Origin of the sequence: Faecalibacterium sp. i25-0019-C1, from assembly GCF_042854225.1 — a bacterium.
Classification (GTDB): domain Bacteria; phylum Bacillota; class Clostridia; order Oscillospirales; family Ruminococcaceae; genus Faecalibacterium; species Faecalibacterium taiwanense.
Genome location: NZ_AP031428.1, coordinates 1 through 115,343, shown reverse-complemented (window position 1 = coordinate 115,343; position 115,343 = coordinate 1). Strand labels below are relative to the sequence as shown.

The window sequence follows — 115,343 nt, the reverse complement described above, 5'->3', positions numbered from 1 at the left end:
ACCCAGAGCAGCAGCGGAAATGCCAGCCACCTTCAGGAAGTCACGACGGGAAATCATCTTTTTCATAAGAATTCTCCTTCAAAAAAATATCTTCTCCTGAGCCGGTCTCGTGCTCCGGCTCTTGTTCCTTTTTTAAATGGTGCCTTTCTTTTCCAGCGCCTTTTTCAGCTCGGCTGCACCAAAGCGGGGGCTGCTGAGAACCACCTTGCCAAACTTATCGGCGATATACTGTTCGCAGTAGGCCATGCTGCCCTGTGCAAACACGATCACGTCCACCTTGTCGGCAATGGTACCGGCCATCTCGGTCATGCGGGCCTTGAACTGGTCCTGATCCAGACCGAATGCACCGTCCACCAGACAGTCCACCAGTTCCACGTGCCTGTTGCACTCGCGGGCCATGCGCAGGATGGTGCCCTTGGTGGGTTCCAGCGTGGTGGGCAGGGTAGCCATCACGCCGATGCGCTGGCCCTTGCGGACAGCCTCGCGGCACATCTCCTCGTCCACGCGGACGATAGGCACACCAATGTACTTTGCCACGTCCTGTGCGCTGTCGGCAACTTCGCCCACGCTGCTGCACAGGTTCAGCATGGCATCCACGCCTTCCTCAGCGGCTTTCATGTACATGCCGATCAGGCGTGCTGCCGGTGCAGTGGTCACATAGCCTGCCGCGCGAACATCTGCCAGAATGCTGGGGTCCTGCAGGCTGTACAGCTCCACATCATCGCCCAGCTGCTTTTTGACCTCCTGCTCCACCAGTTCGATCAGTTCCGGGGTGGTGCTGGTATAGATCAGACCTACCTTCATAACGGAAAAGCCTCCTTTTGTTTTTCGTGTTCTCGTGCCGGACAAGCCCGCAGCAAAGGCTCTTTGCTACATCCTACCTTTAGTTCAATCTCAACAGCTTGTCCGTCTTTACATCCTACTATTAGATTGCTCTTCGGTCCGCAAAAAGTAAATTGGCGAATAGCCGATATTTCGGGCCGGTTTTGGTCGTTCTGCACAAATGTGGGATGCAGGTGGTAAAAAATTCACTTCTTTCTGGACATCATCCCATCTTGCGGCGTATAATACCCTTAAAGAAAAAGACAGGGAAGGAGCCACCGGAACATGAATCCGTTTCAAAGTGATAACATCTGGAAAAAGAAGGCCCGGCAGGGCAAGGCGCAGCAGCATCCGCTCACGCCGCGGCAGGAGTGGCAAAAGCAGGTGAACAGCAGCAGCCTGTGGCTGGGCGGCGGCGTGGTGCTGCTGGCACTGTATCTGGCCGCTGTCCGCGCCGGCACCGTGGCGCTGGACGCAAGCGCCGTCGTGCTGATCGTGGTGGTGGGCTGCTTCTGCGTATACACTGCCGCATCCCTCGTCAGGCTGATGAAGAACAAGCCGGAGGAAAAGGCAGCAAAGAAGAAAAAGAAAGCAAAAAAAGATTGATAACGCGTACAGAAAGCCAGAAAATCTGCGGATTTTCCGGCTTTTGTTTTTCGGCTTCCCGCGCAGAGCGCAATCGTGTAGGGCAGGTTTTATGGCTTTTATAAAATTCTTCTCCGCCGGATACGTTCTCTTTTGCGTGCCAAAAGAGAACCAGAAAAGCACCCGCTACTTTCGAGGCGCGGGAGGCACGAATTAAGGGCTACTCGCCCTTAATAATCCCAAAGAAGATGGGCTCCATACAAAAAATCCAAGTCGCTTCGCTAAAGGATTTTTTGTGTTGCGCCGATTTCAAGGCCCCTCAGCCGCTACGGCGGCAGCTCCCCGCAGGGGAGCGGGGCCTGAACATAACGTTTGCGTTATCTGCCGCGCGAATGCTCCCGCAGGGAGCCAGCGCAGGCAATACGCCGTTAACCGCCACGACTCCTTCCCGTGAAAAAGCAAACAAGCCAGCCCCGCAGGGCTGGCTTGTTTGCAATATTTAAAATAATTTTTCCTCTGATATTGTCAGAGCAGAGCGGAGACAATTCTAAATCGTCAGGCTGTCAGCCCAGCAAAATTTCCACCGCTTCCCGCAGGGTGGGCACTTCGCCCACATTGCCCGGGAAGATGATGTACGGCGTGCCGGGGAACAGGCTTTCGGCACCGGTCTGCCATACCGGGATGCCCGGCCGGATCTGGCCCAGCACCTTGGCGCATTTCACGCGCAGGGCCTTCACGCCCACGTCGCTGCTGGTGATGCCGCCCTTTGCCACCACAAAAGCCGGGGAAGCGGTCAGCCTGCCCACGCAGCTTTGCAGTGCATCGCTGATGGCAACGCTGCGCACGAGGGCTGCTTCCGGAGTGTCGTCCGGCAGGGTGAGCACCACGCGCTTTGTGGACACGCAGCAGGTGATGCCCTTTGCGATCTGCTGTGAGCAGTGGGCCACGATGGCGGCTGCTTCCTTTTCCAGCTCGCCCGGCACCAGCACCTTGTCGCTGTCCATCTCAATAAACTCGATGCCCTGTACTTTTTTCAGTTCTTCCAGCTGGGCCGTGGTCTTTTTGGTGTGGCTGCCCACCACGATGATGCCGCCTGCCTTGCTTTCCTGCGTGACCATCTTTTCCCGGGTGAGCAGCGGCTGGTCGGAAATATTGCCGATGGCCTTGACCAGTGCGGCCGCACTGCGGATGGTGAAGTGACGGCCCTTTGCCATGGCGCGGTACAGTGCCACTGCAAACACCTTCACATCGCAGTCCGCCACTGCGTTCACGATCACATGGCCGTAATCGTGCACCGCCAGCAGCTGGGCCTCGATGCCGTCAAAGTCCATGGCGCGCAGGCTTTCCAGAGAGATGCAGGTCACGTCTCCTGCACGGACTTTGCCGCCGGTTTTTTCCTCAATGTATTCGCACAGGTTGCTAGCGTGGTAGCCAAAGGTCTCGTCCTTGGCAAATTCGGTCTGGCCGCAGGGCACAAGCTCTGCGCCGTAGCGCACATAATGCACGTTGTCCAGTGTAAAGCGTCCGCCCTCGCGGAAGTAGGGGCACAGAATGTCGCCATCCATTTTGTAACCGTTCTCAGCCTCCGTCACCTCGCGCAGCAGGTCGGTCTCCAGCGGGTAGTGGCCGCGCAGGGTGGAGTCGCCGCGGCTGATGATCAGGTAGTCCATGCCGAACTCGCGGGCCACCTTGGCGGTGTTCTCCGCGATCTCGCGGTGGGCCTTGGTGGTCTCGGCCACGGTAAAGCCGCGGCTGTTGGTCAGAATAAAGAAGAGCTTTTCCGGCGCAGCAAAGCCCTTGCGCAGGCTTTCTACCGTCCAATCTGTATAAACACAGATATCATGTACCGTCTGTACGCCGGTAGGGTCGTCGTCCAGCACAATGATCTTGCGGTTGCTGGCGGCAGCTTCGGCGGCAAGGGCGGCGTTCAGTTTTTCCTCATCCACCTGCGGAAAATTGGCCAGAACATCGGCACTGCGGATCTGTTCCATCTGAAGCTCCTCCTTTATTCGTACAGCACCTGTGCGATCAGCACCAGCGGCTCGTCGCCCAGGCAGGCGATCTGGTGGGTGTCGCCGGGCATGGCGGCAATGATGTCGCCCTTCTCCAAGATCTGCTCCTCGCCGTTGATGATGTGGACCGCGCGGCCGGAGACGATGACCATGCTTTCCATCTCGTGCTCATGCGTGTGCCTGCCAATGGTCACGCCCGGTGCCAGCGTGTGGCGCACGTAGGCGCGGCCCTTGCCCAGCATTTCGGCAGGCGCATCCAGCAGGCGTTCCATCATCACGGTGCCCTCGCCGCCCATGCAATGGGGGATCGGAGTGGGTTTCATCTCAGAAGCTTTCTTATACAACATCCCATGTTCCACCTTTCAAGTCATCTGCAGCAGCATACGGCAGAGTGTTTTTAAACATCCTACCTTTCAAGTCAAGTCCATTATACATGAGTGCAAGCGGAATAGCAAGATTTTTTCCTGAAAAGCTGTTCAATTTTGTGTAATGCGTTTTGTGCAATCTGGCTGATATCCCGCCGTTCCTGCCCCGCAGGCATACAAAAAAGCTTCCCCGCCGCAGGCACGCAGCCCACGAAAAGGGAAGCTTTTGTCTGATTCAATTTCGGGTGCATCTGACGGAAGTAGTACACCGCAGCATAACACTCCGCTTTCCTTTTTTCGGATCCCGAAATAAATTGGAACTCTGCACATGTTCAAGCTGCAGTTTTTATGTTTTTTTCAGAGAATCCGTTTTTTGTTGCCGGAGCAGCGTTTCTTTTGTATAATGGCAGTGATGGAAGGCCGATGCCTTTTGCAGATTTTTAATACGCCCGGCATCCTGAAACTGGAGCTGTCCGGACAGGTCATTCTCGATTTTCTGCTGGATCATTTTGTTCCCGCCGTGCTGTACTATGACTCTGCATACTGCACCGACGGGCAGGCACCTTCCAAGGCCGACAAAAAGCTTCTCGCCATTTTCTCCGGCAATTACAAGCAGGATTACCAAAACACCCGAACCGGCACGGAATCTTTTGACTTATACCTCCGGCTGCTGATGGTCACCGACTATATCAGCGGCATGACAGATTCCTATGCCCGCACGCTGTACCGCGAGCTTAGCGGTATTGAATAACGCTGCCCTGTTCAGATCCCACGTGCCCGGTTCGTCTGCCGCTTATGGGCTACGGCATGATCGTTCAAAAACTGCTGATACATCACTCTGGAAGCCTCGCACAACTTCAAATCAGGTGCCAGCTTTTTTTACGAAGACACTGCTTGCGAATGCGAACGCCTTTTGAATTGCAAAATGATTTTTCAGTTGCTATACTGGGCTTATCAAATTTTTTCGGGAGGATGTCGCAGTGACCGCACAGACAATGCAAATCGGGAACAGACCTTGCCGCATTTACGGCGAAGCCCATGCAGAATACCTACTGCTCCAAATGACAGGCGAACATGAGCTGCAAAGCATGGAAAGCGAGATTGCCGCTATTGCACAGAGTGCGCACCACTTTTTGTTTGCGGCCATCCCGGTGGAAAGCTGGAACGATGCACTTTCTCCGTGGGAAGCCCCTGCCGTGTGGGGAAAGCAAGGATTTGGTGGCAAGGCTACGGAAACCCTGTGCTTTCTGACAGAGCAGGTCATTCCCACACTGAAGCAGCAGTATCCTCTCCCGGAAAACGTCAAAATCATTCTGGGCGGCTACTCGCTGGCCGGACTGTTTGCATTGTGGGCATCCACCCAGACTGATCTGTTCTATGGTATCGCCGCCGCATCTCCCTCGGTGTGGTTTCCGGAATGGATGAAGTTTGAACAGCAGCACCCGATACAGGCACAGCGCGTTTATCTGAGCCTTGGCAACAAGGAAGAGCATACGAAAAACGCTGTCATGGCTGCGGTAGGTGATAACATCCGCACCCTGCACAGCCGGCTTATAGAGCGTGGCGCAGACTGCACCCTTGAGTGGAACAGCGGCGGGCACTTTAAGGACGCTGACCTGCGCACGGCAAAGGCATTTCGGTGGGCGATGGAGGAAAGCCGATGAATATTTTGATTGATGCCGACGGCTGCCCGGTGGTGGACCTGACGTTGCAGATTGCAAAGCGGTTTGGCGTTCCGGTCATCATCCTGTGCGACACCGCCCACCAAATCGAGCGGGAAGGTGCGCAGACGCTGGTGTTCGATAAAGGGGCAGACAGCGTAGATTTTGCTCTCGTCAACCGGGTAAAGCCGGGGGATATTGTCGTAACACAGGACTACGGCCTTGCGAGTATGTGCCTTGCCAAGTGCGCCCGGGTGCTGAACCAGAACGGTCTGGAATACACCGCCGACAACATGGAAGCTCTCATGCTGCGGAGGTATGAAAACAAAAAGCTCCTCCGTGCCGGAAAGCACCCCAAGGGGAGTGCAAAGCGGACGAAGGAGCAGGATGAAGCATTTGTCGCCACACTGACAGATATTTTAGCGAGCATCTGATTTTCTGAACGGAACACCGGCGAATTTTTTTCGCGTCACATTCTCTGTAAGTGAAACCCGTCAGAACAAAGCACCTCTCCACTGCATGAAATCATTGAGATACCGCCGCTTTATCCTCTGGCCACGATCTTCTGAGCGCCGCATAGGAAATAAGGAAGTTTGCAAGCCAACCTGCCGGGACTGCAAGCCAAACAAAAGCAATGCCAAAACGCGGTGCACAAATCAAAGCAACAGACAAGCGGATTGCAAGGTTTACCATATTTGCAATAAGAAACGGCCGCATGATTCCAAGTCCGCGAAGAACGCCATCCGTTGCCATCTTGATGCCCATGAAGATGAAAAAGTAACCAAGCCATCTCATATAATCACCGGACACCTGATAGGCCAACGCGGTTCCGTCTTTTCCCAAGAACAACGAGGAAATCTGTGTGTGCAGTGTTTCAATGACCACGAAAGCAAGAACTGCAAAGCATAGATCCAACACCAGTGCAGCATGATACCCTTTTTTGATACGCTCAATTTTCTTTGCGCCAAGATTCTGGGATACAAACGGCGAAACTGCATTGCCGATGGATACGAAGATCAGCGAAAAAACATTTTCTACCCGCATCGTTGCCGCATACCCGGCAAGTGCCTGTGTGCCGAAGGGATTTACCACTGCCTGCACGATCATCATACCGATAGACACTGTGGACTGCTGCAAAACCGATGGTACCGCAATGCGAAGCATGGAATACAGCTCCTGCCGGTCGAACCTGCTAAAGGAGCTCTTGTATTGCCGCATCCGAGACAGAAAGATCAAAAACGAAAACACGGCAGAAATTCCTTGTGCGATCAAGGTCGCAAGGGCTGCACCAAACACCCCCAGACCAAGACCAGCCACCATCCAGAGATCCATAAAAATATTCAGGATAGATGAGAATATCAGCAGTCCCAACGGAATTTTGGATTCACCGATGGAAGTAAACATGGTGGAAAGAATGTTGTACATGAATAGAAACGGGAAACCCACAAAGTAGACACGCAGATACAATACTGCTTCTTCCAATATATCGGCAGGGGTCTGTAATCCGCTCATCATGAAATGGGAAAAGCAAAAGCCAAAGACACCAAGGACAACGCTTAAGATCAAAAAGCTGATCAGGGACGTTGACACAATGGTTTTCATTTTACCATAATTTTTTGCACCAAAATAGCGGCTTACAAGCACACCTGCGCCCACACCAGCACCAAGCGCCACACAAATAAAAACATTGGTCAGTGCAGCACAAGCACCAACAGCCGCAAGTGCCGAGGAGCCAACAAATTGACCAACTATTATGGAATCGGCCATATTGTATACTTGTTGAAAAAAGCTGCCAAGGATCATCGGCATCGCAAAAACAGTCAGCGCTTTAAGGGGTGGATCTGTGATCAAATATTCATCTTTCGACATGATTATATTCCTTCCAAAAATCGTTTATCGCAAATTTTATCGCAAGTTAAGAAATTCGTGCAACATTCAAACGGCATCTTTGCGATATGCAATTCACCGCTTTTGCATTAAAAAGTTAAATTGCTATAGTATCGGAATCTATCCAATATAAGTATATTCCCCCCTGTCTCAAAATGCAATCTGCGACTTCTGGCGGAGATGGTGGATATTCTCCCGCGGGCTAAGCAACAGCCCGCTGGGCTGGTTGCTTGCGGTCTGCGGACCGCTGCCCTGTTCTCATCCGCACCATCTTTGCCGCAAAAAAGGCACCAGCCTGAGCTGATGCCTTTTGTTGGCGGAGATGGTGGATATTCTCCCGCGGGCTAAGCAACAGCCCGCAGGGCTGGTTGCTTGCGGTCTGCGGACCGCCGCCCTGTTCTCATCCGCACCATCTAGCCGCAAAAAAGGCACCAGCCTGAGCTGATGCCTTTTGTTGGCGGAGATGGTGGATATTCTCCCGCGGGCTAAGCAACAGCCCGCAGGGCTGATTGCTTGCGGCCTGCGGGCCGCCGCCCTGTTCTCATCCGCACCATCTAGCCGCAAAAAAGGCACCAGCCTGAGCTGATGCCTTTTGTTGGCGGAGATGGTGGATATTCTCCCGCGGGCTAAGCAACAGCCCGCAGGGCTGATTGCTTGCGGCCTGCGGGCCGCCGCCCTGTTCTCATCCGCACCATCTAGCCGCAAAAAAGGCACCAGCCTGAGCTGATGCCTTTTGTTGGCGGAGATGGTGGATATTCTCCCGCGGGCTAAGCAACAGCCCGCAGGGCTGATTGCTTGCGGTCTGCGGACCGCCGCCCTGTTCTCATCCGCACCATCTAGCCGCAAAAAAGGCACCAGCCTGAGCTGATGCCTTTTGTTGGCGGAGATGGTGGGATTCGAACCCACGTGCCCGATTAAGGACAAAACGATTTCGAGTCGTTCTCGTTACGACCGCTTCGATACATCTCCATATATTAGCCTTTATAGTATAGCAAAAAAGCGGTTTTCCGTCAACACTTTTCTCCCGTTACGGCACGGCTGCAAGCCATACGCAGCCGTGCCGTTTTGCGTTTTTGGGGCAGAAAGCGCGGTTTCTTTGCAAAAAAGGCTGTTCTTTTGGGCGGGAGCCGAGTATAATAGGAACGATATTTTTCAAATTTGAAGTACAGAGGAGAGCATTCCAATGGCACAGGCAAAACAAGATATGGGCACCGGCAGCATCAAAAAGCTGATGCTGCAGCTCATGATCCCCGCCGTGGTGGCGCAGGTGGTGAACCTGCTGTATAACATCGTGGACCGCATTTACATCGGCCACATTGCGGGCATTGGCGCGGCAGCGCTGACCGGCGTGGGGCTGTTCACACCCATTCTGATGCTGCTGAACGCTTTTGCCATGCTGGTGGGCGCGGGCGGCGCGCCGCGCACCGCCATTGCTCTGGGGCAGGGGGACAGGCAGCAGGCCGAAAAGATCGTCTCCAACAGCTTTACCGTACTGATGTTCTTTGCCGTGGTGCTGACCATTGGCTTCTATGCCGGGGCACCGGTGCTGCTGCGGCTGTTCGGTGCCAGCGATGCCACCCTGCCGTACGCCCTGAGCTACAGCCGCATCTACATTGCAGGCTCGGTGTTCGTACTGGTGGTGCTGGGCATGAACCCTTTTATCACCACGCAGGGCTTTGCCAAGACCAGTATGCTTACCACCGTGATCGGCGCGGTGATCAACATTATCCTCGACCCCATCCTGATCTTCGGGTTCGGGCTGGGCGTGCGGGGCGCGGCCATTGCCACGGTGCTCAGTCAGGCCGTGGGCGCGGCATGGATCATCCGCTTTCTCACCGGCAAAAAGACCATCCTGCGCCTGCGCAGAGACTACCTGCGCCCGGAAAAGCAGATCATTCTGCCGGTGCTGGCGCTGGGCATCTCCTCGTTTGTGATGCTCTCCACCGAAAGCCTGCTTTCCATCAGCTTCAGCTCCAGTCTGGCGCGGTACGGCGGCGATGTGGCTGTGGGTGCCATGACCGTCATCACCAGCGCATCCCAGCTGTGCACGCTGCCCATTCAGGGCATCTGTCAAGGCGGACAGCCGGTGATGAGCTTCAACTTCGGCGCAGGCAAGAAGGCCCGCGTCAAGGAAGCCTTCCGTTTTCAGCTGACGCTGTGCGGGTCCTACACCTGCTTGTTCTGGCTGTTGATGATGCTGTTTCCCGGCGCGGTGGCGGGCATTTTCACCTCGGACACCGCACTGATCCAGTACACCACGTGGGCCATGCGCATTTACATGGCGGGCATTTTTGCCATGGGCTTCCAGATCGCCTGCCAGCAAAGCTTTATGGCGCTGGGGCAGGCTAAGGTCAGCCTGCTGCTGGCCTGCCTGCGCAAGATCATTCTGCTGATCCCCCTCATCTTCATCCTGCCGCACCTGCTGCCGAACCCGGTGTTCGGCGTGTTTCTGGCCGAGCCGGTCAGCGACATTCTGGCCGCCACCATCACCACCATCACCTTCTTTGCCCGGTTCGATAAGATCCTCGACCGCGGTGCGGCAAGAATCTGACAAAGAGCTTTTTCTGCACAGTTATCAACCCCATCAAAATCCTTTTAGCTTGTATCTGATATCAGCCCACCTATCATAAACCTTGCATCATTCTGTAACACTATGTAATCTTTTGTTTTTTCGCAATTATCCAGCTGACGAAACATGTTCCATGTGATATACTATTTTCAAGTAATTCGCATTTACATCAAAAGGGAGGCTCCGATATCATGGCCCTGCAAAAACTATGCAATTGAACCCATGAAAACCTTTTTGGATGGTCAATATTCCATTCCAAATTATCAGCGGGAATATTCCTGGGAGGAAAATGAAATTCAGGATTTTCTGAATGATCTGGAGGATACCTGTGCCAATCCGAGCACCATTCACTTTTTCGGGCAGATCGTAGTTCACAATGATGAGGACTCCCAAACAAAATTCATTATTGATGGGCAGCAGCGCACAATTACATCCATGATTTTTGTGCACTCTCTTCAGCTTTTGTACGAAAATCTATATTTTACCACTCAATATCATCCTGCATCAAAAAAGGAAGTTCTATTGTCCAATTATGTAGGAGAATACTCTGATGAGGAAAAAAGCCTTCATCTCATCCTTAGTGAAGCGGATAATCCTTACTTTATTCAAACCATAACTGCTAGACAGCCGTCTGATTCCAAAGAAACGAAAAAGTCCTGGGAAAGAATCCGAAAAGCATTCAAGACTATTTATGAATATCTTGATTCGCACTGCCAGGACGCTTCCGATACTTCCAAGAAAATGGATTGCCTTAACTGATACTTCGAGGCCTTCTTCGAGCGGTTCAAAGTCATGTATATTGAGGCCACCAAGCTGGAAGAAGCTTTTATCATTTTTGAAACATTGAATGCTCGCGGAAAAGACCTTGAAACAGCAGATTTACTCAAAAATTTTGTTTTCAGCAAGTCAAAAGATGTGGATGACACTCAGAAAAAATGGAATTCCATTGTAGACAACCTGGATAAAATTGATACAACCAATTATATCCGGCATTATTGGAACTCTTCTCATAAATTCATTCGCAAAAACGACTTATACCGGGAAATCGTAAAATTCATCAAGACCCCTGCTGATGTGTCAGCTTTTCTCGATAGTCTTGAAAATTGTTCTCAATTCTACCATGACATTGCATTTCCGGAGGAAAACGTTGATTTTACAGACGATAAATTGATCTCTTGTCTAAAGAATCTCAAAATCCTCAAGGCCAAAACTTTTTACCCGATTTTGCTTGCAATGAAACAGGCGAAAGAATCCTATTCTGAAAAAGACCTCTTGACCGTCGCCGAAACCATTGAAGTCTATGTTTTTCGTAATTTTACAATCTGCGGAAAGGTTGCCAACACCGGTGAACGATTCTTTTCTGAGATCGCTCTCCGGATTTACGGTGATCTAAATTCCGTTACCGCCATCTGTAAAGAAATCCGAAAATCAATTGTCCCAGACGATGAGTTCACTGCTGCTTTCAATACCTGGTCAGGTTCCAACCGTGAAATTATTCGCTATATCCTGAGAAAAATCAACAAACAAATATCTCCAACAGATGAATTGAATCTCAACAACAGCGATGTTCACATCGAACATGTAATGCCAATTGAAAACAGTAAATGGAAAATCCCGGAAGATACTCACAATGAGTATCTTTGGCGGTTGGGAAACCTCACGCTTTTAAGCGGAAAGCTGAATATCCAGATTTCCAATGAGGTTTTTCCAATTAAAGTGTCAGAATATGCCAAATCAAAAATCGACCTTAATAAATCGCTGTGCACCTGCAGCGATGGTACTCCGCGCACAAAATGGATCGTTCCCGATGATATTGATATCCGTCAAAAATATTTTTCGGATTATGCACTCATAATCTGGCACATCCATTAAACAACTTTTCTATTCAATCAATAAAACAACGCGGCCCCCATACATGAAAAGGGAGCCGCGTTGTTTTTTATTCCGGTTTTATTTCCCCGCCAGAAGAATGGCCAGCACGGCTTTCTGCACATGCAGGCGGTTCTCGGCTTCATCGAAGATCTCCGGTGCGTGCTGCTCGAACACCGCCGAGGAGATTTCCTCATCCCGATGGGCGGGCAGGCAGTGCAGCACCATGACATCGGGCTTTGCGCTTTCCAGCAGCTTGCTTGTGAGCTGGAAGCCCACAAAATCCCGCAGGCGCTGCTCACTTTCCGGCGTGCCGGGCTTGGCGGTGTTCCACACAGCCGTTGCCACCACGTCGGCGTCCTGAATCCCCTCGGCAGGGTCTGCGGTCAGGTGGAAAGCACTGCCGTACTTGTGGGCGAACATCAGCACATCCGCCGCCGGGCGGTAGCTCTGCGGGCAGACGCAGGTGACCTGCATCCCAGCCAGCAGTCCGCCCACGATGAGGCTGTTTGCCATGCTGCTGCCGTCGCCGACAAAGCAGAGCTTCCGGCCCGCAAGGCTGCCCCGGCGTTCCCGAATGGTCATCAGGTCGGCCAGCACCTGACAGGGATGGGCGTAATCCGTCAGGCCGTTGATCACCGGCACACCGGCCAGCTCGGCAAACTCTTCCAGATCGCTCTGGCGGTAGGTGCGCCACACCACGCAGTCGTAGTAGCGGCCCAGCACCCGGGCGGTGTCCTTGAGGGGCTCACCGCGCCCGGCCTGCAGCTCGGCGGTGTTCATGTAGTTGCCCAGACCGCCCAGCTGGTACACACCCACCTCAAAACTGGTACGGGTGCGGGTGGATGCCTTGGAGAACATCAGGGCAACCGTTTTGCCCGCCAGCAGCGGGGCCGTGCCGCCCAGCTTCTGCTGTGCCTTGAGTTGGTCGGCCACATCCAGAATGTGGGTCAGCTCGGCAGGGGAGAGGTCGCTCATTCTCAGCAGATTTTTCATGCCTGCTCCTTCGGAGCCGTCGGCTCCATTTTGCTCAGCACATCGCCCAGGATCTCCAGCGCCATATCCACATCGTGCTCGCTGAGGGTCAGCGGCGGCAGCAGGCGCAGGCGGGTCTTGGCTGTCAGCACCAGCAGGCCCGCTTCGCGGCAGGCGGCCAGCACATCTGCGGCCTTGAGGTCGTAGAACTCGATGCCCACCATCAGGCCGATGCCGGAAATGCTCTTGACATGGGGCAGCTTTGCGATGCCTGCGCGCAGCTGGACGGCGCGCTCGTTGACATTGGCAAGGAAGCTCTGGTCCATGCGGTCCACCACCACGTTGGCACCGGCGCAGACCACCGGGTTGCCGCCGAAGGTGGAGCCATGGGTGCCGGGGCCCATGCCCTCGGCCACCTTTTCGTTCATCAGCACTGCGCCGATGGGCAGGCCGCCGCCCAGACCCTTAGCCAGCGTGACCACGTCCGGCTTGAGGTTGTAGTGCTCACAGCACAGGAAGGTGCCGGTGCGGCCCACGCCGGTCTGCACCTCGTCCACGATGAGCACAAGGTCTTTTTCGTCGCAGAGCTTGCGCACGGCCTGCACGTAGTCCGGGTCCAGCGCCATCACACCGCCCTCGCCCTGAATGAGTTCCAGCATCACGGCGCAGGTGGTGCGGTCCACCAGCTCCTCCAGCGCTTCGATATCGCCTGCCGGAGCATACAGGAAGCCCTCGTTGAAGGGGCCGAAGTAGTTGTGGAACACCTCCTGACCGGTGGCGGTCAGGGTGGCGATGGTGCGGCCGTGGAAGCTGTTCACCAGCGTGATGACCGTGGTGCGGTCCTTGCGGTAGTGGTCCACGCTGTACTTGCGCGCGGCCTTAATGGCACCCTCGTTGGCCTCGGCACCGGAGTTGCCAAAGAACACCTTGCTCATGCCGGTGCGCTTACACAGCTTTTTGGCCAGCTTGCCGCAGGGCGCGGTGTAGTAAAGGTTAGAGGTATGCTGCAGCTTGTGGGCCTGCTCGGAAACGGCCTCGGCCCAGTCCAGATCACAGTAGCCAAGGCTGTTCACGCCAATGCCGCTGGTAAAATCCAGATACTGCTGGCCCTCGGGGCCTGCGGCACGCAGGCCGTGGCCTTTTTCCAGCACAATAGGGTTGCGGTTATAGGTGTGCAGGACGTATTCGTTGTCCCGCTTGATGACTTTTTCAGAATCCATAGGTGTACCCTCCTGTGAACAGAAACTGTGAACAGAAAACCCTCTCAGGCGCTTTCGCGCCAGAAAATGCTGGCAAAGGCTTGAGAGGGTCATTTTTCTTATTATACCGCCTGCACGGCACCGGCGCAATGCTTATTCGCGGTGGCTGCGGCGGTAAAAGCGGGTGCCGGAGCCGCGGTTGGAGAACAGCTCCAGCAGGATGGAGTGGGGCACGCGGCCATCGATGATGACCGCCTCGTGCACGCCCTGATAGATGGCATCGGCCATGCCGCCGATCTTGGGGATCATGCCGCCCGCAATGATGCCGGCGGACTTATAGCCCTCGATCTCGGACACCTCCACCTCGGGGATGAGGGTGCTCTCGTCGTCCTTATCCCGCAGCAGGCCCGCGATATCGGTCATGGATACCAGCTTCTCCGCTTTCAGCGCAATCGCGATCTGCGCAGCGGCGGTGTCGGCGTTCACGTTGTAGGCCTGACCCAGATCGTCCATGCCCACCGTGGCGATCACGGGGATGAAGCCGCCGTCCAGCAGGCTTGCGATCAGGGTAGCATCCACATGCACGATCTCGCCCACATGGCCCAGCTGGGGGTCCAGCTCGGTGCAGCGCAGCATCTGGCCGTCCATGCCGCACAGGCCCACGCCGCGGCCGCGCAGCTTTGCCACCAGATCCTTGTTCACCTTACCGGCCAGCACCTGCTGCACAATCTCCATGGTGGCATCGTCAGTCACGCGCAGACCGTTTGCGAAATGGCTCTCCACACCCACCTTTTTCAGCATCTCATTGATGGCCGGGCCGCCGCCGTGCACCAGCACCACGCGCACACCCAGCAGGGTGAGGGTGACCAGATCGTTCATGACGGCATTTTTCAGTTCTTCGTTGATCATGGCATTGCCGCCGTACTTTACCACCATGGTCTTTCCGTGATACTTCTGGATGTAGGGTGTCGCCTCAGAGAAAAGGCGCGCCATTTCTTCGTTTTTCATAAGATTTCCTCTGAACCCTCTCAGTCAATGCCTTGCGGCATTGCCAGATTCCCCTTTTTGTCGCTCACGCGACATCTTCCCCCGGCGCGGGGGAAGTCTGTCCTCTCAAGGGGGAGCCTTTGCTGGACGGGTCACTTTATTTCATAAACTCAGCTGCTTGTCGTTCGTTTTAAGCTCCCCCTTCGGGGGAGCTGGCGCGCAGCGCCTGAGAGGGTTATCAGGTGCGGTAGTCGCCGTTGATCTTGACGTAATCGTAGGTCAGATCGCAGCCCCATGCCTTTGCGGATGCATCGCCGGTGCCCATGTCCACCTTGACCAGCGCATCGTGCTCAGCCAGCACCTTGGCGGCTTCGTCCTCGCTGTAGGGGTGGTAGGCGGCGTTTTCGCACACATACACCTCACCGGCCTTGCTGGAAAGCCACACGCAGACCTTATCAATGGAGAAATCGCCGGGGGTGTAGCCGATGGCGCACAGGATGCGGCCCCAGTTGGCATCGCGGCCGAACACTGCGGCCTTGAACAGGTTGGAGCACACCACGCTGCGGCTGACGGCACGGGCGGTCTTCAGGTCGGGGGCGTGGGTCACTTCGCAGGTGATGAGGTGGGTGGCACCCTCGCCGTCACCGGCGTGCTCGGCACACATGTGCTCGGCAATGGCAGTCAGCGCCGCCACAAAGGCGTGGTAGTCCGCGTTCTCCTCGCAGATCTCCGGGTTGCCTGCAAGGCCGGAAGCCATGATGATCAAGGTATCGTTGGTGGAGGTGTCCAGATCCACGCTCATCTGGTTGTAGGTGCCGGGCACCACGGTCTTGAGGGCCTTTTCCAGCAGGATGGGCGAGACCGCCGCATCGGTGGTGTAGAAGGCCAGCATGGTTGCCATGTTGGGGGCGATCATGCCGCTGCCCTTGCCAATGGCACCCACCGTGCAGGTCTTGCCGCCCAGCTCGAACTGGATGGCGTATTCCTTTTTGTGGGTGTCGGTGGTCATGATGGCGGTGGCGGCATCGGTGCTGCCCTGCTCGTCCGCAGCCAGCTTTGCGGCGGCGGCAGGAATGCCCCGGGCAAAGGGGTCGATGACCATGGGCTGACCGATGACACCGGTGGAAGCGGGCAGCACGTCCTGCGGGTCGATGCCCAGCTCCTTGCCCACCAGCTCACAGCATTCTTCGGCCAGAGCCACGCCGTTGGCGGCGCAGGTGTTGGCGTTGCCGCTGTTCACGATGATCGCCTGTGCGTAGCCGTCCTTCAGGTGGGCGCGGTCCACCTTGATGGGTGCGCCGCAGACCTTGTTGGTGGTGTACACACCGGCGGCGGCGCAGCGCACGTCCGCCTTGATGAGTGCCAGATCGTATTTTTCTGCATGGTTTGCGCGGATGCCGCAGTGCACGCCAGCCGCTGCAAAGCCCTTGGGCGCGCAGATGCCGCCCGCAACTTCTTGATACTGCATAATGATTTTCCTTTCCCACAGGAAAACCCTCTCAGTCAATGCCTTGCGGCATTGCCAGCTCCCCCAAAGGGGGAGCTTTTCAGCAAGAGGGAAACGTTATCTTTTTTGCCAAAAGCTCCCCCTTCGGGGGAGCTGTCACCGTCAGGTGACTGAGAGGGTTTTCTTTTTTATTCCAACCCTTTGGTCTCTTCCAGCCCCAGCATCAGGTTCATGCACTGGACGGCCGCGCCGGAAGAGCCTTTGCCCAGATTATCAAACAGGGAGACCAGCATCATCTGGTCGCCTGCAGCGTTCACGGTCATGTACAGCTCCATGCGGTCGGTACCGGCCATGGCATTGGAGTACAGGCCGTTCTCCGGCAGGGCTTCGTTCAGAGCGTGCACCTTGACGGTGGCAGCATCCTTGTAATATGCCGCAATGCCCTCGGCCACCTGTTCGGCGGTGCTGCCCGCCAGCGTCAGATCCAGCGGCACCAGCACCTGCATGCCGCAGTAGTAATCGCACACCACGGGCACGAACATGGGGGTGTGGGCAAGGCCGCTGATCTTCTGCATTTCCGGCAGGTGCTTATGGGCAAGGCCCAGACCGTAGCTCTTGGGTGCATCCAGCTTGCTGTGCGCCGGGCGATCAGCGCTCTCGTACTCGGCGATCATCTTTTTGCCGCCGCCGGAGTAGCCGGAGATGCCGGTACAGCTGAAGGGATAATCGGCCGGTGCAAGGCCCAGCTCCACCAGCGGGCGGGCAATGCTGATAAAGCCGCTGGCATAGCAGCCGGGCACCGCCACGCGGCAGGAATTTTTGATTTTTTCCTTCTGGCCCGCCAGCTCCGGGAAGCCGTAGTCCCATGCGGCATCGGTGCGGAAGGCGGTGGAGGTGTCCAGCACCTTCACGTCCGGGCGCAGCAGGGGCATGACCTCTTTGGAAGCGGCATCCGGCAGGCAGAGGAAGGCGAGGTCGGCAGAGTTGATCACCTTCGCGCGCTCGTTCACATCCTTGCGGCCCTCTGCGGAAATGGAAAGCAGCTCGATCTCCGGGCGTTGTGCCAGACGGTCGGCAATGCGCAGGCCGGTGGTGCCGGAAGAGCCATCAATAAAAATTTTCACGCTCATGCGTTCTTTTCCTCCCACGCATCCAGCTGTGCGTTTGCCAGTGCGATCTGGTTGTTCACGCTGGCTTCGCTGGGGCCGCCGTAGCTGGTGCGGCCCTCGCAGCACTTGACCAGATCAATGGCATCGTAGATATCGTTCTCGAACAGAGCGCTGTAGCCCTTGAACTCATCGAGGGTCAGCTCTTCAAGGGTCTTGTCCTTTGCGATGCAGTCGGACACCATGCAGCCGGTCAGCTTGTAGGCATCGCGGAAGGGCATCCCCTTCTTGGTGAGGTAGTCGGCGCAGTCGGTGGCGTTGATAAAGCCCTTGGCGGCGGCGCGGCGCATGTTGGCCGGAATGGTCTTCATGGTGTCCAGCATGGGAGTGACCGTCTTCAGGCACAGCTCCAGCGTATCCACTGCGTCGAAGATGGCTTCCTTATCCTCCTGCATGTCCTTGTTGTAGGCGAGGGGAATGCCCTTCATCATCACCAGCAGGGTGTTCAGGTCGCCGTAGACGCGGCCGGTCTTGCCGCGGATCAGCTCGGTAACATCCGGGTTCTTCTTCTGCGGCATAATGGAAGAGCCGGTGGTAAAGGCATCGTCCAGCTCAATGAACTTGAACTCCCAGCTGCACCAGAGGATGATCTCCTCGGAAAGCCGGGACAGGTGCATCATGCAGATGGAGATGGCATTGGCCAGCTCGATGCAGAAATCGCGGTCGGACACGCCGTCCAGACTGTTGGCACAGGGAGCCGCAAAGCCCAGCTTTTCGGCGGTGAACTGGCGGTCCAGCGGGTAGGTGGTGCCAGCCAGCGCGCCGCTGCCCAGCGGGCACTGTGCGTCCATGCGGGCGGTGGCATCCTCAAAGCGCTGCAGGTCGCGCAGCAGCATGGAGGCGTATGCCATCAGGGCATGGCCAAAGGTGATGGGCTGGGCACGCTGCAGATGGGTGTAGCCGGGCATGACGGCGGTGGTGTTCTCACCGGCCTTTTTGCAGATGACCTTGATGAGCTCCACAATGTAGGCCTGCAGGGTGTGGCTGTAGTCCCGCAGGGTCAGGCGGATATCCAGCGCCACCTGATCGTTGCGGCTGCGGCCGGTGTGCAGCCGCTTGCCCGCATCGCCGATGCGGGCGGTGAGGGTCTGCTCCACAAAGGTGTGCACATCCTCGGCACCCGGGTCGATTTCCAGCCTGCCGGCTGCCAGATCATCAGCGATGGAAGCCAGACCGTTGAGGATGTCCTCACAGTCCTTTTCCGAGATGATGCCCTGCTTTGCCAGCATGGCGGCGTGCACGCCGCTGCCGCGCATATCCTGCGCGATCATGCGCTGATCGAAGCGGATGGAGGAGTTGAAGTCGTTCACGCGGGAATCCACGGCCTTGGAAAAACGGCCCTTCCAGAGTTGTTCTGCCATAGTTTTATCCTTTACTGATAGGCGGCTCGCCCTATTCACTCCCTCAGTCACGGCTGACGCCGTGCCAGCTCCCTCTGGGAGGGAGCCTTAACGTTACGGTCAGCTGATAAACGCCTCCCTCTTTGAGGGAGGTGTCACCGAAGGTGACGGAAGGAGTTTTTGCCGCTCATTTTATTTCTTCTAAAAACGGCAAAGCCGCCGCAGGGGAAAACGCTCCTGCGGCGGTGCCGCCGGCAACGATGCCGGTTGGATGAAACTTCCGTGTGAAAGTGTGAAAACACACGAAAGGGAAGATGTTATAGCTGCTTACTTGACCTCCGGCCAGTTCTTGGACAGCTTTGCGCGCTCCTTGATGGACAGGCCGAACAGGTTGATGAAACCTGTTGCATCGGCCTGATTGTAGTCCTCGTCCTCACCGAAGGAAGCGGTCTGCTCGTCGTACAGGGTGTAGGGAGAGGTGACACCGGCGTTGATCATGTTGCCCTTGTAGAGTTTGAGCTTCACATCGCCGGTGACGGTCTTTTCCAGACTGTCGGCAAAGGCGTCCAGAGCCTCGCGCAGCGGGGTGAACCACTGGCCGTTGTAAACGATATCGGCATACTTCTGGGCCAGCTGAGCCTTGAAGTGAGAGCTCTCCTTATCCAGAGTGATCGTCTCCAGCACATTGATGGCCTTGTACAGGATGGCACCGCCGGGGGTCTCATAGACGCCGCGGCTCTTCATGCCCACCAGACGGTTCTCCACGATATCCAGCAGGCCGATGCCGTTCTCGCCGCCCAGCTTGTTCAGGTGCTCCACCAGCTCCACAGCGCCCATCTCCTTGCCGTCCACGGCGGTGGGGATGCCCTTTTCAAAGTGGATGGTCACATAGGTGGGAACATCGGGAGCCTGCTCGGGGCTGATGCCCAGCTCCAGGAAACCGGGCTTGTTGTACTGGGGCTCGTTGGCGGGGCTTTCCAGATCGAGGCCCTCGTGGCTCAGGTGCCACAGGTTCTTGTCCTTGGAATAGTTGGTCTCGCGGTTGATCTTCAGGGGGATGTGGTGAGCCTCGGCGTAATCGATCTCCTCGTCACGGCTCTTGATGTCCCACTCACGCCACGGAGCAATGATGGCCATATCCGGGCACAGGGCCTTGAGGGTCAGCTCAAAACGCACCTGATCGTTGCCCTTACCGGTGCAGCCGTGGCAGATGGCATCTGCGCCTTCCTTGATGGCGATATCCGCCAGAGCCTTGGCGATGCAGGGACGTGCAAAGCTGGTGCCCAGCAGGTAATCTTCGTACTTCGCGCCGAACTTCAGGGTGGGGAAGATGTAGTTCTCCACAAAGTCCTTCTTCAGGTCCAGCACGTACAGCTTGGAAGCGCCGGTAGCCTTGGCCTTTTCTTCCAGACCGTCCAGCTCGGTGCCCTGTCCCACGTCACCGGAGACAGCGACGATCTCGCAGTTGTTGTAGTTTTCCTTCAGCCAGGGAATGATGATGGAGGTGTCCAGACCGCCGGAGTATGCCAGCACGACTTTTTTGATGTTTTCCTTTTTCATAGGTGACGCTCCTTTTTCATAAAAATACACTTTTGTCTTCTGATGCGCACTTTCCCTTCGCATCCTCTTCCGTTGCGTTTCGGTTGATGCTTTTATTATACGCCGCGCTGTTTTTTCGTCAATAACAAAACCATACAAACCTTTTTTGCTTCCGGCACCCGTTTTTCGTTCATGTTGCATCTTTATGCGTTATTTGCAGAATATATTCACATTTTATGCATTTGCACAGTATATATTCGGGGCACATGCATCCCGCCCGGGGCATGTGCGGACTACAGCACACGGAAAGAATTCACACCGCAAAAACAAAAAGCCCGGGACCCTTTCGTGAGCCGTCTGGCCCTGAAAGAGTCCCGGGTTTCGTTTTCGCTTTATGCGCCGGAAAATGGCCCGCCCGCCGCGCTCCATGCGGCGCACAGCAGTTCCTTCTGGGCCTTGGGCAGCTGCTTGAGGGCATACTCCCGCCGCAGGGCGGCGCGCTTATCCGCGCACAGTTCCAGATAGGCAAAACCCCCGGCCCCTCTGGCACGGGTGTACTTTGCGCCGCGTCCGCTCTGGTGTGCGCGCAGGCGGGCGGCAGGGTCGGTGGTCCAGCCGGTGTACAGCGTACCGCCGGTACACCGCACCATATACACAAAGGCGGGCTTTGGCCGGGCGCACGGCTCAGATGCGGCCATTGTTCTTTAACACCTGACGGCAGGCGGCAAGGGCAGTTTCCTTATCCTTGGCGGTGATGAGGAAGCGGCTGGCGTGGCAGAAGCTGATGCCCGGGATGCCGCTCTTCTGCTCAATGACCTCCTGCGGCTGGCCGGCCCAGCTCTGGGGGAAGGGCAGCTTGGGGCGCTTGGTCTTGTGGTCGGTGACACACTGGGCGCTCCAGCCGCCGCGCTGGCTGGGGTAAACCACGAACAACGCGTCCGTCTTGTACAGGCCGTTCTTCCACGGCAGATAGCAGGGCAGCACCACGATGCCGTCCCGGGAGTTTTTGTAAGCCTGCTGCACCTTTTCGTCGGCGCGGTTCACGGCGTTGGCGCTGGCGATCTGGTTTTCCAAGATCTGCTTTGCCACGGCCACCGCCTTGAAAAAGCAGGTGTCCTGATCCTCTTTGGAGTCCCACACCGGGTTAAAAAAGCCAATGGCATCGCACAGGCTGTTCTGCTCGCCGGTGTTATCGTTGAGGTCCAGCGGCTGGATGAAGTTCTCGTCAATGAGCCGGGCCTGACGCTCACCCACAAGGCCGGGGCCGAGCACCCGCCACAGCAGGCCGAGGGCCGCATAGGGCACGCCATTGGGGCGGCACTCCCGCGGCTCCTGATGGTGGTCGAACATACCAAAGCCCACATCGTACACGATGCCGTCAAAATCATCCGGCACCACAAAGCCGCGGGTGATCTTGATGTCCGGGCGCAAAATTTGCAGCAGGGCAGTGGCAAACACATCGTCGGCGTGGAACTTGCCGGCGTGGGTGAAGCCGTTTGCAGGAATTTTCATAGATGTACCTCGTTCCCAATAAAATGTCTGGCAACAGTATAGCACACTTTGCAGAAAGGGACAACGAAAAGCCCCGGAACGGGCACGCCATTCCGGGGCTTTTTGAGCGTATTCTTACTTTTTCTTTGTGGTGCGTGCCTTTTTAGCGGCAGGAGCGGCGGGCTTTTGGGCCGGGGTGGTCTCCGGCTCGCCCAGAGCCAGAATGCTGCTCAGCTCCTTCTGCACAGCGGCGTTGTTGTCGTCGGTGACGGCCAGCACATCGGAGTAGAACTGCTCCATGCCCTCGCGGGTGGAGAAGGTGGCAACGTACATCTGGTTGCCCATGGCGCCGCTCAGCGCGTCCGGCATGCGGTCCACCATGCGCATGTTCTGCTGGTACTTCTGCATGATCTGCTCGTGGCTGTACACAAAGTGCTTGCCGTCGCGGCGGCCTGCAAACGGGCAGTAGAAGTGCTCACCCACCGGCATATCGGTGCCGCCAAAGGCGATCATGTCCGCCCAGATCTTATACACGTTGGTGGAGCGGGCAAAGTTGATCATATCCGGGGTGAAGCCGCCGCAGGGGCGCATGTTGACTTCCAGTGCCACGATCTGGCCCTTTTTGCCCATGCTGGCCTGATTCTCGGTCATGCGGAAGAACTCAAAGTGGATGAAGCGGCTCTTCACGCCAAAGCTCTTGACGGCGGCACGGCCTGCAGCGCGGGTGTCCTCGGGCAGGTCCTTGATGATGTAGTAGATGGAGTTGTCGTTGTCGTTGACGATATCCATGATGGACATGGGGCTGACGTTGCCGGCCTCAAAGATGGGGTTGCCGTTGGCATCGATGATGGCATCGTAGCTGTTCACCTCGGCCCGGACGAACTCCTCCATGATGTACTCCACATCCGGGTGATGGGCCGTCTTCTGCACGAGGAACTTTTTCAGGTCCTCGTCGCTGGACAGCTTGTGGGTGTCGGATGCGCCCACGCCGTTATCCGGCTTTACCACCACCGGGTAGCCCACCTCGTCGATGAACTTCCGGCAGCCCTCGTAATCGTCCACCATGTGGTAGCGTGCGGTGGCGATGCCGGCCTTCCGGTAATACTCCTTCATCTTGCTCTTGTACTTGATGCGGGGCATATCGGAGGTCTGGAAGCCGGAGGTGATGTGGAAATCGGTGCGCAGGGCTGCGTCCCGCTCCAGCCAGTATTCATTGTTGGACTCCAGCCAGTCGATGCGGCCATACTTGAAGGCAAAAAAGGCCACGGCGCGGTAGACCTCGTCGTAGTTTTCCAGACTGCCCACCTTGTAGTACTCGTTCAGGCTGTCCTTCAGCTCCGGCTTCAGCTCATCGTAGGGCTGGTCGCCGATGCCCAGCACGTTCATGCCGTTGTTTTTCAGCTCACGGCAGAACTGCCAGTAGTTGGTGGGGAAGTTGGGCGAAATAAAAATGAAATTCTGCATGGTTTTATGATTCCTCTTTCCTCTATAAACCTCTATAAAGGCGGCCTCGCCCTCTCCGTCCGCTCGCAAAGCTCGCGTCCACCTCGTTCCCCTTTCTGTCGCTTGCGCGACATCTTCCCCCGACCGGGGGAAATCTGTCAAAGGGAGAGGCCTTGGCAGTACGGCAAGGCCTTTTGGTTTTGCCAAAGGCTCCCCCTTTGGGGGAGCTGTCACCGAAGGTGACTGAGAGGGCGAGCCATTTTACTCGCCCAGAATATACGGCATGTAATATGCAGTCTGCTTATACCACCAGTTCCAGTCGTGGTTCACATCGTGGCCCCACAGGTCTACCCAGATGGGGATGTTCTTGGCCTCGAAGATGCGCTTGAGGAACCATGTGGTGTCCGGCCGTTCCCAGTCGCCCTGACCACAGCAGATGACCGCCTTCTGGCTGCGGAACAGCTGCATGTAGGGGTGATCCTCCGGGAAGTTCTTCATGTAGTCCACGGGCGAGTTCATGTACACCAGCTCGTCCATATAATTGCCGAAGCCATAGTGGGCCGTGTAGATGCCGCTGAGGGCCAGACAGCCGCAGAACACATCCGGGCGGCGCAGGTACAGGTTGACCGCATGGGTAGCGCCCAGACTGCAGCCAAAGGCAATGACACCGGGCAGGTCGTCCCAGCCGTTGCGCTCCTTGGCCAGATACTGGATCTTGGGCACAGCCTCCTCCACGATATAGCGCAGCCACTGCTCATAGCGGCGGATGCGCCAATAGGGGTCACCCTGCGTGTCGGACCAGGTCTCCTTGTCCATGGTATCAATGGAGATCACCATAATCTTACCGGCATCGATCCACGGGGCAAGGGTGTCGGCCATGTGGAAGTTCTCAAAATCGAAGAAGCGGCCATCCTGACAGGGGATGTACAGCATCGGGCGGCCTGCGTGGCCGTAAATTTTGCACTCCATGTCGCGGCCCAGCGCCGGGCTGTAGTCCTTAAAATACTGCATTTCCATGGTGTTTCCTCCTTTTAGGGTTTACTCCTCCACCTCATACATCAGAGTATGGAACATAAAGGGCAGCTGTTTTTCCCAGCTGGCTTCGCTGTGGGTGCCGCCGGGCACGATGCGGCTGGTAAGGTGGATGCCCCGGGTCATGACCTTTGCGCACATCTCTGCAAAGCCGCTGCGCATGCCCTCGTGGTTGCCCATCTCGCGGGAGCCGTAGTCCATGTACAGCACGGTGCCCGGCTCCAGCTTTGCGCGGCCCACAAGGCCGGAAAGCTTTTCCGGCGACACCCAGATGGACGGCGACAGCGCCGCCGCACGGCTGAAAGTGTCGTTGTACTGCAAAAGGGCGTACAGGCTCATCAGGCCGCCCATGCTGCTGCCGCCGATGAAGGTGTGCTCCCGGTCGGGCAGAGTGCGGAAGTTGCGGTCGATGAAGGGCTTGAACCGGTGGATATACCAGCTCATGGTGGCCTGACCCGTGCCGTCGAAGTGGCCGAACTGCGGGTCGTCGAACCGGTAGGGCGAATACTCCACCAGCCGTTCGTTGTTGGCTCCGGCGTTGCACTCCACCGCCGCCACGATCAGCGGGGTGTCGGTGTAGTCCAGATAATCGGCCACGCCCCAGCTCTTGCCAAAGGTGGCATCCTCGTCAAAAAAGACGTTCTGGCCGTCGAACATATACAGCACCGGATACCGGCGGTCGGGGTCAGCTTCATACATCGTGGGCAGATAAACATATACTCTGCGCTGCTCGGTGCCGTTGACGGCAGGGTAGCTCACGCTCCATTTTTTGACCATGGGTCCATTCCTCTCAATCTTTCCTGCACATGGCCTGCCGCAATGCAGGCCGCTGTTCTGTTTTCAGTTTAGCACTGCAGGGCACAGAAAGCAATTGCGCCGGGAAATTTTGGAGGTTTGACGGATACTCCTTCCATCATCGCTGCGCGATGCCACCTCCCTCAATGAGGGAGGCTTTGGCAGTACGGTAAAGTTTCCGGTTTTGCCAACGGCTCCCTCTTAGAGGGAGCTGTCGAGCGTATGCGAGACTGAAGGAGTTTTCCGATATACGGCAAACGCCGCCGAGCGGAGGCCTGGCGGCGTTTGCTGCTATTCTGAATAAAAAGGTTCTCTCCGGAGAATCGGGATCAGTTCTTTTTCTCAACAGGCACGATCCAGCCCTTGGTATCGGGGATCTTGCCCCACTGCATACCGGTCATGGTGTCGTACAGCTTCTGGGTGACAGGGCCGATCTTGCCGTCGCCGATGTAGGCGTGCTCGCCCTTCCAGACCAGCTCCTTGACGGGGGAGACGACAGCGGCGGTACCGGTGCCGAACACCTCTTCCAGCTTGCCTTCGCGGGCAGCAGCCATGATGTCGGCAATGGCGATCTTGCCCTCGACGACCTCATAGCCCCAGTCCTTCAGCAGCTCGATGCAGCTGCGGCGGGTAACGCCGGGCAGAACGGTGCCGACGGTAGCAGCGGTGTACACCTTGCCGTCGATCTTGAACATGATGTTCATGCTGCCAACTTCCTCGACGTACTTCTTCTCCACGCCGTCCAGCCACAGCACCTGTGCGTAGCCCTGCTCCTCGGCCAGCTCGCCGGCCTTGATGGAAGCAGCGTAGTTGCCGCCGCACTTGGTGAAGCCGGTCAGGCCGGGAGCGGCACGGATGTACTCGTCTTCCACGTAGATGCGCACGGGGTTGATGCCCTCGGCGTAGTAAGCACCCGAGGGAGCGCAGATGATGCAGAAAATGTAGTGCTTGGAAGCGTGCACACCCAGACCCACGTCGTTTGCGAACACGAAGGGACGGATATACAGGGAAGCACCGTCGGAATGGGGCACCCAGTCACGGTCCACGTCCACCAGAGTTTCAACGGCCTGAATGTAGTCCTCCACAGGGATCTTGGGGATGCACAGACGGTCGGCGGAGTCCTGGAAACGCTTTGCGTTGCAGTCCGGGCGGAACAGCTGGACGGTATCATCGGCCGTGCGGTATGCCTTCATGCCCTCAAAGATCTCCTGAGCGTAGTGGAACACGACAGTAGCCGGGTCCAGTTCAAAGGGGCCGTAGGGGACAATGCGGGCATCGTGCCAGCCTTCGCCCTCGGTGTAATCCATCACGAACATATGGTCGGTGAACTTCTTGCCAAAACCCAGATTGCTCTCGTCAGGCTTTGCCTTCGGAGCAGTGGTACGGGTGATCTTGATATCCAACATGATTTATTTTCCCTCTTTCCTGATCTCGGGCGCAGCGAGTGAAAATGCGCCCGCAAACACCGGATGTTGTTTTCTATTATAATAATATGAATGTGATTTACAAGGAAACGAAAAATCTTTCATCTTTGGACAGGTTAAGTTGCGCTAAATTGCCTGCTTTTCCATGTGCAAACTGCCCAAAATATGATACAATGAGGGCATAAGCCGGATCTTACAGGCTCAGAAAGGAGCTTTTGCACAATGATAAAAGGTGTTATTTTTGATATGGACGGGCTGATGTTCGACACCGAGCGCATCTGGGCCACCCTGTGGAAGCCCGCACTGGCCACACTGGGTCTTCCTTATAAGGAAGGGCTGGACGCTGCCGCGCGCGGCTCGGCAGGCGATTCCATGCGGGCCGTGCTGCGCCGCTTCTACGGCCCGGACTGCGACACCGATGCCATCATGGATGCCCTGCACGCGCAGGCGGAGACGGCCTTTCAGGCACCGCCGCCCAAAAAGCCGGGTCTGGATGAACTGATTGCCTATCTGGAAGCGCAGCACATTCCCATGGTGGTGGCTTCCTCCAGCCGGATGGCATCCATCCTGCGGCACCTCAACAACTGGCACATGACCGATCACTTTCAGGCCCTTATTTCCGGCGAGCAGTTCACCTCGTCAAAGCCCGACCCGGAGATCTTCCTCACCGCGGCCAAGGCGCTGGGCACCACCCCGGCTGAAACGCTGGTGCTGGAGGACAGCTACAACGGCGTGCGGGCCGGTGCGCGGGGCGGCTTTGTCACCGTGATGGTGCCGGACCTTGCCCCCGCCGACGACGAGATGCGCCGTCTGTACACCGCCGAGTGCAAAGACCTGCGCGAGGTGAAAAAGATGCTGGAGGAGGGGAAGCTTCTTTCCGAAACCTGAAATATACAGTTGGTCTTTTACATTTTCACGCTAAAAAAGCGGAGAACATCCTCAAGGAAGTCTTTGCCCGCCTTATCCAGCAATCCTCCCGTGTGGAACTGGGCAAGAAGTTTGAAAGCGGCTTCTATGCCAAGCCCGACACCCCCAGCCCGCAGGCTGTACCCGCCGCAGGCGAACCCACCATCTCCATGACGGCTCTTTTGGAATTGCTGAAGGATGCCGACCCGGAAATGAAGGCAAAACTCCGCTTAGCCCTGCTCACCTGATGCAAAAAAGGGCACTGATTGCAATGCAATACAGCGCCCTACATCATCGGACATGGATAACACCGACCGTGCAGAAACCGTGCAGCCATGGCTTACAAAACAAAAAAGCCATGAAATCTTTCGATTTCACGGCATTTTCTGGTGCGATGGAAGGGACTCGAACCCCCGGCCTACTGATTCGTAGCGCACGCCGGGCGATTCCCTCAATTTTTGGAAGTTACGTTTTGTCGTTATTTCTTAGCGATACATCGCAAGTTTTGAGCTTGGAGTTTCTGCATCCTTTGTCCGATTTTGCAACGATTTGCACCCTTTGCACGTTTTGAAACCGTGCAAAAACCGTGCAGAAACCGTGCACTTACTCCCGGACAAACTAAAAACCACTTCATCCGACAACGACTTGACGGCATTGGTTCGAGTGACTGCACACCAAAAATCAAGTCTTGGAGGATATGACTATGACAAAATTGCTTTCCTGCCGCTACAACATGGACACCAACCGGGTGGAAGCCCTGTTCGCGGATGGCACCACCGTTGTCATCGACTGCATTACCGTGGAGGACGAGTACGGCAACACCCCGGCACAGCGGGCAGAACTGGACTGGCTGCTGTATAATAAGCCCTTGGAGTACGCACAGATGGTGCTGAGAGGGGAGATGGAGCATTATCTTTCCCTCGGCTGTGACCACGGCAGGCTGGAAGATTGAGCCTTAGAAAACGCGCGGCAAAAATGCTAATCGCGCGGCGCGCGTTTTTATCGCTGACTTTTATTCAGGCAACATTGCACGCGCGCATTCCAGCGTGCGATTCCACTTTTCCGAAATTCAATCGTATTACAGTTTATTTTTACAAGTTCCAACTTTCACGTCGCACCTTCCCACGCATGAAGAATGCACGCCCGTGCGATCTTTGTTCGCGGTTTATTCGCGGTCAGCCGGATTTATTCGCGCTTTGTTCGCGCGATTGCGCGTTTTCAGCGTAAATTCAGCGTAAACCATGCCAAGTCAGCGTATTTTCAGCGTAAATCCCGGGAAGTCAGCGTAAACAACCATTTACCATATATAATAATGCCCGCCCACCTGTGGAAAGCCACAGTGGGCGGGCATTCTGCGTTTTCAGATGGACTGGAACCCTTTGCCGATGATCTCGCTTGAGTTGACAATGGTCAGAAAGGCCTCCGGGTCCTCCCGGCGCAGGAAATCCCGCAGCAGCCCTGCCTGCCGCCGGGTCAGCGCCACCATAATCATGGTGCGGGGCTCGCCGGTGTACACGCCGGTGGCGTTCTGCTGGGTCGCTGTGCGTCCCAGTGTTTCCGTAACGAAATGCCGGATGGGCTCCGGCCTTGAGGTGATGACCGTACACACCTTGCGGAGATTCAGGCTCTCGATAGCTGTATCCACGATGGTGCTGCGCCCGATGAGTCCCAGCACGCAGTACATCCCGGTCTGCGGGCCGTAGAGGTAAGCCGCAAACAGCACTGTGCCGATATCGCTGAGCAGCAGAGCCCTGCCGATCTCCACCTTGATGTACTTGTGCAGGATCATCGCCACGATCTCGGTGCCGCCGGTGGATGCCCCGATGTTGAATACGATGCCGCTGGCAATGGCAGGCAGCGCCACCGCAAAGCACAGCTCCAGCAAAGTATCATCCGTCAAAGGCTGCGACACGGGAAACATCTTTTCGCACATACTGGAATAAAAGCTGAGCATGAAGGAGGAGTACAGTGTCCAACCCATGGTCTTTATGCCCAGAAAGACGCAGCCCAGCACATCCAGCACCGCATTGGTGATCCACATAAAGGTGCTGACGCTCAGAGCCGGAAAGCAGGTGGCCAGAACGATGGAAAGACCGGTGGTGCCGCCAAATACAAAGTGGTTGGGCGCACAGTAAAAGTTCAGTGCTACTGCATAGATGATAAGTCCCAGATTCAGCAGTAGAAAAAAGCGTGCGCCGCTCCACAGCTGTGCCGGAGTCAGGTTTTTGCGCAGACCGTTCTTGATCGCTTCCATCTCAGTCCAGATGCTCCTTTACATCCATCAGCTGGGTGATGATGCAGTCTGCGGCGGACTGGTCCAGCGGCTCGCCGTGGCGGGGCTTCAGTGCCAGCACCTTCAGCCCTGCCGCCTTTGCGGAGGCAATGCCTGTGGGAGAATCCTCCACCGCAATAGCCTTGTCTGCCGTCAGCCCCAGTGCCTTCAGCGCCTTGAGATAGATATCCGGTGCAGGCTTATGGGCGGCGCAGTCCTCGCCGCTGAAGGCGAAATCCACCATGGCTTTCAAGCCGCCCTCCGTGAGCATCTTCATGATATCCGGTGCTGCGCTGGAGGACGCCACCGCCACCTTCAGCCCCCGGCTGCGCAGCGCATTCATCAGCGGCTCTGCCTGCGGGTCGGTAAGCTTGCCGTAGGGGGTGGGGCGAGCCTTGCGGTACTCCCGGTAAGCCATCAGCATCTCCTGACGGCGCACAGGGTCGTTGGGGACAATGGCTTCCCAGATGGCTTTTTCGTTGGAGCCGATGAAGTTGCCCTCCGGGATGGGGATGCCGTTTTCCAGCAGAAAGTTTTTACGGCGGTTCTCGTAGTAATATTCTGTATCTGCCAGCACCCCATCCATATCAAAAATCACTGCTTCAATCATTCTTCATTTCCCTCTTCATCAAAAAAGGGGAGGGGCAAGCCCCTCCCCCAAGCATGGGTCTATTGATCCCGGTCGATCGCTTAGTACTCCAGCTTCCACATATAGCGGCGCAGGGTCAGCGGATGCTGACGGACGTAGGACAGCTCCTCAGCATAGACGCGGAACACGGCGGTGTGCATCAGCGGGTTGAAGTAGGTGATGACGCTGCTGTCCACAGCATTGCCCAGACCGTAATCCTTTGCATCCACAACGGTGGTCAGAGCATCGAAGCGGTGCAGGAAGGTCAGTGCGCGGGCATCCACGGGACGGGTCTTGCCGTCGTTCATCAGCAGGATGAAGGGCACGTCCTTGTCCACGATCTCGAAGGGGCCGTGGAAGAACTCGCCGCTGTGGAAGGAGCCGGAGTTGACCCACTGCATCTCCATCATCAAGCAGATGGAGGTGGAGTAAGCGACCTCCATGGAAGCGCCGCTGGACATGACGTAGACGACGGGAGCGTCCTTGTACTTCTCAGCGAACTCCTTGGCAGACTTGCGGGCAGAGTTGGCAGCGTTCTCGGCAGCCTCGAACACGTTGGTCAGGCCCTCGATCATCTTGTCGTACTTGTCGAAACCTTCCACCTGCTGCAGGATCTCCACAGCCAGTGCCAGAACGTAGCCCATCTTTTCCAGCTTGGCGGCGTAGTTTGCCTCAAAGCCGTGAACGATGGTGTAGTCAGCTTCCTTGGTCAGGGCAGAACCGGCAGCGTGGGTAACGCTGACAACGGTTGCACCAGCGGCCTTTGCCACGCTGTTGGCCTTGACGGTCTCAGGGGTGCTGCCGCCCAGAGAAGCGGTGATGACCACAGTGGTGTCGCCCAGCCAATCGGGGGTATCGTAGTTGAACTCGTTGGCGGTGTAGTGTGCCACACGCAGCTTCTTGCTGCAGTTTGCCAGGAAGTACTTTGCGGGGTACAGCTCTGCCTTGGAAGCGCCGCAGCCAACAAAGGCCACGTTCTCCACGTTGTGCTTTGCCACGATGTCTGCCACGATGGACTTGACGTTTGCCAGATCAATGTTATACATAATGCAATCCTCCAAATTATTTTTCTTTTTGTTCTGATGAATCACAAATTACAGGCGTACGGATATCTATGTAAGCCGGAAACCCGGTTACACCAACAGACCAAGGGCGTTGATGGCAACACCGCCCACGATGCAGATGACCAGCAGCCAGCCGGTCTTGACCTTTTTGCGGATCAGGGTGTACATCAGCATCACGATGCCAAGGTTCAGAAGGTTCGGCAGAATGCTGTTCAGCACATCCTGCAGCACCAGACCGGTGCTTGCGAAGGTGATGGGAGTAGTCAGACCCACCATGCTTGCCACCATGGCACCGATGACCATCAGGCCTACGATGCCGCAGACGTACATCAGCTTGTCCATCATGCCGCCGTTGAGCTTGGTCAGGTACTTGCTGCCCATGGTATAGCCCAGCTTACCGGCAAACCATGTGACCAGCACAGCGGGGACAATGGAGAGGATCATGGCCAGAATGGGGCCCAGAACGTTACCCTGCTGTGCCAGAGAGATGCCCAGACCAAAAGCGATCAGACGGACAGTGCCCTGGAAGAAGGAGTCGCCCACGCCGGACAGGGGGCCCATCAGCGAGGTCTTGACGGCGTTGATGGTCTCCGGGTTGAAGTTTTCACGGTCGGCGGCGTACTGCTCCTCCATGGAAGCGGCCAGACCCAGCGTAAAGGCACTGGTCTGCGGGGTGCAGTTGTAGAACGCCATCTCGCGCTCGTAGGCTTCCTTTTTGTGCGCCAGCTGCTCGGGGTCGTTCTCGTCGGGGTACAGCTCGTCCAGCGTGGGAGCGATGCCGTACAAAAAGCCCATGTTCATCTGACGTTCGTAGTTCCAGGAGGCCTGAATGTTCAGGGAGCGCCACATGAACTGGAAGTATTTCTTGAAGTCGCTGCGCTTTGCAGTCTTGGTTGCGTTGCTCATTTCAGCTTCCTCCTATCAAAGATCGTCGTCATCTTCCAGCGGGTCGTAGTCCGGGTTGGCAGCAGCTGCACCGGCAGCGGCTGCGGCAGGTGCGCCCTTGCCATACTTCAGACCGGTCAGGATCACAGCCAGAATTGCGGCGAAGATCGCCACAGCGGTGATATCCAGACCCAGATAACCCACAAAGAAGAAGCCCAGCAGGAAGTAGACGGTCAGGTCGCGGTTGAGCATGGTGGACAGCAGCAGGGCAATACCGTAAGCGGTAAGGAACTTACTGCCGAGGTTCAGGCCATCGGTCAGCCATGCGGGGATGAAAGCCACGATCTTCTGCACCAGATCCGTGCCGAAGTAGACGGACAGGAAGATGGGGATAAAGTACATCAGGCTGTACAGCAGCGTGCCCCAGACGATGTGCATGCTCCATGCCTTGCGGAACTTGCCTTCTGCAATGGCGTGGTCGGCAACGTGGGTCAGGTTGGACAGGATGGTGCGCATCAGCACGCCCAGCATCTGGCCCAGAACAGCGATGGGAATGGCCAGCGCCAGTGCGGTCTCGGCAGAAGCATCGGTCAGGATGGCAAAAGCTGCGCAGATGATGGCAGCCATGTTCATGTCCGGGGGTGCTGCTGCGCCGATGTTCACGATGCCAAGGCTCATCAACTCGATGGATGCGCCAAGGGTCAGGCCGGTCTGCAGATCACCCAGCAGCGCACCGACGATGGTGCAGGTGATGAGCGGACGCTCGAAGTTCATGCGGCCCAGAATGCGCGAGTCCAGAATACAGAACACGCCAACCAGACCCAGAAGCAGTGCGGTAACAAACATGGGTCAATTCCTCCTTCTTATCTCCTTACGATCAGATGTGATCGATGGGTACTACCTTAAAGGTGGGGGTCTGCTGGCTGTAGATCTTAATGCCCATATCCAGCAGCTTCTGGGTGTCTGCCTGCTCCTCCGGGGTCAGGAATACCGACTGGTCAAAGGCCTTGGAGCCGGGCTTGTTTGCCACAGCGCCGTAGTTGATCTCTTTGATCTTGGGGTATGCCTGGCAGAACTTGAGCAGGGCAGCGGTGTTGCCGAAGATCATCATGATCTTCTCGTCCAGCTGCTCCACCTTGGGCATCTTGGCGATGGCTTTGTCCACCGTGAAGATGTTCACCCGGACACCGGCAGGCTTGCTCAGCAGCAGGGCGGACTTTTTCATCTCGTCGTTGGCGGCGTCATCGTCCACCACGATGATGCGCTGTGCGCCCACATGGCCGGTCCACGAGAATACCACCTGACCGTGCAGCAGGCGGTAGTCCAGACGTACTAATTTGATCATAGGTCATCCTCCTCATCTTGGGCTGCTTTTTTCAGCAGCAGGTTGCAATCAATGATCTGCGCCTTGGCATCTGCAATGCACTCGGCCAGTTCGTCCTGTGTCAGGGCTTCGTCGTTGGAAGCAAGGGTCAGCACCAGAGAAGCGTTCATGCCGCAGATCAGGTGCACCGCCGGATACTCCGGCAGCAGAGTCAGCATCTCGTTGTTCACGCTGCCGCCCATCACATCGGTCACGATGTACACAGCATCCTCTGCTGCAAAGCCATCCAGCAACCGACGTGCCGCCACCGTGATAGGCTCGGTCTCATCCCGCAGGGTAGCAAGGGCATAAAGGTTCGGCAACTCACCAAGGATCATCTGCACGGTGTCCTTCATTCCGGCGGACAGCCCTCCGTGCGAAGCAAGAATGATTCGGTTCATACGCATCCACGACCTTTCCTGTGTTTCCTTCATCTCTTCGGCGTCTGTATCATCTTATTCGTTATAGACGTCATAATCATCATGTACATAATACCACATTTTGCACAGACGTCAAGAGGTTTTTCTAAAAAAATCTTTACTTTGGTAAAGTGCACAAAGCATCTCCCCTATATTTTAGCAGTTTCACCAACAATTCTCCTTGGAACGACAAAAAGAGCGTCTTTTCCGGGTGGAAAAGACGCTCTTGGGGGGACAGAATGCTGCCCTCAAAACTCAAACATATACCGGCTTCCAATGTAATACTGCCGCCCGATGCACAGCGGGTGGTCATATTGGTCATGGAAGTAGGCGTTCAGATACAGCAGCGGCTCGCCCAGCGAAAGGTTGAGCAGCTGTGCCTGTTCTGCCGAAGCCCGTACCGCCTCGATACGCTGGCAGGAGGTCGTTGCAGGGCGCAGCCCGGAGATGCGCTCAATGGTGTCAAACATGGAAACATCATTGAGATTCTCGCTCATCAGGCTCTTGTAGGGCTCGTAGGGCAGGAAGAGATTTTCCAGAAACACCGGCTGACCATCGGCGGTGCGCAGACGCTGGATATAGATGAGCAAGGCTTCCGGGCCTACATGGAAGAAGGCTTCCTCATCCTTACGCACCGGCACGATCTGACGGTTCAGCAGCCGGGCGCCCGGCACCATGCCGTACTCTTTGCAGGTCTCCGTAAAGCTGGCAGTTCCTCTGCCGCTGGCAAACTTACGATGGATGCGGGGCTTGCTGACAAAGGTGCCCCGCCCCTGCATTTTGACCAGATACCCTTCGGCGCACAGCTCTTCCACGGCACGGCGCACCGTGATGCGGCTGACCGAGTACTCTGCACTCAGCTCCGGCTCCGGGGGGATCTTCTCGTTGGTTTTGTACTTGCCGCTCTCGATCGCGGCACGAATGTCATCCTTTACCTGCTGGTAAAGCGGGACGACAGCACTATCATTGATTGCCATGGAATACCTCACCCTCAAATTGAGTATATCGTTATAAACATTATATTCATCTTATGGCTATGATAGTGCATATTCTGCGAATTGTCAAGTAAAACTTGCAGTCAATTTTTTGTGCGAGGTGACGGATGCGCCCCGTGCTGCACAGGGCACCCCATTTTCCAGTGCCCTGCCGGGAAGAATCCAAAGAGCGGCGGAACGCTCGTTGGCACACGACTTTGCTTGCAAAGTCTAGTGTGTTACACCTTGGTTCCGGCTGATGCGGAAAAGGGGCTGCGAAAGGCTCCGGCAAGCACCTGTTCTGTGGCAGAAGGATGCGCGGATGGGCGTGGCAGTTGACGGTCTCTGCCCACCCAGCGCAGGCTTTCAGAGGAACCAATGGTGTACGTTCTCCCGTCCTGCCGCAGCAGCGTTTTTCCCCTATAAGCCGCAAGGTAAATAATCAACGTCTGTGCTTTCCCCGGTTGCCTGCAAGTGTCCCCGGTTTCAGCATTGCCGTTTTATAAAGGATCTTCTTTATCAGCTTTCTTTCATCCTCTGTCAGCTTATCGTAGTTGATGCCGATTGCCTTCAATGCCGTTCGGATCTTCTTTTCATCCGCAGACCCTTCATGTTTCTGTGCATCCTCCAGTTCCTTCATCAGGTTATCGATCATTGAACCATCCGAAGTGGTCTTGTCCTTGCGGTGTTCCGTCTTGATGTTCTTCAGGATGGCCACCAACTCATCGTACAAGACCCGGCCAAAGTACTCATCTTCATCGATCTGCCCCAGCTTCAAGGTGCTCATGTACAAATCGTTTTCATCTGCTGCATACTTCTTTTTCAGCATTTGCCGGGTCGCTTCCAGACCAGCATTGAGGTTTTGAATGTTTGCGCTGACATATCCGTCCACATAGATTTCCAGATCGGTCATGAACCTCTGAAAATTCTCATGCACGATCAGCTCACACAGCAGCCGATGATTGAATTTTCCATTCCTTAATACGTCCACTGCGCCATCGCTCAGATGCAAGTCCGAAAGGACTGCATCTGGGCGTTTTTTGTTTTCCGTCACCCCCAGCAGGTAGTCCGTGGTCACGCCATAGAACTCAGCCAGCGTTGTCACCGCATAAATGCTGAGGTCGGTCACATCGTCGCTCTCATATTTCGACAGTGCCGATTTGGACAGACCCGTCTGCTCTGCCAGCGTTTCCAGCTTCAGATTCCGCTCCACACGCAGGTCTTTGAGCCGTTCTCCCAGTGTCAGCTTGATGTTCATGGTCGCACCTCCGATGTTTTTTGCACAGTATACCACTTCCAGCGGTTCCTGTCCATAAGCGTGGAATTTTGCAGTTTCTGCACCTGTTTTCCGACATTATGGATATACGGCACAGCGGCCATCATGGTGCTATCCTATAGACAGAAAGAAAACATATTAACTCCCCAGCAGCGAACATATTAAGGGCTTCCCGCGAAAGCCCTCTGAAATATCTTTCATAACAGAACCTTGAGAACAGAATGACCGTCCGAACTGCCCAGACCGCCAAGACCTCCCATCGGGGGAGCGAGCGCCCTGCATGGGGCCGACACAGAGTCCAAAAAGATTTCCTGTCGGAAGGCAGCAAGGGAGACCGGCTTCACCGAAGTTCCCACTTGGGGAACACCGGTGACTTTGAACGTGGCAGGGATCAAATTGATCCGTGCCAGAGCCTTTGAGCAAAGGAGAAATTTTGAGTTTATATCAAAAGATCAAGTCCGCCATCACCGTTCGGCAGGTGGGAGAGATGTACGGCATGGAGCCCGACCGCCATGGCATGGTGTGCTGTCCGTTCCATTCCGACAGCGACCCCAGCATGAAGCTGAACGACACCTATTATTATTGCTTTGGCTGTGGAGCCAACGGCGATGCCATCGACCTCACCGCCAAGCTGTTCGACCTGAACCCCCGGCAAGCCGCCGAGAAGCTGATAAATGACTTCGCGTTTGCGAAGCAATGCAGTCCCCAGTGGGGACTGCAAGTGACAGAGCGGTCTTGCGTCAGCAAGATGGAGGGGCCCCGCCCCGACAAGCTCTGGCTTGATCCGGATAAGCCGCCCGCCAATGCCATCGCTTTGCCGCCGCCCAAGCGCGGCCTGACAGACGAGCAGTGGGCAGACATCGCCTACTGCCTGCGGGTGCTGACCGATTATCTCGACCTGCTGCACGACTGGCGAGAGCGTTACAAGCCCGCCAGCCCGGAAGAACCGCTGGACGAGCGGTTCGTGGAAGCCCTCCACACGACCGAGACCATCGAGCACCTGACGGACTGCGTTGCTTTTGGGACGCCCCAGCAGAAGGCCGCTGCCGCCGCACAGCTGCTGTCCGGGTCGTACCTGCTGATGCTGGAGGAGCGCACCGACCGCCTTGCTCTGGCAAAGTGTGCCTGATAATTTATTCACCCGAAGTGGTGGGTCTCACCGTGAGACCCACCACTTCACTTTTCTAAAGGAGAATTACCCTATGAAGAAAAACATTTCCCGCAACCCCTTATGGCCTGACTGGTACAACGGCAAGAAGATTGATGAAGTCCAGTTTGGCCGTGCCTTTCTGGAGCAGTGGCCGCTGAAATGCGTCAACGGAACGCTGTACACGCTGGACGGCCCGGTGGAGGATGAGAGCGAGATCAAGCAGCGCATCTTGGAGAACATCGAGGAATATGTCACCTCCGGCCTGTCCAAAAAGGTTACCAACATTCTGGAGACCATCAAGCTGCTGGCCTTTTCCGACCCGTTTCCCATCGAACAGGACTGCATCCACCTCCAGAACGGCGTGTACCATCTGCCGGATGGCTCTTTTCAGGAGACCCGGCTGTTCTGCCAGAACCGCTTACCTGTGAGATATGACCCCAAAGCCGCCAGCCCTGACCGCTGGCTGACCTTTCTGCACGAGCTGCTGGACGATGCCGACATCCCCACCTTACAGGAATATCTGGGCTACTGCCTGATCCCCAGCACCAAGGGACAGAAGATGATGCTCATTGTCGGCAAGGGCGGCGAAGGCAAATCTCGCATCGGGCTGGTGCTGAAGCGGCTCATGGGAGATGCCGCCAGCAACGGCAGCGTCCAGAAAGTGGAGAACAACCGCTTTGCCCGTGCTGATCTGGAACGCCGCCTGCTCATGATCGACGATGACATGGACATGAACGCCTTGCCCAAAACGAATTATATTAAGACCATCGTGACCGCCGAGGCCAAGCTGGACTTGGAGCGCAAGGGTGTCCAGAGCTACCAGCGGGACATCTACGCCCGGTTCCTCTGCTTCGGCAACGGTGCGCTGACCTCGCTGTACGACCATTCGGACGGTTTCTTTCGCCGCCAGCTCATCCTGACCACCAAGGACAAGCCTGCTGACCGCACGGATGACCCTTTCCTTGTGGAGAAGATGTGCGCCGAGTTGGAAGGCATCCTCCTCTGGTGTCTGGAAGGGCTGCACCGGCTGGTGCAGAACGATTTCCGCTTCACGGTCAGCGAACGAGCCGCCGCCAACGTGGACACCATCAAACGCAGCAGCAACAATGTCATCGACTTCATGGAGTCCGAGGGCTACTTCCGTTTCAAGGCGGACTACTCCATCAGTTCCAAGGAGTTCTACGACATTTATAAGCAGTGGTGCGAAGATAACGCTTGCCACAGCGTATCGGCGATCCGTTTCAGCGCGGAACTGCGCCAGAATGACCGCCGCTATAACCTTGAAGCCACCAACAACATCTACCTGCCCGGTGGCCGCAGGGTGCGGGGTTTTGTAGGCATCGAGCCGCTTGTCCACCCCTGTCCGTAAAAAGTGCATTTTTTTCACGGAAGAAGTTCGTACAACCTGTACGGTCTGTACTTGTACGCACCTGTACAGCGAATCGAAACGAATTAAAACGTGTTATCGTTTATATTTCGCATTTCTGTACGCCGTACAGACCGTACAGGTTATTTGAAGTCCGTACAGATTTTTTGTACACCCCAAGAAGGAGCGTGATCTATGAAAGCCCAATACGGCATTTTAAGGTTCAAAAAGTACAAGGGGCCTGCCATCAGCCCCATCGAAGCCCATAACGAACGCACCAAGGAGCAGTACGCCAGCAACCCGGATATCGACACGAGCCGGAGCCGCTACAACCTCCATCTGGTGCAGCCGCAGGGCAGGTACCGGGAAGAAGCCGACCGCATGATAGCCGCTGCCCACTGCCGTGTCCGCAAGGACAGCGTGCGGGTGGTGGAGGCTCTTGTCACCGCCAGCCCGGAGTTTTTCAAGGATAAGACCAACCGGGAGATCAGAGCGTACTTTGCGTACGCCCTGAAATTTTTGGAGGGCAGACAGCGCCCGGATACCTTTCTCTCTGCCGTTGTCCACATGGACGAGAAAACGCCCCACCTGCACCTCTGCTTTGTGCCACTGACCCCTGACGGACGGCTGAGCGCCAAGGAGATCATCGGCAACCGCAAGAACCTTGTGAGGTGGCAGGACGAGTTCTGGCAGCACATGGTCAAGCAGTACCCGGAACTGGAGCGTGGCGAAAGCGCCAGCCAGACCGGGCGGGAGCACATCCCGCCTCGCATCTTCAAGGAGATGACCCAACTGACCAAGCAGAAGGAGCAGTTGGATGCCCTGCTGGTGGGTATCAATCCCTTCAACGGCAAGAGCCGTGCGGCGGAGATCAGCAAGGTGCTGGACAGCTATATCCCGGCAGTGTCCAAAATGCGCACCGAACTGAACCGCTATCAGATTGCCTTTACGGAGACCGCCGCCGAGAACAAACAACTGAAAGAGAAGAACAAGACGCTCTCTGCCTCGCTGGACAAAGCGAAGGAAGGGAGCGTCTTGAAGCGTCTGGAGGATGCCAAGCTGCGGCAGGACTATGAAGCCGCCCTGAAAACACTGGACAGCATCCCGCCGGAGGTCATTCGATTTTATGAGAACCGCACGCAGGAGCCTGCAATGCGCCACGATAAGTAAGGAGCAATGCCTATGTGTAATAAAATGTACGAGAATGTGAAATCTTTGGATTATACGAAAAAGTCCTTGCAGTCGGACTCGAATCCGGCTACAATGGAGGTGGCCACTCGAACCAATGCCGTCAAGTCTCCGACCAACAGCCCTGAGACCACAAAGCTGGTGTACACGGTAAAGGAGGTCGCGCAGATGCTGGCCATCAGCCAGCGTGCCGCCTACAACCTGTGCAACAGCACCACCGAGTTCCGTGTCCTGCGGGCAGGCGGAAGCATCCGCATCCCGAAGGACAGTTTCGATGCATGGCTCTACCGGGCAGCTTGATAAGGAGGCAAATCTATGGCATATATCACGAAACGCGGCAGCTCTTACAGCGTCCGCTACACCTATCAGGACGAGCACGGCAAGAGTTGCGACAAATGGGAGAGCTTTCCCACCAAAGAGGAGGCGATCAAACGCCAGAAGCAGATCGAGCACGAGCTGGCGACCGGCAATTTCCTGATCCCGTCCACGGTGACGGTGGCAGAGTTCCTGATGGACTGGCTGCCCAAGCAGTGCAGCAAGCACAAGTGGGCACCCAAGACCTACCAGTCCAATCTGGCCCTCATCCAGAACCTCGTCATCCCCTATATCGGGGAGATGCAGATGCAGAAGCTGCGGCCCTACCACATCGAAGCCCTGTACGACACCCTGAGCAAGACCCCTTGCGGACAGTATGTGGGTGGCAAGCGGCGAGACCTCTCGCCTAAGCAGCAGAAGCGCACCCTCTCCGGCACTACCCTCCATGAGGTCCACCAACTGCTGCACAATTCCTTTCTGCTGGCAGTGGAGTGGGGCATCCTTATCAAAAGTCCCGTCCCGGTGGAAGCGCCCAAAAAGACCACCCAAGAGCGCAGCATCTGGGAGGTGGAGGAGATGCGGGCAGCACTGGACAGCATGGAGGACCCCATCCTGCATCTGGCGGTGCACCTGACGCTGGTGGGTGCGCTGCGGGAAGGGGAGGTGGCAGGTCTGACCCCGGAGGACATCGACTTTGATGCCGCCAACGGCATGGGCACCTTCACCGTCAACCGTTCCATGCAGCGGGTGCAGAAGGACACGCTGGCGCAGGTGGACAAGGGCTGCATCCTCCGCATCTTCCCGGACAAGCTGGAGGGCAGCAAGACCTCCCTCATCCTGAAAGACACCAAGACTGAAGCTTCCTGCCGCACCATCTTCATGACTGCCGCCCTGCGGGAGGAACTGAAGCAGTGGCTGGAACGCTTGAAACGGGAAGAAGCCCTCGACCCGGAGCGATACCGCAACAGCGGGATGCTGCTACGGCTGCCCAACGGTCTGGCGGTGGAGCCGGTGCTCATCCGCAAAAAGTTCCTGAAATGGCAGGACGCACACCCGGAGTTCCCCCGCATCGTCTTTCACGGTCTGCGTCACTCCAGTGCCACCTACCAGTTGATGATCTCCGGCGGCGACATCAAGGCGGTGCAGGGGACTACGGGACACGCCAGTGCGGATATGCTGGTGAACACCTACGCCCATATCCAGCAGTCCTCCCGTGTGGAGCTGGGCAAGAAGTTCGAAAGCGGCTTCTATGCCAAGCCCGACACCTCCAGCCCGCAGGCTGTACCCGCCGCAGACGAACCCACCATCTCCATGACGGCTCTTTTGGAATTGCTCAAGGATGCCGACCCGGAGATGAAGGCAAAGCTCCGCTTAGCACTGCTCACCTGATGCAAAAAAGGGCACTGATTGCAATGCAATACAGCGCCCTACATCATCGGACATGGATAACACCGACCGTGCAAAAACCGTGCAGAAACCGTGCACTCATGGCTTACAAAACAAAAAAGCCATGAAATCTTTCGATTTCACGGCATTTTCTGGTGCAGTAAAGCAATCCAAATCCGAACCATTTCCCTTTGATGCGGCTTCTGCCGCTTCTCCAAAAGTCACGGTCTGTGTTCCTTCTTTATAGTTGAAGGTTATCAAAACCTTATCATCGTACAGATAAATCGCATTGATGAAGGTATCCACCAGCGCCTGCCGCTGGTCTTTCAGGCTCATGTCCAGTTTACGGAACCGCAGCAGCCAGAACCGGATGAACTCCTCCGTGACCTTGGGCTTTGCCAGCTTCTCTTCTGCAATGCGGGCTTCAAGCTCACGCTTGGTTTCTTCCAGCTGCTCCAGCCGCTCCTTGGTGGAGCTGGTCAGGATACCGGCCTGAATCGCATTGAGCATATTCTGGATACCAGATTCAGCATCCCGAAGCTGTTTCTCATAGAGGGGAATGTTGGTGTTCTCCTTGTTTTGCAGTTCCATCACCTTGGCGATGATAGATTCCATGGCGGCATCGTCTTTGACAAGCTGCATCGTCTGGTTGACCACCAGATCTTCCAGCCACTGTTTACGGACGGTCTTTTTCTTGCAGCCCTTGTGCTTTTTGGCAGTGGCACATTTATAGTAGCGGTGGACTTCACCCGTCCGGCTCGTGCCGCTTTCGCCAAACATCAACGCCCCACAGTAGCCGCAGAACAGCTTGGTGGTGAGCAGGTAGTCATCCTCTGCCTTTCTACGGGCAGGGGCTTTCTTGTTTTTGGCGATTTTCTCCTGCACATCCTCAAACAGTTCCAGCGGAATGATGGGCGGGATAGCATCCGGTACGACCACATCCCGGAATTTCAGTTCTCCGATGTACCGCCGGTTTTTGAGCATATGTTCGACGCTGTTATAGGTAAACGCACCGCCCACCGGGTTCTTGATGCCGTTTTCGTTCAGCCAGTCCCGGATCTCCTTCATGGTGGAGCCTTCATTGTACTTCTTGAACGATTCCAGCACAAAAGGCGAGGTGAGAGGGTCAATATGGAACTTCCGTTCCGAATCCAGCGTGTAACCAAAGGTTCCACGACCACCGTTGCAGCGTCCTTTCAGGATGTTCTCGGTCTGTCCACGCACGACCTTCTCGGCAAGGTCAGCGGAATAATACTCGGCATAACCTTCCAGCACCGATTCCAGAATGATGCCCTCCGGCCCCTCGGAGATGATCTCGGTGGCAGACATGAGCTTGACACCATTCTTCTTCAGCTGGGTCTTGTACCGGGCACTGTCGTAGCGGTTCCGGGCAAAACGGTCAAGCTTCCAGACCAGCACAATGTCAAACAGCTTTTTGTCGCTGTCTTTTATCATCTGCTGAAACTCCGGGCGGTTGTCCGTTTTGGCAGAGATGGCACGGTCAATGTAGTGCTTGACGATGGTGATGCCATTCTTTTCCGCATAGGCAGTGCATTCACGAATCTGGCCTTCAATGGATTCTTCGCGCTGGTTATCCGATGAATAGCGGGCATAGATCACGGCGGTCATGGCAAGCACCTCTCTTTTATGCATCAATGGACGGTAGAGTGTTCATTTCAAAGCAATGTTTCGTATAATGTATATACCATACTTTTCATCCTATTGCAATAGGTTTATAGAATGTCATTTTTCCTGAATGTCATTTTTATGATGGACTCCTGTACAAATTTCGGCTGAACGGTATTCAAAAAGGATGTTCTATCCCATGACAGAGCATCCTTTTGAAACAGCTTTCTCTTATTATAGCTTTAAATCGTCCAATTCTGACTTGCTGATTGCAAATCAACCATGTGCGCATACAATCCGTTCCGAGCATAAAGCTCATCCGGTCTGCCTTGCTCCGCTACGATGCCATCCTTCAGCACAACAACCTTGTCTGCACCTGCCACGGTACGCATCCGGTGAGCGATGATGAGAACGGTCTTGTTTTTGATGAGGCGGGACAGAGCCTCCTGAATCGCCGTTTCGTTCTCAACATCCAGACTTGCGGTGGCCTCGTCCAGCAGAATGATGGGCGCATCCTTCAGAAAAGCACGGGCGATGGAAATGCGCTGACGCTCACCGCCGGAAAGAGCGCAGCCATTCTCGCCGATATTGGTGTTCCACTTGTCCGGCAGCTTCTCGGCAAATTCCTCGCAGTTTGCCAGCTTTGCCGCCGTAAGGACCTCCTCGTCGGTGGCACCTTTGCGCCCCAGACGGATGTTTTCGAGGATTGTGTTGTCAAACAGGGTCACATCCTGAAAGACGATGGAATACAGGCTCATGAGTTTTTCCGGGTCGATTCGGGAGACATCCATGCCGCCCACGGTGATACTGCCCTTCTGGTAATCCCAGAACCGTGCTGCCAGCCGGGAAACAGTGGTCTTGCCGCTGCCGGAGGGGCCCACCAGCGCCGTAACCTCCCCCTGCTTTGCGGTAAAGGAGACATCCCGCAGCACCGCTTCACCGGAGTCATAGGCAAAGCCCACATGGTCGAACACGATATCGCAGCCCTGATTGGTCAGCTGCTCGCTGCCGGTCTGCAGGGGAGCGTCCAGAATCTCATTCATCCGCCCCACATTGGTACGCATGGCGATGACCGCCGCCAGATTCTGCAAAGCCCCCTGCATGGGGTCGTACATCCGGGATGCCGCCATCAGGAACAGAAACAGGGTCAGTACGTCGATGCTGCCCTGCACCAGCAGCACCGAACCGGTGAGCGCCACCGATGCAATGCCCAGCTTGAGCACCATGCCGGCGGAGGACACAAACAGCGCTGTTTCCAGCTCTGCCACAATAGACTGCTTTTCCACTGCCCGAATTTTGCCGGAAAGGCCGGACAGATACTGCTGCTCCGCATTGCTGGCTTTCAGGTCCCGGAGAGTCTCGATGTACTCCTGAATACCGTCCGCACAGGCCATTTTCGCCGCCATGGTCCTGGCCTGCACCTTATCCTGTACCCGATAGCTGCCCACCACGATGGCAGCGGATACCGGAATGACCCACAGAGCCGCCAGTGCCATCCGCCACTCAAAGGCGAACAGGCTCAGGGCAATGAGCACCGTGGAAATGAGGGAGCCGAACAGACCGGGGATGAAGTGGGAGCAGTCCTTTTCCAGTACCTCGCAGTCCGCCATGATGGTGCTTGTCAGGTCGGCAAGGTCTCGCTTGCCGAAAAAGGACAGAGGCAGCTTCCGCAGCCGCTCTGCAAGGGTCAGGCGGCGGGTGCCGCTCTCTTTATAGGTGGTAAAATAGGTGCCGTTGTACTGGAACCATGTGGTCAGTAAAATCAGTGCAAAGCAGGCAACGCATCCCACCAGATAAAAGGTACTTCTCTCACTCGTAGAGCCTGCCAGCAGGTCTTTTACCAGAAGATACAGCAGCCCGGTGGGCAGCATGAACGCCATGTTCTGGAACGCACAGGCCAGAACGCCCTTTACAAGCCCCTTTGCGCCCTCCGGGGAGCTGGCTGTGGCGTGTTGAATTTTTTCGATCATTCCTTACCCCTCCTTTGCGACCTTCCACTGCACCGAGGCCTGATAATCCTGCCACATCCGGGCAAACAGGCCGTTCTGCGCACACAACTCGTCCTTTGTGCCGGACTCCGCAATTTGCCCATCCTGCACCACATAGATGCAGTCGGCGTTGGCGACGGTGGACAGGCGGTGTGCGATCATAATGACCGTTTTGCCCTTGGCAAGCTGCGCAAATGCAGCCTGCACTCTGACTTCATTGTCCGGGTCGGCAAAAGCGGTGGCCTCGTCAAGCAGCAGGATGGGCGCATTTTTCAGCATGGCGCGGGCAATGGCAATGCGCTGCTGCTCGCCGCCGGACAGATACACGCCTTTTGTGCCAATGACGGTATGGATGCCCTCCGGGAACTTTTCCACGATATCCATGCACTGTGCAGCTTTCAGCGCCGCCAGCACCTCGGCTTCGGTGGCTTGCGCTCTGCCCAGCCGGACGTTGTCCAGAATGCTGCCCTTGAGCAGGCGGCTGTTCTGAAACACAAAGGAAATGGTGTCCATCAACTCTTCCTTGGGGATGTCCCGCACATCCGCTTCTCCCACTCGGACGCTGCCGCTCTGCACATCAAAGAACCGGCAAATCAGGTTTGCCAGTGTGGATTTGCCGCCGCCGGAGGGGCCAACGAAAGCCACCATCTGACCCGGCTGAATTTTCAGCGAAACGCCCTTGATAACATCCGTTTTGCCATCATAGCTGAAATGCACATCCTTCAGGGACACAGAGGCATCTTTCGGATGCCGCGGATGATCGTTTTCTGGCACAGGTTCCGCATCCAGAACCGAATCCACACGAGCCAACGCATCTGCCACAACGAGTTCATTTTCGCTCATGTACATGATGCGGGTCAGGGTCAGGGAGATTACCGGGGTAATGATGATGTAGAACAGCAGGTTCAGCAGAAATTCCGAAGTCACACCGTTCCGGGTGAACAGAAGCCCACCTACAATCAAGAAAGCAAACACACCGTTGATTGCGGCAGTATAGAGCATCATCGGCATCCGCAGCTCTTTGGTGTAGGCAATGACCCACTTTTCGTACTCATCAATGGTCGCTTTGAATTTTTTGAACGAAAAGACGGATTGCCCGAAGGTCTTGACTACCGGGATGCCGCGGACATACTCCACGGCCTCGTTAGACATTGATTCCAACGCATTACCGTATTGCCGCATTTTGTCTGCCATCCGCCTTCCTGTCATGGCGGACATGATGACGAAGCCCAGTGCCACCGGAACGAGACTCAGCAGACCCAGCCGCCAGTCGAACACAAGCAAAAGAACCAACAGACCTATGGGTGTTGCCATTGCATTATATTTGTCCGGCAGCTGATGGGCGAGAAATGTCTCCGCTGCGCCAGTACTCTCGTGGATGATCTTGCGCAGCTTACCGCTGCCAAACGTCTCCGTAAAGCCCAGCGGCAGTGTGGCAAGGTGTTCGGAAACCTCCAGCCGCAGATTGGTCGCCACTCGGAACGCCGACAGATGGGAGCACATCAGTGCCGCAATGTAAATGATGTAAGCCAGCACCGCAAACAGCACTGCCATCCAGCCGTAATGGGGGATGTTCACCGCCTGCGCATAGTCCGGCGCGGCGTTCAACACATCCCGCAGGATCTTCCAGATGTACACAAAAGGCACCAGCGCCACCAGCGCACTGACCGCAGACAGCACCCACGAAGCGTAGGTGAAATATCGGTAGTTCCCGGCGTAACCCATCAGCCGGGAAAGATCGGACTGTTTTTTCACGGAAAAACCTCCTTCAAATAATTTTTATGCAAAAATGTGCCGTGGCGTTTTTGCTCCACAGCACATTCTGCGTATTAACCTGCTAGATTTTCAGTACAGAACAGCTCAATGCAGTTGTCGATCATAGTCTGGTCGCAATCCGTAGAAATGCCAGATGCCAGCCAGTAAGCATAATCGCCTGCATCATACTGACTCAGAGCATCTGCATCCGAACCATAGCGAAACTCAATGTGGTAGGTTTCCGCACTGGTGTCTGGCGCGAGGAAAAAGTAGGTGAACTCGCCGGAATCGGCATCATCACTTTCAAACTCATACAGTCCACGCACAGGCTCCATGCCAATGTAGTGATAGGTATGGGAGAACAGCTCATTGCCATCCTTATCGGTACCAGAAATGGTGGAAGTTTCGCCGTCAAAGGTCAGGGTCGCAAGGTCATTGGTAAAGCCGCAGAAGTAGGCACCGCCGCCGTTGGCATACGCTTTAACTGCATCTTCGCCGTAAACATCACCTGTCACCATAGAGGACAGCTTCTCAAAAGCAGCTTCGGCATTGTCCTCGCCCACGAGAGCGGTACAATCATCCAGCCATGTCTGCTTATATTCGTCCGCCAGAATCACCGGCCACAGTTCCTGATAGCTGCCTGTTAGGTCGTTCAGCAGCTGTGCAGCGGCAGCTTCGTTTTCATCCGCAGCAGAAGAGGCGGTCTCTTCTACGGAAGAAACAGTGCTTTCTGCGGCAGAACTTGCAGAAACGGGAACAGAGCTCGCCGTGCCGCTGCTGCAGCCAACCAGAAGAGAAGCAGACAGAGCTAGCACAGCAGCTGCACTCAGAATTCTTTTCATCAAACGCATTATCAATTTCCTCCACAAAATCAGAATATCGGCGTTAGTCTCAACTAATCACGATACTGATTTTACTGGAACCGGACTTTCTGCGCAAGAACCAAATCGACAGAATCTATCCAATCGGACGCATCTTCCGATACTCCGTAGGCGTCATGCCGGCTGCTTCCCGAAATGCAGAAGAAAACTTATTCGGATTTTCGTACCCGACCCGATGGGCGATTTCAGCAACCGTGCAATCGGTTTCGAGTAGTAGCTTCTGTGCCAGCTGCAGCCGGTACTCTTTCTGATACGCATAGACCGAGCTTCCGTAAATGCCTTTGAAACAGCTTTTTAATGCCGTAGGCGAAAGGCCGACCTCCTGTGCAAGCTGTTCGATTGTACGGTGAACTGTCAGTTCCTGCGTGAGAAGAGCCGCAGCCTGCTTCACACACTCCACCTGATGCTGATTGAAATACTCTGTCTGCTGCACATCTTCCCTGTTTTTCAGCCGGGTCAGAATATGCAGCAACTCCAGCACTTTCAGCCGAAGATAGCCGGTGTCCGGCACAGAATGCGCTGTGTAAAGCTCTGAAAAAATATGGGCAATGGTCGGTTCTGACCGCAGAATACAGCAGCGGTTTTCCGTGCAGATGTACCGCCGTATGACATCAAGGTCTACGCCGTACCATTCCATTTGTTTCCGCATTTCCGGCGAAATCGCATCCAGATCCAGTAGGATGGTGATGCCGTGGTAGTGCCGCAGCGGAAAGCAGGAGGACGACTTTTTGCGCGCTGCTGCACACACCGCAAAATCCCCTGCTGCCAGATAGCAGCAGCTATTTGCCCCAAAACTGCACTCGTAACGCCCCACGCGGCAGTGGTTGATTTCAATGACATTCCGCATTGGTGCCGTGGCTTCCTCAAAGAATGCAAGGTGCATATCGTTATAATACAGCTCTGCACCCAAAAACAGTGGACAGATGGTCATACTCCCGCTCCCCGTTCCGTTGGAGAACACGACGGTGCGGGGCATCGCCGTGGAAGCAGTTTGCTCCGGGGGAAGATCAAAAAATGATTTATACATAGCCATTCTCTTTTCCTGAAGATTCGATTTTTCTTACTGATTCACAGACGTGAACTGTCAAATTCCATTTCTCTGCAAAAATGTTTCCATCAAATCAAGATACCGTTCCGCCTGAACAACGAAGCCCACATGACCGCCCGGAACCATGCGGATCTCTGCATCCAGTTTCCGGAACAGATCTGCGAACCGTTTCTGATCTTCTTTTTTGAAAATGTCATTTTCCGGGAGAAGGATCAGAATCCTCCCCCGCAGATATTCAAAATCATTTTCTTGGAAAGGCGGGTAATCCTTCAGCATATATACACACCGGAAGCTATGGATGCACTTTCTGCAAAAAACACAGACAATTCAGCAATCGCCGTCAGCCTGCGAGGTGCGCAGAGTGCTTTTTCTCATACACCGCAGCCGCGATGCACCAGCGGATGAACGGTTTTGTTTCTTCTTTCTTCATTTTCTTTGCTTCCTGTGCATCTATTTTATGGTTTTCATGCAAAAATCGCATCGGTCATTGCCGCGTCCCAGCGTCATGCTTCTCTCCCAGATCAGCTTCGGATGCAGCCCGGTATAGCTGACGTCATCGCTGTCGCAAAAGCAGCGGCACAGCTCCGGGCAGCCGTATTCTGCGCAGGTGTCGTGATAGGGACACTTCATCATATCCACACGCCAGATGCCGTTACCGGTCTGCAGTTCTTTTGGGGCAAAGCCCGCCGCCGGGCCAAAAACGCTCCGGGTGGATTTGACGAAAACGCCGGGAACAAGGCGGTAAAGCCCCGGTATGTGCAGCAGGGCGGCAAGCTGTTTGTGGCTCGTTCTCGCCAAGTGCTCCACATAGCCGTGAACGGTTTGCAGTGCCTCCTCTTTCGGCATGACCCGCTGCAAGGTCTCGTAGGCCGAAATGCCCGGCAATATCTGCCGCTTGAGGTGATATTGCTTTTCCTTGCTTGCACCCGCATTTTCAGCCAGCAACGCACTCAGGCGTATATCGAAAGCGGTGTTCAGTTCCTTTGCCCGCGCGGGAAAGCGCAGTGCCACAGTCTCCCGGAAATCACGGGAGAGATAGGTTTCCTTCATCGTCCTGCCTCCGTTCCAGCTTTCACGAAGCCCTTCTTTTTATACCCGCAGTCGCAGTATGGGCCGCCGGAGGCGAGAGTGTACTGCCGCACAAAGTTCGTCGCAGCGCCCGCTTCGCTCATGGTGTAGTCCAGATGGCACAGGGCAGGGGTCAGATCGTACAGACCCAGTTCCTTCATCAGCACACAGATGCCGCACTTGGTAAAGCGTCCTTCATAGCCGCTGCCGTCAGGGTATTCGTAAAATTCCATGTTCCACGAGTAGGGGTTGCGGTCGGCGGCTTTCAGAGCAGCGGTGGCCTTCATGGCGGCAATATCCTTTGGGGTAAACTTGCTTTTTCCGCTCTTGCGGCAGAACCACTGCATGGGCTTTGTCATCATGGACTTTGCGTAGTAATCCGTCAGCCTGTCCACCTCCGGACGTTGCGGCATGGAGAGGATGAACGCGCCGAGCATTGCGCAGTTGACGATGTTCATCTTGAAGCGGTCCGCTTTTTCAAACTCCGGTAGCCTGCGGATGATCTGCCGGTATTGCGGCTTTGCCTTTTTCGTGATGGCTCTTGCAGTGGCTGCATCATAGCCCAGCACAGCGGTCAGCTGCTTTTGAAAGGAGCCTGAAAACAGCACCCACATTCCCATAGGCATCCCGGCGTATTTCATTGCAGATACCTCCCGGCTTCCGTTTCCAGTGCCTGCCATACCGGGTAGGCTGCGCCATGTTCATCGAAAAATTTCTTAAGATCCCGGTTCAGCGCACTCATTTCGTCGATGGCGTTCATGGCATGGTCGGAGGCGCAGAGTTTTCCCAGCGAGGTGGCGCACATCAGCTTGAAAAAGCGCAGGCAGGTCTTGCGGTATTTCTCCCCTTCAAAGTCTGCATCCTCCTTGGGCAGAATGGTGTGCCCGGCATCTCGGATGGCGCGGTATCCCTCGATGTTGGCATCCAGCACACGGTTCAGGTACGCGGTATCGCCCCTGAGCTTTTTCAGGTCGCCGTCTGTCTTATAGCAGGCGAAGGCCGCAGGCATCACAAACGCGGCATGGCAGAGCAGATAGTCCTCCATGTTCGGCTCGTAAACGACCTTATATTTTGTGCCGTGGAAGATGCGCCCGATCAGCTGTTTATTGGAGATTGCACCCGGCAGCTGTCCGATGGTGATCTTTTTCAGGTCGATGGAGACAACCCGGTCAACCTCCCGATGCCCCGCAGAAAGCGCAAAGGCAAACAGGACGTTCTTTTCCGGAAGTGCCGCCGCCAATGCTTTTGTCTGTACGTTGTTGCCCACAAAAACGATGTTCTTCGTCCGGTTCGCCCGCAGCGTGTCCAGAACGGAATCCAGCTGTGTATAGCGCAGGACCACAAAGATCACATCGTACATTGCATCCGGTGCAAGTTCAGTCACCACCGGAATGCGGCTGACCGAGGTGCGGAGCGAAAATTTGTCCTTGATCCGCAGGCCGTTCTGCTTGATCTCCGCAGCCCAGTTTCCCCGCGCAAGCAGAGTGACATCCTTTCCGGCGCGCAGCAGATTTCTTGCTAGATTGCACCCCAGAACGCCTGCACCATATACCAGAATTTTCATAGCTTGCCTCCAAATCCGATCTTCACGATCTGCATTTTCATTCCGTTGTCACCGACCTTGGCGAGAAACCGGAAAAAACCGCTGACGGAAGGGTCTTTCAGGTCGCTGTAACCTAACATATAGCCCCGACTGGATACTCGCAAACGGTTGTCCCATGGGGTAAAGATGCACCATCCCAACAGCCCCTTTGCGGATGCCCGCAGCGCAGACCAGAACCAGCAGTGCCCCCAGCCCAAGACCTTCCAGAATCACCTGTAAAAGCATTACTTATTCCTCCTGTATCCGTTTTCATCCCGGTATTCGGGATGTTCCTTTACGTATGGATCCTTATCGCCGCAGATGGTATAGTCGCATCGGCAGCCGTCCACGCAGGTGGTCGTCCGCACGAGCTTGGCATGGAGCAGTTCCATGGACGCATAGTCCACATTGCACAGGGCGGGCATAATGTCCGCAAATCCAAACCGCTTGGCAAATTCCGCCGCCGGACACGTCGTAAATTCATAATAGATGGGCTTGCTGTTTTCGTAAGGCGCAACATCCATCTCGTAATCATGCCATGTGTCACAGTGCTTTTGGGCGGTGCTGAATGCCCGATACATCAGCTTTTTCCAGAATGGCTTGTTGATGTCAACGAATCGCAGCTTCCGGAAGGACGGCAGGATCAGATTTTCTTCTATCTCTTCCATTTCGCGGAATGTGACCACATCCCGGCACACATCGTAAAAGCACATGATGGCGATGCAGTCGTAGGTGCCGCCTACGCCGTTGTGAAAATTCTTTTTACCGCCGAGGTCGGTGCGCCACTTGGAAAGAAGCTCTGCGTATCTCAGCTGCACCTGCTCCCAGACCACCTCGCGCTCCACCTCCGGATAGTGCAGAGTGATTTTCGCCAGAATTTCCTTTTTGCAGGGTTTGGAATATAGCACATGGCAGCTACGGTCAATTTGTAATTCGCTGTCCTTCATCTTCCCACGCCTTTCAGAAAACCGCTCTTTGCATTTTCTTCGGTGTCATCCGATTCGTCGTAGGCATCATAGGGTGCCGATGGGTCGTGGACTTTTTTCTTGAAGGGCGAGCACAGCTCATTTTTGTGCGCAAAGGCAAACTCCATGTTGTCCGTCCAGCCGGTGTGACCGGTAATGAACAGCGGATGCAGTCCGCGTTTTTTCAGCTTTTTCTCCAGCAGTGTCAGAGACTTCACTGCCAGCTTGTTATCCTCTGCCAGCGCAGAAATAAAACTGTAGCCGCCGTCCGCGCCAAACCACAGCGTGTCGCCGATAAAAATGTACTTATCGTCAATGAGGTAGACCATATGTCCCCATGTATGACCGGGAACCAGAAAACACTCGATCCTGACGCCGTCAATGTCAAGTACCTGTCCATCGTGCAGCAGTACCTTTTCGTTGTTGATCGTGACCTGCGGCAATTTATAGAGATGATAGATGACTTTTCGCCGCACCTCGCCGGTGAGATACCGGTTCTCGATCTCGCCGATGTACAGCTTCGCATTCCGGAACAGCCCCGGACTGTCTGCTTCCACCGCACCCACATGGTCGGTGTCCTGATGGGTGATAAGGATATGGTGCATCGACTTCGGATCAATCCCAAGCCAGCCCATTTTTTCGGCAAGGCGGTCGTAGTTATATCCCGCATCGACCATAATGGTCGTATCGCCTTTGCGGTAGAAGAAGATGTTCGCCACCCATTCGCGCACGCAGGCAACATTCTCGTCGATCCAGCCGGTGTTCAAAGGCTTGAAGATTTCCTTGCCCCGGTACATCCAGCTCATTGCTTTTCTTTGAAATTCCGTTGCTTTTTTCGACATGATCGCACCTCATTTCTGTGCTGTGATGCACAGCCAGCCCTTTTTATTTTTGTGGTTCTGGATCTTACAAAATCCTGCTTGCTCCAGATACTCTTTCAGTGCAGTGTCCGTATAGATGGTCATGCCATCGATGATCTGCGTCCATTTGTCGTCTTTTGTTGTTTCGCCGTTTGCTTCATTGCAGATGAAAAAGACCCCGCCGGGCTTCAGCACTCGATAAACCTCTCTGAAATTCTGCGCAAGTTCCGGCCAGAAATAGACCGTTTCAAAGGCGGTCACCACATCAAACTGCTCCGCTTCAAACGGCAGTTCTGCCACACTTGCCTGTTGCACGGTACACCGTCCTGCCGCAATGGCTCTGGCATTGACCTTTCGCGTTTTTTCCACGCTGACAGCTGAGTAGTCGATGCCCTGCACCTTGCCGTTGGGGCACAGTTTCAGCAGTGTCTTAATGTTCGCTCCACCGCCGCAGCCGCAGTCTAGCACCATGGCATCCGGGGCAGGCTTTAAAAAGCGCAGCCCCCATTCTGCCATTGCGCTGTGTCCAAAGTTCATCATAGCAACCATGATCTTCCCGCCAAAGCCTACGGGCTTTCGGGTGTTTTCAAAAAAGGACATATCACACCTCCGATTTCACACATTCCGTATAGGTCAGCGGAAAAGAGGCCTTTAGAACGACACTATTTCGTACTGCCCAGCCGTTCTGATGCAGGAAACTCAGGTATTCCTCATTCGTCCACTTGCTGTGAAGCGGAAAGCCTGCCAGCTTCATGAAAAAGGCTTTGACCTTGCCGGGAAATGAGTTTTCTGCGTGAGTAAAGGTGGGCGCGATCAGCACACCGTCATCCTTCAACACCCGTTTGATTTCTCGCAGTGATTTTTCTGGCTGCGGCACGATGTGCAGTGCGTTAGATACGATTACCACATCGAATGATTTGCTCGAGTATGGCAGAGAAAACATATCCTGCACGGAAAAATGCAGTTTCGCAGAGTAATTCCCCCGCTTGGCCTCTGTAATCATTTCCGGAGAGGCATCCGTCGCCTCGATGTGTGCCGTTGCTTTTACGATGTGCTTGGCGATCAGCCCTGTTCCGGTAGCCAACTCCAGCACCGTTTTGTCTTTCACGACCGGACAGATCAGCTCATACATTTTTTCGTATACTATCCTGTCTTTTCGCATAAAGCAGTCATACAGACCTGCATTTCTGTCCCAGAAATTCTTGCGTGCTCGCATTGCTGTCTCTCCTTTTATAGTTAGATTTATCTAACCACCACGTGCACCGATAAGTTAGATTTAGCTAACTTCCAACCCTATAAAAAGCCGCTTCTCAACGGTCCTTCTGCCAAAATAATACGCCCTGCCGTCTCCTCTGTCAAGAAGTTTAGGCATTTTCGGAGATTCCGAAAGAGATTTCGCTTTCGGGAGCCCCCAACCGTTACCCCAGTGCCACATCCAGCACCATCATCACGCTGAAGCCCACCACGAAAAGTACCGTGCCAACGTTGGAGTGCTGTCCCTGCGACATTTCCGGGATCAGTTCCTCCACCACCACATACAGCATGGCTCCGGCAAAAAGGTCAAGGGCTTTGCGGTACTATAAGCTCGGCGAGACTCCTGCCTACTACATTACCGCATGGTACAACCTGTTGAGCGGCAAGTGGGAGTTTGGCAAAGTCCACGCCACCGAGACTACCGTGGAGGGTGTTACTGTGGAGCTGACCACCAATGGCCGCCACGCGAATTACGAGATGAAGCTCTCCGGTTTTGGTCTGGACACCAGCGCCAACAAGGTCTACGGCGTAGTGCTGACCACCGCCGATGGCAGCGAGTATGGCCTGCATCATGTGACCAATATCTGGCGCGGCACCGAGCTGGGCTTCAATACGGACGAGACCTATCTTGCCTCCATCATCGGCAAGACTGTTACTCAAATCACCTACTACACCGCCGACGGTGTGTATGTTCTGCCGGTCAACGTAGCGTTGTAAAGTCGCGGGCAACTGCCTGATTTAGCAAAATACAGTACAAAACGGCAAGGTCACTTGGCAGCAGGCGATCTTGCCGTTTTTATTGCCGTCTGCGTCTTGAATGCACAAGCAACATCCTGTTGCAGCTGGCAGTAGAAGGATTTACCGCAGACAGAAAATGGGATTTGTTCTGATTCACATAGCGTATTTTTTCCTAAAGCCACAAGATGTGTCATACTTTTCTTGCTTCACTTCAACAAATTTTTCAAAACCCTCTTGACGATTTTCACACACAGTGGTATTTTTCTTGTAAATCCCACTGCTCTTGTGGATTGGTTTGAACCTTTCCACAAGATGTGGTCGTGTTCATTTTGAACACTGCCTCGCCGTGGATCATCCCTGAAAGATTAACCGCCCCGCAACACACCCGATTCATTTTGCCGCCGATTCACCCCGACAAAATCCATCGCTGCGCTGCTTGGGCGGTATTTTTCTTTATGGGAAACGTACCTTGAAAATTTCATAAGCCGACCGGACGTGATACCGACTTTTCGTCAACGCCGCTGCACAAACAGGGGCAGGAACTGCGTTCGGTGTGAACGGTGACTCCCATACATGAGCAGAGTCCCTCTACTTATTTTTTGCGTCTTAACAATTCGGAAACATTTGTTGAAAATGCGTTTTGAGCGCAGCGGTAGAGGGCAAGAACCGTCCCGTGGCCACAAATTTTCAATTCTTGAAAATTTCCTGTCCATCCGGGACTTCACTTCTCAAACTCTTGCGAGTTTTCCAAGTGATCTTGTTGGGGCGTGCCTGCCCCAAACCCTGCTCATGGTTCGCACCTGACGGTGCGAACAGCAACGGCGTGTCGTGCTTACATAACTTCACCGAGGAGTTATCGAACAAACAGGAGGTACAATGACCAAAACGAATGTTCAATCGACCCCTAGCAATTCCCAGCACCACGACACGCCGAACAACAAAGCAAGAATAGAGTAGACCGTTCTTCTTACACACATTCCTCAGATAATTTTCCTGAATCCGCTTGACGAATATTACGGTTAGTGATATACTTATTACAGTAACCGTAACAAGGAGGTCAAACCATGCGAGATAATACAAAAGGTGGTGCGCTTACAGAAGTCACCTTTTATATTTTACTCTCTCTTTATACACCAAAACACGGATACGCTGTTATGCAGTTTATTGAAGAAAAAACAGGCGGACGGCTTTCCCTAGGCGCAGGCACTTTATATGGAGCATTGAATTCTTTGCAGGAAAAAAAATGGATCGAGCCTTGCGGAGATTATGATGGCAGAAAAAAAGAATACCATATTACGATGCAAGGAAAGGAAATCGCAGAAAAAGAACTTGCAAGACTAAACGAACTTGTAAGCGTTGCGAGTGAAATTATTGGAGAGGTACAGTATGAATAAAAAATGCTATTGCTTCTTTGGTGGATTGTTAGATACACAGGCAAAATGGTTAAACCAAATGTCTCAAAAAGGCTATCGACTTGTTCGGACGGGAACACTTTTATACGAATTTGAGAAATGCAAGCCCGATGAAGTGACCTATTGTGTAGAGTTTATCGGAGAAAAATCAAAAGATAACGCAACAGACTATGCTAACTTTTTGGAGGATATGGGCTACAAGGTATTTTTCAAGAATATCAATCTAAACTATTCTGTCGGAAAACTTCGATTGCGTCCATGGGCAGAAATGGGCGGTCGTATTGCAACAAACGCAACAACTTTTAACCGGGAACTATTGATTGTAGAAAAAGCAAACGACGGAAAGCCTTTTGAACTTCATACCTCTTATGCCGATAAAGAAAAATACTACCGCAATTTGCGTAATCCATGGCTATTCCTGCTGCTCCTATTTGCGCTGTTTGCCATTATCAAGCATTCTATCATCTTGGGTATTTTTTCATTGGTTTCTGCAATTCCCAGCATTCTATACCAGTTCCAAATTATAAATGTCCGACAAAAAGCCAAAACATGGGAAAAATAAATAACAATCAAGAGGGTGACAACAAAAGCTGTCGCCCTCTTGATTGTTATTTATAGAAATACAAAAAAGATTGCTCAACAGCTTTTGAGGAACAGCATCGTGCAGAGCTGACAGCGTACCGAGCGGCAGCAGCCTATTTCAAGGCAAACAACACCACAAAGCTACCCAGCCCGAAAAAGCTGGAAGCCGAGTATGCACAGTTGGCATCCGAAAAGGCAACGTTCTACGAGCAGTACAAGGAAGCCAAAGAAGAACTGCTCAAACTGAAAACCGCAAAGCAGAATGTTGCGTCCTTTTTCCGGGAGGAAGATCAGACGCAGCAGGAGAGATAAAGGAGTGTGCGTATGATCAATCTGAAAATCGACCCGGAGTTCCAGAACCAGATCCCGCCGCTGACGGACGATGAGTACAAGCAGCTTGAAGAAAATATCCTCAAAGAGGGCAAGCTGATTTCTCCTTTGATTGTCTGGGGTAATACCCTTGTTGACGGCCACAATCGTTATGAAATCGTTCAGGAGCATCCCGAAATCTCTTTCTCCACCATGCCGCTCCCGTTTGAAAGCAGAGAAGAAGTCCTCGCATGGATCTGCAAGAATCAGCTGGGGCGGCGTAATCTCACGCCGGAGCAGAAGAAGTTCCTCATTGGAAAACAGTACAGTGTGGAGCATCGGAAGCCCGGTGGAAACGGCAACAACCAGCACACGGCTGCTGCCAAGAAAACCGCCCCGGAGGAATTGTGTCAATTTGACACAATTCCTCCCACTGCCACAGAAGCAAGCGTTCGTAAGCAGATTGCAGAGCGGAACAATGTCAGCGAATCCTACGTTGCCCGTTCTGAAAAGTTCATGCGGGGCGTGGAGATCATGGAGCAGATGATGCCCGGTACAAAAGAAAAGATCCTGTCCGGGCAATTCAAAGTCCGTGATGCCGATATACACCGCCTCGCCAGAGCTGATTTTCCGAACCGCAAGCAGATCGTGCACGAGATTCTGCACCCGGAAGACCGTCCCGCTCCGCAGTCGAGCTACTCACACTACTCTGGAATCAACTACTCTGCGCTGGAAGTCGCCGTCCGGCGGATTCAGCAGGACTTTGATTTTTTGATGAGATACTTGCCTAAGCTGCCGGACGATTCCTACGCCAAAACTGAAACGCTAAAAATCCTCAAGCAGCACAAAGCGTATATGGCACAGTTTGAAGAAATGCTGAACGATGAAAAAATCGCATAACGACAGGCACTTGTAAGCCATCAACGAGCCACCAGCCGCAAGTGCAGGGCGGAAAACATCCGCGCCCTTGCGCCTGATAAGAATTGGAACTTTGATTTTCTCGCCCGGCTTTGCCACGGTGGGACGATCAAAGGAGCGTGCGTTTGAACAAAAAGAAAAAGTCCACAAACATTTCCCCTTACCCCGATGATGTCATCGACCGTCTGGCACGGGCATTCTACCCGGCCATCCTTGCCTGCTGGAACAGTGAGGAAGGTCAGCGGGAGTTTGCCGCGTGGCAGGCGGAACAGGCTCATATCTCTGGCAAAGAAAAACAGGAAGTTCCCGCTGGGGAACTCCCTGCCTTACTTATCGTGTGTGGATTTTTGCAGGGTGCGTCCGGGTGGGCGCACCCTGTTTTTGTTTGTGCTTATTTCTTCAGAATCCGCATTGCGTTCAGAACAGCGATGATCGTGACACCCACATCACCGAACACGGCTTCCCACATACCGGCCATGCCGAGTGCGCCCAGAACAAGGAACACGCTCTTGATGCCAAGAGCAATCACGATGTTCTGCATCACAATCCGTTTCGTAGCCTTTGCAACATCAATGGCTTCTACAAGTTTCGATGGTTCATCTGTCATCAGAACAACATCCGCAGCTTCAATCGCGGCATCCGAGCCAAGACCTCCCATGGCAATGCCGACATCTGCACGGGCAAGAACAGGGGCATCGTTGATGCCATCGCCCACGAAGGCGAGTTTGCTGCCCTGCCGTTTCTGCTTATCCAGCATTTCCAGCTTTTCGACCTTCTGGTCGGGCAAGAGCTGTGCATAATACGCATCCAGACCAAGTTCGTCTGCCACCGACTTGCCGATTCGCTCATCATCGCCGGTAAGCATAACAGTTTTTTCCACGCCGATCTTTTTCAGCTCTGCGATTGCGCACTTGCTGTCCGGCTTCACTTCATCTGCGATCAGGATACAGCCTACATAGCTACCATCCGCTGCTACATAGAACTTTGTTCCGGCTGCATCGCAAGCGGCATAGGCAATCTTTTCAGATTCCATCAGCTTACTGTTGCCAGCCAGTACCTTCTTTCCCTGCACCATAACGCTGATGCCGTGTCCTGAGATTTCCTCAAAGTCAGAGAACTGCTTCTGGTCGATTGGCTTTCCATAAGTCGCAAGAATCGACTTTGCGATCGGGTGGTTGGAATAACTCTCTGCCTGTGCAGCATACTCCAATACCTGCTCTTTCTGGTATCCGGCTGCCGGAATGATATTTGCGACCTCAAAAACACCCTTTGTTAAGGTGCCGGTCTTATCAAAGACCACCACGCTCACTTTGTTCAGTGCTTCCAGATAGTTGCTGCCCTTTACCAGCACACCGCGCTTGGATGCGGCACCAATACCGCCGAAGAAGGTCAGGGGAATAGAAATGACCAATGCACACGGGCAGGAAACGATCAGGAACACAAAACCTCTGCGCAACCACTCAGACCAGCCGCCGCCAAGGACGAGCGGCGGAATGATCGCCAACACAGCCGCCATTCCAACAACGACCGGCGTATAGTATCGTGCAAAGGTCGTGATGAAGTTCTCGGTGGGAGCTTTTCTTGCAGAAGCATTCTCCACAAGGTCAGTGATCTTCGATACCGTGGATTCCCCGAAGCTCTTTGTGACTTTCAGCGTCAGCAAACCGCTCTGGTTGATGCAGCCGGACAGGGCTTCATCGCCTTTGCGGATGCTTCTCGGCACAGATTCGCCGGTCAGTGCCTTGGTGTCCAGCATGGATTCGCCATCCACAACGATGCCATCCAGCGGGATTTTTTCACCGGGTTTTACCACGATGATCTCGCCCACCGCAACGCTTTCCGGAGAAACGACCTGCAATACGCCATTCCGCTTAACGGTCGCCGAATCCGGACAGATGTCCATAAGGTCAGAGATGGACTTTCTGGAACGCTTTACCGCCAGCGACTGGAAGAACTCTCCGACCTGATAGAACAGCATAACTGCAACAGCTTCCGGGTATTCCCCGATGGCAAATGCGCCGATCGTGGAAACACTCATCAGGAAATGCTCGTCAAACACCTGTCCTCTGGTGATATTTTTCACTGCCTGCCATACGACATCCCAGCCAAGAATCACATACGCCACAATCAGAAACGCCAGTTCCGCCAGAGTCGGCAGCTTTGCGAATACGGTCAATGCCATACCGATTGCATAGACCACAGCACCCACGGCAAGCCGTATCGTGCGCTTCTTATCCTCATCGTTATAGACCGCCGCTTTTTCATCCTTTTTGACAGGTGCAGTCGCTTCCAGCTGCTTTTCCGACACTTCAACATCCGGCTCATGGCTGTGTACGATCGTGGTAACGGTATCCAGCAAGGAAGCAGCTACCGATGTTCCAGCCTGAACAGTCAGCGTCTGGTTCATCAGATTCACGGTCGAAGAAGTCACGCCATCCAGCTCACCGACTTCTTTCTCGATCTTTGCTGAGCAGTTCGGGCAGTCCAGACCTTTCAGGAGATAGACTTTCGTCACCGCAGGTTCGGTCTTTTCCGACACTTCAACATCTGGCTCGTGGCTGTGGACGATCGTGGTAACGGTGTCCAGCAGGGAGGTAGCCACCGATGTTCCTGCCTGAACAGTCAATGTCTGGTTCATCAGATTCACGGTCGAAGAAGCCACGCCACCCAGCTCACCGACTTCTTTCTCGATTTTTGCTGAGCAGTTCGGACAATCCAGACCTTTCAGGAGATAGACCTTCGTCACCGCAGGTTCGGTCTTTTCCGACACCTCAACATCCGGTTCATGGCTGTGAACGATCGTTTCGACCTGTTCCGCCAGTGTTGCATCCGCAGACTTTTCTGACTGAACGGTCAGTGTCTGCTGCATTAAATTCACAACCGAGGATTCCACTCCCGGCAATGCTCCGACCTCTTTTTCTATCTTGGCGGAACAATTCGGGCAATCCAGACCTTTCAGGATGAATACTCTTTTCATTTTGACCTCCACTACGTTTTCTTAATTGTTCAATCGCTCAACTTAAAAGACAAAAAGATAATCGCTTGCGCGATCATCCTCTTAAATGCTCAAATCCCTTGTCGATGATCTCCTTTACATGATCATCCGCCAGCGAATAATACACGATCTGGGCCTCTCTGCGGAATTTGACCAGTCCGGCAAGCCGGAGTGCTTTCAGCTGGTGAGAGATCGCCGATTTGGTGACGCCCAGCAGAACCGCAAGGTCGCATACACACATCTCGCTCTGTTCCAGAGCATGAAGGATCTGCACTCTTGTGCCATCTCCGAACAGCTTGAAAAGCGATGCAAGCTGGATGTAGTCGTCTTTCGGCTGCATTTTGCCTTTTACATCGTTCACGATGTCCTCATGGATCACATCGCAATTACAGGTGTATAAAGAATTTGACATCAGACGTTCTCCTTGTTTTGTAGTTGAACAACCGTTCAATCATATTATATCTGCTCTTCCTCCGTTGTCAAGAGGAAAAGTTAGCATCTGCTTCCTGCGATTTGTCGTCTAACAGACCTTGACAGCCTCCTTATTTCGCATACAATATAGTTGAGCGTTTACTCAACTGCCGTATTTTGCGCAGAAGATTTTTCATTTGAACAACCATGCAATAAATAAAAGAGGTCTGCCTGTGAAAGGAAAATTCATCACTCTGGTTCTGACATTGGGATTTCTTGCCGCGTTTGGCGTATTTATGCACTCGCCGCCCTCTATTCTGGATGGGCTGACCGGTGCGACCCCGAAAGCGAAACGTGCCGCACAGATGGCCGCACCGCTGGAGGGCAACTATCTGTTCTGCATCAACCCTGCGCTGGAACCGTTTTCCGATGCGGATTTCCGGAATGATCTGAAAGCATTTGTTTCCGGTGAGATAGAAGTCCTTTCCGATGCCGGACTGCCGCACATGACGCTTTCGGTCTGCGAAACAGACTATCCCTTGCTTTGCTATGCAACGGCTCTTTGTGAACGCCTGACTGCTGCCGGAGCAGATGTCACGTTGAAGCAGTACAGCGAAACCATGCTGCGTTCCCGTGCAATCAATGGGCGGTATCAACTGCTGCTGGTTTCGGAAAATACGCTTGATGCAACAGCATTGCCGGATGCAGACATCCTTCTGCTCTCCGCAGAAGAAATGGAGGACCCCTCATGCGAAAACTGAACACCATTCTCTCCGTTCTGCTACTTTTCATCTGTCTGCTTCATGGGCTGATGGGCAGTTTTATGTTGCTGGGCATCAGTTCCGGGGCAGGAAAGTTTCTGGCATGGATCGGCGTTGGCATTCTGGCGGCGCACACCGTCCTTGGGCTTTTGCTGACCGCACAGACATTCCGGGCTTCCCGGTCCGGCGGAAAACTCTACGGAAAGCAGAATGCTCTGTTCTGGGCAAGGCGCACCAGTGGGCTTGCTATTTTGCTCATGCTCTTTTTCCATATTGGCGTGTTCGGCAGAGTGCAGGACGGCGTATACATTCTGTTTCCGTTCACAACGGTCCGGCTGCTGACGCAGCTTTTACTGGTTGCTTCGGTATTTGTGCATCTTCTGCTCAATCTCCGACCCCTTCTGGTATCGCTGGGCATCGTCCGGGATAAGGAGCAGCGCGGCGACCTCTATCTGATTCTTTCTATACTGGTGCTGTTTGCTGCCGGTTCGATCATTCTATATTATATCGGGTGGAACAATGTATGAAACACACTTTGGTGATCGTGGGTGCAGGGCTGGCAGGGCTTTCCGCTGCTTTGACTGCTGTGAAAAACGGCTGGACGGTAAAGCTGGTGTCCTCCCTTGCCTCCGAGCGAGCGCAGTCTGTTATGGCAGAGGGCGGAATCAATGCAGCCTTGAATACCAAGGGAGAGGAGGATAGCCCGGAGCAGCATTATACAGATACCCTGACCGCTGCCTGCGGACTTGCTGACCCGAATGCAGTCTGGGGGATGACGCAGGCTGCGTCCGAACTGGTGCGCAGCCTGCACCATCTGGGAGTACAATTCAACGTGACAGATGACGATGAACTCGACCTGCGGAATTTTGGCGGACAGAAGAAAAAGCGGACGGCCTTTGCACAAAGCGATACGGGAAAGCAGCTAATGACCGCTCTGATTGATGCTGTGCGCCGGGAAGAAAGCGCAGGAACGGTCGAACGCTTTCCACACCATAAGTTCCGCACCCTGCTGCTTTCCGGGAACATCTGCGGTGGCTGCACAGTGCAGGACACCTATACTGGCGAACTGCTGCGGTTTGTATGCGATGCCGTCCTGATTGCCACAGGCGGGCTGCATGGCTTATTCGGTGATACGACCGGCTCTCTTGCCAATACCGGAGAAGTCACCGCAGAACTGTTCCGTCTGGGCGTTCCGATGGCAAATCTTGAAATGATCCAGTACCACCCTACCACGGTCGAACTAGGCGAAAAACGGATGCTTCTGAGTGAGGCCGCCCGTGGTGAGGGCGGGCGGCTGTTTGCATTACGGAACGGGAAGCCGTGGTATTTCATGGAAGAAAAATATCCGGAACTCGGCAACCTGATGCCGCGTGACATCACCGCGCGGGAAGTCTGGACGGTCAGCCGTGACTATGAGGTGTTCCTTGATATGACAGAGCTTCCTAAAGAAGTCATGGAGCATAAACTTGCCGGACTGGTGGATGATTGTCAGACCTATCTGCACAAAGATATTCGCAAAGAACCCATTCCGATTTTGCCGGGTATCCACTACTTTATGGGAGGCATTCAGGTGGACGAGCGGCACCGCACTTCGATGCGGAATCTGTACGCTGCCGGTGAATGCTGCGCTCAGTACCATGGCGCAAACCGTCTGGGTGGAAATTCTCTTCTGGGTGCGATCTATGGAGGACAGATTGCTGCGGAAACTGCCTGCCGGGAAACAGTCAGTTCCCCCAATATGCCCTGTGCCGAAGAATCCCTTCTGCCCGAACTTTCCCCGGACGCTCAAATGCAGATGAATCGTATCCTGCTGAACGCACTCGGTGTCGTGCGGGATGCACAGACATTGGAAGCGGGCATTCAGGAAATCCGCAAACTGTCTGGCACCCTTCCGCTTCTGGGCTGTGCCATGCTGGAAAGTGCCCTCGCCCGAAAAGAAAGCCGGGGTGCGCACTGGCGGGCAGATTATCCCCAACGCAACGATGCCGTTTACTGCAAAACCACCGTGGCACACTGGAACGGGCAGCATATCGCCATCAGCTTTGAATCCATCCCCGAAAGGCGGCATGATTTATGAACTACACCATCCGAATCAAACGGCAGGAAAACCCGCAGGCTTCACCCTGCTGGCAGGAGTTTTCCTTTGAGGGAAGTGCGGACACCTCGATTGCTTCGGTGTTGAACGAGCTGAATCACCGCAGCCCTCTGTGCGAAAAGAGCGGAACGGTCGTTTCCCCCATTGCGTGGGAATGCGGCTGCATGATACGCAAGTGCGGTGCCTGTGCCATGCGGATCAATGGTCTGCCTCGTCTTGCCTGTTCCGTTTTTCTGCGGGACTGTAAGGGAAGCGTTGTTACTCTGGAGCCTTTGAGCAAATTCCCACTGGTGAAAGATCTGGTCGTAGACCGTTCCGTGATCTTTGAAGCACTGAAGCGGACAAAGCTGTGGCTGGAAGGAGATGCGTTCCAGACCAGCTATACGCACAGCCAGCGGTATCGATCTGCTAAGTGTCTGCTCTGTGGCTGCTGCTTGGAGGTCTGCCCGAACTTTGACCCGAACAGTGAATTTGCTGGAGCTGTTCTGCCCGTCAACGCTTACCGTATTCTGAACGAAGAACAGGATATTGCCCATCAGACAGAACTCGCAAATGCGTATCGTCAGCTTTATTTTGAAGGCTGCGGAAAATCTCTTGCGTGCCAGGACATCTGCCCAGCCGGAATCCCGGTCGAAGAACTGATGTCACGTTCCAATGCCGCAGCGGTCTGGAAGCGATAAAGTGTAAAAGGGTATGCGGTTTATAGCCGCATACCCTTTTATGCTTAATCTTCTAATCCGTGACTTCCCGCCACATTCTTCAGATACTCCTCTGGTTCGCCGTTCAGAATCAAGTCTGCATAGCCAAGCGGGTCATTGTAGATGAGATAATCTAACTCCAACCTCTGCGCCATGGTCACGTCCAATTCATCCTCGACCCCAGTGCAGTCAATGGAGATCATTCTCCCATCCCGGAGCAGCAGCTCCACGCAGCCGGTATCCATGTTGAAATGGCAGGCTCTTGCATCGTACTTCATGTTTGTGTCCTTTCTGCCTTACGGCACCTTTACAGTTGTGACTTTTGTTATACGGTTCTTCTGATAAGGTTTTGGACACACAGCCGTCGGGAAGGAGCCTTCATTTTGCTTTCCGAAGAAAACAAAAAATCCGAACCCTTCTCCTATCGAGAAAAGGTTCGGATTTTCATGGTTTGGTGCGATGGAAGGGACTCGAACCCCCGGCCTACTGATTCGTAGTCAGTCACTCTATCCAGCTGAGCTACCAACGCATACGTTCCGTTCGGAACATGATGTATTTTATCACTCAGACTGGGTTTTGTCAACCGTTTTTTGCAAATATTTTTATCTTTTTCAAAAAGCAGCATTTTTTATGATTTTTCTTGTATCGTTTTTGTCGTTCTTGTGCTATAATAGCCTTACTATATGTTTTTAATCTGTGTCCGTGCAGGGGTACAGGAGCTTTGCGGGCAGCACCGCGTGGAGGCTGCGCCGCCGGGTTTTCTCTGCAGCGAGACACCACGGAGGGTAGATCCTATGAAACTGGTAAGCGTGGAAACTCCCGAAAAGAGTGTCTGCAAAATGACCTTCAGCGCCAGCCCCGAAGAGCTGGAAGCTGCATCCAACGCCGTTTACGAACGCACCCGCGCCTCCTATACGATCCGCGGCTTCAAGAAGGGCGAAGCGGACCGCGCACAGATCGAGGCTGACCGCGGCGAGCACACCTTCTGGTACGATGCCATCAACGATCTGATGGACAAGGACGTGCCCGCGCTGTATGATGCCGCCATGGCAGAGCACAGCTTTGTGGCTGTTGACAATCCTGTGTACGATCTTGTGAGCGTGAAAAAGGACGAGGGCTTTGTGGCCACTGCCACTGTTGCCCTGCAGCCTGAGCTGAACCTGACCAAGACCACCGGCTTTACCGCCGAGTGCGTCACCCCGGAAGTGACCGACAAGGAGATCGACAATGTGCTGGAGCGCCGCCGCGCTGCTGCCGCTGAGCTGGTGCCGCACAAGGGTCCGGCCGTAAAGGGCAACATCGTACATATCGATTACGAAGGTCTGCTGGAGGGCAAGCCCTTCCAGGGCGGCACCGCAAAGAACCAGGCCGTCCAGCTGGGCAGCGGCCGCATGATCCCCGGCTTTGAAGAGGGCATTCTGGGCCACAAGGCAGGCGAGGAATTCGAGATCTTCGTCACCTTCCCGAACCGTTACCACGCAAAGGATCTGGCCGGTAAACCCGTCGTGTTCAAGATCAAGCTGATCGACGTATGTGTGCGCCAGATCCCTGCTCTGAACAGCGACTTTGCCAAGAAGGTTGCCAATGTGGACACCATGGACGAGCTGCGTGCACAGGTCAAGCAGCAGCTGCACGACGGAAAGCATGCCGGTGCGCTGAACCGTGCCAAGGATCAGATCCTGACCCAGCTGGCCGATGCTTCTGAGGGCGAACTGCCCAGCGTGCTGGTGGAGACCACCTACCAGCAGCAGATGGAGCAGATCCAGCAGCAGCTGCAGATGCAGCGCCTGAGCCTGGATCGCTACCTGAGCCAGATCCACGAGACCCGCGAGAGCTTTACCGCCAAGGTGCGCTCTTCTGCCGAGAAGACCGCCCGTGTGCACATGGCTCTGCTGCAGATCGCACAGCAGGAAAATCTGGTGCCCACTGAGGAAGATATCGATAAGGCTCTGGCCGCTCGTGCAGAGCGCGCCAAAAAGACGCTGGAAGAGATCAAGGAAAAATCCGATATTCCCGCCATGCGCCGCAACGAGGGCATCCGCAAGGCTGCCGACTGGGTGATCGAGCACTCCACCATTGAAGAAAAGTAAGTTCTGATACAGAGAAAGCCCGTGCAGTTTCCGGCTGCACGGGCTTTCTTTTTTCATTTGAAGGGCAGGGGATATCAGCTCAGAAGGTTAAAGCCCATGATGACCACGCCCAGCACCACCAGCACAATACCGGTGGCACGGTTCAGGGTCTTGGGGTCTGCCTTATTGGCAAACACAGCGGCAATGCGCGCCCACAGCAGGGTGAACACCACGCACAGCGCCCAGACGAACCAATTGGGCGCACCGCCGATCATGAAGTGGGAGACAGCACCGGTCAGGGCGGTGAAGGCCATAATGAACACGCTGGTGCCCACGGCGGTCTTCAGCTCGTAGCCCAGCACACTGGTGAGGATGAGCAGCATCATCATGCCGCCGCCTGCGCCGATGAAGCCGCAGATGAAGCCGATGAGCACACCGCACACGATGGACTGGATGGCACGCTTTTTGGCGCTGACACCCTGCATAGCTTCCTTGGTCGTCATGACCGGGCGCACAATGAACTTGATGCCCAGCAGGAAGGTCATGAACACCGAGAAGCCTCCCATGGTGGCCGAGGGCACCTTGCTAGCCACCCAGCTGCCAACTACCGTGAACAACAGCACACTTACCATCATGATCAGGCCGTTGCGGATGTCCAGATTTTTGTTTTTGTGGTAGGTATAGGCCGAGACGGCACTTGCCAGCACATCCGAAGAAAGGGCGATGCCCACCGCCATATAGGGGTCCATGTGCAGGAAAGTGATGAGCATGGGGCTGATAACTGCAGCCGCACTCATACCGGCAAAGCCGGTGCCAAGGCCGGCCCCCATGCCGGCAAAAAAGGTGACAAGAACCGTAAACAACACCTTCATTTTATGCGTTCTCCTTTATAATTTCGTCCAGATTTTTCCCGATCAGCTCCATGGTCCGGAAAAAGACCTCCTGATCGGCCGGCTCCACATGATCCAGCAGGCGCTTGAAAAAGGCGTTCTGCACGGCACGGCCCCGGCGGATGATCGGGTCTGCCTTGCCGGTGCAGAGAAGCTTCGTTTTGCGGCGGTCGCCGACCACAGCGTACCGTTCCAGATACCCTTCCTGCACCAGTTTATCCACATTCATGGAGACGAGATTTGCCTTGATATGCCGCACCTCCACGATGTCCCGGGCCGTTTTATAGTCCGGGTTGTTGGCGAGGAACAGCAGGATGTCCAGCGCCGTCTGCGACAGGCCAAGCTCCTGACACAGCGGCTTGCAGACGGCATTGTACGCCTGCGCGGTCTTGATGGAAAATTCGATATTCGGGTTCACAGCAGGTCTTCCCTTTCATCTTTGAACGATTCATTTTTGAAGTATTATAGTGCAGATGAGGGGAGTTGTCAAGGGGGAACTCCCTCAGTCGCGGCTTACGCCGCGCCAGCTCCCTCAAGGAGGGAGAGAGCAAACCCTCTCAGGCGCTCCCGCGCCAGCTCCCCCGAAGGGGGAGCTTTTTGTCATCTTCCGGTTAGCACAAATAAAGCTCCCCCTTCGGGGGAGCTGGCGAACGCAGTGAGCCTGAGAGGGTTCTTCCCGCCGCGCGGCTGTTTCCGCAGGAAATCAGCGCGGCAGATGCTGTTTTCCTCCACGACCCCACCCGTGAAAACGCAATGCCGGGCGGTCCGCAGACCGCCCGGCATTGCTCTATTATAAATAATTCTTCCACTGAATATGCGCAGAGCAGCGCGGAGCGCATTCCAATCGTTTTTCTCAGAACAGCACCACAGCCGCCAGACGCACCAGCAAAGCGCACAGCCATGCCACGGCGCACTGATTCACCACCATGATGACCGCCCACTTGTTGCCCAGCTCCCGCTTGACCGAGGCCACTGCCGCGATGCAGGGGGTGTACAGCAGGCAGAACACCAGCAGGGGAGCCGCCTGCGCCGGGGTAAGGGCCGCCGACAGCGCAGCTTCGGAGCCAAAGAGGATGAGCAGCGAGGACACCACGCTCTCCTTTGCCATGAAGCCGGTGATGAGGGCGGTGGAGATGCGCCAGTCTGCAAAGCCCAAAGGTCCGAACAGCGGGGCGATGTCGCCCGCAATGCGGGCAAGGATGCTGGCCTGCGGGTCGGCGGTCAGCCGCAGCTGCAGGTCAAAGTTCTGCAAAAACCAGATGACGATGGTGGCCGCAAAGATCACCGTGAAGGCTTTCTGCAAAAAGTCCCGGGCCTTTTCCCACAGCAGCTGTGCCACGTTTTTCAGGCCGGGCAGGCGGTAGTTGGGCAGCTCCATGACAAAGGGCACCGCCTCGCCCTTGAACACCGTGCTCTTGAGCAGCAGTGCCGCCAGCACGCCCACCGCGATGCCGGTAAAGTACAGCAGCACCATCACAAGGCCCGCATACTGCGGGAAGAACGCCGCCGCAAACAGGCTGTAGATGGGCAGCTTTGCCGAACAGCTCATGAACGGGGTGAGCAGGATGGTCATTTTGCGGTCGCGCTCCGAGGGCAGGGTGCGGCTTGCCATGACGCCGGGCACCGTGCAGCCAAAGCCGATGAGCATGGGCACGATGCTGCGGCCCGAAAGGCCGATGCGGCGCAGCAGCTTATCCATCACAAAGGCCACGCGGGCCATGTAACCGGTATCCTCCAGCATGGAGAGGAAGAAGAACAGCACCACGATGATGGGCAGAAAGCTCAGCACGCTGCCCACGCCGGTAAAGATGCCGTCGATGAGCAAGGAGTGCACCGCCGCATTGACGTTCCAGTTGGTAAGCGCCGTGTCCACGATGCCGGTCAACGCGTCGATGCCCGTTTCCATCAGGTTCTGGAAGAACAGGCCGATGACGTTGAAGGTGAGGAAGAACACCAGACCCATGATGGCGATAAAGGCCGGGATGGCGGTGTACTTGCCGGTGAGGAATTTGTCGATGCGGTTGGAGCGCAGCTGCTCTTTGCTTTCGTGGGGCTTGACCACCGTCTTGGCTACCAGCTCCTGAATAAAGGAGAACCGCATATCCGCAATGGCGGCGGCGCGGTCCAGCCCGCGCTCCCGCTCCATCTGCACGATGATATGTTCGATCATCTCTTTTTCGTTCTGATCCAGCTGCAGGGCTTCCTCGATGCGCCGGTCGCCCTCCACCAGCTTGGTGGCGGCAAACCGCACCGGAATGCCCGCCGCCCTGGCGTGGTCCTCGATCAGATGGATGATGCCGTGGATGCAGCGGTGCACCGCGCCGCCGTGGTCGTCCTCACTGCAGAAATCCATGCGGCCGGGCCGCTCCTGATACTTTGCCACATGAAGGGCATGGTCTACCAGCTCATCCACGCCCTCATTCTTGGCGGCGGAAATGGGAACGACCGGAATGCCCAGCATGGCCTCCATCTTGTTGATGCGCACCGTGCCGCCGTTGCCGCGCACCTCGTCCATCATGTTCAGCGCCAGCACCATGGGGGTGTCCAGCTCCATGAGCTGCATGGTCAGGTAGAGGTTGCGCTCGATGTTGGTAGCATCCACGATGTTGATGATGCCGGTGGGCTTTTCGCCGATGATGAATTGGCGGGTGACGATCTCCTCGCTGGAATAGGGGGACATGGAGTAGATGCCCGGCAGGTCGGTGACCTCGGTCTCCGGGTGGCCCTTGATGGCACCGCTCTTGCGGTCCACCGTCACGCCCGGGAAATTGCCCACATGCTGGTTGGAACCGGTGAGCTGGTTGAACAGGGTGGTCTTACCGCAGTTCTGGTTGCCAGCCAGCGCAAAGGTGAGGGTCCTGTCCTCGGGCAGGGGATTCTCCCCCTTTTTGATATGGTATTTTCCGCCCTCGCCAAGGCCGGGGTGATCCACCATTTTATCATCTGCCAGAACCGCCGACATTGCCGGGGCCTTTTCGGTGGGGGTGATGCCGATCTGCGCGGCATCGTCCAGCCGGAGGGTCAGCTCATATCCATGGATGCGCAGCTCCATGGGGTCGCCCATGGGTGCCAGCTTGACCAGCGTGACCTCCGCCCCCGGGATCAGGCCCATATCCAGAAAATGCTGGCGCAGTGCGCCGCTGCCGCCGACGGTATCCACAACAGCGCTTTTTCCGATCTGCAATTCTTTTAATGTCATAAGATCGACCTTCTCATTTTATCCACTGTCAACGTGTGTTAGTTTGTGTTAACAATAGTAATATAGGCTAACTTTGCGCGGTTGTCAATAGATAATATGGGGGAGATTCTTGGCGGTCAGCATCCTCGCCCTCTCAGCCTCGCCTTGCTCGGCAGCTCTCCCAAAGGGAGAGGTGGATGCAAACGCAGTGAGCAGACGGAGAGGGCGAGGCCGCTAACGTTACAGTGATAACAAAAAAAGCCGTGCACCCTCTTTTTCAGAGAATGCACGGCTTTGGAGGTTTATGCGTTTACTTCACAGTGTGGTAGCCATCGGGGTTGTTCTTCTGCCAGTTCCAGCTGTCGGCACACATTTCCTCGATGCCGTATTCCGCCACCCAGCCAAGCTCGTTCTTTGCCTTGGTGGGGTCTGCATAGCACTCGGCAATGTCGCCGGGGCGGCGCGGGTCGATCACATAGGGGATCTCCTTACCGCAGGCCTTGGAGAAAGCGTGGATCACATCCAGCACGCTGTAGCCCTTGCCAGTGCCCAGATTGCAGATGAACAGGCCGCAGTTCGTTTCCAGCTTCTTGATGGCGCACACATGGCCGCGGGCCAGATCCACCACGTGGATGTAGTCGCGCACGCCGGTGCCGTCCGGGGTGGGATAGTCGTTGCCAAAGACATGCACCTTTTCCAGCTTGCCCACGGCCACCTTGGCGATATAGGGCATGAGGTTATTGGGGATGCCGTTGGGGTCCTCGCCGATGAGGCCGGACTTGTGCGCACCAATGGGGTTGAAGTAGCGCAGCAGGGCCACGTTCAGGCTGGGGTCAGCCTTGCACACATCCTGCAGGATGCGCTCGGTGAACACCTTGGTCGTGCCGTAGGGGTTGGTGGTGGCACCGGTGGGGAAGTCCTCGGTGATGGGCACGCTGGCGGGGTCGCCATAGACGGTTGCGGAAGAGCTGAACACGAAGTTGTGGCAGTTGTGATGGCGCATCACGTCCAGAATGACCAGCGTGCAGTTGAGGTTGTTGTAATAGTATTCAATGGGCTTGGAAACACTCTCGCCCACGGCCTTGTAGGCTGCAAACTGGATCACAGCAGTAATGTCCGGGCACTCAGAGAAGATGTGCTCCACATCCTCGTGCTTGGTCATATCTGCCTTGTAAAAGCGGAAGTCCTTGCCGGTGATCTGCTTGATGCGGTCCAGCACCACCGGAGATGCATTATAATAGTTATCTGCCACAACAACGTCGTAGCCAGCGTTCAGAAGTTCGATGCAGGTGTGGCTGCCGATATAACCGGCGCCGCCGGAAACCAAAATTGCCATAGCCTAGTACCTCTCTCACTCATTTACATTACAGTTGATGCCGGCATTCCCCGGCCTTGCCTAAAGAATACCGCTTTTATGGCTCAGAATCAAGGGATGCGTCTTCTATTTAGATGAATTTTTGTTGCATCTTTGTTTTCGAGGTTTTGATTTAAAAACGTTTTTTGGCATTTTGTCATGGATAAAAGGCACGGTTTGTGCAAAACATAGAAATGGGGACGGGAGAACCTTCTCAGTCACGGCTTACGCCGTGCCAGCTCCCCCCTTTTGTCGCTGCGCGACATCTTCCCCCGGCCGGGGGAAGTCTTTCCTCTCAGGGGGAGCTTTATTCGCGCTGACCGGAAGATTCCAAAAAGCTCCCCCTTCGGGGGAGCTGGCTGCGACCATCGGGAGCAGACTGAGAGGGTTGTCGCCGTAGGCGACTGGGGGAGTTCTCCTCCTGCCACGCAAAAACGCCTGCCGGAGCAGACGTTTTTTGTGGTACATCATTTTTTACAATTTTCCGCACTGCTTGCCGGTGAAAAAGCGCAGGGTGGTGGTGGCGCGGAACACTTTGCCTGCCCGCAGCACTGTGGTGGGGAACTCCGGGTGGGAAGGGCTGCAGGGGTAGTGCTGGGTCTCCAGCGCAAAGCCGCCGTACTTCTGCATGGGCACGCCGCCCTTGCCGGGGGTGGGGCAGTCCTGCAAAAAGTTGCCGGTGTACAACTGGATGCCCGGCTGGGTGGTGTACAGCTTCATGCTGATGCCGGTCTTTTCACTGGTGACCCATGCGCAGATGCTCTGGCTGGAGCTGCGGGCGCGGTCGATCACAAAGCAGTGGTCGTAGCCACCGCCCACCATGGTGGTCTGGGCAAAGCCGGTGTCGATATCCCGGCCAATGAGCTTTCCCTCGGTAAAATCCATGGGGGTGTTTGCCACCGGCAGAATGGCACCGGTGGGGCAGGTCTGATTGTTGCCTTCCAGATAGTTGGAGGCATAGATGCGCAGCTTCTGGCCCAGAATATCGCCCTCACCGTTCAGGTTGAAGTAGCTGTGGTTCGTGAGGTTCACGATGGTATCCGCATCGGAGGACACCCGGTAATCCATGCGGAAGGTATTGTCCTCGGTGAGGGTATAGCGCACCGCCAGCTTCAGGTTGCCGGGGAAGCCGTCCTCGCCGTCCGGGCTCTCGGCCTCCATCAGCAGGGTGTCGCCAAAGGCCTTCACCCGGTACAGTTTGCGCGAAAAGCAGCCGTGCAGATGGTTGGGGCCGTTGTTGGCTTCCAGCTGGTAGGTCTTGCCGCCCACGCTGAAGGTGGCATTCTCGATGCGGTTTGCATAGCGGCCCACGAACGCGCCGCAGCAGGTGCTGCCGGAGGACGTGAAGTCATCCTCATAATCTGCCATGGTGTCGTGGCCCAGCACGACATCCACCGGGCCGTTCTTGGCCGGAACGATGATGTTTTTAATGATGCATCCGTAGTCCAGAACGCTCACCGTCAGGCCGCCGGGGTTGGAAAGGATGTACTCTGTAACATTTGCGCCCTGTTTGGTCACACCGAAGGGCTTGGAGCGGATCTGTGCCATTGGGCATTCGCCTCCTCAGATTTTACTCGGACATACAGTCAGGCAGACTTCCACTGTATTCTATCTTATTTATGATTATATCACAGTTTTATATCTTTGTGGGGAACGGATTTTAGAATTTGCATCCAATTTTTCCAGCTATTTTTTGTTGAAATTATTCAGTTGGCGGGGTATGCAGTCAGAAAGATGTGTTTCCCTCGCAGAGCGTTTTCGCGTGGATTGAGTGTTACGCCGATTTACAGTCGCTTGCGCGACGAAACGTAAGGGCAGCAGCATATTTTCATGCTGACGCGAATGCTCCCGCAGGGAGCCAGCATCAGCACATGCCGTTTGCCGTTACAACCTTTCCCGTGAAAACGCAATGCCGGGCGGTCCGCAGACCGCCCGGCATTGCTCTATTATATATAAATAATTCTTCCGCTGATGATACGCAAAGCAAAGCGGCGCGCATTCTAAATCGTCATGCTGTCGTCAGGCTTCCGGCTGTGCCGTGCCCGCAGACTTCTGCGCCGCAATGAACTCGGCTGCATCGTCCGGGATGTCGTCCAGATCATCGTCGCTGCCAACATCCACGTTGAGCGGCGGCTTCTTGAACAGGATATCGTACAGCACCGGAACGATATACAGGGTCATCAGGGTGGCGTAGCTCAGGCCGCAGATGATGACGATGGCCATGCCGCTCATCAGCTGGCTTGCCATATCGCCGCTGAACACCAGCTGCAGCATGGCCAGCACAGTGGTCAGGGTGGTCATGAGGATGGGGCGCATACGGGTCTTGCCGGTAGCCACCAGCGCAGCGCGGCGCTCCATGCCGCCAATGCGCAGCTGGTTTGCATAGTCCACGAACACGATGCCGTTGTTGACAACAGTGCCCATCAGCACGATGAAGCCCATCAGGGAGATCATGGTGAGCTGCTGGCCGGTGATCAGCAGGCCCAGCAGGCCGCCGGTAAAGGCCAGCGGCACCGTGAACAGCACGATGAAGGGGGACAGCAGGCTCTGGAACTGTGCCACCATGACCAGATATACAAAGGGCAGGGCCAGAGCCATCCACTGCACCATTTCGTTCACCATGTAGTCGGTGCCCTCGGTCTCGCCGCCCAGCGTGGTGCTGCAGCCCTCCGGCATCTCACCGCTGGCTGCGTACTCATCCAGCTTCTTCTGCAGCACGCGGGACTGCACCATGGTGTTGTAGCCCTTCAGCGTATCTGCCGTCACAGTGACAAACTCGGTCTGGTTCTCGCTGGTAATGGCATCCGGTGCGGTGCCGGTGGCCAGCTGGCTGGTCAGATCATCGGTCATGCCGTACAGCTTGACCTCAGCGGTGCAATTCTCGATCTGGGACACTGCATCCTCCATGGCCTGCCGGGTCTTTTCCACCTCACGGGAGGAAAGGCTCTTGCTCATCATAACATTGATCTTGTATCTGCCGTAAGCATTGGCGGAGTTCAGGATATCGGTAATGGCGGTGGGCAGGCCCAGCTGGCTGATATCCAGACCGGCCATGCTGGTGTCGGTGGTGATGCCCACCTCTTCCACGTTTTCTACATTCAGGGCCGCCTCTGCCACCTGACCCGCAATGGCATAGGATTCCTCCTTGGTCAGGCCGTCGGCGGTGGACAGGGTGATCTGCGCCTCGTTGCTGGTGATGCTGGGCAGCAGCTCCACACCCATGTTCAGCACCTGCCAGCCGCTGAACACCAGCAGTACCACCGCCGCGACCAGGGGCAGGGCACGGTGCTGCAGGCACCATTCCAGACTATGGGCATACTTTTCCTGCACCTTTTCAAACCAGGCAAGGCGCTTGGGTTCAGCTTTTTTCAGCACAGTAGAGGATGCCGCCGGGACCACCGTGAGCGCCACGATGAGGGAGGCCATCAGGCAGTAACCGATGCACAGGGACATGGGCATCATCAGGCTGCGCACAATGCTGGCCGAGAACACCACCGGCAGGAACACGCACACCGAGGTAAGGGTGGAGGCCACCACCGACATGCCCACCTGTTTTGTGCCCTGCACGGCAGCGCGGGCCGCAGGCACGCCGCGGCTGCGCAGACGGTAGACGTTCTCAATGACGACCACCGAGTTATCCACCAGCATACCAATGCCGAGGGAAAGGCCGGCCAGGGTCATCACGTTCAGGTCCAGCCCGGTAAAGTACATGAGCACCACCGCGAACAGAACGGACAGCGGGATGCTGATGCCGACCACGAGGGTGGGCTTGATATCCTTCAGGAAGATGGCCAGCACGATGATGGCCAGTGCAGCGCCCACCACCATGCTGGTGAGGATGCTCTGGATGACGATGGTGATGTAGTTGCCCTGATTGGACAGCACCACCATGTGCAGGCCGTCGTATTGTTTTTCCAGCTCTTTAAATGCGGTCAGGCAGTTGTCGGAGACCTCGCCTGCACTGGAAGTCGCATTCTTATAGATTTTGAGGATGGATGCCTTTTCGCCGTTCAGGCGGGTGTAGCTGTCGGCGGAGTTATCAATGACCTCCACATCCGCCACATCAGAAAGGCGCACGTCGCCGTAGCCCTCCACATGCAGCAGCAGGGCACCGCTGATGTCCTTCACACTGTCGTACTCTTCGCCGACTTTCAGCAGCCAGGACTCGCCGTCCTGATCCTGCACGTAACCGGCCGGCATGGAGAAGTTCTGGGCATAGATGAGCTGCGCCAGCGTTTCAATGTCCAGCTGCTTTGTCACATCGGCCTGTGCCAGAGCGTTGGTCTTGGCCGTCTCGTACTCTGCCTTGGCAGCCTCCAGCTGCTTTTCGTACTCGTTCAGCATTTCACGCGCTTCGGTGAACTGCATATAGGCGTTGAGCTGCTGCTGGGAGAAGCTGCCCAGTGCGCCGGAGAACTCGGTCATCAGCTGGGGCACATTGTCCATGGCCTTGATGGTGCTTTCCAACGTGTTATAGACCACATTCAGGCTTTCCTGCAGCTGCATCTCATTGGCAAGATCCTCTGCGGTGCTGCCTTCGGAGCCGGTCTCGGTGTTCACGCGCTCCTGCAGCTTCTGCAGGGCGGTAGTGAGCTTATCGGTAATGGTGCGCAGCTCAGCCACAATATCGATCAGAGAGTCGATATCCCGCATACCGGTCTCGTTGAACTTGTCCATGACCTTCTGCAGACCGTCGCGCACCTCGATCAGGGCCTGCTGGATCTCAGGCTCCTTGACCACGGCGATCAGGCTGTTCACACTTTCCAGAAGAGCCTGCGCCTGCGCGCGCACCGTTTCCACTGCGGCGCCCACCTCGGTGCTCATCTGGCTCATGACCGAGTTGGACACCGTATTGCCAAAGTTTTTCAGCTGCTTTTCGTATTCCTTGCGTCCGGCGGTGATCTGTGCCTCGGCGCTTTCCAGCTGGGAGCGGGCTGCAGCCAGCTGGGTATCGATCAATTCCAGCAGCTTTGCGTTGATCTCGTCGATCTTATCCTGATTGAGCTGCACCTGCACCAGCTTTTCCACCAGACCGCTGGACGAAACGCTGGACACACCGCCCTTGCGCTGCACTTCCGGCACAAGGGTGTTCTGGATAAACTCAGAAAGCTCGTACTGGTCGGCACCTTCGCGGCTGACAGCCACCGTCATGAAAGCGTTCATGTTCAGGCTGTACTCAATGATGGAGGGGGTCAGGCAGGTGCTGGGCAGGTCGCTTTTGGCCTGATCCAGCTTGTTGGACACCTTGACCAGCGCGCTGTTCATATCCGTATCCTCGGTAAACTCCATCAGCAGCAGGCTGTAGTTTTCTGCCGATGTTGCGGTGATCTTGGACACGCCCGGCACTGTGAGCGAGTTCTGCAGCACATCTGAGACCTCGCTCTCCACGCGCTCCGGGCTTGCACCAGGATACACGGTGACCACCATCAGATACGGTGTGTTCACGTTGGGCAGCAGGTTCGTATCCATCTTTGTGACCGCTACAAAGCCCAGGATCAGGATCATGACCACTGCAACCAGCACCGTAAACGGCTTTTTGACACTGAATTTTTCCATTTTCTCCTACCGTTTCTCTGCCTTGCCGCAAAGCAGGACAGCTGCTTTCCCTGCGGGAAAGGCTACACTTCAACATTTTTATTATACACGCAAGCCCCCGCCTTGCAAGAGCGGGGTGGGATTCTTTTGCGATTCTTTGGATACTTTCGCAAGATTTTAACATTTGCCGTTCCGTTTTTCCATTTTCCGGCTGCGGGTGCGACCAAATTCGGTCAGTCTTCCTTTATGGATACGCGGCAGCAGGGCAGATTGTTGCACCTTTTTAAAATTTTTCTGCCGAAGCGCCAGAGCCGCTTTTTGTTTTTTGCGTGGAAATGTGCATTTGAATATGTTATACTAGAGTACAGAATGGATCAGCAGGCTCTTTTTCGGGCCTTATCCTATAGATTCGACCGATAAAAACGAGGAACACTATGAAAAAAGTCATTTCCGTCCGTTTCAAAGAGAACGGCAAAAGCTATTATTTTGATCCCGCCGGGGCCGACATCAAAACCGGCGAATATGTGATTGTGGAGACCGCCCGCGGCGTTGAGTGCGGCGAGGTTGTGCAGGGCGTGAGGGAGATCGCCGATGCGGCAGTGCCCAAGGCCCTCAAGCCCATTACCCGCATGGCCGACAGCGTGGATATCCGCCGGATGCGCCAGAACCGTGAGGACGAAAAGCGCGCCTACCGCACCTGTCAGGAGTGCATTGCCCGCCACGGCCTGGAAATGAAGCTTGTGGAGGCCGAGTATACCCTCGACCGCTCCAAGATCATGTTCTACTTTACCGCCGATGGCCGCGTGGACTTCCGCGAGCTGGTCAAGGATCTGGCCGGTATCTTCCACACCCGCATCGAGCTGCGCCAGATCGGCGTGCGGGACGAGAGCAAGATGATCGGCGGCCTTGGCATCTGCGGCCAGCCCTTCTGCTGCAGCCGCTTTTTAAAGGACTTCCAGCCCGTCTCCATCAAGATGGCAAAAGAGCAGGGCCTTTCGCTGAACCCCACCAAGATCAGCGGTGCCTGCGGCCGGCTGATGTGCTGCCTTGCCTACGAGGAAAGCGCCTACGAGTACCTGAACAGCATCATGCCCATGGTGGGCAGCACCGTGCGCACGCCGGACGGTCTTGGCACCGTGCTGGAGGTGAACCCGGTTTCCGGCTACCTGCGGGTGCGCTGCGGCACCGAGAGCCTTTCGCCCCGTTACTATAAGGTGGGTGTGTGCGAATATATCAGCGGCGGCAAGCGTGCGCCCCGCCGCCCGGACCCGGACGACGATTACTCCGGCGTGCGCAACCCGGCCCCGGTGGTGGCTTCCTCCGACGATGGCGAAAAGCGCTGCGCGGGCGGCGGCTGCGCCCGGAAGCGCGCTGCCGAAAAGGAGTGAGGGAAGCACCGGAGGTTCTGAGGGGTTAGTCTGCTAAAACTAACTGTTCTTCGTGATTTTTGCCAAAAAACTCCTGCAAATTTGGCCATAAGTTAGCCTGTGCTTTTGTGCAACCCAACAAAAAACAGACTTTTGTGTTTTTCGGGTCACGGTTAGTCTTGCCTTTTCTCACCTGCTTTGTTAAAATGCAGGCAAGGATATGATTTCCGGAGAGACATGCACAGCCGTGCCATACATGACTCTTCATACAATACTTCGGGCACGGAGATAAAAAGGAGAGTTTATTATGGCACACAAGGTTTCTGACGCATGTGTTGGCTGCGGCGCTTGCGAGGGCGCTTGCCCGGTTGGCGCTATCACCGTTGATGGTGTTGCTTCTGTGAACGCAGACGCTTGCATCGACTGCGGCGCTTGCGAGGGTGCTTGCCCCACCGGTGCTATCACTGCTGAATAATTTTAGCAGCTGCACAAAAAACGCATCAAAAGCAGCAGGCCTGTCCAAAGCAGGTCTGCTGCTTTTTGTTTTGCAGTAATTCGCACAAATTCCCCGAGCAATTCCACGCATTTTTTTGAGAGGGTACGGCACACTTATCTATGGAACATTCTACCGAAGTCTTGTATAATAGAACTATGGTTTATTGCTCGCCGGAGCATCGTTTTGGCTCCGACGCGCTGCTGCTGGCCCGTTTCTGTGAGCCAAAGCGCGCCCAGAAGGCCGCAGACCTGTGCTCCGGCTGCGGCATCGTGGCGCTGGAATGGCACGACCGCGGCCACCGCGGCCCCTGCATGGGGCTGGAGCTGCAGCCCGAGGGCAGCGCTCTGCTTTCCGCTGCGGTGCAGGAGCAGGACATCGGGCACATTGAGCCTGTCTGTGCCGACCTGCGCGCTTTCCGGCAGGGCGAGGGCAGTTTTGACGTGTGTGCGTGCAATCCGCCCTATTTCACGGATGGGCCCCAAAGCCAAAACGCAGCCCACGCCCTTGCCCGGCACGAGAACACCTGCACACTGGACGATGTGTGCCAGTGTGCGTTCCGCCTTTTGAAGGACGGCGGGCGCTTTGCGCTGTGCCACCGGCCGGAACGACTGGCGGAGGTGCTGGCGGTGCTGCGGGCCAACCGGTTGGAGCCGAAGCGGCTGGCCTTTGTAAAGAACAAGGCGGACGGCGCGCCATGGCTCTTCCTTGTGGAAGCGCAGAAGAACCGCAAGACCGGCCTGCGGGTGGAGCCGGATGTGTTGATCAGCGCCGGTGCGGCGTTATATGGGAGGTAAACTATGGCAGGAACTCTTTATATCGTGGCAACGCCCATCGGCAATCTGGACGATATGCCGCCGCGCGTAGCGGCCACCTTTGGCGCGGCAGACTTTATTGCCGCCGAGGACACCCGTGTGACCATGAAGCTGCTGAACTTTCTGGGCCTGAAAAAGCCCATGGTCAGCTACTATGAGCACGCCCTGCAGAAGGGTGAGGGCATCCTGCGCCGCATTGAAGCAGGCGAGAGCTGTGCTCTGTGCAGTGATGCGGGCATGCCCTGCGTCTCCGACCCGGGCGAGGTGATCGTGCGGGACGCACTGGCCCGGGGTATCAAGGTAGTGCCAGTGCCGGCGGCTTCCGCCTGCGTCACAGCGCTGGCCGTGTCCGGGCAGGACACCTCCCGCTGGGTGTTCGAGGGCTTTCTGCCCGTGAACCGCAAGCAGAAAAAAGAGCGGCTGGCTGAGCTTTTGCAGGAAAAGCGCACCACCATCTTTTACGAAGCGCCCCACAAGCTGCGCACCACGCTGGACGATCTGGCCAATGCCTTTGGCGCAGACCGCAGCATCACCCTGTGCCGGGAGCTGACCAAGCTGCACGAGGATATCTGGAAGACTACCCTCGGCGAGGCGGTGGAGCACTACAAGACCAACGAGCCGCGCGGCGAGTATGTGCTGGTGATGGCCGGTGCGCCGGAGACCGCCGACCCGGAGCAGGAGCTGACGCTGGAGCAGGCAGCGCAGCGGGCGCTGGAGCTGACCGGGCAGGGCTTTGGCCCCACCGCCGCAGCCAAGGCGGCGGCACAGGGCACACCTTATTCTAAAAGCGAAGTGTACAAGCAGCTGCTGGTATTGCAACAGGGCCAGCAGGCTGGTGAATGACAGCATCTCAGGTAAATGGTAATAGAGGAGGACCCCTTTTGTGACAAAGCTTCTGGTTTTGAGCGACAGCCACGGCGGACGTGCCGCCATTGAGCGCGTGCTGATGAAAGAGAGCAAAAGCATCGATGCCCTGATCTTTCTGGGCGACGGCCTGCGGGATCTGGAACTGGCTCTGACGCTGTACCCCAAGCTGCGGGCCTACTCGGTGGCGGGCAACTGCGATTACGGTGCACTGGAACCCACCGACGGCCTTGCCGCCTTTGACGGCGTGGTGATCTTTTACACTCACGGTCATATGTACGGTGTGAAATACGATCTGGATACGCTGGCAGATGCCGCATCTGCCCGGGGTGCCGAGGTGGCGCTGTTCGGCCACACCCACATCCCCCATGCAGAGACCCGCAGCAAGGTGTTTTTGTTCAACCCCGGCTCCTGCGGCCGGTGTTACACCGGGCCGGACACCTACGGCATCCTGACGCTGGACGAAGGCAAAGTGACCGCCTATGAACATAAAGAGGTACCCAAACAATGAGCATCAATGAGGTGCGCTATCTGCCGGAATGCGGCAGCACCAACGCTTACGTGAAGGAGCATTTTGAAGAGTTCGGCCCGGTGGGTGCGGTGTATACCGAGAACCAGACCGCAGGCCGGGGCCGTCTGGGCCGCAGCTGGGTGAACGCCGAGGGCAAGGCCCTGTATTATACAGCAGCCATCCGGGAACCGCTGGCCCAGCCTACCACCCTGCCGCTGCTGGCAAGCCTTGCCGTGCGCACCCAGCTCAAGCTGCGCTACGGCGTGGACTGCCAGATCAAGTGGCCCAACGACCTTCTGCTCAACGGCAAAAAGATCGTGGGCATCCTGTGCGAGGGCGTGAGCTACGGCTACCAGCAGCAGGGCCGGGGCATTTTGTGCGGCATCGGCATCAATCTGGCCCAGCCGCAGAGCTACTTTGATGCCGCCGGTCTGCCCAACGGCACCTCGCTGGCGCTGCAGGGCGCAAAGGTGGATCTTTCCACCGACCCCGCATGGCTGGCCGAGGGCCTGACTGACTTTGGCTTTGACCGCAACATGTATGTGTTTGCCCGCGATGGCTTTGCCCCCTTCCGGGAGGAATACAAAGCCGCCTGCGTCAATCTGGGCCGCCGGGTTACCTTCGACCTGCCGGACGGCGGGCAGGGTGCAGGCGAAGCCGTCGATGTGGACGAAGAGGGCCGTCTGGTGGTGCGCACCGACAGCGGCGAAGTGCACGTTTTTACCGGCGAAGTATCGGTGCACGGCATCTACGGTGCCGTCTGAGTTTTATAAAGTTGTATGCTCCATGCGGACAGTTTTAAGTCTGCATGGAGTTTTTTTGCACATTTTTGCTTGATTTTTCCGCAAAACGCTTGAATAAACGAATTTTTTGTAAATTTCTTGTGTACATTTCCAGTTGTCAATTTAGTCACACTTTAGTATAATGGAGTATGTGCCAGCGTATCCTTTGTTGGATAGGATGCGCGTGTTTTAGGAAATAGGAAAACAGACAGCACAAGCGCCCTGCCCCAAAAAGCAAGGCGCTTGTGCTGTCGCAAGGAGAGCAAACATGAAAGATCAAGAATCCTTCAAGCCGTATATTCCTGCGGAAAAGATCACCGCAGAAATGACGGCGACCTCTGTGATCATGGGCATCATCCTGTCCGTGGTCTTCGGCGCTGCAAACGCTTATCTGGGCCTGCGCGTCGGCATGACTGTTTCTGCCTCCATCCCGGCAGCAGTCATTTCTATGGGCGTGATCCGCGTCCTGCTCAAGAAGAACTCCATTCTGGAGAGCAACATGGTGCAGACCATCGGTTCCGCAGGCGAGAGCCTGGCCGCCGGTGCCATCTTCACCATGCCCGCACTGTTCCTGTGGGCAAAAGAGGGCCTGTGCGACAAGCCCAGCATCCTGGAGATCACCCTGATCGCCCTGTGCGGCGGCATTCTGGGCGTTCTGTTCATGGTGCCCCTGCGCAACGCCCTGATCGTCAAGGAGCACGCCACCCTGCTGTACCCGGAAGGCACCGCCTGTGCAGACGTTCTGCTGGCCGGTGAAGAGGGCGGTGCAAACGCCTCCACCGTGTTCTCCGGCATGGGTCTGGCAGCCATCTTCAAGTTCATCGTCGATGGCCTGAAGATGATCCCCGCCGACATTGCCGTGGCCTTCAGCTCCTTCAAGGGTGCTCTGGGCATGGAAGTGTACCCCGCTCTGCTGGGCGTGGGCTACATCGTCGGCCCCAAGACCGCTTCCTACATGTTCACCGGTTCTCTGGTGGGCTGGATGGTCATTATCCCGCTGATCTGCCTGTTCGGCGCAAACATCTCCCTGTACCCGGCAGCAGCCGGCACCACCATTGCTGATCTGTATGCAGCAGGCGGTGCAGACGCCATCTGGTCCAACTACGTCAAGTATATCGGCGCAGGTGCCATTGCTACCGGCGGTATCATCTCGCTGATCAAGAGCCTGCCTCTGATCGCATCCACCTTCCGTGATGCCATGAAGAGCATGAAGGGCGGCAGTGCTTCCGGCACCTCCCGTACCGAGAAGGACCTGCCCATGCCCTTTATTCTGGGCGGCATCCTGCTCATCATCCTCATCATCTGGCTGGCTCCGGCCATCCCCGTCAGCCCGCTGGGTGCTCTGCTGATCGTCATCTTCGGCTTCTTCTTCTCCACCGTCTCTGCACGTATGGTCGGCATGATCGGCAGTTCCAACAACCCGGTCTCCGGCATGACCATTGCCACCCTGCTGATCGCTACCATGATCCTGAAGGCCACCGGCAACGTTGGCATCGAGGGCATGATCGGCTCCATGGCCATCGCCTCTGTCATCTGCATCTGCGCTGCCATTGCTGCGGATACCTCTCAGGACCTGAAGACCGGCTACCTGCTGGGTGCGACCCCGGTCAAGCAGCAGATCGGTGAGCTGATCGGCGTGATTGCCGCCGGTCTGGCCATCGGTGGTGTGCTGTACCTGCTGGACAGCGCATGGGGCTACGGCGGTGCCGAGGTCCCCGCACCGCAGGCTACCCTGATGAAGATGATCGTCGAGGGCATCATGGGCGGCAACCTGCCCTGGAACCTGGTGTTCACCGGTGTGTTCCTTGCCATTGCTCTGGAGGTCCTGCGCATCCCCGTGATGCCGTTCGCCATCGGCCTGTATCTGCCCATCTACCTGAACACCTCCATCATGATCGGCGGTGTTGTGCGCTGGTTCATGGACAGCCGCAAGAATGTTGACGCGAAGCTCAAGGAAGAGCAGACCACCCGCGGCACCCTGTTCTGTGCCGGTATGATCGCAGGCGAGGGCCTTGTGGGCATCCTGCTGGCTGTGTTTGCCGTGTTCGGCATCAGCACTGCCCTGAGCATTGATCTGGGCAACATTGGCGGCGTGGTCCTGATGATCGTGATGATCGCATGCCTGCTGGCCTTCTCCATGAAGAAAAAGAAGAACTGATGAGTAAGAAAAAGCAGTCCATCAACTATCTGGACCTCATTCCGCAGCGGGCGGAAACCCTGCGCTGGCACACAGACGAAGCCACCGGCCTTATCACCCTTGAGGTGGAGAACACCGGTGTGTTCAACACGATCGCGCAAAAAGTGTTTCATAAACCGCGCACCACACAGGTGCATCTGGACGAGACCGGCAGCTATCTCTGGCCGCTGATCGACGGCCAGAAGACCGTTGCAGACCTTGCTGAATGCATGAAGCAGCAGTTTGGCGAAAAGGCCGAACCGCTGTACCCGCGCATCATCAAGTACTTCCAGATCGTGGAATCTTACCACTTTATCAAGTTCCTCAACCAATAAGCACAAAAGAAGCGGCGCTCAGAGCCTGTTGCAAGGCACTGAGCGCCGCTTTTTCGCTGTTCTTTATTGTTTTTTGCAGTTTGCTGTGATATTCTGTAATTGCCGCATCTGCGGTACGAAGGCGCTGTGTCCCAAAACGCAGCACGGGTTGCGGCTCCCAGCATTCGCATCGTACCTTGAACGGTACTCGCGCCTCGCTGGCCGCGGCCCCAACAATTCCTCCCTGTTTCTGCCGCAGGCAGCGGTCGTCATTGTTGCAGCTCGTCTTACCGGCACCTAGGCGCGCCGGGCAAGGCGATTTTTTCTTTGGATCTTTCGCACCCCCGGTTTTGCCCAAGGGCAGAAAGGGGGGATGCACCATGACGTTTGAACAGGTCGTGCTTCTGCTCACGCTTCTTGGCGGAGCGATCTACGTTACGTTTGAAATTACATGGACTGTTTCTCACAGTGATGATAAAAAGAAAAAATGACCGCCTCTTGTTCCCCAACACGACCGGTCATTTTTCTTTTTGACTAGTATGGTAAGGAACTAGCCGTTTGTGGGCCAGCGCCTTTGTATTTTCAGTATAGCTTATTTTCCAAAATTGTCAAGCCCATGCACTTTATCTGCGGTGCTTTCTCCTTTTAAGGTTCAGCGAGCCACCGCCCGCGGCAAGAGTGACCGCCGTTAATGCAGCGAGGATGAACACCAGTGCACACAGCAGAAGCACTGTCGCCTTCATGTCGGTGCGGAAATCGGAGACATACTCCTTGTGGGTCACAAGGTCCACCGTGCCCGCTTCATCGCCGTCCAGATACACGGTGGCTGTACCCACCACACTGCCGCTCTTGACGGTGGCCGCAATGCTCTCCGGCAGGTCGAAGGAGTAGGTAACGATATCGTCCGCGTGGCCGTAGCCGCTGACCGGCGCAGCGGCATACAGTGCCACCGTCGGTTCGGTGCGGCACTTGGTCAGGTCTACGGTGGTCAGCACGGTCTGGGTGTCCACCAGCGGACGGTCCGCAAAGCTGGCAAAGGCCCAGTCGAATAGATCATCGCACTCGGCAAAGAGGTGGTCCGGCGTATCGCAGCCAAGGATCACCAGCCCGTAGGTGTGTCCGTCCTTTTCCGCAAAGGCCACGATGCAGCGGCCTGCCAGCGTGGTAAAGCCGCCCTTGACCCACCGGACATACTCCCGGTAGTTGGCGCTCTCGCTGTTCATCAGGCTGTTGGAGCTGCTGATGGTGTGCTCAGCCTTGCGGAGGTTCGTGGCCGGCAGGACATAGCTGGCGGTGCCCGCCACCTGTGCAAAGGTCTGGTTTGCCGCACAGGCGGCGGCGATCTTTGCCAGATCCTGCGCGGTGGACACGTTGCCGTAGTCAAACAGGCCGTGGGCACAGGTAAAGTTCGTGCCGGTGCAGCCCAGCTCCTGGGCACGGGCGTTCATCTGCTTGACGAAATCCAGCACGCTGCCGCCCACATCGTAGGCAATGACGCTGGCGGCGTCGTTGGCGCTGACGATGAGCATGGCGTTCAGCAGGTCGATGCGGCGCACCGTCTCGCCGATGCGCAGGCCCATGGTGGTGCCGTTGGCGTTCTGGATATCCCGAAACTCCTGGGTCAGCGCGGTGGGCACGGTCACTTCACCGTTCAGATCCTTGCCGCTTTCCAGCAGCAGCAGGGCCGTCATGAGCTTGGTCAGGCTGGCAACATACTGCTGCTGGTCAGCATTCTGGTTCAGGATGGTCTTGCCGGTGTCGGCGTTGAACAGGTACACCGCCTCGGTCTCGCTGGCGGTCTGGATGGGCATGGGATATACCGCAAGGCCCGGCAGTGCAGCAGCAACGGCCAGTGCCAGCGTGAGCACCAGCGCCGTCATGCGGCGGAAGATGGTGTTTTTGAACATGAGCGTGCCCCCTTGTATCTGCTTGCCGACGCACGGCAAAAATTTTTGTTTTGAAACAGCTCCTACTTGCCGGAAAGGCTCTGGCTTGCTATACTACTTTAAAGAATACCATAAACCAGCCAAAAGAGAAAGAGAGAAAGGCGGTTTTTAACAATGTTTCTGTCCTTTTGTGGAAAAGTCCCCCGCGACGAAGGGGCTGCGTTCGTTGCGCCCAACGCCACCGTGCAAGGCGATGTGATCCTGAAAGCCGGTTCCACGGTGTGGTACGGGGCCGTGCTGCGCGGCGACGACGGCACTTTGACCATTGGCGAAAACTCCAACGTGCAGGATAACGCCGTGCTGCACTGTGATGTGGGCGGTGCTGTAATGCTGGGCAAAAGCGTCACCGTGGGCCACAGTGCGCTTGTGCACGGGTGCACGGTAGGGGATGGCAGCCTCATCGGAATGCACGCCACCCTGCTCAACCACTGTGTCGTGGGCAAAAACTGCATCATCGGCGCGGGTGCGCTGGTGCCGGAGGGCATGGTGATCCCGGATAACTCGGTGGCTGTGGGCGTGCCCGCAAGGGTCATCAAGCAGGTGAGCGCGGCCCAGATCGAGGCCAACCTGCACAACGCCGCCCACTACGTGGAGCACGGCAAGCTTCACGCTGCCGAGCTTGCCAAGGGCTGACCCTGTGCCGATTTTACAGTTTTTTGCCACATTTTTTCGTCTTTCCGCCAAAAAGCCGACATTTTAATTGACACCTGCGGTCTTGTCTGCTATAGTGAAATTGGCAGTTTATGTCATTCTGGAATACCAGAATTTTTGTACACCGCGCTGTTTGGTTTTTATCATTGGGGGAATTTTGTAAAAAGTTCATTGCGGGATGTTTTTTCACAGAAATGTAATGACTTTTCACTTAAAATCGGGTATACTATACCTTGCGGGGAGGCGGGGCCGCAACCGTCTTTCCGCACATGATTCCTCCTCACACCAAAGCAATACCCCAAACAGAAACTCCCTCCGGTGTACCGCAAGCGCCGGAGGGAGTTTCTGTTTGCATCAGCTTTTGTATTTTGTGATTTCCTGCAATCAAAGGAGAGATTTTTATGTCTGAACTGATCACCCGCCGTACCTTTTTAAAGACCACCGGTGCTGCTGCACTGGTCGCTGCCGCCGGCAGTATGCTGGTTGGCTGCGGCGAAGGTTATGGTGCAACCCCCGGCAACCCGACCCTGCCCACCATTGACACCGGTACTTTTGCTACATTGGGCAGCACCTATGTGGATATGGGGCCGCTGACTGGCACTTGGGTCTCCCGTACTACTTACGAATCGGACGGATGGCAGCATAATTATCTTTACACCGGTCTTTTTATTGATAACTCCTATAACACAGATTCTTCCGTTACGATTTCTACCAGTAATTTTACCTGCAAACATAATGGTACTACCGAATCTGGTCTGAAAGTGTGCAGTCTGGGCAATTTTGGCCTGAACAGCGCCGGAACCGGTTTCAAGTATGTTTCTTCCGTAACCGTTGCCAAAGGTGATCGTAAAACTTTTCCTATCTATATTGACCTTGGCCCGGTGAATACGACTTCCCTCAATGTCAGAGGCGTTTTTACGGTTGAGCTGAAACTGGGCGGAAAAACGGCCACCTTTAAATATCAGCCCATCTACGATGACCCCACTATTGAATAAAAATCATGATGCTAAAAACCGGAAGGGCACAATGCTCTTCCGGTTTTTCTTTTTGCATTACAGCGCGCGGAACTTTGCCGCAAACACGCTGAGCACGATTTTAGGGTTCACCTGCGCGCCAAGGCGCTGAATGGCGGCTTCGGCCAGACGCAGGGCACGCTGGGCAGCAATGCCCTGCACCGGTGCGTGGGGGCTTTGCCGCAGGCCCGCAGCGGCCACCGCACGGAAGTCCGTCAGCAGGGCGGCGGCTCCGGCCTTGTCCTTTTCGTAGGCGGCCAGCAGGCAGGCTGCGGCATAGCTGTCACGGTCAGCAGCGGCCTTTGCCAGCTGCAGGGCCTTTTCCACCTGCGCGGTGCGGGCTTCGTCCTGTGCGGCGGCAAGCACCGTACCAATGTGCCCGTCGAACAGTTCGCTGTACAGCGCGGCCGTCTTTTTGTCCACCCCCTGTGCGGCGCAGTAGCGGGCGCACTGCTCCGGCGAGACAGGAGCCACTGCAAAGCTGACGCAGCGGCTGCGGATGGTGGGCAGCACGCCTGCCAGCGAATCCGCCGTAAGCAGGAACAGCACCCCCTCCGGCGGCTCTTCCATCACCTTCAGCAGGGCATTGGCAGATTCCTCGTTCATTTTTTCCACATGGTAGAGCAGCACGGCACGGCCCTCGGCCGAAAGGCTGGTGTTGAAGATCTCGCTGCGCATAGCCTTGACCTGACTGACCAGATATTTTCCGCCTGCGCCCATACCGGAAACGCTGATCGCTTCACGCACGATGCCGGTCTCCACATGGCCGCTGTCGCGGTCGCCAGGCTTACCCACAGCACGGCAGCATTCGCCCCGCAGAAGGGCCTCAGCGGGCGCTCCGCCTGCAGGGTAAAGATAATCTGCCGCAATGCAGCGGGCTGCAAAACCGGCTCCAAGGCCCTCTTCACCCACCAGCAGCACGCTGTGGGTCAGGCGGCGGGCTGCCAGCATCAGCTTCACGCTGCTTTTCAGTTCTGCATTGCCCTCCATGCGGTCCAGCATCATGATGTTTCTCCTTACCTTCTGTTTCTCCGCTTCCACTGCTCACGGCGTACCCATGCGCGGACGGAACGATAGGCCATCGGGCCAAAGAACAGCCAGACGTTCGCCATGCTGAGCAGCAGGCTCAGCTTTTGCGGCAGCGGCGCGCCCAGAAAGCTGAGCACCCACAGTGCTGCCGCAAAAAAGCCAAAGTATTTTACCCGGATGGGGATGACAAAGAACAGCAGCACCTGCACCTCCGGGTACAGCATGGCAAAGGCCAGCAGCAGCGAAAGGGACAGGCAGTAGGTGCTGCCGGTCACGCCGGTGAGCAGGCAGGCCAGCACGGTGCCCAGTATCCCGGAGAGCAGATACACCGTATAGCGGAAATCGCCCCACTCCTGTTCCAGCGCTGTGCCGATGAACCATGTGAAATAGATGCCCAGCACCGCGCTGAGGATGCTGCCGCCGTAAGAGGGGATGAACGCAAAGGTGATGATGCGCCAGATCTGGCCGCGCAGCAGAAAATAGCGGCTGAGTGCCAGCCAGACACTGACGGTCTGGTTGACAAACAGCTCGATGGCCAGCACAAGGATCTGCCCGCCCACCAGAATGTTGGTCAGATTCGGGATGCCGAAGCGGCCGTATTTGCGCTCCAGCTGGTTGAGCCAATTGTTCATATAGGGTGCCTCCAACGCATTGTATTCCGATATCGGTGAGTTTTGCCGCATTTTTCTGCTGTTATTGTACCATGATTGGCCGGGGCATTCAAGGCAATGCCACAGTGTGGAAAACTGCCGCATCTTCCGCCCAAAAATACAGCTGTCAAGCGGATCTTGCGGCACAAAAGCACAACTGGAAAGTGTATGGAGTTTCCTGTCTGGAATGAACTTTTCACTTTTTCCACCGGGTTTTCCACCGTTTTTGTGAAGAAAAGGGCAAGTTTTCCATGAGGTTTTCCACTTTTTCCACCGGGTTTTCCACAACAAAAGGGCATCAGCCCTATACACACCGTAATTCAGGCCGCAGCTTTCTGGTAAGTTTTGGGCAAAAATGCGGGCATTCTGCCTTTTATAAAAAAGAAAGTCGAAGGATTTTCTTTGTATTCTACAAACCGTTTCCGGGCGGTGATTTCTTTTTCTCCAATCTGGAATGAACCGGTCACAAGTTTTCAACACCGGGCCGCTGCCGTTTTTCTGTGTGGAAAAGGCGGGGAAACATGCAGTTTTCCACACTGTTTTATCCCGGCTGAACCCTCTCAGTCGCCTGCGGCGACAGCTCCCCCGAAGGGGGAGCTTTTTTGCGATAACCGAAACGTATCGGATGAATGCTAAAAGCTTCCGGCAGTGCTATAAGCTCCCCCTTCGGGGGAGCTGTCTGCGACCAACGGGAGCAGGCTGAGAGGGTTAGGACGCTTCCGGCTCCGCCAGAGGCTCCCTCTTTGAGGGAGCTGGCAAAACCGTCAGGTTTTGACTGAGGGAGTTGGCATCGCGCAGCGATGACTGAGAGGGTTCGTCCTATAAAAATGCCGGGCAGTCACTTCAAGACCGTCCGGCATTGCTTTATTATTTACATCATATTGTGGAACACCAGCTGTGCGATCTGGAAATACAGGATCAGGCTGCAGGCATCCACGATGGTGGTGATGAAGGGGGTAGCCATGATGGCCGGGTCGGCACCCAGCTTCTTGGCTGCCAGCGGCAGCATACCGCCCACCAGCTTTGCCAGAATGACGCTGAAGAACAGCGAAACGCTGACCACGATGGCATAGCCCATCACGTTAGCGTACTGGCCGGGGAACAGGAAGGTGTACATCAGGTAGATGCGCAGGCCGTTCACGATGCCCAGCACCGCACCCACGATGGCAGACACCCGCAGCTCCTTGCCCAGCACCTGCAAAAAGTCGCTGGGTTCTACCTCACCCAGAGCCAGGCCGCGCACCATCAGGGTGCTGATCTGATTGCCGCAGTTGCCGGCGGTATCCATCAGCATGGGCATGAAGGAAACCAGCAGCGGCAGGCTGACAAAGGCCTCCTCATAGTGGGTGGTGACCATGCCGGTAAAGGTGGCGGACAGCATCAGGATCAACAGCCATGGAATGCGCTGCTTTGCATGGGTCCAGACGCTGGTGCCGAAGTAGGTGGTGGCATCGTCGTCCGGCAGAATAGCAGCCATCTTCTGCATATCCTCGGTGCTCTCGTCGGTCAGAACGTCGATTGCATCGTCGATGGTGATAATACCCACGAACATGCCCTCGTTGTCCAGAACAGGCATGGCGGTAAAGTCGTAGCGCTGCATCTCACGGGCCACGTACTCCTGATCGTCGGTCACTTTCACAGTGACCACGTTATCATCCATGATCTCGTTGATGGGAGTATGCGGCTCTGACAGCAGCAGGCTGCGGGCAGAAACAACGCCCTTCAGGCGGTTGCGCTCCACCACGTAGCAGGTGTACACGGTCTCTGCGTTTTCGCCCTGCTTGCGGATGGCTTCAAAAGCCTGCGCCACGGTCATATCCTCGCGCAGACGGACATATTCGGGGGTCATCAGGCTGCCGGCAGAGCTTTCGGGGTAGTTCAGCAGCTTGTTCAGGCTCTCACGGGTCTGCTTGGAGGATTTCTCCAGCACCCGCTTCACCACGCCTGCCGGCATATCCTCCAGCAGGTCGGCGGCATCGTCCAGACTCATCTCTTCAATAGCGCCCACAAGCTCCACATCTGAGAAGGCGTTCACCAGATCGTCGCGGGCCTCGTCGGACATATAGGCAAAGGCCTCGGTGGCCACTTCCTTTTTGAGCAGGCGGAACACCACAAGGCGGTTGTTTTCGTCCAGCTCTTCCAGCAGTTCGGCAAGGTCGGCGGGCTGCTCTTCCTCGGTCACTTCGCGCAGCTTGACGTACTGCTTCTTGATGAGCAGCTTGAGCAGTCGGCTCTTGGTGAGCATCTCAGGGTTGGCCCTGACCTCTTCGTCGTTGGCTTCCTCTTTTTCGGCCTCGCGCATATCCTGCTTGAGGTCTTCAGTAGCTTCCTCGTTCAGATCTTCAGCCAGCTTCTGGCGGACCTCGGCGGGGATATCAGCAGGCAGCTCCTGCACCGGCAGGGCCTGCTCCGCAGCATCAGCCGTCAGCTTTTTTTCTTCCATATCCATTGGGCGTACCTCCTCAGTTTTTACGGAACAGGAGCAGCTCCTGTATCCGGAGGACGCAGCAGATCGGGAAACAAAAAACGCGCCGCCTTGCCTGCCGGAATGCCGCAAACGCCGCATTCTGCGCACACAAAGCCGCGCCTTCCTCTGCTCTGTTTTGCGGAAAGATGCACCGTTGAAGCGGTGCTTTTCCGCAGGACTCAGCGAAGGAGGCGAACGGTTGGGGAAAACGCAGTTGTTTTTGTTTTCTGATCCACCGCGCCGGTGGTTCTACTTCGACTATGATCCGGGTCCATTTTCCTGCGTTCACCTCCAAGTTTTCATATTCATTTTTATTATAGCGCCGCAAAAAAACGGGGTCAACCCTAAACCACCGATTTACCAGAATTTTGCAAAACAAAACACCCTCTTCCGTGTTGCGGCACACGAAAAAGGGTGTTTTGTTTGGATATTGCCTTGGTGTGAGGAGGAATCATGTTACTTGGGTAAGCGGTTGCGGCCCCGCTTCCCATGGCAAAAGTATAACAGCTTTCACAATTGAATTCGTTAAGAAGCTATGAAGAAACTGTAAAAAGGGAATGGTATCTTTTGGAAGATTTTGTGATAGAAAATCTTCTTGACAATATTTGTTTTATCCTATATTATAATCATAGGATACCACCAAACGGGAAGGATGCCGAAAATGTCTGCTTTTGAAGTGAATTTTTATTATAAGGCAGACGGCAGCTGCCCGGTTCGTGATTTTCTGGATACGCTGGACGACAAAATGCTGGCAAAGCTTTTGGGCACGATCTCCCTATTGGAAGCCAATGGCACACAACTGCGGGAACCTTATTCCAAATCATTGGGTGACGGCATTTTTGAATTGCGTGCCAAGCAAAGCAGCAATATTACGCGCATTTTATATTTTTTCGTAGTTGGACATCAGATCATCCTGACAAACGGTTTTGTTAAAAAGACGCAGAAAACACCGCCGGAAGAAATTGCACTGGCGCAAAAATACCGCGCGGACTATTTTCATCGGAAGGAGAGTTCCTCATGAGTGATTTTCGGAATTATTTGAATGAACAATTACAGCGGCCTTCCTTTAAGGCAGAATGGGATGCTCTTCAGCCGGAGCTTACCATTGCACAGGCCATGATCGATGCCCGGAAGGAAAGTGGTCTGACCCAGAAGCAGCTTTCAGAGCGCACCGGCATTGCGCAGGCAGATATCAGCAAACTGGAACGCGGTAATGCAAACCCATCTCTGCGCACCCTGCAGCGTCTTGCCGCAGGGATGGGGATGAACGTCAAAATTGAATTTGTGACAAATAAATAATTTATATGTCGTCAAAGATACAAGCCCGGAACGTCCGCAAACGTTCCGGGCTTGTATTTTCACAAAAAGAGTTTGCACAAAAATACGCCCCGGTCACCTTGCGGTGAACGGGGCGCTAAAAACGATATACGTTTTTTACTGCGGCAAGATCCCTGCAAAGCAGGTCTTATGCAGCAGGCGGAGCAAGGTATCTGCAAGCAGACCTTATGCTCCTGACACACGCGGGGTGTGCTTTCAAGGACCCTCGCGGGCGCTTTGGTATCTCATATCCCGCTGCGGTACTTCGCACGGAACAAAGCACCGCCCGGGAAGTGAAATCAGATAGAACTCGTATGGCGAATGCTGTACTTCAGCACATCACCTGCATGGATGGATGCGTTTCTCCGCTTCGTACCGCTGCATTGCGCAGTAACCGCCGGTACGGGGCAGCCGCCCTCTTGCATTGTGGGGCTAAGGTGCCGCAAATATCTGCATCCAAAGCGCAGAAGAATGCTTACTTGTACAGGTCGACCAGACGGGTCAGGTGCTCGTAGCGGTCGTTTGCAACTTCCTGGTTGCGTGCGAACAGCTCCTTAGCACGGTCGGGGAATGCACGAGTCAGGCGGCTGTAACGGGTCTCGTTAGCCAGCAGTGCCTGATACTTCTCGTTATCCACAGCCTTGGAGGTCAGGGTGAACGGATTCTTGCCCTGAGCCTTGTTTGCCGGGTTGAAGGTGAACAGGTTCCAGTAACCGGCCTCAACTGCCTTCTTCATCTCGTTCTGGCAGTTGGTCATGCCGCCCTTGACACCGTGCAGCTCGCAGGGAGCGTAGCCGATGATCAGAGACGGGCCGGGGTAAGCCTCAGCCTCAGCGATGGCCTTGACAGCCTGAGCCGGGTTAGCACCCAGTGCGATCTGAGCAACATAGATGTAACCGTAGGTCATAGCGATCTCGGACAGGCTCTTCTTGCTGATTTCCTTACCAGCAGCAGCGAACTGGCAGACTTCACCAATGTTGGAAGCCTTGGATGCCTGTCCACCGGTGTTGGAGTACATCTCAGTATCGAAGACCATCACGTTGACATCCTCGCCGGAAGCCAGAACGTGGTCCAGACCACCGAAGCCGATGTCGTATGCCCAGCCGTCGCCGCCGAAGATCCAGACGGACTTCTTGGCGATGAACTGCTTGCTCTTCAGGATCTCTGCAGACTTCTCGCAGCCGGCAGCAGCAGCCTTCTCCAGCTCAGCGATCAGGGCCTTTGCGGGCTCGTCGTTGGCCTTGGTGTTGTTCTTGGTCTCCAGGAACTTCTCAAAGGCAGCCTTCAGCTCAGCAGAAGCCTTGTCGGAACCAGCAACCTCTGCGATCTCCTTGATCAGGTTCTCGCGGACGGTCTTCTGGCCGATGTACAGGCCCAGACCATGCTCTGCGTTATCCTCGAACAGGGAGTTGCACCATGCAGGACCATGGCCGCTGTCCTTGTTGACGGTGTACGGAGAGATGGAAGCGGTGCCGCCCCAGATGGAGGAGCAGCCGGTAGCGTTGGAGATGTACATCTTCTCGCCGAACAGCTGAGTGATCAGGCGAGCATAAGAAGTCTCGGCACAGCCTGCGCAGGAGCCAGAGAACTCCAGCAGCGGCTGGTTGAACTGAGAACCGATGACGGTATCGTCAGCAAACTTGGAAGGCTTCTTGGAGATGTTGGCCACGCAGTAGTCGAACACTGCCTGCTGATCGGCCTGGCTGTCCTGCGGCACCATGGTGATAGCCTTGGTGGGGCAGACGGTGACGCACTCGCCGCAGCCCATGCAGTCCAGAGGAGACACAGCCATGACAAACTTGTACTCGTTTGCGGGCTTGTTGTCGCGGCTCTTGGTCTGTGCAGGAGCAGCTGCCAGCTCGTCGGCGGTCAGCTGGAAGGGACGGATGGTAGCATGAGAGCAGACGAATGCACACTGGTTACAGCCAACGCACTTTGCAGCATCCCACTCGGGGACGTTGACAGCGGTGCCGCGCTTCTCGTATGCAGAAGCGCCCTGCTCCCACTCGCCGTTTGCATTTGCCACGAAGGAAGAGACAGGCAGGCTGTCGCCGTCCATACGGGCAATGGGCTCCATGACATCACGGATCTGCTTGACCAGCTCCGGACGGCCGGTGAGAGCCTTGGGTGCGGGATCAGCCTCGGGGTTGGACCAGGATGCGGGCACGTCCACCTTGTGGATGGCGTCAACGCCTGCATCGATAGCCTTCCAGTTCATCTCAACGACGTCCTGGCCCTTCTTGCCGTAGCTCTTCTGAGCTGCCTGCTTCATGAAGTTGACGGCATCCTCGATGGGCATGACGTCAGCCAGCTTGAAGAATGCAGACTGCAGGATGGTGTTGGTGCGCTTGCCCATGCCGATCTCGATAGCCTTATCGATAGCATTGATGGTATACAGCTGGATGTTGTTGTCAGCGATATACTTCTTTGCCTCGGCGTTCAGGTGCTGGCCCAGCTCCTCATCGGACCACTGGCAGTTGATCATGAACACGCCGCCGGGCTTGACATCCTGGACCATCTTCATGCCCATGTGGATGTAAGCGGGGTTGTGGCAGGCCACGAAGTCAGCCTGGTTGATGTAGTAGGGGCTGCGGATGGGCTTGTCGCCGAAACGCAGATGGCTGATGGTCACGCCGCCGGTCTTCTTGGAGTCATACTGGAAGTATGCCTGAACATACTTGTCGGTATGGTCGCCGATGATCTTGACGGAGTTCTTGTTAGCACCGACAGTACCGTCGCCGCCCAGACCCCAGAACTTGCACTCCTTGGTGCCAGCAGCTGCGGTGATGGGAGCGGGCTTGACTTCCGGCAGAGACAGGAAGGTGACATCATCGGTGATACCCAGAGTGAAGCGCTCCTTGGGCTGATCCTTCTCCAGCTCCTTGAACAGAGCAAAGATGGAGGACGGCGGGGTATCCTTGCTGCCCAGACCGTAACGGCCGCCGGTCAGAACGACATCGTTCAGGCCAGCCTCACGCAGGGTAGCGGCAACATCCAGGTACAGGGGCTCGCCCAGAGAGCCGGGCTCCTTGGTGCGGTCCAGCACAGCCACCTTCTTGGCAGTCTTGGGCAGGACCTTCAGCAGGGAAGCGGAGACCCAGGGACGGTACAGGCGGACCTTGACGATACCGACCTTCTCGCCCTTGGCGTTCAGGTAGTCGATGACCTCATCAGCAACGTCGCAGATGGAGCCCATAGCCACGATCACACGGTCAGCATCGGGTGCGCCGTAGTAGTTGAACAGATCGTAGTTGGTGCCCAGCTTTGCGTTGATCTTGGCCATGTACTTCTCAACAACAGCAGGCAGAGCGTTGTAAACGCTGTTGCATGCCTCACGATGCTGGAAGAACACGTCGCCGTTCTCGTGGGAGCCGCGCATCTTGGGGTGTTCGGGGTTCAGAGCCTTCTTACGGAACTCCTCCACAGCCTCCATGTTGCACATTTCCTTCAGATCGGCGTAATCCCACTTCTCGATCTTCTGGTACTCATGAGAAGTACGGAAGCCATCGAAGAAGTTCAGGAAGGGAACCTTGCCCTCGATGGCGCACAGATGTGCGACAGGGGACAGATCCATGACTTCCTGCACGCTGCTCTCGACCAGCATTGCAAAGCCGGTCTGGCGGCATGCCATGACGTCGCTGTGATCACCGAAGATGTTCAGGGACTGGGTAGCAACGGTACGTGCAGAAACATCGAACACGCAGGGCAGCTGCTCAGCAGCGATCTTGTACATGTTGGGGATCATCAGCAGCAGGCCCTGAGAAGCGGTGAAGGTGGTGGTAACAGCACCTGCACCCAGAGAGCCGTGCACAGCGCCAGCAGCGCCGGCCTCAGATTCCATCTCGACGACCTTGACCTGATTGCCGAAGATGTTCTTCTGGCCAGCTGCGGACCACTGGTCCACAGAGTCAGCCATCGGAGAAGACGGGGTAATGGGGTAGATGGCAGCCACGTCCGTGTAGGCATACGCTACATGGGCGGCAGCGGTATTGCCATCCATAGTTTGCTTTGCTCTAGGCATTTTTCTTCCTCCATTATTCAGAATTTGGTACCTTTTGCGCGGGGCAATATGCCCCACATGGGACCGGAGAACCCCATAAAGGCACTATTGCTTGTATACTATAATAGCAAATTCCGCCCATAAAGTAAACGCAAACCGCTCAACAAACGCACCAAAAATAAAGAAATTTTTTTAGCGCTTTTGTACGTCTTTAGTTCGTTAAAGTGAGCAATGGCGCGGATTTTCCGGTTTTGGCCTGCCTGCTTTGCCAGATCCTATAATTTTTTTCGCAAAAAGGGGAGGGAACCCTCTCAGTCACGGCTTGCGCAGCGCCGCGCTTTCTCAGAAAGCGGCGCTGCAAATGCTGCTTTCCGTTACGACCCCTCCTGTGAAAAGGCAATTCTGGAAAATCCGCGTTTGTGTAGCAATGAAAGCCCCAGTAGGGCTTTCAAGCGGCAGAGCGGTCTGCGTTAGCAGATGGAGGGGCTTTGCCCCGACAAGCTCCGCAGATTTTCCAGAATTGCGAAATTATAAATATTCTTTCCGCTGATTATGCGCAAAGCAAACGCGGCGCGCATTTCAAATCGTCCCATCCTCTTATATTTATCATCTCTTTATTGACAACAAACCTCATTTTGCCGTAAACTGAAGCCATAGAAAACCGGCGCTGTGCCGGGCAAAGAGGGTAATAAAATGGAGAAGACCGTGCATTACGAAAAAACACTCACCAGCGAGGTGCTCTTCGAGGGCCGGGTGATCACCCTGACAAAAGACACTGCTCTGCTGGAAAACGGCAAGACCGCCGAACGCGAAGTGGTGCATCACCACGGCGGTGCGTGCATCCTGCCCTATTTTGAGGACGGCACCATCTGCATGGTGCGCCAGTTCCGCTACGCCATGCAGCAGGAGCTGTGGGAGCTGCCTGCCGGCAAGCTGGAAAAGGGTGAGGACCCCTTTGAAGCCGCCAAGAGGGAGCTGGGCGAGGAGTGCGGTCTGACCGCGGACAATTATATCTCTCTGGGCCAGTTTTTCCCCACCGTAGGCTATGACACCGAAGTGATCTATACATGGGTCGCCACCGGCCTGCACAAGACCCAGATGCATCTGGATGCCGATGAATTCCTGACCCCTGACCGTGTGCCGCTGGATAAAGCTTATGAGATGGTCATGAGCGGCGAGATCCGGGACGGCAAGACCATTGCCGGTATCCTGAAGCTCAAGGCCCTGATCGCCGAGGGCAGGCTGTGAACATCCTGTACGAAGATGCCGCCCTTGTGGTGCTGGACAAGCCCGCCGGACTTTCCAGCGAAGAGGGCGTGCCCGCAGCCCTGCGGCAGCTGTGGGGCCAGCCGGATGCCTTTGTAGGGGTGGTGCACCGGCTGGACACCGGCGTTTCCGGCCTGATGGTGTTTGCCAGAACGCCCGGGGCTGCGGCCGCACTCAGCCGTCAAATCACCCAGAGCCAGAACGCCTACGCTGTGCAGGATGGCAGGGCCGAAGGGAAGCCGGAAGTGCCGCAGTTCATCAAGCGATATCGGGCCGTCATTGCAGGCGGGCCGGACGAAGCACTGCCCGCCGAAGGCACCCTGCGGGACTGGCTGTTCAAGGACAGCCGCCGGGGCCGGGTATTCCCTGTGAGCCGTCCCCGCAAGGGCGTGCGGGAAGCCGTGCTGGAATACCGCATCGTGAAAACGGCAGGAGAGATGAGCCTTGCTGAGATCACGCTGCACACCGGCCGCACCCATCAGATCCGGGTGCAGTTTGCATCCCGGAAGCATCCGCTGGCCGGAGACGGCAAATACGGAAGCCGCGTAAAAGGCAGCATTGCCCTGCAGAGCTGCGGCCTGCAGTTTTTGCACCCGGAGACCGGAAAGCCCATGGCATTTACGCTACCGCTGCCGGAGGGTGCGTTCTGGAAACCGTTTGAAGGATAATGCATTTCCATTAGGTGAGAGGTATGGAACAATACAAAACTGATTCTGAGATCTATGCTGTGCTGGAGCGGGAGATCATTGACCTGACCATCCGCCCCGGCTCTTCGCTGAGCGAAAATCCGCTCTGTGCCCGCTTTGGCGCACCGCGCACCCTGATCCGGGTGGTGCTGCAGAAGCTGCAGGAAAACGGGCTGGTAAAGATCGTGCCTTACAAGGGCACCACCGTTACCCGGCTGAACCGCCGCATCGTGGACGAGCTGATCTACGAGCGCACCGCCGTGGAAGCCCGCGTATTGCGGGATTTTTCGCCCCGGTGCACCCCGGAGCAGCGGGCGTTGATCCGCAGGCGGGTGGAAGCCTACGAGGCCCTTGCGGCCATGGAGAGCCCGGATTACAACAAGCTGTACGAAGCCGACCGTGCCCTGCACGGGACATGGTTTGCCGCCATGGATAAAATGTACCTGTGGAGCACCCTGCAGAACGCCCACGCCGACTACAGCCGCTTCCGGATGCTGGACACCATGACCACCGGCGGCCTTGCCGAGGTGATTGCAGACCACCGCAACCTGATGAACGCCATCGAGCGGTGCGACCTTGCCGCCTTTGAACCGTTGGTGGAACGGCACCTGTACGGCGGCATCCGGCGGCTTGGCTCCAAGCTGACCGAGGAATATGCCGATTATTTTGAGCCGGAAAAGTAATTGTTCTATGTGGAACATTTTATAAAACGAAAGGGCACAGCGCATCGCAGCGCCGTGCCCTTTCGTTTTATTCCGTCTGAATTTCAGAACACCCCGGAAATAAAAATTTCCAGACCTATGCCAATGAGGATGATGCCGCCCAGAATGGATGCCTTGCCGGAGAGCTTGGTGCCAAACTTTTTGCCGATGCGCAGGCCCGCCATGCAGATAAAGAAGGTGACCACCGCAATGATGAGCGATGCCGCAAGTGCCATCAGCCAGCCGTATTCCGAAATGGTGAAGCCCACCGAAAGCGCATCAATGCTGGTAGCCACGCCCTGCATGAGCAGTGCACCCGCACTCAGCTCTGCGGCCTCTTCGGCCTCTTCGGCCTCTTCGGCCTTGATGCCATCCACCAGCATCTTGCCGCCAATATAGCCCAGCAGAGCCAGTGCGATCCACGGGATGAACTTTTCAAACGAAGAGAACAGCTCCACAATGGTGTGCACGCACACCCAGCCTGTCATGGGCATCACGGCCTGAAAAAGGGCAAAGGTGCCCGCGATTCTGCACATAGTTCCCCTGCTCATGCGGGGGTCGTGCAGGCCGTTTGCCATGGACACCGAGAACGCATCCATTGCAAGGCCCACGCCCAGCAGGGCACTGTTGAGGAAAAATACAAAACTCCATTCCATATTGTCTGCCTCCTGAATCTGACCAGAATATCGGGCAATACAAAACCCGGTCCCGGGCGCACATGTACGTCCGGGACCGGGTGATTTTTTTGAAACCAACTCCATGTGCACGGGCGCTGTTCTATGCGCCAAAAACACATGAGTCTCGCAAATGAAAGCAAGCCAGACCGGAACCAACGGTCATCATGTTGACTTGCTGCGCCCTGCAAAAGCGCCTGCTACTCCCCCACGGGTATTTGTGATTGTTTTGCCATTGTAGCATATCTTTGCAGGGAAGTCCAGACAAACCTGCGCGGTTACACGGTATTTTTCCATCGGCGGGCAAAATACCAGTCCTGTGAAATAATAAAACACAGGGTGTTGCCCAGTGCTCTCAGGGTAACAGCATGTTCCTGACGCAAGGCCCGGCGGGCGCAGCGCTCGTACTCCCGCGCCTGCTGCATCCGGGCACTCCGGCGCTCTTCGGCGGTCAGGTGCATTCCCACATCGATCAGGGAGTGCAGCAGTGCCCAGTACAGCTCACACAGCGAACCCGTGATGCCATGGCGGCGGACGCACTCGAACACGGTATAGTTTGCTTCCACACGGTCGAGATTGCGCAGGGTGACTTTGCTGTTGACGATGCTGCCCGCCACCTTGCGGTAAAGGTACAGCGCATCCGGGATATTCGCGATTCTGTCCGCTTTTTCGTAGGCGTAGGCGATCAGCAGGGTGTCCTCGTTCAGCTTTCCCTCTGCAAAGCGCAGCTGCGCAAAAATGCTGCGGTGGTACAGCTTGTTCCACACCACCATGTAGGGCAGAAGGGTGCTGTGCTCCAACGCCTGCTCCGGGGTCAGCACCTCCCGCCGCACATGCAGATACTGCTCCCGGATGGGGGTCAGGGCTTCGTCCACCTGCCGGTAATTGCACACGGCCATCTGTGCACCGGCCTCCTGCGCCGCATGGTAAAGCTTTGCGCAGAAGTCCGGCATGATGGTGTCGTCTGAATCCACAAAGGCGATCCATTCGCCCTCTGCCGCGTCCAGCCCGGCATTGCGTGCCACGCTCAGGCCACAATTCTTCTGGTGGATGACCCGGATGCGGCTGTCCTTTGCCGCTGCGGCATCGCACAAAGCAGGGCAGCTGTCCGGAGAGCCATCGTCCACCAGGATCAGCTCAAAATCCGTGAAGGTCTGGGCAAGGATGGAAGAGATGCAGGCGCTCAGAAAACGCTCTGTCTTATATACCGGCACGATGATGCTGATCTCCGGCTGTTTTTTATGTTGTTCCTGCACAATAAACTCCTCATTGCTTCAGATCGTTTTCTGCCGTCTTTCCGCCCTTTTGCGGCATAGATCCAGATAACTGCAGGCCGATGCAGCGCAGACCACTGCCGCCCACAAATTTTTTAGTGTTACGCCGCGAGCTTGCATCAGCCGATGGCGGGCTGTACGCTCATACGCAAAGGCTTCCTTCATCCGGGGGCTTTTGCGCTCTTCCGGTGTCAGGTGCAGCCAGATGTCCCACACGGCAGTCAAAATCGGGCGATAGGCTGCACACAAAGCATCCCGGATGCCGTTTTGGTACAGCACATCAAACAGGCGGTACCATGCTTCCACCCAGTCCAGTGTTTTCAAGGTAGTCTTGCGGTGCATGGCACTGCCGGTAACGATGCGGTAATTGTATAAAAAATCCCATACACCGCAGGCAGAAGCCGCTCTTGCGTAAATGACCGGCATGAGACAGGTATCTTCAAACGCCTTGTTTTCTGGATAGCGCAGATTTTCCAGCAGTTTTCGGCGATAAAGCTTATTCCACGGAACCTGAAAATCCGACACCACCATCCGGCGCAGAACTTCCTCCTGCGGCAAAAACTCGTTCAAAAGGCGATGTTCTCCGCCTGCAAGCGTTTTGCCCGTTTCATCAATGCACTGACTGCTGCAGATTGCAAAATCTGCACCCGTTTCCAGCGCTGCCTTATGCATTTTTTCCAGATACTCCGGTTCCACCGTATCATCCGAATCCACAAACGCGATCCAATTTCCCTGTGCTGCATCCAGACCCGCATTGCGGGCTGTGCTTACACCGCCGTTTTGCTTATGGATCACCCGCACGCGGCTATCCCTTTTGGCTGCTGCATCACACAGGGCAGGGCAGTTGTCCGGTGAGCCATCGTCCACAAGGATCAGTTCAAAGTCCGTAAAGGTCTGAGCCAGAATGGAATCAATGCACTCATTCAGATATTTTTCCACCTGATACACTGGCACGATGATGCTGATCTCCGGTCTTCCGATTTCTGCTCTTTCACTCACAGTATTTCTCCCATTCGGAATTCAGTTTTATTTCCGGTACTTGAAGTTGAAGTAGAACTGCGGGTTTGCAATGCAGAGTGCGGTTTCTGCTGCGTTGCGCAGGGTACAGGCCCCCTGTTGACGAACCTCTCTGCCCGCTTTTTTCAAGCACGCTTCCGCCTGCCGAACCCGTTCACTGTTTCTCTGTTTGGGTGGCAGATTTTTTTTTGTGTTTCGGAGCATGCGTTTCATCAGTACATACTGCAGGAATGCTGTGTCTTTTTTTCCATACTTGAGTGCACAAGCAAGAAGGCCGTAGTTTGCATCGATCTCATCCAGATTTTTCAAGGTGACCTTTCCATGCATGATGCTTGCCGGATGCAGCCGGTAATGGTACAGTTTTTCCTTTATACAAGCCACAGCTGTTGCATGTTCAATGATTTCCGGTGTGGTAAATGCATCTTCATAGTTTTTGCCCACAGGAAAAACGATTCCTTCCAGCACATCTCTCCGATGCAGTCTTGTTGCTGCCTGAATCAACGGCGTAAGGCGGATGCGGTGTATTGCTTCCTCACGGGAAAGCACTTCTGTACGTAAAGGCTGTTCCTGATAATCACAAAGACTTCCATCCTCTTCCATAAAAACTTCGTTGCAGACTGCAAGTTCAGCACCTGCCTGCTTTGCTGCCCGCAGCATTTTTTCGTAGTAAGTCTTGTCTACAAAGTCATCCGGATCCACAAAGCCGATCCAATTTCCCTGTGCAGCTGCCAAACCCGCATTGCGAGCTGTGCTTACACCGCCGTTGATTTTATGGATCACCCGCACGCGGCTGTCTTTTTCTGCCGCTGCATCACACAGGGCAGGGCAGTTGTCCGGTGAGCCATCGTCCACCAGGATCAGCTCAAAATCTGTAAAGGTCTGTGCCAGAATGGAATCAATGCATTCGTTCAGGTATTTTTCCACCTTATACACCGGCACGATGATGCTGATCTCCGGGGATTTTTTTTGCTCTGTCATGTTCCTTAAACCACTTTCTGTGTTTATTTTTATTCCTCACACGCTATTTCTATTATACATGGTTTGGATGGATTTGAAAAGAAGCCGCCGTGCAGAAATCCTTGCGCGGCGGCTTCTTTCAAATCTTATTGTGTTTTCAAGGTTTACTCTTCGCCCTTATCGTCTGCTTCCGGGGCTTCTGCAGCGGCGGCAGCATCCGCAGCTTCCATGGCGGCAAGCTGCTCTGCGGTGGGTTCGGCATCGGCATCAGAGGTGTCGATCTGCTCGGTCTGGGCCTCGTCGTCGTGGTCGGTGCGGGCAAGTACCATCACCTTATCGTTCTCACCCAAGCGCATCACCCGCACGCCGGAGCCGTAGCGGCTCTGCAGCGGGATCTCGTTGGCGTGCAGACGGATGATGATGCCCTCCTGACTGCTCAGCAGCACATCATCCACATCGTCCACAATCTTGACCGCAGCCACCTTATCCTTGGCGGCATCGTAGTTGCGGATGCCCTTGCCGCCGCGGGCGGTGATGCGGTAGGTATCGATGTCCGACCGGCGGCCCTTGCCGTTCTCGGTGACGGTGAGCACCGTGCCGCCCTCGCGGCAGATGCACACGCCCACAACTTCATCGCCCTCGGCCAGACGGATGGCGCGCACGCCGTGGCCGCTGCGGCCCATGGGACGTGCATCGGCTTCGTTGAAGCGGATGGCCTGACCGTTGCGGGTGGCAACGATGAGCATATCGTGGCCGGAGGTCAGGCGGGTCCATGCCAGAGCGTCGCCCTCGTTCAGGGCAATGCCGATCAGGCCGGACTTGCGGATATTGGCATACTGCTCCAGCGGGGTGCGCTTGATAAGGCCCTGCTTCGTGACCATGGTCACAAAGCCGCCCTCAGTGTCGGCTTCCTTCGACTGGCAGATCATGTTGGTGACCTTTTCGCCCTCGGCCAGCTGCAGCAGGTTGACGATGTTGCTGCCCTTGCTGGTGCGGCTGCCCTCAGCAATGGTGTAGCCCTTGATGCGGAACAGACGGCCCCGGTCGGTAACAAAGAGCACATAGTCGTGGGTGGAGCCTACGAACATCTCCTGCACGATGTCCTCTTCCTTGCGGGTCATGCCGGAGATGCCGCGTCCACCGCGGCGCTGTGCCTGATAGGTGGCCTTGAGCTGGCGCTTGATATAGCCGGCCTCGGTCAGGGTGTAGACACACTGCTCCTCGGCGATCAGATCCTCGATATCCACCTCACCGGTCACGGACTGGATCTCGGTGCGGCGCTCGTCGCCGAAGCGCTTCTTCATTTCCAGCAGCTCTTCCTTGACGATGGCAAGCACACGGGCGTCGTCGGCCAGAATGGCTTCCCAGTTCTCGATCTTGGCCTGCAGGCTGGCAAGCTCTTCCTCGATCTTCAGGATCTCAAGGCCTGCCAGACGGCCCAGCTGCAGCTTGACGATGGCATCTGCCTGCGGGTCGTCAAAGCCGAACTGCTCCATGATGGAAGCCTTGGCCTCTGCCATGCCGCCCTTGCAGGCGCGGATGGTGGCGATCAGCTCGTCCACGATGTCGGTGGCCTTCTTCAGGCCTTCCAGAATGTGGGCGCGCTCCTTGGCCTTTTTCAGGTCGTACTGGGTGCGGCGGCGCACCACCTCGTCCTGAAATTCCACGTATTTCTGCAGCATCTGCTTCAGGGTGAGTACCTTGGGCACCTTGTGGTCGATGGCCAGCATGATGACGCCAACGGTATCCTGCAGCTGGGTGTACTGGTACAGCTGGTTCAGGATGACCTGTGCGTTGGCATCCTTGCGGATGTCCACCACGATGCGCATGCCCTTGCGGTTGGTCTCATCGTTCAGGCCGGTGATGCCCTCGATGCGCTTCTCCTTGACAAGGTCGGCCATGTTCTCGATGAGGCGGGCCTTGTTGACCATATACGGAATTTCCGTAATGATGATCTGGGTGCGGCCGTTCTTGGTCTCCTCGATGGTGGCGCGGCCCCGCAGGGTGATCTTGCCCCGGCCGGTGGCGTAGGCGGCGCGGATGCCGCTGCGGCCCATGATGATGCCGGCAGTGGGGAAGTCCGGGCCCTTGATGTATTCCATCAGGCCGGGCAGGTCGATGTCCGGATCGTCGATATAGGCGATGCAGCCGTCAATGACCTCGCTCAGATTGTGGGGCGGGATGTTGGTGGCCATGCCGACTGCGATGCCCTGACTGCCGTTGACCAGCAGGTTGGGGAAGCGGCAGGGCAGCACGCTGGGCTCCTTCTTGGTCTCGTCAAAGTTGGGATCCCAGTCGATGGTGTCCTTCTCGATATCGGTCAGCATCTCCACCGCCATGCGGCTCATGCGGGCCTCAGTGTAACGGTAGGCAGCCGGGGGGTCGCCATCCACAGAACCAAAGTTACCCTGACCATCCACCAGCGGATAGCGCAGAGAGAAGTCCTGTGCCAGACGGACCATGGCATCGTAGACCGATGCGTCGCCGTGGGGATGGTAGGAGCCCAGCACCGCACCAACGGTGTCGGCGGATTTGCGGTAGGGATGGCTGGGGTCGTTGCCGCGCTCGTGCATGGTGTACAGAATGCGGCGGTGAACAGGCTTCAAACCGTCGCGCACATCGGGCAGGGCGCGGGACACGATGACCGACATGGAGTAGTCCAGGAATGCGGTCTCGATCTCCTTTTTCACATCGCGGATGATCTTTTTGGTTCCGCTGCCCGGTATCATCACATAATCTTCTTCCATTGTTTCCTCCGTAGGATCATACCCTCTCAGTCAATGCCTTACGGCATTGCCAGCTCCCCCGAAAAGGGGGAGCTTTTTTTGCGTGAGAAGGAAAAGTTTATCTTTTTGCCTAAAGCTCCCCCCTCGGGGGAGCTGGCGCGTCAGCGCCTGAGAGGGTTTTCTTACACGTCCAGCTTTGCGTACTGGGCGTTGGTCTCGATAAAGCGGCGGCGCGGCTCCACCTGATCGCCCATCAGGATGGTAAAGGCTTCATCGGCCTTCTCGGCATCGTCAATGGTGATCTGCACGATCACGCGGTTATCGGGGTTCATAGTGGTCTCCCACAGCTGTTCGGGGTTCATCTCACCAAGGCCCTTATAGCGATTCACCTTTGCGCCGGGCATTTCCTGCGAAAGCACGGCCATTTCGGCATCGTTGTAGGCGTACTTGATGGTGTTGCCCTTCTGCACCTTGAACAGAGGCGGCTGGGCCACATACACATGGCCCTGCTCAATGAGCGGGCGCATATAGCGGAAGAAGAAGGTGAGCATCAGGGTGCAGATGTGGGAGCCATCCACATCGGCATCGGCCATGATGAACACTTTATCGTAGCGCAGCTTGGAGATATCGAACTCGTCACCAATGCCGCAGCCCAGTGCCAGCACAACGGGCATCAGCTTGTCGTTGCCGTAAATTTTATCGGCGCGGGCCTTTTCCACGTTCAGCATCTTGCCCCACAGCGGCAGGATGGCCTGAATGGCAGAGTCGCGGCCCATTTTTGCGGAACCGCCTGCAGAATCGCCCTCGACGATGAAGATTTCGGTGCGGCTGGGGTCTTTTTCGCGGCAGTCTGCCAGCTTGCCGGGCATCCGGCTGGTCTCCAATGCGCTCTTGCGGCGCACCAGTTCGCGGGCCTTTTTGGCAGCGGCGCGGGCGCGGGCGGCCTGAGTGGCCTTTTCAAAGATGGCCTTTGCCACGCCGGGGTTCTCCTCAAAGAATTCCATCAGCTTGGAGTAGACCATGTTGGAAACAAGGGTGCGGATCTCGGTATTGCCCAGCTTTGCCTTGGTCTGGCCCTCAAACTCCGCCTCCTGCAACTTGACAGAGATCACGCAGATCAGGCCCTCGCGCACGTCTGCACCGGACAGGTTCTCGTCCTTATCCTTCAGCAGGCCGTGGCTGCGGCCGTAATCGTTGAACACGCGGGTCAGGCTGTTCTTGAAGCCCTCCTCGTGGGTGCCGCCGTCCGGGGTGTTGACGTTGTTGGCAAAGCTCAGCAGCAGCTCGTTGTAGCTGGAATTGTACTGCAGTGCGATCTCTGCCATGCCGCGGTCGGTCTGGCCCTTGAGGTAGATCACATTGGGGTGCAGCACGTCCAGCTTGCGCTTCTCGCCCAGATAGGTGACGAAGCTCTTGATGCCGCCCTCGTAGCACATGACCTCGGTGCGGTAGCAGGGTTCCCCCTCCTTGCCGTCCTCCAGTACGGGAGTGTACATCTCACGCTCGTCGGTCAGAGTGATCTTGACACCGGCGTTCAGGAAGCTTTCTTCCCGCAGGCGCTTTTCCAGCGTGTCGAAGTCGTACACGGTGGTATCCCGGAACATCTCCGGGTCCGGCTTGAAGGTGACCCGGGTGCCGGTAACGCCGTCGGCTACGGTGCCGATGCACTTGAGCGGGCCGTCCGGGTCGCCGCGGCGGAAGGTCTGCTCGTACTCGTGGCCGTCGCGGCGCACGTTGACGGTGAGCCACTCGGAGCAGGCGTTGACCACCGAAGCGCCCACGCCGTGCAGGCCGCCGGCCACCTTGTAGCCGGAGTTCTCGCCGCCGAACTTGCCGCCGGCGTGCAGGATAGTGTAGACGACGGTGACGGCGGGCAGGCCGGTGTCGGCCTGAATGTCCACAGGGATGCCGCGGCCGTTATCCGTGACCTGAATGATGTTGTCTTTCAGGATCTTGACCTCGATGTGGTCGCAGTAGCCGGCCAGTGCTTCATCGATGGCGTTGTCCACGATCTCGTAGACCAGATGATGCAGGCCGCGCTCGCCGGTGGAACCGATATACATGCCCGGGCGCTTGCGCACCGCCTCCAGACCCTTCAGGACCTGGATCTCGCTGGCATTATACTCATGGTCGGTAGCGGTTTCGGCATTTGTGCTGGTAATGATTTCTTCTGCCATTTCCTTTCTCCCTTTTGTTCAATGTTTGCATTTTTGTTCGATTTATCGTAAAAGCAGAGCATATTCTCCGCCTGTTGGCTAGTTTACTCGATCATTTTTTCGGCTCTGCGCCGCATGGCAGCAGGCGACAGCTCCGAAAGATACACCGTGTCCACCACGGCCCCGTCTGCCAGAACATAGCTCTGGGGCAGCTCGTCCGAAAGGCTCACCACCGCGCCGTTCTTCTGGGCGTAGTTCAGAAACTCCCGGCCCCGGGGGGTGATGGTGGTGGTTTCCAGATTGAAGATGCCGATAATGTCCCGGTCATTCAGCACGTAGTCACGGCCCAGATGAATATACATACAGTATTTTCCTCATTCTGGCAGTTCATGCATAAAACGCCGTTTATTCACCGGCAGCTGCATGTACTTTTGCATCATTTCTTCATGCTTTGCTCAGCACACCGCCGTTCATGCGGTACACTTCGCCGTCCGTTTTCAGGAACGCGGTATCATCGCAGCTGGTCACGAATGTCTGCTTTTCCTTCATGCGGGTGAGCAGATACTGTTTGCGGCCCTCGTCCAGTTCGCTGAGCACATCGTCCAGCAGGAGCACCGGGTGCTCTCCGGTGATCCGGGCAGCGGCAGCCGCTTCGGCCATTTTCAGGCTCAGCACCACGCTGCGCTGCTGTCCCTGACTTGCAAACACCTTTGCGGGCTGGTCGTCCAGCAGCAGCTCAACGTCCTCGCGGTGGATGCCGCACAGGCTCTGCCCGGCGCGCAGCTCGTCGTTCTGGCGCTGCTTCAAAAGTGCGGACAGCCCGCCCGGCTCAAACTGGGCGGCATACCGCACCGCCATGCGCTCTGCCCCGTGGGAAAGCTCGGCATAGTTGGCGCAGGCCAGCGGTGTGAGCAGGGCCAGATACTCCCGCCGCCGCTTCTGGATGGCCTCGCCCTGCGCTGCAAGCTCCACGTTTAGCACTTCCAGCAGGGCGCATTTTTCTGCCCACGGGCGCTCCGTGCCGCCTGCGGAATGACGCAAAAGCGCGTTTTTCTGCTGCAATGCCCGCACATAGCGACGGTAGGTGGCAAGGTAGCCGGGGTACAGCTGGCACAGCGCCGCGTCCAGAAACCGCCGTCGTCCTTCCGGTGCACCTTTTACAAGGCTCAGGTGCCCGGGGTCAAACACCACAGCCGGAAAGCTGCCCGCAAGGCCCGCCGCCCGCTTGGGCGGAGAGCCGTTGACCGATGCATACCGGCCGGGGCGCTGTGCATCCGGCGTGCCCACCGTAATGCGCACATTTGCCGGTTCGTCCGGTTCCTGATCCTCCTGCCGGGTGCGCTGGGTGACGGCCTCCAGTACCGCGAATGTTTCCCCACGGCGCACAAGCTCGGCATCCTTGCCGCCCCGGAAGCTTTTGCCGCCGGTCAGCAGCCAGATGGCCTCCAGCAGGTTCGTTTTACCCTGACCGTTGTTGCCGCAGATCACGGTCAGCTCCCGGCCAGGTTCCAGCTGCGCTGCCGCAATATTGCGGTAATTCGCAACTTCCAGTGAAAGCAGACGCATTACTGGCCCTGACCCACTTCCACGGTCTGGCCGTCCAGCTCGATCACATCACCGGCACGGCACTTCTTGCCGCGCATGGTGCACACCTCGCCGTTTACCTTCACGGCACCGCCCTGCACCAGCTCCTTGGCTTCGCCGCCGGTCTCGCACAGGCCTGCATATTTCAGCAGGGCATCCAGCTTGATAAATTCCGTATGGATGAGAATTTTCTGCATAATTTCGCCCTCTTAATCGTTCTTGAAGCGCACCGGCAGCACCAGATACAAAAAGTCGTTGCCCTCGGCAGGCAGCACCTTGACCGGGCTCAGAGGGCCGCTGATCTCCATGCGGACCTTCTCGGTGCGGGCGTTGCGCAGCGCATCCAGCAGATAGCGGTTGTTGAAGCCGATCTCCACTTCGTCGCCCTCGCAGTCGGCGTTGAACTCGTCCACCACGCGGCCAAGGTTGGTCTGGCAGCGCACCACGACTCTACCCTCTGTAAAGGAGATGCGGAGAGGATTTTTTAAACGCTCTGTAATAATCAGCGAAGCACGCTCGATGGTCTCGATGAACTCCTTTGTGTCGATGGTCACGCGGGTGCGGCTGTCGGCGGGGATCACGTTGCGGTAGTTGAGGAACTCGCCCTCGATCAGACGGCTCATGATGGTGTAGCCGCCGGCCATAAAGACCACATAGCGGCGGTTGGCGCTGATGTGCACCGGCTCTTCGTCGTCGTTGGGCAGCAGGTGGGCGACCTCGGTCATGGTCTTGCTGGGCACGATGATGCGGATATCCTTTACCGCCGTCACCGGGCGTTCCACGATGGCCAGACGGTAGCCGTCCAGTGCCACCACAGTCAGCTTGTCGGGCAGGATCTCGAACAGCTCACCGGTGTGGGCGGGCTTTTTCTCGTCCTGACTGACAGCATATAACGTACGATCGATCATATCTTTCAGTACGCCGGTCTTGATGGTCAGGGTCTCTTCCGCTCCGGTATTGGGCAGCTCGGGGAAATCGTTGGCCGGCATGGACTGGATCTCGAACTGGACTACGCCGCTCTGGATGGTGGTCTTGCCGTTCTCGGCAGAGAGGATGCTGACCTGACCGGCGGGCATCCGGCTGATCATGCTGCTGAGCAGCTTTGCATTCAGCACTACCTCGCCGGCTTCCTTGACATTGGCTTCGATGGTGGTCACGATGCCCATTTCCAGATCGTAGCCGGTGAGGTTGAGCTGGAAGCCTTCGGCTTTCAGCAGGATACCTTCCAGCACAGGGATGGCAGAACGCATGGTGACGGCTTTGGACACACCATCGATGGCTGCGCTCAGCAGAACTTTATCACATACGATGTTCAAACTGAATTCTCTCCTTTGTTTTTCGTTTCTGATGTTGTTTTGTGTTTGAAAACAGTTTCAGAACCGGTCTATCTTATTGAACTTGTTGTAGTAACCGTAGTAGGGGGTGGGGAACTTGTGGAAAACCCCGAAAAGTCTTGTCGGAATGCGGGGGTTTTGGTTTCCACGGGGTTGTGAATGTGTTGTGAATGGATCGTGGAAAGGTTGGAAGAGGTCTTTCTTTCCACAGACCATGTGGAGAACGAAGGTTGAATGTTGAAAACTCTGTGGAAAGTGTGGAAAGGTTTGCGTTTTTACCACAAGATATAGGTTTTTTTTCCCCGTTTTGTTCCGTTTTCTCCCCATATTTTGGGGTTTCACCCATAAATGAGTACGACTTTTGCACGATTTCTGCGGTCAGGCCTTCACGTTCTTGATGATGTCGCTCACGGTCTCGCGCAGGTGCTGGTCGTTCTTCATGTCACGCTCCATGGTCTTGAGGGAGTAGACGATGGTGGAGTGGTCACGGCCGGAGAATTCACGGCCGATCTCTTCCATGCTCATGCCGGTGACCTCGCGCAGGATGTAGATGGCCACACGGCGGGCAGAGGCAACGTTGGCGTTGCGCTTGGTGCCGCGGATGTCGGCAGGGGAGACGTTGAAGGTGCGGGACACCTCGCCGATGATCTTCTCGATGGTCACGGGCACCGGCTGGGTCTCGTTGAGGATGTCCTTGATGGCATTCTGGGCCACACTGATGACCGGCTGGATGCCCTCCAGCATGTAGTAGGCGTTCAGTTTTTTTACAGCGCCTTCCAGCTGGCGGATGTTGTTCTTCAGGTGGTTGGCAATGAACTCGGCCACATCCTCGGGCAGGTCCAGATGCAAAAGCTCTGCCTTGCGCTTGACGATGGCCACGCGGGTCTCAAAATCCGGCGGCTGCACATCGGCGGTCAGGCCCCACTCAAAGCGGGTGCGCAGACGCTCTTCCAGACTTTTGATCTCCTTGGCCGGGCGGTCGGAGGCAATGACGATCTGCTTGTGGGCATCGTGCAGGGAGTTGAAGGTGTGGAAGAACTCCTCCTGCGTGGACTCCTTTCCGGCGATGAACTGGATATCGTCCACCAGCAGCAGGTCTGCCACGCGGTACTTCATGCGGAAGTCCTCGGTGCTGCCGGCGCGGATGGCGGCGATCAGCTCATTGGTGAACTGCTCGCAGGTAACGTACATGATGACGAAATCGGGGTGGGTGCGCTTGATCTCGGTCTGGATGGCCGTGAGCAGATGGGTCTTGCCAAGGCCGGAGCCGCCGTAGATGAACAGCGGGTTGTATGCGCCGGAGGGATTGGCCGCAACCGCCTGTGCAGCAGCAAACGCAAACTGGTTGGAAGGGCCTTTGATGAAGTTTTCAAATGTGAACTCGTAGTTGCCCTGCGGGGAGGCGGGGTTCGCCTCGTACTGCTGGGCCAGCACCACCTCGTGCGGCGGCGTGCTGGGCACCACCAGCGTGATGTCCACGTCGAAGCCCAGCACGGTCTTGAAGGCTTCCTTGAGCAGGCCAAGGTAGCGGTCCGTCACGATCTTGCAGATGAAGTCGTTGCGCACCGAAAGGGTGATGTGGCTGGAATCCTCAAAGCTGATCGGCTCCAGTCCATCGATATAGAGATTATAGGTCGGCTCGGCCATCTGCGTTTTGCAGTACGCCTGGGCGGCCTCTAAAACGTCCTTAAAAGAATCCATAAAACATCCACTCCGTTAAAGTTTTCAACAATGCTGCTGATACTAGGTTAGTATACCACAAAAAACGCTGTGCGTCCATATTTCTATAATGTAATTTATA

At 55.8% G+C, this 115,343-nt stretch carries 107 protein-coding genes, 2 tRNA genes and 1 pseudogene (1 of these 110 running past the window's edge); 40 read left to right on the top strand and 70 right to left on the bottom strand.

Annotated elements, in window-relative coordinates; genetic code table 11:
• Together ACGHUK_RS00550 and ACGHUK_RS00545 are read right to left on the bottom strand one after the other, a co-directional pair.
• Positions 1-66, bottom strand: the start of a protein-coding gene (locus tag ACGHUK_RS00550; protein ID WP_118527537.1) for a TRAP transporter substrate-binding protein. 1,008 nt of this gene lie to the left of the window's left edge; the window shows 66 of its 1,074 coding nt (coding positions 1-66); the start codon lies at positions 64-66; its stop codon lies beyond the left edge, outside the window.
• Between the two features lie 66 nt (positions 67-132).
• Complete coding sequence (locus tag ACGHUK_RS00545; protein ID WP_097774524.1) at positions 133-804, bottom strand: aspartate/glutamate racemase family protein; 672 nt, start codon at positions 802-804, stop codon at positions 133-135.
• 303 nt (positions 805-1,107) lie between these two features.
• Here ACGHUK_RS00545 and ACGHUK_RS00540 point away from each other — a divergent pair, with 303 nt between their 5' ends.
• The gene (locus ACGHUK_RS00540) at positions 1,108-1,428 is read left to right on the top strand and encodes a hypothetical protein (protein ID WP_390574596.1); all 321 of its coding nucleotides are present in this window, start codon (positions 1,108-1,110) and stop codon (positions 1,426-1,428) included.
• A gap of 542 nt (positions 1,429-1,970) precedes the next feature.
• On the opposite strand, the gene ACGHUK_RS00535 is transcribed toward ACGHUK_RS00540, so the two are convergent.
• On the bottom strand, positions 1,971-3,398 hold the full coding sequence (locus ACGHUK_RS00535; RefSeq protein WP_390574595.1) for a four-carbon acid sugar kinase family protein: 1,428 nt from the start codon (positions 3,396-3,398) through the stop codon (positions 1,971-1,973).
• Between the two features lie 14 nt (positions 3,399-3,412).
• Positions 3,413-3,742, bottom strand: a complete 330-nt coding sequence (locus tag ACGHUK_RS00530; RefSeq protein ID WP_242960039.1) for a cupin domain-containing protein — start codon at positions 3,740-3,742, stop codon at positions 3,413-3,415.
• A 472-nt stretch (positions 3,743-4,214) separates the two neighbouring features.
• Here ACGHUK_RS00530 and ACGHUK_RS00525 point away from each other — a divergent pair, with 472 nt between their 5' ends.
• From ACGHUK_RS00525 to ACGHUK_RS00515, 3 genes are all read left to right on the top strand, one after another.
• On the top strand, positions 4,215-4,535 hold the full coding sequence (locus ACGHUK_RS00525; protein ID WP_390574593.1) for a hypothetical protein: 321 nt from the start codon (positions 4,215-4,217) through the stop codon (positions 4,533-4,535).
• A 244-nt stretch (positions 4,536-4,779) separates the two neighbouring features.
• Positions 4,780-5,448, top strand: a complete 669-nt coding sequence (locus ACGHUK_RS00520; RefSeq protein ID WP_390575822.1) for an alpha/beta hydrolase — start codon at positions 4,780-4,782, stop codon at positions 5,446-5,448.
• Positions 5,445-5,879, top strand: coding sequence for a DUF188 domain-containing protein (locus ACGHUK_RS00515; protein WP_390574592.1), 435 nt, complete (start codon positions 5,445-5,447; stop codon positions 5,877-5,879). The genes ACGHUK_RS00520 and ACGHUK_RS00515 overlap by 4 nt, the downstream gene beginning before the upstream one ends.
• A 91-nt stretch (positions 5,880-5,970) precedes the next feature.
• Here the strand turns inward: ACGHUK_RS00515 and ACGHUK_RS00510 are convergent, their stop codons facing one another.
• Positions 5,971-7,314 (bottom strand): MATE family efflux transporter, encoded by a 1,344-nt coding sequence (locus ACGHUK_RS00510; RefSeq protein WP_005939352.1) that lies wholly within the window; start codon positions 7,312-7,314, stop codon positions 5,971-5,973.
• A gap of 896 nt (positions 7,315-8,210) precedes the next feature.
• A tRNA-Ser gene (locus ACGHUK_RS00505) sits at positions 8,211-8,301 on the bottom strand.
• Between the two features lie 214 nt (positions 8,302-8,515).
• Between ACGHUK_RS00505 and ACGHUK_RS00500 the strand changes: the two genes are divergently transcribed.
• The 3 genes from ACGHUK_RS00500 (at position 8,516) to ACGHUK_RS00490 (ending at position 11,773) form a co-directional block, all read left to right on the top strand.
• Positions 8,516-9,883, top strand: a complete 1,368-nt coding sequence (locus ACGHUK_RS00500; RefSeq protein ID WP_390574591.1) for an MATE family efflux transporter — start codon at positions 8,516-8,518, stop codon at positions 9,881-9,883.
• A gap of 240 nt (positions 9,884-10,123) precedes the next feature.
• Entirely contained in the window at positions 10,124-10,660 is a 537-nt protein-coding gene (locus ACGHUK_RS00495; RefSeq protein WP_223388420.1) for a DUF262 domain-containing protein, read from the top strand.
• A 33-nt stretch (positions 10,661-10,693) separates the two neighbouring features.
• Positions 10,694-11,773, top strand: a complete 1,080-nt coding sequence (locus tag ACGHUK_RS00490) for an HNH endonuclease family protein (protein WP_223388421.1) — start codon at positions 10,694-10,696, stop codon at positions 11,771-11,773.
• A gap of 78 nt (positions 11,774-11,851) precedes the next feature.
• Here the strand turns inward: ACGHUK_RS00490 and argF are convergent, their stop codons facing one another.
• The 13 genes from argF to ACGHUK_RS00425 form a co-directional block, all read right to left on the bottom strand.
• Positions 11,852-12,766 carry an ornithine carbamoyltransferase gene (gene argF / locus ACGHUK_RS00485; protein ID WP_390574590.1) on the bottom strand — a complete coding sequence of 305 codons (915 nt, stop codon included), beginning with the start codon at positions 12,764-12,766 and terminating at the stop codon, positions 11,852-11,854.
• The gene (locus ACGHUK_RS00480; RefSeq protein ID WP_390574589.1) at positions 12,763-13,965 is read right to left on the bottom strand and encodes an aspartate aminotransferase family protein; all 1,203 of its coding nucleotides are present in this window, start codon (positions 13,963-13,965) and stop codon (positions 12,763-12,765) included. The genes argF and ACGHUK_RS00480 overlap by 4 nt, the downstream gene beginning before the upstream one ends.
• Before the next feature lie 132 nt (positions 13,966-14,097).
• Positions 14,098-14,952, bottom strand: a complete 855-nt coding sequence (gene argB / locus ACGHUK_RS00475; RefSeq protein ID WP_005938551.1) for an acetylglutamate kinase — start codon at positions 14,950-14,952, stop codon at positions 14,098-14,100.
• A gap of 217 nt (positions 14,953-15,169) precedes the next feature.
• Entirely contained in the window at positions 15,170-16,399 is a 1,230-nt protein-coding gene (gene argJ, locus ACGHUK_RS00470) for a bifunctional glutamate N-acetyltransferase/amino-acid acetyltransferase ArgJ (protein WP_390574588.1), read from the bottom strand.
• 167 nt (positions 16,400-16,566) lie between these two features.
• The gene (argC, locus tag ACGHUK_RS00465) at positions 16,567-17,508 is read right to left on the bottom strand and encodes an N-acetyl-gamma-glutamyl-phosphate reductase (protein WP_390574587.1); all 942 of its coding nucleotides are present in this window, start codon (positions 17,506-17,508) and stop codon (positions 16,567-16,569) included.
• Positions 17,505-18,905 (bottom strand): argininosuccinate lyase, encoded by a 1,401-nt coding sequence (gene argH / locus ACGHUK_RS00460; protein ID WP_097774511.1) that lies wholly within the window; start codon positions 18,903-18,905, stop codon positions 17,505-17,507. Before argH ends, argC begins: the two co-directional genes overlap by 4 nt.
• A 306-nt stretch (positions 18,906-19,211) precedes the next feature.
• Entirely contained in the window at positions 19,212-20,444 is a 1,233-nt protein-coding gene (locus ACGHUK_RS00455) for an argininosuccinate synthase (RefSeq protein WP_390574586.1), read from the bottom strand.
• Between the two features lie 371 nt (positions 20,445-20,815).
• Entirely contained in the window at positions 20,816-21,121 is a 306-nt protein-coding gene (locus tag ACGHUK_RS00450) for a GIY-YIG nuclease family protein (RefSeq protein ID WP_390574585.1), read from the bottom strand.
• A complete protein-coding gene (locus ACGHUK_RS00445; RefSeq protein ID WP_005938572.1) occupies positions 21,108-21,935 on the bottom strand; it encodes an MYG1 family protein in 828 nt (275 codons plus the stop codon). Before ACGHUK_RS00445 ends, ACGHUK_RS00450 begins: the two co-directional genes overlap by 14 nt.
• 114 nt (positions 21,936-22,049) lie before the next feature.
• Positions 22,050-23,378, bottom strand: a complete 1,329-nt coding sequence (locus ACGHUK_RS00440) for an acetyl-CoA carboxylase biotin carboxylase subunit family protein (protein ID WP_390574584.1) — start codon at positions 23,376-23,378, stop codon at positions 22,050-22,052.
• A 240-nt stretch (positions 23,379-23,618) separates the two neighbouring features.
• The gene (locus ACGHUK_RS00435) at positions 23,619-24,374 is read right to left on the bottom strand and encodes an esterase family protein (protein WP_390574583.1); all 756 of its coding nucleotides are present in this window, start codon (positions 24,372-24,374) and stop codon (positions 23,619-23,621) included.
• A gap of 21 nt (positions 24,375-24,395) precedes the next feature.
• On the bottom strand, positions 24,396-25,166 hold the full coding sequence (locus ACGHUK_RS00430; protein ID WP_097781094.1) for an alpha/beta hydrolase: 771 nt from the start codon (positions 25,164-25,166) through the stop codon (positions 24,396-24,398).
• A gap of 347 nt (positions 25,167-25,513) precedes the next feature.
• Complete coding sequence (locus ACGHUK_RS00425; protein WP_005939052.1) at positions 25,514-26,590, bottom strand: branched-chain amino acid aminotransferase; 1,077 nt, start codon at positions 26,588-26,590, stop codon at positions 25,514-25,516.
• Between the two features lie 240 nt (positions 26,591-26,830).
• On the opposite strand from ACGHUK_RS00425, the gene ACGHUK_RS00420 reads away from it, so the two are divergent.
• From ACGHUK_RS00420 to ACGHUK_RS00410, 3 genes are all read left to right on the top strand, one after another.
• Positions 26,831-27,496: an HAD family phosphatase gene (locus ACGHUK_RS00420; RefSeq protein WP_005939046.1), complete on the top strand. Its 666-nt coding sequence runs from the start codon at positions 26,831-26,833 to the stop codon at positions 27,494-27,496.
• A 92-nt stretch (positions 27,497-27,588) separates the two neighbouring features.
• Entirely contained in the window at positions 27,589-27,762 is a 174-nt protein-coding gene (locus ACGHUK_RS00415; protein ID WP_242821922.1) for a hypothetical protein, read from the top strand.
• A 455-nt stretch (positions 27,763-28,217) separates the two neighbouring features.
• Positions 28,218-28,466: a DUF6061 family protein gene (locus ACGHUK_RS00410; protein ID WP_015565010.1), complete on the top strand. Its 249-nt coding sequence runs from the start codon at positions 28,218-28,220 to the stop codon at positions 28,464-28,466.
• Between the two features lie 408 nt (positions 28,467-28,874).
• Here the strand turns inward: ACGHUK_RS00410 and ACGHUK_RS00405 are convergent, their stop codons facing one another.
• From ACGHUK_RS00405 to ACGHUK_RS00365, 9 genes are all read right to left on the bottom strand, one after another.
• A complete protein-coding gene (locus ACGHUK_RS00405; RefSeq protein WP_015565011.1) occupies positions 28,875-29,768 on the bottom strand; it encodes a YitT family protein in 894 nt (297 codons plus the stop codon).
• Position 29,769: 1 nt separating this feature from the next.
• Complete coding sequence (locus ACGHUK_RS00400) at positions 29,770-30,396, bottom strand: HAD family phosphatase (protein ID WP_015565012.1); 627 nt, start codon at positions 30,394-30,396, stop codon at positions 29,770-29,772.
• Between the two features lie 80 nt (positions 30,397-30,476).
• Complete coding sequence (locus tag ACGHUK_RS00395; RefSeq protein ID WP_015565013.1) at positions 30,477-31,460, bottom strand: SIS domain-containing protein; 984 nt, start codon at positions 31,458-31,460, stop codon at positions 30,477-30,479.
• An 87-nt stretch (positions 31,461-31,547) separates the two neighbouring features.
• Positions 31,548-32,384 (bottom strand): PTS system mannose/fructose/sorbose family transporter subunit IID, encoded by an 837-nt coding sequence (locus tag ACGHUK_RS00390; protein ID WP_154266010.1) that lies wholly within the window; start codon positions 32,382-32,384, stop codon positions 31,548-31,550.
• Between the two features lie 15 nt (positions 32,385-32,399).
• Entirely contained in the window at positions 32,400-33,209 is an 810-nt protein-coding gene (locus tag ACGHUK_RS00385) for a PTS sugar transporter subunit IIC (RefSeq protein WP_015565015.1), read from the bottom strand.
• Between the two features lie 31 nt (positions 33,210-33,240).
• Positions 33,241-33,708, bottom strand: a complete 468-nt coding sequence (locus ACGHUK_RS00380) for a PTS sugar transporter subunit IIB (RefSeq protein WP_097773854.1) — start codon at positions 33,706-33,708, stop codon at positions 33,241-33,243.
• The gene (locus tag ACGHUK_RS00375) at positions 33,705-34,133 is read right to left on the bottom strand and encodes a PTS sugar transporter subunit IIA (RefSeq protein ID WP_173014745.1); all 429 of its coding nucleotides are present in this window, start codon (positions 34,131-34,133) and stop codon (positions 33,705-33,707) included. The genes ACGHUK_RS00380 and ACGHUK_RS00375 overlap by 4 nt, the downstream gene beginning before the upstream one ends.
• Before the next feature lie 260 nt (positions 34,134-34,393).
• Entirely contained in the window at positions 34,394-35,122 is a 729-nt protein-coding gene (locus ACGHUK_RS00370; RefSeq protein ID WP_015565018.1) for a GntR family transcriptional regulator, read from the bottom strand.
• Positions 35,123-35,561: 439 nt separating this feature from the next.
• The gene (locus ACGHUK_RS00365) at positions 35,562-36,377 is read right to left on the bottom strand and encodes a helix-turn-helix domain-containing protein (protein WP_113991720.1); all 816 of its coding nucleotides are present in this window, start codon (positions 36,375-36,377) and stop codon (positions 35,562-35,564) included.
• 451 nt (positions 36,378-36,828) lie between these two features.
• Between ACGHUK_RS00365 and ACGHUK_RS00360 the strand changes: the two genes are divergently transcribed.
• The 5 genes from ACGHUK_RS00360 to xerC all read left to right on the top strand — a co-directional run bounded on the left by ACGHUK_RS00360 (position 36,829) and on the right by xerC (position 41,803).
• The gene (locus ACGHUK_RS00360; RefSeq protein WP_390574581.1) at positions 36,829-37,524 is read left to right on the top strand and encodes a CHC2 zinc finger domain-containing protein; all 696 of its coding nucleotides are present in this window, start codon (positions 36,829-36,831) and stop codon (positions 37,522-37,524) included.
• Positions 37,525-37,597: 73 nt separating this feature from the next.
• The gene (locus ACGHUK_RS00355; protein WP_316539239.1) at positions 37,598-38,914 is read left to right on the top strand and encodes a phage/plasmid primase, P4 family; all 1,317 of its coding nucleotides are present in this window, start codon (positions 37,598-37,600) and stop codon (positions 38,912-38,914) included.
• 192 nt (positions 38,915-39,106) lie between these two features.
• The gene (mobV, locus tag ACGHUK_RS00350) at positions 39,107-40,081 is read left to right on the top strand and encodes a MobV family relaxase (protein ID WP_154252870.1); all 975 of its coding nucleotides are present in this window, start codon (positions 39,107-39,109) and stop codon (positions 40,079-40,081) included.
• 24 nt (positions 40,082-40,105) lie between these two features.
• Positions 40,106-40,399 (top strand): helix-turn-helix domain-containing protein, encoded by a 294-nt coding sequence (locus ACGHUK_RS00345; protein ID WP_227622739.1) that lies wholly within the window; start codon positions 40,106-40,108, stop codon positions 40,397-40,399.
• Positions 40,400-40,414: 15 nt separating this feature from the next.
• Complete coding sequence (gene xerC / locus ACGHUK_RS00340; protein ID WP_390574580.1) at positions 40,415-41,803, top strand: tyrosine recombinase XerC; 1,389 nt, start codon at positions 40,415-40,417, stop codon at positions 41,801-41,803.
• Positions 41,804-41,899: 96 nt separating this feature from the next.
• On the opposite strand, the gene ACGHUK_RS00335 is transcribed toward xerC, so the two are convergent.
• From ACGHUK_RS00335 to ACGHUK_RS00265, 15 genes and pseudogenes are all read right to left on the bottom strand, one after another.
• The gene (locus tag ACGHUK_RS00335) at positions 41,900-43,429 is read right to left on the bottom strand and encodes a recombinase family protein (protein ID WP_390574579.1); all 1,530 of its coding nucleotides are present in this window, start codon (positions 43,427-43,429) and stop codon (positions 41,900-41,902) included.
• Positions 43,430-43,668: 239 nt separating this feature from the next.
• Positions 43,669-45,396: an ABC transporter ATP-binding protein gene (locus ACGHUK_RS00330; RefSeq protein WP_390574578.1), complete on the bottom strand. Its 1,728-nt coding sequence runs from the start codon at positions 45,394-45,396 to the stop codon at positions 43,669-43,671.
• 3 nt (positions 45,397-45,399) lie between these two features.
• Complete coding sequence (locus ACGHUK_RS00325; RefSeq protein WP_205334579.1) at positions 45,400-47,169, bottom strand: ABC transporter ATP-binding protein; 1,770 nt, start codon at positions 47,167-47,169, stop codon at positions 45,400-45,402.
• Positions 47,170-47,243: 74 nt separating this feature from the next.
• A complete protein-coding gene (locus tag ACGHUK_RS00320) occupies positions 47,244-48,020 on the bottom strand; it encodes a hypothetical protein (protein WP_390574577.1) in 777 nt (258 codons plus the stop codon).
• A gap of 106 nt (positions 48,021-48,126) precedes the next feature.
• The gene (locus tag ACGHUK_RS00315) at positions 48,127-48,897 is read right to left on the bottom strand and encodes a helix-turn-helix domain-containing protein (RefSeq protein WP_390574576.1); all 771 of its coding nucleotides are present in this window, start codon (positions 48,895-48,897) and stop codon (positions 48,127-48,129) included.
• 237 nt (positions 48,898-49,134) lie between these two features.
• Positions 49,135-49,374: a hypothetical protein gene (locus ACGHUK_RS00310; protein WP_112145049.1), complete on the bottom strand. Its 240-nt coding sequence runs from the start codon at positions 49,372-49,374 to the stop codon at positions 49,135-49,137.
• 174 nt (positions 49,375-49,548) lie between these two features.
• The gene (locus ACGHUK_RS00305) at positions 49,549-50,148 is read right to left on the bottom strand and encodes an L-2-amino-thiazoline-4-carboxylic acid hydrolase (RefSeq protein WP_390574575.1); all 600 of its coding nucleotides are present in this window, start codon (positions 50,146-50,148) and stop codon (positions 49,549-49,551) included.
• Positions 50,145-50,807 (bottom strand): L-2-amino-thiazoline-4-carboxylic acid hydrolase, encoded by a 663-nt coding sequence (locus tag ACGHUK_RS00300; RefSeq protein ID WP_005927508.1) that lies wholly within the window; start codon positions 50,805-50,807, stop codon positions 50,145-50,147. The genes ACGHUK_RS00305 and ACGHUK_RS00300 overlap by 4 nt, the downstream gene beginning before the upstream one ends.
• Positions 50,804-51,730 carry a ketopantoate reductase family protein gene (locus tag ACGHUK_RS00295; RefSeq protein WP_005927504.1) on the bottom strand — a complete coding sequence of 309 codons (927 nt, stop codon included), beginning with the start codon at positions 51,728-51,730 and terminating at the stop codon, positions 50,804-50,806. The genes ACGHUK_RS00300 and ACGHUK_RS00295 overlap by 4 nt, the downstream gene beginning before the upstream one ends.
• A pseudogene (locus tag ACGHUK_RS00290) lies at positions 51,727-51,891 on the bottom strand (class I SAM-dependent methyltransferase); the annotation flags it as partial. The gene ACGHUK_RS00295 and the pseudogene ACGHUK_RS00290, both read right to left, overlap by 4 nt.
• Positions 51,892-51,993: 102 nt before the next feature.
• Positions 51,994-52,695 carry an L-2-amino-thiazoline-4-carboxylic acid hydrolase gene (locus ACGHUK_RS00285; RefSeq protein WP_005927495.1) on the bottom strand — a complete coding sequence of 234 codons (702 nt, stop codon included), beginning with the start codon at positions 52,693-52,695 and terminating at the stop codon, positions 51,994-51,996.
• Positions 52,692-53,555 (bottom strand): MBL fold metallo-hydrolase, encoded by an 864-nt coding sequence (locus tag ACGHUK_RS00280; protein ID WP_005927492.1) that lies wholly within the window; start codon positions 53,553-53,555, stop codon positions 52,692-52,694. The genes ACGHUK_RS00285 and ACGHUK_RS00280 overlap by 4 nt, the downstream gene beginning before the upstream one ends.
• A gap of 9 nt (positions 53,556-53,564) precedes the next feature.
• A complete protein-coding gene (locus tag ACGHUK_RS00275) occupies positions 53,565-54,173 on the bottom strand; it encodes a class I SAM-dependent methyltransferase (protein ID WP_097784008.1) in 609 nt (202 codons plus the stop codon).
• Between the two features lies 1 nt (position 54,174).
• Positions 54,175-54,789 (bottom strand): class I SAM-dependent methyltransferase, encoded by a 615-nt coding sequence (locus tag ACGHUK_RS00270; protein ID WP_005927487.1) that lies wholly within the window; start codon positions 54,787-54,789, stop codon positions 54,175-54,177.
• A gap of 202 nt (positions 54,790-54,991) precedes the next feature.
• Positions 54,992-55,117: a hypothetical protein gene (locus ACGHUK_RS00265; RefSeq protein ID WP_005927484.1), complete on the bottom strand. Its 126-nt coding sequence runs from the start codon at positions 55,115-55,117 to the stop codon at positions 54,992-54,994.
• A gap of 25 nt (positions 55,118-55,142) precedes the next feature.
• Here ACGHUK_RS00265 and ACGHUK_RS00260 point away from each other — a divergent pair, with 25 nt between their 5' ends.
• The 5 genes from ACGHUK_RS00260 (at position 55,143) to ACGHUK_RS00240 (ending at position 58,768) form a co-directional block, all read left to right on the top strand.
• Positions 55,143-55,544 (top strand): hypothetical protein, encoded by a 402-nt coding sequence (locus tag ACGHUK_RS00260; protein ID WP_242700301.1) that lies wholly within the window; start codon positions 55,143-55,145, stop codon positions 55,542-55,544.
• A gap of 1,085 nt (positions 55,545-56,629) precedes the next feature.
• Positions 56,630-56,959 (top strand): PadR family transcriptional regulator, encoded by a 330-nt coding sequence (locus ACGHUK_RS00255; protein WP_390574573.1) that lies wholly within the window; start codon positions 56,630-56,632, stop codon positions 56,957-56,959.
• Positions 56,952-57,539, top strand: coding sequence for a DUF2812 domain-containing protein (locus tag ACGHUK_RS00250; protein ID WP_390574572.1), 588 nt, complete (start codon positions 56,952-56,954; stop codon positions 57,537-57,539). The genes ACGHUK_RS00255 and ACGHUK_RS00250 overlap by 8 nt, the downstream gene beginning before the upstream one ends.
• Positions 57,540-57,739: 200 nt before the next feature.
• Positions 57,740-57,871: a hypothetical protein gene (locus tag ACGHUK_RS00245; protein WP_390574571.1), complete on the top strand. Its 132-nt coding sequence runs from the start codon at positions 57,740-57,742 to the stop codon at positions 57,869-57,871.
• A gap of 12 nt (positions 57,872-57,883) precedes the next feature.
• Positions 57,884-58,768, top strand: a complete 885-nt coding sequence (locus ACGHUK_RS00240) for a hypothetical protein (protein ID WP_390574570.1) — start codon at positions 57,884-57,886, stop codon at positions 58,766-58,768.
• 409 nt (positions 58,769-59,177) lie between these two features.
• Here the strand turns inward: ACGHUK_RS00240 and ACGHUK_RS00235 are convergent, their stop codons facing one another.
• A complete protein-coding gene (locus ACGHUK_RS00235) occupies positions 59,178-61,763 on the bottom strand; it encodes a heavy metal translocating P-type ATPase (RefSeq protein WP_316542970.1) in 2,586 nt (861 codons plus the stop codon).
• A 73-nt stretch (positions 61,764-61,836) separates the two neighbouring features.
• Complete coding sequence (locus ACGHUK_RS00230; protein WP_015536701.1) at positions 61,837-62,193, bottom strand: helix-turn-helix transcriptional regulator; 357 nt, start codon at positions 62,191-62,193, stop codon at positions 61,837-61,839.
• Between the two features lie 196 nt (positions 62,194-62,389).
• Between ACGHUK_RS00230 and ACGHUK_RS00225 the strand changes: the two genes are divergently transcribed.
• From ACGHUK_RS00225 to ACGHUK_RS00210, 4 genes are read left to right on the top strand one after another with little or no spacing between them, the layout of a single operon-like run.
• A complete protein-coding gene (locus tag ACGHUK_RS00225; RefSeq protein ID WP_390574568.1) occupies positions 62,390-62,953 on the top strand; it encodes a DUF6921 family protein in 564 nt (187 codons plus the stop codon).
• On the top strand, positions 62,941-63,480 hold the full coding sequence (locus ACGHUK_RS00220) for a hypothetical protein (protein ID WP_005935830.1): 540 nt from the start codon (positions 62,941-62,943) through the stop codon (positions 63,478-63,480). Before ACGHUK_RS00225 ends, ACGHUK_RS00220 begins: the two co-directional genes overlap by 13 nt.
• On the top strand, positions 63,477-65,030 hold the full coding sequence (locus ACGHUK_RS00215) for an FAD-binding protein (protein ID WP_005935834.1): 1,554 nt from the start codon (positions 63,477-63,479) through the stop codon (positions 65,028-65,030). The genes ACGHUK_RS00220 and ACGHUK_RS00215 overlap by 4 nt, the downstream gene beginning before the upstream one ends.
• Positions 65,027-65,728 carry a succinate dehydrogenase/fumarate reductase iron-sulfur subunit gene (locus ACGHUK_RS00210; protein WP_015536699.1) on the top strand — a complete coding sequence of 234 codons (702 nt, stop codon included), beginning with the start codon at positions 65,027-65,029 and terminating at the stop codon, positions 65,726-65,728. The genes ACGHUK_RS00215 and ACGHUK_RS00210 overlap by 4 nt, the downstream gene beginning before the upstream one ends.
• 44 nt (positions 65,729-65,772) lie before the next feature.
• Here ACGHUK_RS00210 and ACGHUK_RS00205 read toward each other — a convergent pair whose 3' ends face one another.
• Positions 65,773-66,024, bottom strand: a complete 252-nt coding sequence (locus tag ACGHUK_RS00205; protein ID WP_015536698.1) for a DUF6061 family protein — start codon at positions 66,022-66,024, stop codon at positions 65,773-65,775.
• A 174-nt stretch (positions 66,025-66,198) separates the two neighbouring features.
• Positions 66,199-66,275: transfer RNA gene (locus tag ACGHUK_RS00200), tRNA-Arg, on the bottom strand.
• A 265-nt stretch (positions 66,276-66,540) separates the two neighbouring features.
• On the opposite strand from ACGHUK_RS00200, the gene tig reads away from it, so the two are divergent.
• Positions 66,541-67,836, top strand: a complete 1,296-nt coding sequence (gene tig / locus ACGHUK_RS00195; RefSeq protein WP_005939334.1) for a trigger factor — start codon at positions 66,541-66,543, stop codon at positions 67,834-67,836.
• Between the two features lie 74 nt (positions 67,837-67,910).
• On the opposite strand, the gene ACGHUK_RS00190 is transcribed toward tig, so the two are convergent.
• The 6 genes from ACGHUK_RS00190 to ACGHUK_RS00165 all read right to left on the bottom strand — a co-directional run bounded on the left by ACGHUK_RS00190 (position 67,911) and on the right by ACGHUK_RS00165 (position 78,793).
• Positions 67,911-68,687 (bottom strand): sulfite exporter TauE/SafE family protein, encoded by a 777-nt coding sequence (locus tag ACGHUK_RS00190; RefSeq protein WP_390574567.1) that lies wholly within the window; start codon positions 68,685-68,687, stop codon positions 67,911-67,913.
• A 1-nt stretch (position 68,688) separates the two neighbouring features.
• A complete protein-coding gene (locus tag ACGHUK_RS00185; protein ID WP_390574566.1) occupies positions 68,689-69,123 on the bottom strand; it encodes a MarR family winged helix-turn-helix transcriptional regulator in 435 nt (144 codons plus the stop codon).
• A gap of 435 nt (positions 69,124-69,558) precedes the next feature.
• Positions 69,559-71,904: a ferrous iron transport protein B gene (gene feoB / locus ACGHUK_RS00180; RefSeq protein ID WP_390574565.1), complete on the bottom strand. Its 2,346-nt coding sequence runs from the start codon at positions 71,902-71,904 to the stop codon at positions 69,559-69,561.
• Positions 71,905-72,193: 289 nt separating this feature from the next.
• Complete coding sequence (gene galE, locus ACGHUK_RS00175) at positions 72,194-73,219, bottom strand: UDP-glucose 4-epimerase GalE (protein ID WP_005937424.1); 1,026 nt, start codon at positions 73,217-73,219, stop codon at positions 72,194-72,196.
• 492 nt (positions 73,220-73,711) lie between these two features.
• Positions 73,712-74,785 carry an aldose epimerase family protein gene (locus tag ACGHUK_RS00170; RefSeq protein ID WP_390574564.1) on the bottom strand — a complete coding sequence of 358 codons (1,074 nt, stop codon included), beginning with the start codon at positions 74,783-74,785 and terminating at the stop codon, positions 73,712-73,714.
• A gap of 471 nt (positions 74,786-75,256) precedes the next feature.
• Positions 75,257-78,793 (bottom strand): efflux RND transporter permease subunit, encoded by a 3,537-nt coding sequence (locus ACGHUK_RS00165; protein ID WP_390574562.1) that lies wholly within the window; start codon positions 78,791-78,793, stop codon positions 75,257-75,259.
• A gap of 413 nt (positions 78,794-79,206) precedes the next feature.
• Here ACGHUK_RS00165 and ACGHUK_RS00160 point away from each other — a divergent pair, with 413 nt between their 5' ends.
• The 8 genes from ACGHUK_RS00160 to ACGHUK_RS00125 all read left to right on the top strand — a co-directional run bounded on the left by ACGHUK_RS00160 (position 79,207) and on the right by ACGHUK_RS00125 (position 86,115).
• Positions 79,207-80,160 carry a stage 0 sporulation family protein gene (locus tag ACGHUK_RS00160; RefSeq protein ID WP_005937585.1) on the top strand — a complete coding sequence of 318 codons (954 nt, stop codon included), beginning with the start codon at positions 79,207-79,209 and terminating at the stop codon, positions 80,158-80,160.
• 286 nt (positions 80,161-80,446) lie between these two features.
• Positions 80,447-80,614: a DUF362 domain-containing protein gene (locus ACGHUK_RS00155; protein ID WP_005937576.1), complete on the top strand. Its 168-nt coding sequence runs from the start codon at positions 80,447-80,449 to the stop codon at positions 80,612-80,614.
• A 140-nt stretch (positions 80,615-80,754) separates the two neighbouring features.
• Complete coding sequence (locus tag ACGHUK_RS00150) at positions 80,755-81,429, top strand: tRNA1(Val) (adenine(37)-N6)-methyltransferase (RefSeq protein ID WP_223388446.1); 675 nt, start codon at positions 80,755-80,757, stop codon at positions 81,427-81,429.
• Positions 81,430-81,432: 3 nt separating this feature from the next.
• A complete protein-coding gene (gene rsmI / locus ACGHUK_RS00145) occupies positions 81,433-82,290 on the top strand; it encodes a 16S rRNA (cytidine(1402)-2'-O)-methyltransferase (RefSeq protein WP_005937572.1) in 858 nt (285 codons plus the stop codon).
• Between the two features lie 40 nt (positions 82,291-82,330).
• On the top strand, positions 82,331-82,822 hold the full coding sequence (locus ACGHUK_RS00140) for a YfcE family phosphodiesterase (protein ID WP_223388447.1): 492 nt from the start codon (positions 82,331-82,333) through the stop codon (positions 82,820-82,822).
• Positions 82,819-83,586, top strand: a complete 768-nt coding sequence (locus ACGHUK_RS00135) for a biotin--[acetyl-CoA-carboxylase] ligase (protein ID WP_390574560.1) — start codon at positions 82,819-82,821, stop codon at positions 83,584-83,586. Before ACGHUK_RS00140 ends, ACGHUK_RS00135 begins: the two co-directional genes overlap by 4 nt.
• Before the next feature lie 286 nt (positions 83,587-83,872).
• A complete protein-coding gene (locus ACGHUK_RS00130) occupies positions 83,873-85,762 on the top strand; it encodes an OPT family oligopeptide transporter (RefSeq protein ID WP_097774115.1) in 1,890 nt (629 codons plus the stop codon).
• The gene (locus ACGHUK_RS00125) at positions 85,762-86,115 is read left to right on the top strand and encodes a PqqD family protein (RefSeq protein WP_154255970.1); all 354 of its coding nucleotides are present in this window, start codon (positions 85,762-85,764) and stop codon (positions 86,113-86,115) included. The genes ACGHUK_RS00130 and ACGHUK_RS00125 overlap by 1 nt, the downstream gene beginning before the upstream one ends.
• Here the strand turns inward: ACGHUK_RS00125 and ACGHUK_RS00120 are convergent.
• Both ACGHUK_RS00120 and ACGHUK_RS00115 read right to left on the bottom strand, forming a co-directional pair.
• Entirely contained in the window at positions 86,105-86,260 is a 156-nt protein-coding gene (locus ACGHUK_RS00120) for a hypothetical protein (RefSeq protein WP_390574559.1), read from the bottom strand. The two genes, ACGHUK_RS00125 and ACGHUK_RS00120, sit on opposite strands and share 11 nt — an antisense overlap.
• 457 nt (positions 86,261-86,717) lie before the next feature.
• A complete protein-coding gene (locus ACGHUK_RS00115; protein ID WP_390574558.1) occupies positions 86,718-88,001 on the bottom strand; it encodes a D-alanyl-D-alanine carboxypeptidase family protein in 1,284 nt (427 codons plus the stop codon).
• A gap of 153 nt (positions 88,002-88,154) precedes the next feature.
• Between ACGHUK_RS00115 and ACGHUK_RS00110 the strand changes: the two genes are divergently transcribed.
• Positions 88,155-88,673, top strand: coding sequence for a gamma carbonic anhydrase family protein (locus ACGHUK_RS00110; protein ID WP_005938656.1), 519 nt, complete (start codon positions 88,155-88,157; stop codon positions 88,671-88,673).
• A 419-nt stretch (positions 88,674-89,092) separates the two neighbouring features.
• The gene (locus ACGHUK_RS00105) at positions 89,093-89,686 is read left to right on the top strand and encodes a twin-arginine translocation signal domain-containing protein (protein ID WP_390574557.1); all 594 of its coding nucleotides are present in this window, start codon (positions 89,093-89,095) and stop codon (positions 89,684-89,686) included.
• 57 nt (positions 89,687-89,743) lie between these two features.
• On the opposite strand, the gene ACGHUK_RS00100 is transcribed toward ACGHUK_RS00105, so the two are convergent.
• From ACGHUK_RS00100 to mgtE, 3 genes are all read right to left on the bottom strand, one after another.
• A complete protein-coding gene (locus ACGHUK_RS00100) occupies positions 89,744-90,709 on the bottom strand; it encodes a hypothetical protein (RefSeq protein ID WP_390574555.1) in 966 nt (321 codons plus the stop codon).
• An 11-nt stretch (positions 90,710-90,720) separates the two neighbouring features.
• Positions 90,721-91,365: a rhomboid family intramembrane serine protease gene (locus tag ACGHUK_RS00095; RefSeq protein WP_223388449.1), complete on the bottom strand. Its 645-nt coding sequence runs from the start codon at positions 91,363-91,365 to the stop codon at positions 90,721-90,723.
• A gap of 889 nt (positions 91,366-92,254) precedes the next feature.
• On the bottom strand, positions 92,255-93,832 hold the full coding sequence (gene mgtE / locus ACGHUK_RS00090) for a magnesium transporter (RefSeq protein ID WP_249235286.1): 1,578 nt from the start codon (positions 93,830-93,832) through the stop codon (positions 92,255-92,257).
• 679 nt (positions 93,833-94,511) lie between these two features.
• Between mgtE and ACGHUK_RS00085 the strand changes: the two genes are divergently transcribed.
• Entirely contained in the window at positions 94,512-94,871 is a 360-nt protein-coding gene (locus ACGHUK_RS00085) for a type II toxin-antitoxin system RelE/ParE family toxin (RefSeq protein ID WP_348584156.1), read from the top strand.
• Positions 94,868-95,149, top strand: coding sequence for a helix-turn-helix domain-containing protein (locus tag ACGHUK_RS00080; RefSeq protein ID WP_005924206.1), 282 nt, complete (start codon positions 94,868-94,870; stop codon positions 95,147-95,149). Before ACGHUK_RS00085 ends, ACGHUK_RS00080 begins: the two co-directional genes overlap by 4 nt.
• A gap of 493 nt (positions 95,150-95,642) precedes the next feature.
• Here the strand turns inward: ACGHUK_RS00080 and nifJ are convergent, their stop codons facing one another.
• Entirely contained in the window at positions 95,643-99,188 is a 3,546-nt protein-coding gene (gene nifJ / locus ACGHUK_RS00075) for a pyruvate:ferredoxin (flavodoxin) oxidoreductase (protein ID WP_005939143.1), read from the bottom strand.
• 672 nt (positions 99,189-99,860) lie between these two features.
• Between nifJ and ACGHUK_RS00070 the strand changes: the two genes are divergently transcribed.
• The 3 genes from ACGHUK_RS00070 to ACGHUK_RS00060 are packed head-to-tail and all read left to right on the top strand — an operon-like array spanning position 99,861 to position 101,802.
• Positions 99,861-100,415: an NUDIX domain-containing protein gene (locus ACGHUK_RS00070; protein WP_005940449.1), complete on the top strand. Its 555-nt coding sequence runs from the start codon at positions 99,861-99,863 to the stop codon at positions 100,413-100,415.
• On the top strand, positions 100,412-101,101 hold the full coding sequence (locus ACGHUK_RS00065; RefSeq protein ID WP_120020802.1) for an RluA family pseudouridine synthase: 690 nt from the start codon (positions 100,412-100,414) through the stop codon (positions 101,099-101,101). Before ACGHUK_RS00070 ends, ACGHUK_RS00065 begins: the two co-directional genes overlap by 4 nt.
• 23 nt (positions 101,102-101,124) lie before the next feature.
• Positions 101,125-101,802, top strand: coding sequence for a GntR family transcriptional regulator (locus ACGHUK_RS00060; RefSeq protein WP_337678559.1), 678 nt, complete (start codon positions 101,125-101,127; stop codon positions 101,800-101,802).
• Positions 101,803-101,885: 83 nt separating this feature from the next.
• Here ACGHUK_RS00060 and ACGHUK_RS00055 read toward each other — a convergent pair whose 3' ends face one another.
• From ACGHUK_RS00055 to dnaA, 11 genes are all read right to left on the bottom strand, one after another.
• On the bottom strand, positions 101,886-102,476 hold the full coding sequence (locus tag ACGHUK_RS00055) for a manganese efflux pump MntP family protein (protein WP_390574554.1): 591 nt from the start codon (positions 102,474-102,476) through the stop codon (positions 101,886-101,888).
• A 296-nt stretch (positions 102,477-102,772) separates the two neighbouring features.
• Entirely contained in the window at positions 102,773-103,750 is a 978-nt protein-coding gene (locus ACGHUK_RS00050) for a glycosyltransferase family 2 protein (protein WP_390574553.1), read from the bottom strand.
• 18 nt (positions 103,751-103,768) lie between these two features.
• Positions 103,769-104,767, bottom strand: coding sequence for a glycosyltransferase family 2 protein (locus ACGHUK_RS00045; RefSeq protein ID WP_390574551.1), 999 nt, complete (start codon positions 104,765-104,767; stop codon positions 103,769-103,771).
• A 27-nt stretch (positions 104,768-104,794) separates the two neighbouring features.
• Positions 104,795-105,709 carry a glycosyltransferase family 2 protein gene (locus ACGHUK_RS00040; RefSeq protein WP_390574550.1) on the bottom strand — a complete coding sequence of 305 codons (915 nt, stop codon included), beginning with the start codon at positions 105,707-105,709 and terminating at the stop codon, positions 104,795-104,797.
• A gap of 197 nt (positions 105,710-105,906) precedes the next feature.
• Entirely contained in the window at positions 105,907-108,489 is a 2,583-nt protein-coding gene (gene gyrA / locus ACGHUK_RS00035; protein WP_390574549.1) for a DNA gyrase subunit A, read from the bottom strand.
• 161 nt (positions 108,490-108,650) lie between these two features.
• Positions 108,651-110,645: a DNA topoisomerase (ATP-hydrolyzing) subunit B gene (gene gyrB / locus ACGHUK_RS00030; protein ID WP_097774101.1), complete on the bottom strand. Its 1,995-nt coding sequence runs from the start codon at positions 110,643-110,645 to the stop codon at positions 108,651-108,653.
• 83 nt (positions 110,646-110,728) lie between these two features.
• Entirely contained in the window at positions 110,729-110,986 is a 258-nt protein-coding gene (remB, locus tag ACGHUK_RS00025) for an extracellular matrix regulator RemB (protein ID WP_005937016.1), read from the bottom strand.
• A gap of 82 nt (positions 110,987-111,068) precedes the next feature.
• Positions 111,069-112,190, bottom strand: a complete 1,122-nt coding sequence (gene recF, locus ACGHUK_RS00020) for a DNA replication/repair protein RecF (protein ID WP_332375760.1) — start codon at positions 112,188-112,190, stop codon at positions 111,069-111,071.
• Positions 112,190-112,405 carry an RNA-binding S4 domain-containing protein gene (locus ACGHUK_RS00015; RefSeq protein ID WP_005937022.1) on the bottom strand — a complete coding sequence of 72 codons (216 nt, stop codon included), beginning with the start codon at positions 112,403-112,405 and terminating at the stop codon, positions 112,190-112,192. The genes recF and ACGHUK_RS00015 overlap by 1 nt, the downstream gene beginning before the upstream one ends.
• Before the next feature lie 12 nt (positions 112,406-112,417).
• Positions 112,418-113,524, bottom strand: coding sequence for a DNA polymerase III subunit beta (gene dnaN / locus ACGHUK_RS00010; RefSeq protein WP_097776786.1), 1,107 nt, complete (start codon positions 113,522-113,524; stop codon positions 112,418-112,420).
• 396 nt (positions 113,525-113,920) lie between these two features.
• Positions 113,921-115,243, bottom strand: coding sequence for a chromosomal replication initiator protein DnaA (gene dnaA, locus ACGHUK_RS00005; RefSeq protein WP_005937115.1), 1,323 nt, complete (start codon positions 115,241-115,243; stop codon positions 113,921-113,923).
• Positions 115,244-115,343 lie beyond the last annotated feature (100 nt).

Coding starts and splice junctions, on each gene's coding strand:
- ACGHUK_RS00545 (WP_097774524.1), bottom strand. CDS start 804: ATGAAGGTAGGTCTGATCTATACCAGCACCACCCCGGAACTGATCGAA.
- ACGHUK_RS00540 (WP_390574596.1), top strand. CDS start 1,108: ATGAATCCGTTTCAAAGTGATAACATCTGGAAAAAGAAGGCCCGGCAG.
- ACGHUK_RS00535 (WP_390574595.1), bottom strand. CDS start 3,398: ATGGAACAGATCCGCAGTGCCGATGTTCTGGCCAATTTTCCGCAGGTG.
- ACGHUK_RS00530 (WP_242960039.1), bottom strand. CDS start 3,742: ATGAAACCCACTCCGATCCCCCATTGCATGGGCGGCGAGGGCACCGTG.
- ACGHUK_RS00520 (WP_390575822.1), top strand. CDS start 4,780: ATGCAAATCGGGAACAGACCTTGCCGCATTTACGGCGAAGCCCATGCA.
- ACGHUK_RS00515 (WP_390574592.1), top strand. CDS start 5,445: ATGAATATTTTGATTGATGCCGACGGCTGCCCGGTGGTGGACCTGACG.
- ACGHUK_RS00510 (WP_005939352.1), bottom strand. CDS start 7,314: ATGTCGAAAGATGAATATTTGATCACAGATCCACCCCTTAAAGCGCTG.
- ACGHUK_RS00500 (WP_390574591.1), top strand. CDS start 8,516: ATGGCACAGGCAAAACAAGATATGGGCACCGGCAGCATCAAAAAGCTG.
- ACGHUK_RS00495 (WP_223388420.1), top strand. CDS start 10,124: ATGAAAACCTTTTTGGATGGTCAATATTCCATTCCAAATTATCAGCGG.
- ACGHUK_RS00490 (WP_223388421.1), top strand. CDS start 10,694: ATGTATATTGAGGCCACCAAGCTGGAAGAAGCTTTTATCATTTTTGAA.
- argF (WP_390574590.1), bottom strand. CDS start 12,766: ATGAAAAATCTGCTGAGAATGAGCGACCTCTCCCCTGCCGAGCTGACC.
- ACGHUK_RS00480 (WP_390574589.1), bottom strand. CDS start 13,965: ATGGATTCTGAAAAAGTCATCAAGCGGGACAACGAATACGTCCTGCAC.
- argB (WP_005938551.1), bottom strand. CDS start 14,952: ATGAAAAACGAAGAAATGGCGCGCCTTTTCTCTGAGGCGACACCCTAC.
- argJ (WP_390574588.1), bottom strand. CDS start 16,399: ATGCAGTATCAAGAAGTTGCGGGCGGCATCTGCGCGCCCAAGGGCTTT.
- argC (WP_390574587.1), bottom strand. CDS start 17,508: ATGAGCGTGAAAATTTTTATTGATGGCTCTTCCGGCACCACCGGCCTG.
- argH (WP_097774511.1), bottom strand. CDS start 18,905: ATGGCAGAACAACTCTGGAAGGGCCGTTTTTCCAAGGCCGTGGATTCC.
- ACGHUK_RS00455 (WP_390574586.1), bottom strand. CDS start 20,444: ATGAAAAAGGAAAACATCAAAAAAGTCGTGCTGGCATACTCCGGCGGT.
- ACGHUK_RS00450 (WP_390574585.1), bottom strand. CDS start 21,121: ATGGCCGCATCTGAGCCGTGCGCCCGGCCAAAGCCCGCCTTTGTGTAT.
- ACGHUK_RS00445 (WP_005938572.1), bottom strand. CDS start 21,935: ATGAAAATTCCTGCAAACGGCTTCACCCACGCCGGCAAGTTCCACGCC.
- ACGHUK_RS00440 (WP_390574584.1), bottom strand. CDS start 23,378: ATGCAGAATTTCATTTTTATTTCGCCCAACTTCCCCACCAACTACTGG.
- ACGHUK_RS00435 (WP_390574583.1), bottom strand. CDS start 24,374: ATGGAAATGCAGTATTTTAAGGACTACAGCCCGGCGCTGGGCCGCGAC.
- ACGHUK_RS00430 (WP_097781094.1), bottom strand. CDS start 25,166: ATGGTCAAAAAATGGAGCGTGAGCTACCCTGCCGTCAACGGCACCGAG.
- ACGHUK_RS00425 (WP_005939052.1), bottom strand. CDS start 26,590: ATGTTGGATATCAAGATCACCCGTACCACTGCTCCGAAGGCAAAGCCT.
- ACGHUK_RS00420 (WP_005939046.1), top strand. CDS start 26,831: ATGATAAAAGGTGTTATTTTTGATATGGACGGGCTGATGTTCGACACC.
- ACGHUK_RS00410 (WP_015565010.1), top strand. CDS start 28,218: ATGACAAAATTGCTTTCCTGCCGCTACAACATGGACACCAACCGGGTG.
- ACGHUK_RS00405 (WP_015565011.1), bottom strand. CDS start 29,768: ATGGAAGCGATCAAGAACGGTCTGCGCAAAAACCTGACTCCGGCACAG.
- ACGHUK_RS00400 (WP_015565012.1), bottom strand. CDS start 30,396: ATGATTGAAGCAGTGATTTTTGATATGGATGGGGTGCTGGCAGATACA.
- ACGHUK_RS00395 (WP_015565013.1), bottom strand. CDS start 31,460: ATGTATAACATTGATCTGGCAAACGTCAAGTCCATCGTGGCAGACATC.
- ACGHUK_RS00390 (WP_154266010.1), bottom strand. CDS start 32,384: ATGAGCAACGCAACCAAGACTGCAAAGCGCAGCGACTTCAAGAAATAC.
- ACGHUK_RS00385 (WP_015565015.1), bottom strand. CDS start 33,209: ATGTTTGTTACCGCACTGCTTCTGGGTCTGGTTGGCGTGTTCTGTATT.
- ACGHUK_RS00380 (WP_097773854.1), bottom strand. CDS start 33,708: ATGATCAAATTAGTACGTCTGGACTACCGCCTGCTGCACGGTCAGGTG.
- ACGHUK_RS00375 (WP_173014745.1), bottom strand. CDS start 34,133: ATGCGTATGAACCGAATCATTCTTGCTTCGCACGGAGGGCTGTCCGCC.
- ACGHUK_RS00370 (WP_015565018.1), bottom strand. CDS start 35,122: ATGGCAATCAATGATAGTGCTGTCGTCCCGCTTTACCAGCAGGTAAAG.
- ACGHUK_RS00365 (WP_113991720.1), bottom strand. CDS start 36,377: ATGAACATCAAGCTGACACTGGGAGAACGGCTCAAAGACCTGCGTGTG.
- ACGHUK_RS00355 (WP_316539239.1), top strand. CDS start 37,598: ATGAAGAAAAACATTTCCCGCAACCCCTTATGGCCTGACTGGTACAAC.
- mobV (WP_154252870.1), top strand. CDS start 39,107: ATGAAAGCCCAATACGGCATTTTAAGGTTCAAAAAGTACAAGGGGCCT.
- ACGHUK_RS00345 (WP_227622739.1), top strand. CDS start 40,106: ATGTACGAGAATGTGAAATCTTTGGATTATACGAAAAAGTCCTTGCAG.
- xerC (WP_390574580.1), top strand. CDS start 40,415: ATGGCATATATCACGAAACGCGGCAGCTCTTACAGCGTCCGCTACACC.
- ACGHUK_RS00335 (WP_390574579.1), bottom strand. CDS start 43,429: ATGACCGCCGTGATCTATGCCCGCTATTCATCGGATAACCAGCGCGAA.
- ACGHUK_RS00330 (WP_390574578.1), bottom strand. CDS start 45,396: ATGATCGAAAAAATTCAACACGCCACAGCCAGCTCCCCGGAGGGCGCA.
- ACGHUK_RS00320 (WP_390574577.1), bottom strand. CDS start 48,020: ATGCGTTTGATGAAAAGAATTCTGAGTGCAGCTGCTGTGCTAGCTCTG.
- ACGHUK_RS00315 (WP_390574576.1), bottom strand. CDS start 48,897: ATGCGGAATGTCATTGAAATCAACCACTGCCGCGTGGGGCGTTACGAG.
- ACGHUK_RS00310 (WP_112145049.1), bottom strand. CDS start 49,374: ATGCTGAAGGATTACCCGCCTTTCCAAGAAAATGATTTTGAATATCTG.
- ACGHUK_RS00305 (WP_390574575.1), bottom strand. CDS start 50,148: ATGAAGGAAACCTATCTCTCCCGTGATTTCCGGGAGACTGTGGCACTG.
- ACGHUK_RS00300 (WP_005927508.1), bottom strand. CDS start 50,807: ATGAAATACGCCGGGATGCCTATGGGAATGTGGGTGCTGTTTTCAGGC.
- ACGHUK_RS00295 (WP_005927504.1), bottom strand. CDS start 51,730: ATGAAAATTCTGGTATATGGTGCAGGCGTTCTGGGGTGCAATCTAGCA.
- ACGHUK_RS00285 (WP_005927495.1), bottom strand. CDS start 52,695: ATGAAGGACAGCGAATTACAAATTGACCGTAGCTGCCATGTGCTATAT.
- ACGHUK_RS00280 (WP_005927492.1), bottom strand. CDS start 53,555: ATGTCGAAAAAAGCAACGGAATTTCAAAGAAAAGCAATGAGCTGGATG.
- ACGHUK_RS00275 (WP_097784008.1), bottom strand. CDS start 54,173: ATGTCCTTTTTTGAAAACACCCGAAAGCCCGTAGGCTTTGGCGGGAAG.
- ACGHUK_RS00270 (WP_005927487.1), bottom strand. CDS start 54,789: ATGCGAGCACGCAAGAATTTCTGGGACAGAAATGCAGGTCTGTATGAC.
- ACGHUK_RS00265 (WP_005927484.1), bottom strand. CDS start 55,117: ATGCTGTATGTGGTGGTGGAGGAACTGATCCCGGAAATGTCGCAGGGA.
- ACGHUK_RS00255 (WP_390574573.1), top strand. CDS start 56,630: ATGCGAGATAATACAAAAGGTGGTGCGCTTACAGAAGTCACCTTTTAT.
- ACGHUK_RS00250 (WP_390574572.1), top strand. CDS start 56,952: ATGAATAAAAAATGCTATTGCTTCTTTGGTGGATTGTTAGATACACAG.
- ACGHUK_RS00240 (WP_390574570.1), top strand. CDS start 57,884: ATGATCAATCTGAAAATCGACCCGGAGTTCCAGAACCAGATCCCGCCG.
- ACGHUK_RS00235 (WP_316542970.1), bottom strand. CDS start 61,763: ATGAAAAGAGTATTCATCCTGAAAGGTCTGGATTGCCCGAATTGTTCC.
- ACGHUK_RS00230 (WP_015536701.1), bottom strand. CDS start 62,193: ATGTCAAATTCTTTATACACCTGTAATTGCGATGTGATCCATGAGGAC.
- ACGHUK_RS00220 (WP_005935830.1), top strand. CDS start 62,941: ATGCGAAAACTGAACACCATTCTCTCCGTTCTGCTACTTTTCATCTGT.
- ACGHUK_RS00215 (WP_005935834.1), top strand. CDS start 63,477: ATGAAACACACTTTGGTGATCGTGGGTGCAGGGCTGGCAGGGCTTTCC.
- ACGHUK_RS00210 (WP_015536699.1), top strand. CDS start 65,027: ATGAACTACACCATCCGAATCAAACGGCAGGAAAACCCGCAGGCTTCA.
- ACGHUK_RS00205 (WP_015536698.1), bottom strand. CDS start 66,024: ATGAAGTACGATGCAAGAGCCTGCCATTTCAACATGGATACCGGCTGC.
- tig (WP_005939334.1), top strand. CDS start 66,541: ATGAAACTGGTAAGCGTGGAAACTCCCGAAAAGAGTGTCTGCAAAATG.
- ACGHUK_RS00190 (WP_390574567.1), bottom strand. CDS start 68,687: ATGAAGGTGTTGTTTACGGTTCTTGTCACCTTTTTTGCCGGCATGGGG.
- feoB (WP_390574565.1), bottom strand. CDS start 71,904: ATGACATTAAAAGAATTGCAGATCGGAAAAAGCGCTGTTGTGGATACC.
- galE (WP_005937424.1), bottom strand. CDS start 73,219: ATGGCAATTTTGGTTTCCGGCGGCGCCGGTTATATCGGCAGCCACACC.
- ACGHUK_RS00170 (WP_390574564.1), bottom strand. CDS start 74,785: ATGGCACAGATCCGCTCCAAGCCCTTCGGTGTGACCAAACAGGGCGCA.
- ACGHUK_RS00165 (WP_390574562.1), bottom strand. CDS start 78,793: ATGGAAAAATTCAGTGTCAAAAAGCCGTTTACGGTGCTGGTTGCAGTG.
- ACGHUK_RS00160 (WP_005937585.1), top strand. CDS start 79,207: ATGAAAAAAGTCATTTCCGTCCGTTTCAAAGAGAACGGCAAAAGCTAT.
- ACGHUK_RS00155 (WP_005937576.1), top strand. CDS start 80,447: ATGGCACACAAGGTTTCTGACGCATGTGTTGGCTGCGGCGCTTGCGAG.
- ACGHUK_RS00150 (WP_223388446.1), top strand. CDS start 80,755: ATGGAACATTCTACCGAAGTCTTGTATAATAGAACTATGGTTTATTGC.
- rsmI (WP_005937572.1), top strand. CDS start 81,433: ATGGCAGGAACTCTTTATATCGTGGCAACGCCCATCGGCAATCTGGAC.
- ACGHUK_RS00135 (WP_390574560.1), top strand. CDS start 82,819: ATGAGCATCAATGAGGTGCGCTATCTGCCGGAATGCGGCAGCACCAAC.
- ACGHUK_RS00130 (WP_097774115.1), top strand. CDS start 83,873: ATGAAAGATCAAGAATCCTTCAAGCCGTATATTCCTGCGGAAAAGATC.
- ACGHUK_RS00125 (WP_154255970.1), top strand. CDS start 85,762: ATGAGTAAGAAAAAGCAGTCCATCAACTATCTGGACCTCATTCCGCAG.
- ACGHUK_RS00115 (WP_390574558.1), bottom strand. CDS start 88,001: ATGTTCAAAAACACCATCTTCCGCCGCATGACGGCGCTGGTGCTCACG.
- ACGHUK_RS00110 (WP_005938656.1), top strand. CDS start 88,155: ATGTTTCTGTCCTTTTGTGGAAAAGTCCCCCGCGACGAAGGGGCTGCG.
- ACGHUK_RS00105 (WP_390574557.1), top strand. CDS start 89,093: ATGTCTGAACTGATCACCCGCCGTACCTTTTTAAAGACCACCGGTGCT.
- ACGHUK_RS00100 (WP_390574555.1), bottom strand. CDS start 90,709: ATGATGCTGGACCGCATGGAGGGCAATGCAGAACTGAAAAGCAGCGTG.
- ACGHUK_RS00095 (WP_223388449.1), bottom strand. CDS start 91,365: ATGAACAATTGGCTCAACCAGCTGGAGCGCAAATACGGCCGCTTCGGC.
- mgtE (WP_249235286.1), bottom strand. CDS start 93,832: ATGGATATGGAAGAAAAAAAGCTGACGGCTGATGCTGCGGAGCAGGCC.
- ACGHUK_RS00085 (WP_348584156.1), top strand. CDS start 94,512: ATGTCTGCTTTTGAAGTGAATTTTTATTATAAGGCAGACGGCAGCTGC.
- ACGHUK_RS00080 (WP_005924206.1), top strand. CDS start 94,868: ATGAGTGATTTTCGGAATTATTTGAATGAACAATTACAGCGGCCTTCC.
- nifJ (WP_005939143.1), bottom strand. CDS start 99,188: ATGCCTAGAGCAAAGCAAACTATGGATGGCAATACCGCTGCCGCCCAT.
- ACGHUK_RS00070 (WP_005940449.1), top strand. CDS start 99,861: ATGGAGAAGACCGTGCATTACGAAAAAACACTCACCAGCGAGGTGCTC.
- ACGHUK_RS00060 (WP_337678559.1), top strand. CDS start 101,125: ATGGAACAATACAAAACTGATTCTGAGATCTATGCTGTGCTGGAGCGG.
- ACGHUK_RS00055 (WP_390574554.1), bottom strand. CDS start 102,476: ATGGAATGGAGTTTTGTATTTTTCCTCAACAGTGCCCTGCTGGGCGTG.
- gyrA (WP_390574549.1), bottom strand. CDS start 108,489: ATGGAAGAAGATTATGTGATGATACCGGGCAGCGGAACCAAAAAGATC.
- gyrB (WP_097774101.1), bottom strand. CDS start 110,645: ATGGCAGAAGAAATCATTACCAGCACAAATGCCGAAACCGCTACCGAC.
- remB (WP_005937016.1), bottom strand. CDS start 110,986: ATGTATATTCATCTGGGCCGTGACTACGTGCTGAATGACCGGGACATT.
- recF (WP_332375760.1), bottom strand. CDS start 112,190: ATGCGTCTGCTTTCACTGGAAGTTGCGAATTACCGCAATATTGCGGCA.
- ACGHUK_RS00015 (WP_005937022.1), bottom strand. CDS start 112,405: ATGCAGAAAATTCTCATCCATACGGAATTTATCAAGCTGGATGCCCTG.
- dnaA (WP_005937115.1), bottom strand. CDS start 115,243: ATGGATTCTTTTAAGGACGTTTTAGAGGCCGCCCAGGCGTACTGCAAA.